Raw genomic sequence first — 115,343 nt, forward strand, 5'->3', positions numbered from 1 at the left:
AATTACAACAACTCAGGTTCGCGCAAAGCGTTTGCAGCCTCTAGCTGAAAAGCTAATCTCAAAGGCTCTACGTGGCGATCTACACGCTCGTCGTCTTGTTTCACGTGTTATTCGTGACAAGGAAGTTTTGTACACATTGTTTGACGTTATTGCGCCAAAAATCGACTCTGAACGTAAGGGTGGATACACACGCATTGTTAAAACAATGAACCGTAAGGGTGATAACGCACCTATGGCTGTTATTTCATTGGTTCTAGAACCAGTTGAAAAGAAAAAAGTAGTAGCAACTGCTGAAAAAGTAGCTGAAGTTGCTGCTGAAGAGCCAAAGGTCGAAGAACCTAAGACTGAAGAAACTGAAGTTGAAGAGGCTGAAGCTGAAGAAACACCAGCTGCTGAATAATTGATGTTTCGGGTCTGAAACTTTTTGAGACGGTCATCTTTTAGGTGGCCGTCTCATTGCTTTAACATGAACTTTTTCAGGGGAGGGAGGAAGGAAAAAGGAAAAGGCTTATGCTATTTGATATTGTAACTGCTTGTTTTACAACACTTAGAGCATAGGTCGGGGTGACTTTATTTTACTTCGGCTTAGTTAACAGCTATTTTCCCTTTATTTCACTCTCTCGTTCCCTTTCATCTTCTTTTCTCTTTGTGTTCTTCTTCTGCTGCGGCTTCTTCTCTACTACTAGTTACTCATTTGTTATTTGGTCTGAAAATCTATATCTTTTTACGGAAGAACTAAATAAGTTATTGCTAAAGGTAGAAAACCACTTTCTCAAGATTTGAAATTTAAAATTCTTTTTTTGCTAACTTGAGTGTAAAAGAGCTTTGCAAGTTTAGGTATTGGAATATAAGGTTGTTATTTTACTAGCACTGTCATAAAAGAGAGTAGTTATAGTTATTAAGTTTGCTTATGAGTTTTAGCAAAGTCATTATGCTGAGAGATTGTTTGTTTTCTAAACCTAGTTATAGAGTTTGCTACTGCAAGCTTTTCTAGAGGAATACTGAACAGCTCCTGATGGGGGGCTTATCATAGAAGCTCACGTAAGGCCTCTATAGCTTCTAATACTTGTGTTATAAAGCCATAAAAAGTTGATTTATATGGGTGTATCTAACTCTATTACAAGCTACTTGAAGTGTAAGAATACCGCTGTAGTATTTCTAGCTATCATGTGGAATATTTGGCAATCAAAACACTTATGTTGATAGCAAGGCAAAGAACTACATCAATACTAGAAAGCTGTAAGGGCAGTTTTTCAGCAAAATTTATGTTTCAAAACACTCAATACTTCAATGACTCAAAAGCTTGAATACTTTGTAAAATCTGACTCTAAAAGCACTTTGACTAGATATTTTTTAGGAAATAAGTAACAGCGAAACTAAAGCCTTTGTATAATCAAGAGATATCCCATAGCTTACAAAAAATAACATCCGACTTAAAAAGAATAAATCTTAAATAATAACCTCAAACTAGGCAAATGAAACTTATGGAAAAGCAAAGAAAAATTCATTTCACAACCAAAAGCTAAGATAAACAAAATCTACAAATAAAACTTAGAAAGACTTGAAAAACCTGAGAAACTACTATTTGCTTACAAGATTAAAACTTATGAATTAGAAAATAATTCTTTTATAATTACCTTGTCCTAAACACGTATTACTGAGGCATTTATCTGAGTTCGAAAAGTTTTTATAACCCTAAAAATAAACTTCCTATATACTTTTTATATGAGTATAAGAATACGAATAGATTTTTCCTACGACGGATCAAGGTTTCATGGCTATGCTTACCAAAATGATTTGCGTACAGTACAAGGGGAGCTACAAAAAGCTCTGAAAATTTTTACACGTGATGACATTACTCTAACTGTTGCTGGGCGTACAGATGCTGGTGTTCATGCTAGCCACCAAGTAGCACATTTTGATATTTCGTTACAGAGCTTGTTCAAATTTGCTCGCGTAAATGCTCAAGAAATCCTAGATTCTACAGTTTTAGCTAATCAGAATGTGAGAAAAAGTATACTAAATGTTTTTTCTGAAGAAGAATTAGCAGTTGAGAGTTTCCAAAAGGTCTTAGAAAAATTTGATTCCACTTCTTTTAGCATTGAAGAATTGTTTAATCGTATAGATGAAGAGTTTTTGCTACCTAATTTAGGGAAGAGATTTATTCTTGACGACAAGGCTAAACTACAAGTTTTATATGCTTTGATTCATGCTGTTAGGCAAATGAAAATAAGGTTTAACAATGTTTTAGCTATGCTTGATAAGAGCCAGATTCTGCACGGTACAGAAAACAAGGAAAAAACAGACATTGTTGTGCATGACTTGAAAATCGTTTCTGATGATTTTGATGCTAGATTCAGTGCATTATCTCGCAAATATATTTACACAATTGCTGATAGCTTTTCATACAGGAATGTGTTTAGAAGAAATTATGTTTTGTGGCATGAAAATTATTTAGATGTTGAACTAATGAATAAAGCTGCGGAAAAAATGCTTGGAGAACACGATTTCTTGTCTTATTGCAAGCCTAGAGAAGGTGCTACTACTATTCGAACTTTGAAAAAGCTAGAAGTTTCTCGTAATTTTTCAGGTGAAATTGAAGTGCTGGTACAAGCTGATGCATTTTGTCATTCTATGGTAAGGTCAATAGTTGGTGTTTTGATACTTATTGGGCAGGGGAGTAAAAAAGTTTGTTGGGGCAGGTTCTTATTAGACAATCCATCTAGGAATCATAGCGTTAATATTGCTCCACCTCATGGTTTATCTTTAGTTGAAGTAAAATATCCTTCGTCTGATTTATTCTTTGAGCAAGCCGAAAAAGCTAAAGTTAAACGTGTTTTAAATAAAAATATTGATGAAAAATGCTGTGATTAAAATTTTAAAGTGAATAATAGTTTTGCATTATCTGTTTTTTTATGTACAATATATCTCGTTGTGTGTGCTGTTTTTGGTGCTTCCCACTCACCAAAATGTTATAAGCTCACAACCCTATGTTATGTAAAGAAATGCGTTTGTTTGGACCGTTTATTACGAAAATAAATGTGTTTGTAACGCAAAATACTAGAGAAATGAAGGCAAAGAACGTGCGCACGTATTCACCTAAGCCAGGCGATATTACGAAGAATTGGTACATCATTGATGCTACTGACATCGTACTAGGCCGATTGGCAACTCATGCAGCCACTTTGCTCCGTGGGAAGCATAAGCCGACCTTTGCTCCACATATGGACAACGGAGACTACGTTATCATTATCAATGCTGACAAAGTTGCCCTAACAGGAGCAAAACTAGATCAGAAGTTCGCCTACCGCCACTCAGGACATCCAGGTGGCTTGAAGGCTGTTAGCTATCGCGAATTGTTAGCAACTCGCCCAGAACGAGCAGTTGAAAAAGCTATTCGTGGCATGCTCCCAAAGAACTCATTGGGTCGTGCTCAGCTTCGTAAGTTGAAAGTGTATGCTGGATCTGAGCATCCTCATGTTGCACAGAAGCCAGTTCCTTTTGAAATAACCCAGGTCGCCCAGTAAGGTTTATAACCTAACGGACCTCTTACAGAATGAGGAGAACTGTGGCAGAGACCACTGTTGAGATTGATGAGCTAACAGAGGAAAATGTTCCAAGCTCATATACTACTGAGACCAAAGTTGCCTCAAAAGGCAAAGGTCAGACATTATTGGCACCAGGTCAAGCACTAGGTCGCCGTAAGCAGGCGGTCGCTCGCGTCCGTCTAGTACCAGGCACTGGTGAATGGAAACTTAACGGTCGTAATCTAGAAGATTACTTCCCAAATAAGTTACATCAGCAGCTTGTAAATGCACCATTCGCTCTTCTAGATATTGAAGGTCGTTTTGACGTTATCGCTCGTATTCACGGTGGCGGTATTTCAGGTCAGGCTGGTGCATTGCGTTTGGGTATTGCTCGTGCTCTAAATGAAATTGATCGCGATGCAAACCGCCCAGCTTTGAAGAAAGCAGGATTCTTGACCCGCGACGCTCGTGCAGTTGAGCGTAAGAAGGCAGGTCTTAAGAAAGCTCGTAAAGCACCTCAGTACTCAAAGCGTTAATATTACTTTTGTTTTAGTCCCGATCTGTTGGTCGGGACTAAACTATTTAACGAGAAAGTTATTTATAAAACTTTATAATCTGCTTTGGAGCTGTTTTATTTATAGCCTTATAGTTTTTGAAATTGTTTTGGTAGTGCTTTTGGTAATTTTGCTTTAGCTATAAAAATATATTTTTGGTTTTATTTATTTAATTGTTTGTTTGTTCATACATTCATTTATATAGCTATTTTGCTTCTTTCTTTTCAGTAATTCCTCTTTTCCTTCATTCATTTCCTGTTTTCCTTTTAGTAAATCTTCTTTTTTATTTTCTACTCACATAAGTATTTGTTCACACATTTATTTATTCACCGACTAACTTAAGCAATTATCAGTCAACAGCTAAGCAAGTTACCAAGCAGCCAATTTCCTTTCTTTCTGTATTTCTGTTTATCCGTATCTACTTTCGCTTACTCTTTGATACACCAACTAACGAGCCATCCTGTGAACCTACTAGGCAACCAGTTAACCTAGTAACTAACCAATTAATTGAGAAACTCACTTAAGTAATAGCAACTAAGCAACTAACTCACTTAAATATCTGACTAGCTAACCCACTAACTAAGTTACCAGTTACCTAACAAAGGAATGAACAAACTTATCCATTTAGTTGCTCTTTGCACCGAGTAAGTGTAACTAACTAATTACTCCACAAAACTCTAAAGCAACCTACTACCCAGCTCGTTTGCCAACCAATCAATTAGCTACCCTGTGAACTAACTAGTTACCCTCACATAATCCTCATGCAACGCTAAATCAAACAAGCCCACCTAACCAACCTATTACGCAACAAACCCACTTCACTCACTTCACCCAACCAACCCCCAGCTCAACTACCCATCCTCACACCCTTGAAAATCCTTTTTGGTTCATAAAATCATTGTTATCTTGTGTCTTTGTCTTTATCCATTCTTGTAATTTTGCAGTTTTGAAAGACACTTTTGCTTTTCTAAACTTTTTGTAACTTCGTAGCTGCGAAAATTCACTTTGTTTTTCTATTGTCTAATATTCTGAAAATTCCTTTTACTTCCACTCACTCCTACGACTTCACATTTCCAAAGACTTCTTTTACTTTTCCACTCCCACAACTCCCACAAGTCCCACCTTGACATCTTCACAACTTCACCCTCGTGACTTCGCAACTTTACACCTCTACGACTTCACCCTTGCGACTTCCCAACTTCCCACCTTTACGACTCGCTGTTTCCCACATTCCCACTCAACTTTTCCACCTCCACTCTCACACTTTCATACCTCAACAACTTCAAGATTTCCCTTCTCCCTCACTAAAAATAAATATGCTAATGTATCGATTAAAAGCAAAACCACAGTTTTACCTGTGCTAGTAGCATAGAAATTACTATTTTGCTTTTGAATGCTTGAATAAGCTAGGAATGTGTATAAAGATAAACGCAAATATAGTAGAATAAAGGTGCGATTTATAGTTATATAACAAACAATTTGTAGTTACATAACAAATAGATGTAATAATGCTCTTTGCCTGTTTTATGGGGAAAAGGAACTAGTAGCAGGAAGGTCGAAATGACACGTTTATTTGGCACTGATGGTATTCGAGGTAAAGCCAATAAAGATTTAACACCAGAATTAGCTTTGAATATGGGAATGGCTGTTGCTAAATATGTGTCTACGCATCATGAAGGTGAAGAAATGCCTTTGGCTCTAGTTGGTAAAGATAGTCGTATATCTGGTGATTTTTTGGCTAATGCTTTGATTGCTGGTATGACTTCAATGGGGATAAACGTTATTGACTTAGGCTTAGTTCCTACTCCAGCAGTTGCTTACTTGACTAATAATTCCAAGGCTTGCTTGGGTGTGATGATATCAGCTTCTCACAACGTTTTTTCAGATAACGGGATTAAGTTTTTTGACAGCCATGGACGTAAATTCCCTGATCATACTGAAGATGAGATACAAGCTATTTTTGATGAAGGCTTTGGAAATATAGAGCGTCCTTTGGGGGCTGATTTAGGAAAAGTTTATGCTGAGAGTTTAGCTGATTCTTACGTTGATCACTTGGCTAGCTCTTGTAATCAAACTCTAGAGGGGCTCCACATAGTTGTGGACTGTGCTAATGGGGCTTCTAGTGAAGTTGCTGAAAAGGTTTTCGCTAAGCTCAATGCAAAGGTTACTTGTATTAATAATGCTCCTAATGGCTGTAATATCAACGATAAATGTGGATCTACACATCCAGAGGATTTACAAGCTAAAGTTGTTGAGCTGAAAGCTGATTTTGGTGTCGCTTATGATGGTGACGCTGACCGTTGTCTTGCTGTGGATCATGAGGGAAACTTGGTCGACGGTGATAAGATTATGGGTATTTTAGCTTTGTCTTTCAAAGATAAAGGAATGCTCGAGAAAGATACTCTTGTAGTTACTGTTATGTCTAACTTAGGACTCATTTTAAGTATGCGTGAAGCTGGTATTGAAACTATTCAAACTAGTGTAGGTGACCGCTATGTTTTGGAAGGCATGACTTCTGGTGGATATAACTTAGGCGGGGAACAGTCTGGACACGTTATTGCTAGTGATTATGTTTCAACTGGTGACGGAATATTGACTTCGCTGCTTTTGGCTAAAGAAGTGAAAGAATCAGGTAAGAGCCTTTCAGATTTAGCTACTCGTATTAAGCGTTTACCTCAGACTTTGGTAAATGTTCCTAATGTTGATAAATCTAGAGTTGGTGAAGAAAAAGTTCAGCAAGCCATAGCTAAGGCTAATGAGATTTTGGGTGATACTGGTAGGGTGTTACTACGTGCTTCTGGTACTGAACCGTTAGTTCGAGTTATGGTGGAGGCTCAGACCCAAGAGCAGGCTGACTCCGTTTGTAAAGATTTGGCTAAGGTTGTTGCTGAGAACTTGGCTTTATAGGTTTTTGATTTTAGCTTCTATTTATTAGCTCTCTTTTATGGGGGCTTTTATTTTTTAACTTATGTTTCACGTGAAATATTTACTTTTCCTTAAATGTTGTTTTTTGTTATCAATCACTGTATAGAATATTGTATTTCAATTAACTTTTGTGTTTATTTCGTTAAAATAGAGATTTTATAAACATATAGTTGATAGAATGTATCCTTGTGGATAACTAATGTAAATGTATTATGAAATTATGTTGATAATTTAGGGGATATCATTAACGCTTATACATAATTTTGTATTTATTTGTAGTTGTTCATAATTTACTTTTAGTAAAGAATAATATTTATTATCTATTTATGGGGTTTGAATGTTAAAAGAATTTAAAGAATTTATGATGCGTGGTAATGTCATTGATTTGGCTGTTGCTGTTATTATTGGTGCAGCTTTCGGTAAAATTATCACTGGTTTAGTAGATGGTATTATTATGCCTCTAATTGCAGCTTTGTTTAGTGTGCCTAATGTTGAAGAGATGGCATTTATTCTAAATGGTACACCAATTCAATATGGAATATTTTTACAAGCAGTACTAAACTTCTTGATCGTTGGAACATCTCTATTCTTCTTATTAAAAGCTATTAATAAAGCTGCAAGGCTTGTAGCATTTAAGAAGAAGGAATCTGAAGATGCAGCTGAAGTAGCAGCTGAAGAAGTACCAACAGCTGAGACTTATCTGAAAGAAATTCGTGATTTATTAGCTAAAAAATAATTTTTGTTACTAATATTTATCACTTTTGTTATAACTTTCTTTGCATTTATTTGATATGATGTTTCAAAAATAATTTGGATTGAGAGAGTGTATGGGATTTATTCAAGACTATGTTGTAGCACTTGGTGCTTCATACTGGGTAGTTTTCATAATATTTCTTTTATGTTATGTAGATGGATTTTTCCCACCTTTGCCGTCTGAATCAATACTTATCACTTTGGGTAGCCTTGCCGCCACTACTGGTAATGTTTATATTATTTCGGTTTGGATTTTTGGTGCCTTAGGTGCATGGTTAGGTGACGTGACTGCTTATCATATTGCTCGTTATATTCCACTTTATAGAATACCGTTTTTAAATAAAGGCAAAGGAAAGAAGGCAGTTGATGCTGCTGAAAGATCTTTGGCCGAACGTGGTGTATTTTTGATTTTAGTGGCTAGGTTTGTTCCTATTGGTCGCATTGCGGTGAATATGGTTGCTGGTGCTACTGGTTACTCTAGAATGAAATTTATCGCTATTTCATGTTGTGCTGCTTCCGTTTGGTCTGCTTATTCAATTAGTTTGGGCTATGGTGCTGGAGCAATTTTGCATCATAGCCCATTGCTAGCAATTTTCGTTGGTATAGTTTTAGGTATCCTATCAGGAATAATTTTAGATAGGATAATTACCTTTATTGGAAATGTTTTAGCTAAACGTATAGTTAATAATAAGATTAGGTTCTTGCGTTGGATAAGGCTTGAAGACATCATAAATCAAGGTATTGATATTGACGAAGACACTATTTCTACGGCTTTAAAAAACGATAAGTTGCATTTACCTGCAGAGATAGAAGCTAAATTAGAAGAAAATAGTGGAAATGATGACAATCACACAAGATAACTATTTTTAGGTTAGTTATAATACGTGTGGTTTATAAATAATAAATCTTTATAAATAGAATTCTACTTTGTTATTTTTATTACGGTTTTCTTAGTAAGATGTTTTCTACTTTATGATTTTTGCCTTTATGAATTATAGTTGTTGCTCTAGTTCTAGTTTTTTCAATGTTTTCTTTCAAATTTTTTAAGTTAATCGTTTTCCAAATATCTTTAGCTTTATCAATTGCTTCATTATCGTCTAAATTTGCATAGTTTTTAAAATAAGAGTTTTCTAGTTTGAAAGCTGTTTCACGTAAACGTAAGAAGCGTTCAACATACCACTCTTCTAAGTTGTCGTAAGCGGCATCAATATAAATTGAAAAATTAAAAAAATCAGTTAAAATTTGGTTATTTTTTCCTAAGGCTGGTTGTAAAACATTTAATCCTTCTATAATGAGGATATTAGGATTTTTTACAATTTGTTCTTGGTTTTTTAAAATATCGTATTCTACGTGTGAATATTGGGGTATAGAAATATTGGTTTTCCCAGATTTAATGTTATGCAAAAATTGATGTAATAAAGGCATATTATAAGAAATAGGGAACCCTTTTTTATCCATTATATTATGTGCTGATAAATATTTGTTTGGGTGTAGAAACCCATCAGTTGTTACTAATTCTACTCGTGGTTTTGAAGGAAGCTGTTGCAACATTGTCTGTAGTAAACGGGCAACTGAGGATTTGCCAACTGAAACACTACCCGCGATTGCTATTACATAAGGTGTATCTATATTTATAGTATGGTTAGAATTCTCATTGAAGAAGTTTTTTTGTTTACGTAATAAATTTAAGTATGCTTCGTATCGTATTTGTAGTAATGCACACAGAGGTTTGTAAATAGTATTTATTTCTTCCATATCGATTGGGTCAGCCAACCCTGATATTGCGTTTAGATCTTTTTGCCCTAAATGCAAATCAGTTGTTTTTTTAAGTTGTGACCAACTATCTCTTGTAAAATACCAATACTGTTGCGGATATTTTTCTTTTGTGTTCATTACTTGAATATACCTGTCAATTTTAATTCCTATATTATATTACACGTTATGAGGTAACATGAAAATTACTGGCAGTACCTATTTTTCTTCGCCACTTAAAATGTTTTGTTTTAGAAAATGGGAAGTGCGCCTTGTTTATACGATAGGTATGTTGTGGTATTTAAGTTTTGAGTTGTTGTTTGTGAACGGTTAAATGTATTTTAAATATGCTATATTTTCTTAGTAGAATTTTATTGAAATTTTGTGTTTGAATGATATTTTATTGGTTTTATTTTTTAGCGAAAAAGCTAGGAAAGTAAATTATTACGTTATGTAATATGCTTTTATCATTATTAAATGTACAATATTGTATTATTTGTTTTAGAGATTGGGTTAGATATGTGTGGAGTGTCAGGACATTGTTCTTCAGCTTCTAGTCAAGCGAGCTTAGAAGTAGTTTTATCTGGTCTGTCTAGATTAGAATACCGTGGTTATGACTCAGCTGGTATTGCTGTGCACGCGGGAAACCAAGTTATAACTTCTAAAGCTGTTGGCAAGCTTGTGAATCTGAAAGCACAATTGCAATCGTCTCCTTTGCCTGATGCTGTTTGTGCTATAGGTCATACAAGATGGGCTACTCACGGTGCTCCTACTACTTTAAATGCTCATCCACATACTTCATATGATGGGGTAATTACTCTAATTCATAACGGTATCTTTGAAAATGCAGATGCTTTCCGTCCTATTTTGAAATCTGAGGGTGTTGAATTTGTCTCTGAAACTGATACTGAAGTAATGGCACATTTGATAGCTAAAGAATATGCCACACTTGATATTGAAGACAATAATACTCGTATGATAGAGGCTGTACGTAAGTGTACTGGACGTATTGATGGTACTTTTACTCTTTTAATATTGAATAAAGATTGTCCTGGACATGTTTTTGCTGCTCGTCGTTCTTCTCCGCTGGTTATCGGTTTGGGTAAGGGCGAAAACTTCTTGGGGTCAGATGCTGTGGCTTTTGCTGAGTATACTCAAACTGCTCTAGAGATTGGACAGGATGAAATAGCAGATGTTACTGCTGATAATGTTGTTGTATACAACAGTGATGGTGAAGAAGTATTACCTAAGAAATTTAGTGTAGATTCAATTAAGGGCCGTGCTGATAAAGATGGTTGGCCTACTTTTATGGAGAAAGAAATTCATGAGCAGCCTCGAGCAGTGCGTGATACGTTGGCAAGCCGTACAGATAAAAATGGATTCTTGACCTTAGACGAACTACGTATTGAGCAATCAGTCTTGCGTACGGTGGATAAGATAATTGTTGTTGCTTGTGGTACTGCTTCTTATGCTGGAATGGTAGCTAGGTATGCGATTGAACATTGGTGTCGTATCCCAGTTGAGGTTGAATTAGCTCATGAATTCCGTTACCGCGATCCTGTTGTAAATGAAAAGACTTTGGTCGTAGCTATTTCACAGTCAGGTGAAACAATGGACACGATTATGGCTATTCGTCATGCTCGTGAACAAGGAGCAAAGGTTTTGGCTATTGTGAATGCTCCAGGTTCTACTATTTCTCGTGAATCAGATGCTGTTTTGCTTACTCATGCTGGTCCTGAGATTGCTGTTGCTTCAACTAAGGCTTTCACAGCACAGATAACAGCTTGTTATTTGCTTGGTTTATATTTAGCTCAGGTTCGTGGAAATAAATATGTTGATGAGATTGCTACTTACTTAGAAGAACTTTCAAAGATTCCTGATAAGATGCAAGAAGTTCTGGATAATGGGGAACAGATACGACAGGTTGCTCGCCAAATGGTTACAACTTCTTCAGTTATTTTCTTGGGACGCCACGTGTCTTATCCTATTGCCCTTGAGGGCGCTTTGAAACTTAAGGAATTGGCTTATATTCATGCTGAAGGTTTTGCCGCTGGTGAATTAAAGCATGGACCTATTGCTTTAATTGATGCTGGGCAACCGGTATTTGTTGTTGTTCCTACTAAGCGTCGCCCAGTTTTACATAAGAAGGTTATTTCTAATATTCAAGAAGTTAGAGCTAGAGGCGCTAAGACAATTGTTATTGCCGAACAGGGTGATGATTTTGTGAATGATTGTGCTGAAGTAATATTCCGTGTACCTCAAACTCCTACACTGTTTTTACCGTTAGTTACTGTTATTCCTATGCAAATATTTGCTTGTGAAGTTGCTAGTGCTAAAGGACTTGATGTTGACCAGCCTAGGAACTTGGCTAAGTCTGTTACTGTGGAATAAATAGTAAAGTATTGTTTTATGGCTTGTTGTATTCAACAACAAGCCATTTATACTTTCAAAATCTACTTTTGTATTAATTTATTATTTTTAATTATTCAATTTTACTTCGTTCGTTCCCTCTTTTATTTTTTTAAAAAAAGCTATACCCTTGTATTTGTATGTTCGTTTCACGGGGGGGGACCATATTTTGTGTTATCCATTCTGCGTGGCTATATTATTTGAAAAGTAATTTTAGGGGTATAAGTTGAGTAAGTACGCAGTACGTAAGGCTATAAGCATTTTTGTGCTTTTGTCTTTTATTATTGTTACTTTCGGAAATTCAATATCTCCAGCATATGGTGATAGTGGTTTACGTGGTGATTTGCAGGTTATAAACCTCGAACCAAATGACACGATTAATCATGAAACTGATTATTGGCCTGATAGAACCATAAATGCAGCTGGTGACGTTTCTATTTCCGGTGCTGGTTCAAAACTAGTAAATCCTTGGATTGTTATTACTGTACCGAAGAGTAATAAAATTTCAAAGCCTGGATATGTAGATTCACAGAACGCTATTTATAACAGGTTAGTTGAAGAAGATCCTGATAACTATTATTTGGTTTATAAGTTTAAAGAAATTAGTGGTGGTTTTAGGGCAACCTTTAGAGCGCCGTTTAAATTCTTAGATAATCAAAATACGCATAATGGCGATACAATTAAGGTTAAAGTTGATGTTCGCCAAGGTGATGATAGTAACGATTTTAAAGATAAGCCTATTCTTTATTCAGCTGAAAAGACCTATAAACTATTAAAACAAGAGTTTGAATACAACGAAACGCTTCTTGCTGCACGTGATGGTCAATGGGATGAACCAAATGCTCGTAAAGTTTATTCGATGAATGTTACTCCTAATCAAACAAATACAGGAGATCCAGGATATGTAGTTAGCCTTTATGGTTCACACTTGTACGATCTACCTAAAGACTTTAACGGTAATCCATCATATGTTATCCCTAGCAATATAAAAATTATTTACACTTTACCTGAAGGTGTAGAACCAAATGGTAATCTTGGCTCATACAAATGGGATGAATCTACTAGAACCTTAACGAATCTTGTAGAAAACCCTTCAAGGCAGGGACCTGACTGGCCTCGTAGTTGGAAAAATGGTTACACTCATTGGTTGAGTGTTCGTATGGTTAATAAACCATTTGATGAAACACAAACTGTTACTGCTCGTTATATTGTTGATGCAGGTTTGCCAACTGAAAGAGAACTTACTCCGCGTGAAGTTAAGTTTGCTGTAAGAGCGAATTACTTTTCTCCAGGTGGTGGATTTGAGGCTTGGAAAGATAATTTAAATGGTGGCGGTTCATACCCTATAAATTATGATATAAGTGAAGGTAATTACTCTATTACGGGTGATACTATATCGGATAGACGATATGATCAAACTGAAAATGGTTTATACTACCGTGTATATATGCGTGCAAATAATAATGGTTCAGCCTTTGATAACCCCGAAAATGGTAAAGTAACTGCCCTTTATAAGATTGAAGATATTCGATCAAGTCTTGATAATGATAAGAGAACTAGTTACAAGTCATTCCAGTTTAAAGGAATAAATGGACATGGAAATATAAATTCTTTCTCAGAAGAGAGAAGAACGCAAATTCAACAAGAACTAGTTGATTCCATCAATAATACTCCTAACGTTTTGTATGGTGTTAAAGATGATGGAACAAAGGTAGAACTTGCTAAAAATGTTCAACTGGAACAGAAAATAGATATTAATGATCCTAAAGCTGAATATGCAAAACTACTTCTAGAATTTAGTAAGCCTATTGTTCTCAATAACATGGTTCTCACTTATAATATTGGGTTAGCTCCTACTGCCGATGAAATTCAAAAATTTAAAGACCATGTGTACACAGATCGACAAGAATATCGTGGTAAAGCTAATTTCTTAATTCGAACAAGTGAAACAGTTACCGATGATGAATCGCAGGCTAAATGGCATAATACAAACGATACTTATGCATATACAAGCCTAGAACCAATTTCACCTAAAGCAGTTATAAATGGTGCTTCTTCAAATGAGCTTAGAGTGACGTATTCAAAGCAAGGTGCTACCTTTACATATTGGTCCCAAGCCCAATTGTCAACTGACTATGGTCTATGGGGTGCGATGGGTAGCCAGCCTATTAAAAATGCTAAGTTAATACAGTTAATTCCTGAAGGTTTCAACTATGTTCGTAAACATAGTCAATATTGGTACGGTAAAAATATTGAAGAGCCTGAAGTAATAAAAAATTACAAGAATACGGGTAAAACAGCTGTAATCTATACCATCCCTGAGATGATTCCAAACAATTCTAACTTAAGGGCAATAGGGATTAGAACAACACTTGAAGCTACTCCGTATGCTAAGCGTGGTGCAAATAATCCAATTGAAACATACTTTATGTATGATAAGAATGATATTATTACAGAATATCAATCATGGATGAAAACTAATGACTCATTAGACATCGATAATGATGGTGACAGAGAAGAACGCGTACTTGTACACAGAGCAAATGTTAACTATGTTCCACCTTTGGAATTAATCGTTAAGAAAGAAGTTGGGTATGATACTTCTGCTTTCGGTCTATCTACCACAGGTGACTTAGGATACAACTTCTTCTATCGTGTAAATATTTTCAACAACACAATTGGTGAAGTAAATAGTGTACATGTAATTGACGTTTTACCTTATAAAGGTGACCACGCTATTGTTCCTAACGATTCTGGGCAATATTTACAACGTAATTCTAAGTTTGCTACTCCGCTCTCTGCAAGTATTGAATCAGTACCTGAAAATGCTACTGTTTTGCAACGCTTTAACATTCTATACAAACTAGCTCCGCAAGGTGATGATTTAGCAAGCGTTACAGATGGTGGATGGGTTCCTGCTGACCAAGTTAGCGATTTTAGCCAAGTAAAGAGCTTTAAGCTAGAACTAAAGTCAGGTTCAACTATTGCTTCGAAGGAAGAAGTTAACCTTATAGTTCCAAGCAAGATTCCATATGATACTTCGTTGACTCCAGGAGAATGTGCTATAAACTCTGCGGCTGTTTCAACTGATGGAACAATCTTCTCTGAAGGTAACCAAGTTTGTGCCACATACACAAAGTACAAAGTTGATGGTGTATTCTTCAAAGATTTAAATAAAGATGGTATTAAAGGTGATACAGAAGATCCTGTAGCTGGTAGAAAAGTTGAGTTAATTGATGCTGAAACAGGAAATGTTGCACTAGACTTCAATAATCAGCCAATACCATCAGTTACAACAGATGCTGAAGGTAAATACCATTTCGAAGTCTACAAGCGTGGTAGTTATAAAATACGTTTCACTAAAGCAGATGATGAAGAATATTCTGCTGAAAGTAATAGAAAATTCAATGGTAACAATGTTACGGATACAGCCGATAACGAAGGTACTACATACGACTTTACTTTGAACCCAGCAGCAGATTCAGCTATTTTGAACGCTGGTATTATTGCTGATAAGCGTAACGTAAAGGTTCTTAAAGTATCTTCCGAACTAGACGAACAAGGAAATAATATTCCTCTATCTGGTGTTCCATTTGAGTTGAAGAGCAATACAGATGAATCAATTAAGTTTGAAGGTACGACAGATAGCTCAGGTAATATTGTGTTCCCTAACGTTTTGTTTGGTGAATACACATTGACTGAAAAATCTGTACCAGAAGGCTACCAAGCAAATTCTCTAACTCGTGTTGTAAACGTAAACGGTGACCCACTAGAGGTAATTAAAGTTGTCAATGATGCAATTATTCGAGACGTAAAACTCAAGAAAGTAGATGCTGACGATAATAATCTTCCTTTAGAAGGTGTTAAGTTCGGATTATTCAAGGGCGATGCTTCAACTGCTGAGTACGAAGCAACTACTGGTACCGATGGTGTTGCAACCTTTAGTAACGTGAAGTATGGAGAATACAAGTTGAAAGAAATTTCAACAATTAAAGGTTATGCTCTAAATACTTCAATAAATAAGACTGTAAGCGTTCGTGAAAATGGTGATGCCTTAGATTTAGGAACGATTACTAACTCTAAGATCAAGGGCAGCATAGTTGTTACTAAGTCTGATAGTGATGACGAGAATGTCAAGCTTGAGGGTGTTGTGTTTGCTTTGAAGAAGGGTGAGAACGAGGTTGCGACCGCTACAACTAACGATCAGGGTGTTGCTACTTTCAACAATGTTGTTTACGGTGAGTATACTTTGGCTGAGAAGACTCCTCTTGAAGGATATTTGCCATCTACTCGTACTGAGACAGTAAATATTGATTCTGATGGTAAGAGTGTTGCTTTTGCTGATTGGAAGAATACTAAGATTAAGGGAAATATTAGTTTGAGCAAGGTTGATGCTGATTCTAATGAACCTCTTGCTGGTGTTGTATTTGCTTTGAAGCAAGGTGACAAGGAGATAACTACTGCAACTACTGGTCAAGATGGTAGTGCAGTGTTTAGTAATGTTGCCTATGGTGATTACACTGTTGTTGAAAAAACAGCTCTAGTTTCACACGTCTTGGATACTACTACGGTTCATCCAGTAAGTATTCGTGAAAATGGTACAACAGTCGCATTAACGCAAGCACCTATAACTAACGTTATGAAGAAGGCTCCTGTTGTTTTGACTAAGACTGATGTCGATAGTGGTGAACCTTTGGCTGGTGTCAAGTTTGAGTTGCGTAAGGGTAATGAGGTAGTTGCTTCTAAGGTTACTGATGTTGAGGGTAAGGTTACTTTTGCTGATGTTGCCTATGGTGACTATACCTTGGTTGAGACTGAGACTGTTGCTTCACACGTTTTGGATCCTACTCCTATTGCTGTTCAGGTTCGTGAGAATGGTGTGACTGTAAATAAGAGTGCTACTAACGTTATGAAGAAGGCTCCTGTTGTTTTGACTAAGACTGATGTCGATAGTGGTAAGCCTTTGCAAGGAGTTACTTACGAACTACGCCAGAACGGTGAGGTACTTGCCTCTAAGGTTACTGATGCTGAGGGTAAGGTTACTTTTGCTAGTGTTCCTTATGGTGATTACACTCTAGTTGAGGTTCAAGCTCCAGAGTCTTATGTTTTGGATCCTACTCCTATTGCTGTTCAGGTTCGTGAGAATGGTGTGACTGTAAATAAGAGTGCTACTAACGTTATGAAGAAGGCTCCTGTTGTTTTGACTAAGACAGATGTCGATACACACGAACCTTTGCAGGGTGTTACTTATGAACTTCGTAAGGGTAATGAAGTAGTTGGTACTCGCGTTACTGATGTTGAGGGTAAGGTTACTTTTGCTAGTGTTCCTTATGGTGATTACACTCTAGTTGAAACAGCAACATTAGTTTCACACGTTTTGGACTCTACTCCTATTGCTGTTCAGGTTCGTGAGAATGGTGTGACTGTAAATAAGAGTGCTACTAACGTTATGAAGAAGGCTCCTGTTGTTTTGACTAAGACAGATGCTGATACACACGAACCTTTGCAAGGCGTTACCTACGAACTACGTAAAGGAAACGATGTAGTTGCTTCTAAGGTTACTGATGTTGAGGGTAAGGTTACTTTTGCTAGTGTTCCTTATGGTGATTACACTCTAGTTGAAACAGCAACATTAGTTTCACACGTTTTGGACTCTACACCAGTTTCTGTTCAGGTTCGTGAAAACGGAGTACAAGTTGATAAAGAGGCAACAAACGTTGCCAAGAAGTCAACCATTGTTGTCACGAAGAAGGATAAAGAACTAGGTGCTGAACTTGCTGGAATTACGTTTGAATTGCGTGATAAAGACGGCAATCGTGTAGATAGTGATAAGACTAACGAACAAGGTAAAGTTACATTCAGTAACATTCGCTATGGTGATTACACGGTTGTTGAAACTGAAACTATAGATTCACACGTTTTGGACTCTACACCAGTTTCTGTTCAGGTTCGTGAAGACGGTGCAGTAATTGAAAAAGAAATAACAAATGTAGTAAAGAAATCTACAATAGTTCTTACAAAGACAGACAAAGACAGCGGTCAACCTTTGGCTGGTGTTAAGTATGAGTTGCGTCGTCCACACAATCAGAGTGTTCCAAGTTTATTCTATGGTGATTTAGTAAGAATTGTTGATCCTTCAGCATCCCTTCCTAATGAAGATAGTTCAGCTTCAGCTCCTGTTTCAGCAGTGAGCGATAGTGACTCGCCATCAACAGAGGCAAATACCACAGATTCAGACAACACAGATTCAAGTACTACAGGATCAAACAGTGATGAAAACTCTTCAACGCAGCCTGTGGACTACGATGTTATTGCAACAGCAGTTACAGACTCTGAAGGTAAAGTCAGCTTTGCCGATGTTCCTTACGGAGACTATGAATTGGTTGAGACTCAGACCCTAGAGGAATATGTTTTGGATTCGACACCTATAAGTGTTGAGGTTCGTGAAGACGGTCAGACTATTCAAAAGAGTGCTACCAACGTTATGAAGAAGTCAAAGATTGTTTTGACTAAGACTGATAAGGGCAGTGGCGAGCCTTTGGCTGGTGTAACATTTGAGTTGCGTGCTAAGGCTAATGGTCGTGTTGTTGGAACTAGTGTTACTGATGCTCAGGGTAAGGTTACTTTTGCTGATGTTCCTTATGGTGACTATGAGTTAGTTGAGACTAAAGCTAAAGCTGGTTACGTTTTGGATTCGACACCTATAAGTGTTGAGGTTCGTGAAGACGGTCAGACTATTCAAAAGAGTATGAGTAATGTTAAGAAGCCTGTTGTTCTTCGTAAACTACCTGCTACTGGTGTCGATGAGGGACTGTTTACTGGCTTAGTAACATTATTGTTTGCCGGATGTGTCTTTGGTCTTGTTAGTCGAAAAGGACGTAATAGCAGCCAAAAGTAAACATTAAAAAAACCTACTCCTAAATATCGAGGTATAGGTATTTAGCATAAAAAGTGCTGGTTATCAGATTTGGTAGCCAGCACTTTTATTTTTATGGAAGAGGTTTGGTGTTGTTTGGTGTGACACGCCCGGGTGTTTGTTGTGTTGTGTTGTGTGTGGTTGGGGGTGTATAGTTTTTGTCTGTTGCTTTGATGCTTTTTGTGTCAGGGTTTGTGTTTTTCCTGGTTTGTTTTCGGGGCTTCTGCTTTTTTTTGGTGGGGGTTTTGGGCTTTCTTGGGTTTTGTTGTTTGTGAACTGAACAGTGTGTCTTTTATTTTTGTGATGCCATTTATTTTTTTGATGATGCTGAGTGCTCTTTTTTGGGTGTTTGGTGTTGTTTTTTTGTTTTTTGCTTTTATTGGGCTTTTTGTTCAAGGGCTGAATTTGTTTTTTGTTTGGTTTTTGTTCGGAGAGTTTTGATTCTGGCTCAGGACGAACGCTGGCGGCGTGCTTAACACATGCAAGTCGAACGATGAAGCATTTCCTTTCGGGGTTTTGTGGATTAGTGGCGAACGGGTGAGTAACACGTGAGTAACCTGCCCCCTTCTTTGGGATAACTATCGGAAACGGTGGCTAATACTGGATATTCAGCTTTTGCCGCATGGTGATTGTTGGAAAGGTTTTTTTGGTGGGGGATGGGCTCGCGGCCTATCAGCTTGTTGGTGGGGTGATGGCCTACCAAGGCTTTGACGGGTAACCGGCCTGAGAGGGTGACCGGTCACACTGGGACTGAGATACGGCCCAGACTCCTACGGGAGGCAGCAGTGGGGAATATTGCACAATGGAGGAAACTCTGATGCAGCGACGCCGCGTGAGGGATGAAGGCCTTCGGGTTGTAAACCTCTTTCAGTAAGGGAGAAGGCTCTTTTTGTGGGGGTTGACGGTACTTACAGAAGAAGCGCCTAACTACGTGCCAGCAGCCGCGGTAATACGTAGGGCGCGAGCGTTGTCCGGAATTATTGGGCGTAAAGAGCTCGTAGGTGGTTTGTCGCGTCTGCTGTGAAATTTCAGGGCTTAACCCTGGACGTGCAGTGGGTACGGGCAGACTAGAGTGCAGTAGGGGAGACTGGAATTCCTGGTGTAGCGGTGAAATGCGCAGATATCAGGAGGAACACCGGTGGCGAAGGCGGGTCTCTGGGCTGTTACTGACGCTGAGGAGCGAAAGCATGGGGAGCGAACAGGATTAGATACCCTGGTAGTCCATGCCGTAAACGTTGGGCACTAGGTGTGGGGTCTGTTTCCACGGATTCTGCGCCGTAGCTAACGCATTAAGTGCCCCGCCTGGGGAGTACGGCCGCAAGGCTAAAACTCAAAGAAATTGACGGGGGCCCGCACAAGCGGCGGAGCATGCGGATTAATTCGATGCAACGCGAAGAACCTTACCAAGGCTTGACATACACTGGGATGCTGCAGAGATGTGGTAGTCTTCGGACTGGTGTACAGGTGGTGCATGGTTGTCGTCAGCTCGTGTCGTGAGATGTTGGGTTAAGTCCCGCAACGAGCGCAACCCTTGTCTCATGTTGCCAGCACGTTGTGGTGGGGACTCGTGAGAGACTGCCGGGGTTAACTCGGAGGAAGGTGGGGATGACGTCAAATCATCATGCCCCTTATGTCTTGGGCTTCACGCATGCTACAATGGCCGGTACAGAGGGTTGCGATATCGTGAGGTTGAGCTAATCTCTTAAAGCCGGTCTCAGTTCGGATTGGGGTCTGCAACTCGACCCCATGAAGGTGGAGTCGCTAGTAATCGCAGATCAGCAACGCTGCGGTGAATACGTTCTCGGGCCTTGTACACACCGCCCGTCACGTCACGAAAGTTGGTAACACCCGAAGCCCATGGCCTAACCGTTTGGGGGGAGTGGTCGAAGGTGGGATTAGCGATTGGGACGAAGTCGTAACAAGGTAGCCGTACCGGAAGGTGCGGCTGGATCACCTCCTTTCTAAGGAGACCGCAAATCATTTATTATTATTGTTTTTGGTTTGTGTTTGTCTTTTTTGGCATGACTGTTTGCATTGGACCCTTTGTTTTTTGGGTTGGTTTGTTTGTGGTTGTGTTTTGTTTTTTTTGGGTGGAACGTCATGGAAGACCTCGTTTGTTTGCTGGCCTGTTTTGGGTTGGTGCGGGGGTGGATGCGCTGTTTGGTTTAGGGGCAACAGTTTTTGTTGTTTCTTTTTTTGTTTGCCATGCTTATTTTGTCGCGGTCCTTGTTTTGGGGTTGTGGTGGTTTGTGTTGGTGGGTTGTTTGTGAACTGTATAGTGAACGCGAGCATCTATGACAAGAGGATCCGTTTTTTTGGGTTTTTTTGTTGTTGTAATGTTTGTTAGAGAATTTTTTTTGGTCTCATTTTTTTGTTTTGTAGTTGCTTAGAGCATTCGGTGGATGCCTTGGCACCAGGAGCCGATGAAGGACGTTGTGGCCTGCGATATGCCTCGGGGAGTTGGCGAACGAGCTTTGATCCGAGGGTGTCCGAATGGGGGAACCCAGCAAGAGTTGTGTCTTGTTACCAGCATTTGAATATATAGGGTGTTGGGGGGAACGAGGGGAAGTGAAACATCTTAGTACCCTTAGGAAGAGATATTGCGTGAGTAGTGGCGAGCGAAAGCGTAGGAGGCTAAACCATGCGCGTGTGATAGACGGCAGTTGTTGCGTGTGTGGGGTTGTGGGGCGTGTTTTTTCAGTGTGCTGCCGCATGCTGGGTGAGTTATAAATGGTTGTTATAGTTGAACACTTTGGGAAGAGTGACCGTAGAGCGTGATAGTCGTGTAGGTGTAATTTCAGCCACTTGCTTGATGCGTTCCCGAGTAGCACGGGGCCCGTGGAATCTCGTGTGAATCTGCCAAGACCACTTGGTAAGCCTAAATACTACCTGGTGACCGATAGTGTATTAGTACCGTGAGGGAATGGTGAAAAGTACCCCGGGAGGGGAGTGAAATAGTACCTGAAACCGGATGCTTACAATCCGTCGGAGCCTTGAGGGGTGACGGCGTGCCTTTTGAAGAATGAGCCTGCGAGTTAGTGGTATGTGGCGAGGTTAACCCGTGTGGGGTAGCCGTAGCGAAAGCGAGTATGAATAGTGCGTTTTAGTCGCATGCTCTAGACCCGAAGCGGGGTGATCTACCCATGGCCAGGTTGAAGCACGTGTAAGAGCGTGTGGAGGACCGAACCCACTTCAGTTGAAAATGGAGGGGATGAGCTGTGGGTAGGGGTGAAAGGCCAATCAAACTCCGTGATAGCTGGTTCTCCCCCCGAAAATGCATTTAGGTGCAGCGTTACGTGTTTCTTGCCGGAGGTAGAGCTACTGGATGGCCGATGGGCCCTACCGGGTTACTGACGTTAGCCAAACTCCGAATGCCGGTATAGTTAGAGCGTAGCAGTGAGACTGCGGGGGATAAGCTTCGTAGTCGAGAGGGAAACAGCCCAGATCATCAGCTAAGGCCCCTAAGCGTGTGCTAAGTGGGAAAGGATGTGGAGTTGCATAGACAACCAGGAGGTTGGCTTAGAAGCAGCCATCCTTGAAAGAGTGCGTAATAGCTCACTGGTCAAGTGATTCCGCGCCGATAATGTAGCGGGGCTTAAGTACACCGCCGAAGCTGTGGCATTCACACTTTTTTTGCTAAGCCGCCCTTTGATGGTTGGTTCAGGTGTGTGGATGGGTAGGGGAGCGTCGTGTGTGGGGTGAAGTCTCGGAGTGATCTAGGGGTGGACTGTACACGAGTGAGAATGCAGGCATGAGTAGCGAATGGAGAGTGAGAAACTCTCCCGCCGTATGACCAAGGGTTCCAGGGCTAGGCTAATCCGCCCTGGGATAGTCGGGACCTAAGGCGAGGCCGACAGGCGTAGTCGATGGACAACCAGTTGATATTCTGGTACCGGCGAAACACCGTAAGGAACTGAACTTTATTGTTTTCGTGAACGCTGGTGGCTTTTCTTTTTTCTTTCGGGGAAAGGGTTGGTTGCTGGTTTTTGTGTTAATGTTTTTAGTAGGTTAGCGTGTTAACAGGGGACGCAGAAAGGTAGCCTCCGCGTGCTGATGGTTATGCACGTCTAAGGATGTGGCCCGTTTCCTAGGTAAATCCGGGAACATGTGGGTGAGGTCTGATGGTGACACATTTTTTGTGGAAGTGGGTGATCCTATGCTGCCTAGAAAAGCCTCGACGTTAGGTGTTAGCCGCCCGTACCCTAAACCGACACAGGTGGTTGAGTAGAGTATACTAAGGCGATCGAGATAATCATGGTTAAGGAACTCGGCAAAATGCCCCCGTAACTTTGGGAGAAGGGGGGCCTACCTGGTGAAGCCAATTTTTTCTGGTGGAGCTGGTGTGGGTCGCAGAGACCAGGGGGAAGCGACTGTTTACTAAAAACACAGGTGCGTGCGAAGTCGTAAGACGATGTATACGCACTGACGCCTGCCCGGTGCTGGAAGGTTAAGAGGAACGGTCAAACATTTTTTTGTTGAAGCTGTGAATTTAAGCCCCAGTAAACGGCGGTGGTAACTATAACCATCCTAAGGTAGCGAAATTCCTTGTCGGGTAAGTTCCGACCTGCACGAATGGCGTAACGACTTCCCTACTGTCTCGACCATGAACTCGGCGAAATTGCATTACGAGTAAAGATGCTCGTTACGCGCAGCAGGACGGAAAGACCCCGGGACCTTTACTATAGCTTGGTATTGGTGATCGCTTGTGCTTGTGTAGGATAGGTGGGAGACTGTGAAGATGGAACGCTAGTTTTGTTGGAGTCGTTGTTGAAATACCACTCTGGTTCAAGTGATTGTCTAACCTCGGTCCGTGATCCGGACTAGGGACAGTGCCTGGTGGGTAGTTTAACTGGGGCGGTTGCCTCCTAAAAGGTAACGGAGGCGCTCAAAGGTTCCCTCAGCCTGGTTGGCAATCAGGTGTCGAGTGTAAGTGTAGAAGGGAGCTTGACTGTGAGAGTGACAGCTCGAGCAGGTGCGAAAGCAGGAACTAGTGATCCGGCCGTGGTTCGTGGAAACGCGGTCGCTCAACGGATAAAAGGTACCCCGGGGATAACAGGCTGATCTTGCCCAAGAGTCCATATCGACGGCATGGTTTGGCACCTCGATGTCGGCTCGTCGCATCCTGGGGCTGGAGTAGGTCCCAAGGGTTGGGCTGTTCGCCCATTAAAGCGGTACGCGAGCTGGGTTTAGAACGTCGTGAGACAGTTCGGTCCCTATCCGCTGTGCGCGTTGGAAACTTGAGAAGGCCTGTCCCTAGTACGAGAGGACCGGGACGGACGAACCTCTGGTGTGCCAGTTGTACCGCCAGGTGCATGGCTGGTTGGCTACGTTCGGGAGGGATAACCGCTGAAAGCATCTAAGCGGGAAGCCTGCTTCAAGATTAGGTTTCGTTTGAGGTCCCCACTAGACTAGTGGGTTGATAGGCTGGATGTGGAAGAGCAGTAATGTTTTTTAGAGCTGACCAGTACTAATTGACCGATAACTACAAAAACATGTAAACAAAAAAATTTTTTTTTGGGATTGTATGTATTGTTTTCTGACAAAGTGTTTTGGTGTTCGCGTTTTACTATATGGTTCATGACCAACCCGTCGGGGTGTGGTTTGATAGGTTTTTGCGGTGGTCATAGCGTGGGAGTTACGCCCGGTACCATTCCGAACCCGGTAGCTAAGGCCTGCAGCGCTGATGGTACTGCACTCGTGGGGGTGTGGGAGAGTAAGTCACTGCCGCAATAAAAAACTGTTTGTTTTGTTTAGGGGTTAGGACAGGGAAACATGAGAAAGTGTTTCTTGTCCTAGCCCCTAAAGTATTTTAAACACAAAAAACATTCTTTGATTCTTGTTTCTCTTTTATACTACTACTATTGTTGTTGGTTAGTATTCCTTTTATTGCTTTCTCTTCTTATTTTTTTAAACACAAACATTTTTTGTTCAGGGGTATGCGTGTAGAGGGTATGAGTTCCCACGTATGAAACCCCTTGTGAAGGTAGGGGTAAGGAGTGGTGTAAAACCTGCGGATTAGTGTGCGGTTACATATAGGGTTTGTGTAAACCTTTCGGTGTGAGGGCCTACTCGTGATTGTGGGTATAGTATATTTTTATAAAAGAACATGTTTATTATGGAATGTGTTTTGGATGCTTTATAGGTGGGTTTATACGTACTTTTCCTATAATTTTCTTATTCGTTCTTATTTTTTGATACCACAAAAATTTTTTTTTCTTCCTATTCACCCACCCCTTTGTTTTTTTGTGTAATAGGTAAGTAGTAGCTATGTTATAAGAGAACATACTTACTGTAAGGAAGTGTTTAATAGTCTATTCTTTTTCGTTTATTTCCCACACCATTTTTTCTAACAAAAAAATCTAAGACCGGAGTACTATTACTAACAAAAACACAACACATACAAACAATGTCCTACATGCCTAAAAATTTACTCTTATTACTCTTCTTTTCTAGTTACTTACTGTTTCCCTATAAAACATAGTTTTATTACACATTATCAAAGTACTTCACAAAAAAAGGAATCAGAAGATGATACTTACTTGAATGTTCCCATACCGTAACTACCCCGTTGTAAAACATTTAAATATTAGGAGACAACAATAAAAAGCTTAATAAGTAAAATTCTGGAGGAGAAGTATGGAAATTTTTAAACTTTCGTTACTCCTAAATATTTTTAAAAGAGACAACTATAAACCATAGTTTTTACATGCATTCACTCTAACCAGCACCACTTCATATAGAACATAAGAATAAAAACAAAACTACGGGACAAAAAGAAGGAAAATGAAAACATACCATTCCATCCTTTGCTACATAATTTTTTGTTCAACCAACCCAAACACCACACAAAAATATACCCAAAACACAAAGCCTTCACACAATAGGACAACAACAAAAAGCTTACCGAGTAAAAAATAGAGCCATGGTTTATCTTACCCATTTTTCTTATTATCTCTTTCTCGCCCATCCTTAAGTAGCTAGTCTTTTTTGTCACTACTTTTCTATTCCACATAACTAACTAACTAACTAACTAACTAACGTATAAAAGAACGAGGAACACGGATTATAATTTTGCTCTAGTTTTAACTTTTGCTTTTAGACCACATACTTCACATATGGGCGAACAATTAGCCATACCGAAAGAAAATACCCTACGTAACCACTACACTAAAAGAATCATTACAACACTACAAACAATTCGCTATACATAAACATAAACACTCACCACACCCACAAATATTCATTACACTACAAAAAACTAAACTATACAGAGATGAAGAAATAATCGTATGCTTTTAAACCACACAAAAATCTATATAAATAGATAACAAAGACCAATTATTACCTTGCTAACTTTCATTCTACCAATATTTTTCCTCCCAAATGTCTGCCTCTTTATAAAATAAACAAGACACAACACGTAAAAACCACCACACACATAACTAGAAGAAAATCTGAAAGCATGATGTTATATTTTCTTCTCTCATATTTTAAAAACCACATATCTCCACTCCTAAAAGGGAGGGTATGAATGCCTATCCTAATACACAAAAACCCAAACAATAATCATAAACCAATACAAATACTTTTCTACAACAATCCGTAAAACGCCAAGATATCAATCCAAAAACATCGATATTAATAACATACGTACATTATCATAAAATTACCATACTGAGCTTTTCTGTATTCCTTCTCTGGTAAAACGGAATTAATTTTTTGCCTCAACACGAGTAATAATATACGTTATAAATGCTTTATTGTAAGACTAGTATCGAACCTCTTAAAAAATAAAACACATAAAATATAACGAAATAATTAAGAAAATGTAATTCATCAAAAATATTATTAAAAAAATTACTTATTGTTTTATATATGATAAAATTTTGTTACATATATTTAGACAGAAAACATAGATAATAAATCTTATTTATGTATAAGTCTGACATTGACTTTTAAGTGCTGTTATATGAATAGTCAGTGAACTCAATAAGGTTGAAAATGAAAAAAGGTTTTATAAGAAAAGCAGTATGTACTGTATCAGTTGCTACACTAGCTTGGGGTATTTCAACTCCTGCTTTTGCTGCTGATCCTGCACAGTCTAATCTACCTGCAGTAAATGCTCCAGCACCTTCATGGGCTGGTAATGTTCAATTTGTAAATCAGTTGAACTTAACAGATAAAACATACAGAACTTTTGATGTAACTACTACTAAGCCATTTGCTAATCCGACTGATCAACTTGGAAATGCAACTACCGAGCAAGGTCTTTACAGGAGCTTAGTAGCTAATTTTGTTTGCTGGTCAACTGAACCACAGGATGCAAGTGGTAGTATTCCATCTACTGCTAGAATTTTTAGAGCAAACGATTCCATAAAGACAGCTTTCCCTCAAGGTTTAAAGGGTGGGGAAAAACTTTACGCTGTTTACGTAAGTGTTGCTGATGCTACTCGCATTAATGAGTATTTTAATGGTGGTAACGACTCAGTTAATTTGGGTGGACCAGTTAACAAAGAAAACGTTGTTACTATCGATAAGAATGTAAATAGTGAAGACGTGCTTCCAAATACTGACAAAGTACGCGAATCAACTGGTGTGGAATCAGATGAGATTGCTACTAATCGTGAACTACGTACGATCATTGATAAGTATGTAGCTAAGAACGATGTTGATACAATTAACGAAGTTGTTATGAAAGCAAACTTCGATATGGAAAAGCGTATTGCCTTACTAGTATACGATAACCCAGTGTTTGGTTACGAAGGTAAGCGCGTTCTTACAGAAAATTACTCTACTTTGACAAACTGGAACTTCAATAAGGGTAGAGAAGCTGGTTATACATATGTTGACCTAGTTGTTACTGTAGACAAGCAAATTGAAACTCCAAAGATGCCATACCTAAGATTTAGCGGTCATTCATGGCGTCCACTATATGTTTTGAGTCCAGATCGTAGTGAAGCTTTGGAAATTTTCAACCCAACCACTGGTGATAGCTTAGGTAATACAAAGGATTCTTTCAAGACTTTGGTCAATAACACATCAGAAAACGTTGAATTCAAAGTTGCTAATCCAAAGCAGTACAATACATTAATTATCAGAACTATTCTACGCGATGGTCAAGAACGCATCGGAAACGTAGTTGCTGATGATTCATCAAGCATTGCTGAAAAGATTGTAAGCAAGATGGAATTAGTTGCTTTGGATTCTAAAGAGTTGATGGGCAAGTATGGTCTGTCTAAAGAAGAAGCTTACAAGCATGTTTACAAGATTACTGATGCCGAAGCTAAAAAATTAGCAAAAACACAAGGTGAAGAAACAGTCAAGATTGCAGGTTTTATTGAAGGTGTTGCTCGTAGCTCAGTAGGAACAATAAGTGGTTTAGGTAATACAGAAAGCTTTACAGAAATTAAGCCTGTGCCATCAAATGTTCTTCGTTTGGGATATGTAATGGATGAACCAGAAGCTCCAAAGCCAGAAGAACCAAAGAAAGAAGCTCCAAAGCCTCAACAAAAGCCAGAAGAACTAAAGAAAGCTAAGCCAGTCTTGGTAAAGAAGGAACTAGCTAAAACAGGTGTTGCTGGTTTTGACGCAACTGTAGTTGCTATTGCTGCTCTAGCTGGACTTGGTCTTGTAGGCGTAGGTCTACGTAAAAAGCAGAAGTAATTAGCGAATTAGTTTTGTGAAATAAATCTAAACTAAAATTGAATTTTGGTCTCACGGATGTATATTCCTGTGGGACCAAAATTATTTACATACTTCTAGTAAGGTGATGTTCTTAACTTAGAATTTGTGCTGATGAAATAATTTTTGTGATGTTCATAGTGGAAAAATATCTTTGGTGTTGTTTCCATTTCAAACCTAGTAACTAATGTCTGCAACTTTGTTTTTGAAAATATTACTCTATTTGTGTTTTTGTTTTTTAAAACTTTTCAATAAGAGTAATCGTAAACCTTTTACAGTACTATGAAAATAAATACACAATACAGTTATTTCTGCGTATAAAATCATATTCTACTACCTATGAGCTCTATGAGAAATTACTGCTTGTATAGTTGCCTTTTATGTATTACTCTTTGATATTTCGTTTCGGAGACTTGAGCTATAATACCCTTTTAAAGAAATTCCGTTTTTCACATATTTGGTAGACAAGGGTGGTTTAGGTGTAGGCTTATTCTCTTATATATAGATTTGTGCTCTTTTGTTTATATTACGAATAAAAAGTTGAGTAAAGGATTGCCTTTAAAGTATTTCTACTTTTATGATTTCAAGACTTTTCTCAGGGTTTGGTAGCTCTTATTTTGACGGATATTATAGTTATTCTTGTGAATCTTATTTGTGATACAACTTTGCTTAATATAAGTAATATTTGCGCCTTCTTTAAAGTATTTTTCTCATTCAAGGATTCTATTCGGATTATTTTCTTGGTAGTGCTTTTAACCGTCTAGCTTGCTCTCTACCCTATGAGCTTGTGGCTTATGCCCGTTTCATAAGAATTTTAGTAATACTGTTGTTAAGTAAATATCTTGGTATTCAGTTTTGTTATAGTTTTGATTTTAAAAATTCTTCATTTTATGAGATATGTTGAATACGTAAATCTTGAATATGTCTATACTTCTCTATAATCAAGTTATATAAATTGTATTTACTCCTTATTTGATATACTTTTCATTGAAGTTGAATATTTCCTCAAATTTTTCTCATATAAAGTTTTATACAGCTTAACAATCTGTCTTACTGGTTTATTTGTGGAATTTTTAAGAACTTGCTTTATTTGTTTTCAGTAAATTTTCCCCTTTGTCCAATTTGATGTTTTACGTAATTTATTTTGCACTAGTTTTGTTTATGTTGTATTTGTTATATTGCTTTTTTGAATTGGTTGCATAGGAAAATCTTACAGAAAACCACAGTAAAGAATGGAAATAATTCTAATATTGCAGAGTTCGTTTTAATGCTATAAAGTAAATTTTGGATTATTTGTTGAATGGATAAATTAAAAATATTGATGTTATTTTTGTTAATAATAAAAATATGTGTGGTGTAATAAAAGTATATTAAATATAATAGTAACGATTGTGAATTTGAGGGGTGTTTACAAAAAGTTTGTAAAATTCCTTTATGAACCAACCACTAGTTATTTGAATACTACGTTAATACCTTATGGTAGGTAGGGAATTTATGAAGAAAAATAGAATATTAGTGGCACTTTTAGTTATTTTTGCTTTTCTTGTGCCATCTGTACCAGCTTATGCTAGCTCGGGTAAATTAATAGTTACTGTTAATGGTTTACCATTTATTGGTAGTTTTAATATGGATATCCCGTATAGTTTTTTCATTAATGAGCACAAAACCGCTGAAGAAACTTTGCCAGGTCAGCCAGTAAAACAGAACAGTAATTTTAATAATCTAGATGCTACTAGGCATGCTGTTGTAAATGCACCAGCTGAAGGTGGAAAGTTTGATTTTGATGCTACTTTCTATATGAAACAAAGCACAGATTTTCCATTTCGTGGATTTCTTGTTCAGTATGTACAGAAGCATTTGTTTGATGCATTAGTTAAACCATCAAATGAACAAATTGCTGCAATGCCTAAAACTAAAGAAGCCGGTGTAGCCTCCTATGTTGATTTGAAGGCTATAATTGACGACAGAATTACAGCAGCTGAAAATATATCTGCTTATTTTAAGTCTTACTCTTGGAGACCTGTATACGTATTTGATGAAAATTACAATTTATTAGCAGATGTTCACGATTCTTATAATGTCGATGATGAGATTAAAAATATAACTTTCCCGTCAAACGGAAAGCATACTTATATTATTAGAACAGTTCCTGTTGCTGGAAAAGATTTCACAAAAGAACAACTAGATGCTCCTATGACTCTTGGCTTTAATCCTGATGGTAATAATAACTTTACTATTTCACGTGAAGTAGCTAATCAGCTAGCTGAAGCACGTAGAGGCATGACTGAAGCAGATATTGCTGAAGAAAAACGAATTTTAGCTAAGAAAGATAAGCTTACAGACGATGAAATTGCTACTTTAAAGCGTTTCAACTTGTATACTCATGGTAATATTTCGGGTCAAGTTACTGGTACTGTTACAGCTACAGCATTGGGCAAAACGCTAACACGTTCAGCATCCGCAGTTGTTGACGATAAGGTTGTTCCAGCAGGTATTGCTGTCACATACGAAAATCCAAAGCTAACATTTGTTCGTAACTATGATGCTAACGATGAAACAAAAGTTGGTAACCCAGTATATGTAGAGTACAACAAGACAGCCGAGGGTGATGTTTTGCCAGATAGCGTACCAGCTGATCCTACTCGTGATGGTTACAAGTTTATTGGGTGGGCAACTACACGCGATGCAACTGCTGCAGACTTTGATGCTAATGCACCTGTTACTGAAGATAAGACTTACTATGCGATTTGGAAAGAACAAGTTAAGGTTACTTTTGATAGTGCTGAGGGTACTGCTGTAGATTCTCAGACTTTCGATAAGGGTGGTAAGGCTACTCTTCCAGATCCTGCTCCAACTCGTGATGGTTATAAGTTTGTTGGTTGGCAAAAAGATGGTGTCGATTACAACTTTGACGATGCTGTTGAAAATGATATTACTTTGAAAGCTGTTTGGAAAGAGCAAGTTACTGTTACTTTCGACAGCGCTGGTGGTTCTAATGTCCCGCCTGTAACTGTGGATAAAGATAGTACAGTTTCTGCTCCAAGTCCTGCTCCTACTCGTGATGGACATCGATTTGTTGCTTGGCAGAAAGATGGTACTGATTACGATTTTAGTGCCGCAGTTACTGGAAATATAACTTTGATAGCTAAGTGGGAGAGAGAACAAGTTACTGTTACTTTCGATAGTAATGGTGGTTCTGCAGTACCTACAGAAACTGTTGGCAAAGGTGATGTTGTAGCTGCTCCAACGGCTCCAACTCGTGCAGACTATGAGTTTGCTGGTTGGGAAAAAGACGGTGTTACCTATGACTTCAATAGCCCTGTTAACGAAAACATCACTTTGAAAGCTAAGTGGGTTAAGGAAAAAGTTACCGTAACTTACGATAGCAATGGTGGTTCCGATGTTCCTGCTTCTACTCTTGAAAAGGGTGAGAAAGTTACTGCTCCAACCGCTCCTACTCGTGATGGACATCGATTTGTTGCTTGGCAAAAAGATGGTGTTGATTACAACTTTGAAGATGCAGTTACTGAAAATATCACTTTGAAAGCTGTTTGGAAAGAACAAGTTACTGTTACATATGACAGTGCTGGTGGTTCTAATGTAGATGCACAAACTTTTGATAAGGGTGGTAAGGCTACTCTTCCAGATCCTGCTCCTACTCGTGATGGTTACAAGTTTGCTGGTTGGGAAAAAGACGGTGCTACCTATGACTTTGACACTCTTGTCAATGAGAATATTACTCTAACTGCTAAGTGGGAGAAGGTTGAAGATAAGCCACTTCCTCCAGTGGTAGAAAAAGTTAAGGTTACTTTTGATAGTGCTGGTGGTTCTGCTGTAGCTGAGCAAACTTTTGATAAGGGTGGTAAGGCTACTCTTCCAGATCCTGCTCCTACTCGTGATGGTCATAAGTTTGTTGGTTGGCAAAAAGATGGTGCTGATTACAACTTTGATAACGTGGTAAATGAGAACATTACTTTAACTGCTAAGTGGGAGAAGGTTGAAGATAAGCCACTTCCACCAGCTGATAAAGACGATAATGCTCCTAAACCAAAACCAGATACGACTCCAAAGCCTCAGCCAAAGCCTGAACTTACTCCAAATACAACTGTAACTCCTGAAAAGTCAGGAAAAGTTATGTTGGTAAAGAAAGCAACTTTGCCTGAAACTGGTGTAAATGGTTTAGTTGGAACACTTATTTTGATCGGTATCCTAGGTGCCGTTGGTCTTATCGCTTTGATAATCCGTAAAAAGAAATAAGGTAATTTTACACACTAAGTAAATAGCCGATATGGTGGGGATATAGAATTTATATCCCCACTATTCATTTAAGTAGTATTTTCATTAAAAGTATATTTAGGAAAATAAATTTCTATAGTTACATGATTAAAACGAAAGCTTACACAGATATAGTTATAAAGCAAAAAACAAGAGTAATACGAAATTCAAAAGGGTATACAAAATAATTTACTTAATAACTTAGTTACTATTAAAACTTAAACAAAATAAAGTATTTTAACCCTAATGTTCTATTTGCTGTATATATTTTCATAAAATTATCCATTACTAAATATAATATTGAAAAAGTTTTTATAAGGTTTTTAGAAAATGTTATTATCTAATTATGGAAAAGTATATTTGGCCAGAAAATTCTCCTATCATTCTAGCGGCAACTCCTATCGGGAACGTGCAAGATGCTTCAACACGTCTAATAGGAGCTTTAGAACAAGCAGATATAATAGCTGCTGAGGACACTAGAAAAACCTTGAATTTAGCTAAACGTCTAAATATAAAACTGAAAGCCAAACTTATTAGTTGCCATGAACATAACGAAAAAGATCGTGTTGAAAGAATAGTAGATCAAGCTATTAATGGGAGAAAAGTTTTACTAGTTACAGATGCAGGAATGCCTACTGTATCAGACCCCGGGCTTACAGTCGCCAGATATGCAATAGAAAAAAATGTAAAATACACAGTTATTCCAGGCCCTAGCGCCCCACTTACAGCACTAGCTTTAAGTGGTATATCCACTGATAAATTCACCTTTGAAGGATTTCTTCCACGTAAAGAAAATGACTTAGAGAAAACCTTACTTGAATTGGAATTTGAAAAACGCACTATGATATTTTTTGAATCTCCTAGAAGATGTAAAGATACCATTGTGAAAATGATGGAAATATTTGGTGAAAATCGGAAAATCGCAATTTGTAGGGAACTGACTAAAATTCATGAAGAAACAATTAGGGGAACAATAAAAGAAATTCTAGAAAACCCTTTAGAAGACATACTTGGTGAAGTTACAATAGTGTTAGCAGGTGCTGATAAGAAAAAATTAGATCCCAAACGATACGTAGATCAAGTTCTTGAACTAGTTTCTCAAGGCTCTAAAATGAAAGAAGCAGTAAACATAGTTTCTAAAGCTACAGGTGTGAGTAAGAATGAACTCTACAATGTTGCTTTGAATATAAAAACAAAGAAAGATAGTGATAATGACTAATATCCTTGCCGCAGTAGCATGGCCGTATGCTAATGGCCCACGCCACATTGGACACGTCGCAGGCTTTGGTGTTCCATCAGATATATTCGCAAGATATATGCGTATGGCTGGTAATGACGTGTTGATGGTTAGTGGAACTGACGAGCATGGCACACCAATTTTGGTTGCTGCTGATAAAGAGGGTATTACTGCTCAACAGCTAGCTGATAAGAATAACGAAATTATTGTTCAAGACTTATTGGGGTTAGGCTTATCTTATGACCTATTTACCCGTACTACAACCACTAATCACTACAAGACTGTTCAAAAAATGTTTGAAACAGTACGTGATAACGGTTACATGGTTGAAAAAGTGATTGGTGCTGCAATTTCACCATCAACTGGACGTACTTTACCTGACCGTTATATTGAAGGAACTTGTCCTTTATGTGGATATAAGGAAGCTCGTGGTGATCAGTGTGACGAATGCGGTAAACAGCTTGATCCTGAAGATTTGATTAATCCTAAGTCAAAAATTAATGGTGAGACACCTAAATTTATTGAAACTACACATTATTTCTTAGATTTGCCTGCATTGGCTGACTCTTTAGGCAAATGGCTGGATGAGAGGGAAAAGTCTGGTAAGTGGCGCCCAAATGTTATCAAGTTTTCTCAAAATATTTTGGATGAGATTAAACCACGTGCTATGACTCGTGATATCGACTGGGGAATTCCGATTCCTGGTTGGGAGGATCAGCCTAATAAACGTTTATATGTTTGGTTTGATGCTGTTATTGGTTATCTTTCTGCTTCCATTGAGTGGGCTAAACGCATTGGTAAACCTGAAAAATGGCGTGACTGGTGGAATAATCCTGAGGCTCTTTCTTATTATTTCATGGGTAAGGATAATATTGTTTTCCATTCACAGATTTGGCCAGCTGAACTACTAGGATATAACGGTAAAGGAAACAAGGCTGGTGAATATGGTTCTTTGGGAGAATTGAATTTACCAACAGAAGTTGTTGCTAGTGAGTTTTTGACAATGGAAGGTAAGCAGTTCTCTTCATCTCGTGGCGTAGTTATTTATGTAAAAGACGTTTTGTCTCGTTACCAGCCGGATGCTTTGCGATATTTCATCAGTGCTGCTGGTCCAGAAAATCAGGACTCGGATTTTACTTGGAAAGAGTTTGTACGTCGTAATAATGATGAGTTGGTGTCTGGTTGGGGTAACCTTGTAAACCGCACTATTTCTATGATTGCGAAAAATTTTGGCGAGATTCCTGAGTGCGTAGAACTTGAGGAAATTGATAAGAAACTTCTGGGCTCAATCCAAGATGGTTTTTCCGAAGTTGGGAATCTTATTTCTACACATAAGCAAAAAGCAGCTTTGGCTCATATTATGAAACTTGTGGGGGATACAAATAAGTATGTTGCTGAAACTGAACCTTTCAAGATGAAAGATGAGAGCTTGAGGCCTCGTCTAAGCACAGTTTTGCACGTATTGGCTCAAGCTGTTAGTGATTTAAACCTTATGATTAGCCCATTTTTACCTCATTCTTCAAATAAAATTGCTGCTTTGTTGGGACAAGATGATATTGCTCCTATGCCTGAAGTAAAGTATGTTGAAGATTTGGTTGAAGAGGGCGATATTCCTCAGATAGGTACTTATCCTATTATTACTGGTGACTATTCTAAGACACCTAAATGGGAATCTACTCCAGTTACAGTGGGGGTTGCTATTGCTAAGCCTAAGCCAGTATTTACAAAGCTTGAGGATAGTGTAATAGTGGAAGAACTTGAAAGAATGAACGCTAGTTAATGTAATGTATAACTAATAGTTATTTGTGGGGATGTTTTTTCATCCTCACATTTCTTTATTGCGTTGTGAGATTGGAGTTATACATGGGGAAGAAAAAAGTCAGACAGTGGCCACCTAACGGTAAGAAGTTACCTGTCTATGTGATAGATAATCATACTCATTTACCCTTACGTGAAGAAGATCTTATTGAAAAGGACGGTATTAAGCTGACCTGTGAAGATCAGATTGATTTAGCTTATAAAGCTGGTGTGAAGCAGCTCATAACTTCTGGTTGTGAGTATTTGGATTTAGAATTGACTTTAGATTTGGCTCTGAAGTATGAGAATGTTTATGCTGCTCTTGCTATTCATCCAAATGAAGCTCCTTTACATTCACAGATTTTTGAGGTAGCTCCTGATGGTTTAGAGCCTAAACGTTCAGAGCATTACTTTGATATTAGTTATGAAGATGCTTTTGATAAAGTGGCTACTTTGTGTAAGAATGATGCTGTTTTGGCTGTTGGTGAAACAGGACTGGATTACTTCAGAACAGGGCATCTTGGGATAGAAAAACAGAAAGAAGCTTTTAGGGATCATATTGCTTTGGCTAAGGAACTAGATAAGCCGTTGCAGATACACGATAGGCAAGCTCATGCTGATGTTGTAGAGATTTTACTTAAGGATAAGGCTCCTGAGCGTACTGTTTTTCATTGCTTCTCAGGTGGGAGGACTCTAGCGCAGTATTGTGCTGAGAATAGGTGGATGGCATCTTTTGCTGGACCTATAACGTACAAGGCTAATGAAGATTTGCGTAAAGCATTTTTAGAGTTACCTAGGGAATTAGTGTTAGTTGAAACAGATGCTCCTTATTTGACTCCTGAACCTTATAGGGGATGTCCTAATTCTTCGTACGTGATGGTTGAAACTGTTGAGGCAATGTCGCGTATGTGGAATGAAGAGATTTTTACTACGAGTTTAGTTTTGCAGGCTAATACTCAGAGGATTTATGAGCTACCTATTTTGGAAAATGAGTTCGAAATATAAGAATTTATGGGGAAACTATATACGTTTTGTTGAACGAATGAAAACGTTAAATTAACTTCATAAATTATTAATTTTATTTTTTGTTACTCTTTAAATCAATTATTAAAATGCGTGTTTCTAATGCTTAATTTTGTATTTTTTGGTTATAAAACGTATTTTTGTTATAATTTCATATATTACACAAGTAGTGAAAATAAGTAGTGTGTTTACTTTAATGTAAACGGTAATTGTTGTCTAACAAAGAACGGTTTATGAGTAACGAAAATAATACTGTTTCAAAGACTAGATATCCTAGTCGTAGAGACATACGTAAACATGATAAGAAAAGACGTTTACATAAAGTCTTTAAGGCTTCATGTATTAGTATTTTGACAACGTCTGTTTTGGTTTTGGGTATTGGGACTTCATTAGCTTATCCTCATAAAACTGTGAGAGTAACTATTGATGGTAAAACTCAAACTGTTTCTACATGGGCTGAAAAAGTTTCGGATGTTTTACGCGAAAAAGGTGTGTTTGTTAAAAAGCAAGATGACGTTTCGCCTAACGCAAATGCTTATCTTCAAACTGGAGATAAGGTCGTTGTTAATGAGGCTAAAAAAGTTAGCGTTAACGTAAATGGCACCAATAAGGAAGCATGGACTACTGCATCTTATTCGGATGAAATTGTGGATGAATTTTCTGACTCTGATGTGAAAGTTACTGTTTCTGCTAGATCATCTAATGTTAATGGTTCAAGTAATAGCGGTTTAGTTTCTAAAAAATCAAAGATTAAAGTTATTCATGACGGTAAAGATGAGTATGTTGATGTTAAACCATCTGAGAATGCTGAAACTGTTTTGAAAAAAATAGGAGTTGAGGTTTCGCCGATAGATAAAGTTCTAGTTGGCAAAGATAAAACTGAAACTAGTTTGATTGTGCAACGAGTTGAACGTGGCTATGAATCTAAAACGGAGCCTATAAAGTTTGAAACTAAGATTGAAAAGGATCCTCAGTTAGAAGCTGGTGAACAAAAGAAAGCTCAAGAAGGTAAAGATGGAGAGAAAGAAGTTTCATCTTACTTTGAAAAGGTTGATGGTAAAGTTGTTCATCAAGGAAAAGTAACTGAAGATGTTAAATCTGAGCCTGTGGAAGAAGTTATAAAATTAGGAGTGAAGGGCATAGACGCCTCTAAACTTCCTGACGACCCTAAGAAATTGTTGGATTTGGTGCGTACAGGTGGCGTGAATGTGCCTAATGTTAACACTAATTATTCTGGCGAAGATCCTAGGGCTTTAGCTTTGCCTTTGGTTGTTGGCAGAGGCTGGTCAGATAGCGAATATCGTTGTTTGATAGCTTTGTGGGAGAAGGAATCTCATTGGAATCCTAATGCTTATAATGCTTCATCGGGGGCTACTGGTATACCACAAGCTTTGCCTGGTAATAAGATGGCTTCAGCAGGTCCTGACTGGCGTACAAATCCTGTTACACAGATTCGTTGGGGATTAGGATACATTTCCGGTAGGTATGGTACTCCTTGTAAAGCATGGGGACATAGTCAAGCTGTCGGTTGGTATTAATCTTATTTGGAGGGGCAATATGCCCCTCTATTTGTTTAACGTAATATTTTAGTGCTGAATTTTTATATTTTGTTTTAGGTTATGTTTTAAATAAATGTTTATTATTGGTATTTACATGTTGGAGTAATTAATATAGTTTTTGTTTTATAATAAAGTTTGGAATGTTTTTGTAGTCTATTAGTAGGGAACTGGGTATATAACGAATGACCGTAAAGTTTTTATCTTCTTCAAGTGTGCGCGAGCTATGTGCTTTGCTACAAATTAGACCTACTAAGACTCTGGGACAGAATTTTGTTACTGATCAATCTACTGTTAAAAAAATTGTGTCTAAGATTGGTGATATTGATGGCAAGCATGTTATAGAGGTAGGTCCAGGGTTAGGTTCACTTACTTTGGCTATTTTGGAACAGAATGCTTGTGTGACTGCTATAGAGATTGATCCTACTTTAGCTGAGGCTTTACCTGCGACGATTGTAGCTCATGCTGAGGCTGTTGCTGGTAATTTGCGTATTTTGAATGAGGACGCTTTAAAAGTAAATGGCTTAGAAGATTTATCTAAAGCTCTTCCTGTTACTGAGTCTAGTTGCAATTTTGAGGGTTTTGGCAAAGATCCTGAGTTTTTGATAGCTAATTTGCCTTATAATGTTTCTGTTCCGATTATTTTGAATATTTTGGATAAATTTCCTTCAATACATACTATTTTGGTTATGGTGCAACTTGAGGTTGCGCAACGTTTGACTGCAACTGTTGGGAATAAAATATACGGTGTGCCGAGTTTGAAACTTGCTTGGTATGGGGATGCCAGAATGGTTGGTAAGATTGGTACTAATGTTTTTTGGCCTGTTCCTAATGTTGAATCTGCTTTAGTTCTTTTTGAGAGAAATGTTTCTGAATTTGTTAAAGATAATGAGTCTTTGAGAGATGTTGTGTTTAGGATTGTTGATAGTGCGTTTGGACAAAGACGTAAGACTTTAAGGCAGTCTTTGAAAGCTTTGTGTGAAGGCGTGTGTGAAACTGATGATTTGTTAGCTGGGGCTAATGTGAGTTCGTCTTTGCGTGCAGAGAATTTAGTTATTGATGATTATATAAGTATTGCTAAAGAATATATTAGTTTGCAAAGCGATAGTTAGTTTTGAGAGTGTGCTTATGGATATTGCCCCTATAGACGAGTTTTCTTCGGCTCAGATATCTCTTAGAGTTTTTGGGAAGATTAATTTGTTCTTGCAAGTTGATGGGGTGGAAAGTAACGGTTATCATAAGCTACTTACAGTTTTTCAGCCTGTTGATTTATACGATGATGTGCATTTGTCTTTGAGGAGTTCAGGGGATTGTCACTTAGTTCGTTATGCCGGTAGGGTTTGCGGTACTAATATTTTTGGAGATAAGGATTTATGCATTAGGGCTTTAAATATTTTTCTTGATAAGTATAGGGCTGAAGTTGATAGCAACTGCTCTGATTATTTTGATATTTTTGTAAATAAGATGATTCCTGTGCAGGGGGGCATGGCTGGTGGATCAGTTGATGCTGCTGGTGTGTTACGTTTGCTGAACGAGTATTATGGCTTTCCTTTCAATACTGTTACTTTGGAGGAGCTGGCTGCTCGTTTAGGGGCAGATGTGCCTTTTGGTGTGCGTAATGTTTTGAGTGTGGGTAATAGGTATGGTGATGTTATTGAGCCTTTAGAATTACCTAGTTGTTCTGATAGTAACGGTATTTTTCCTGTAGAAGAGTATTGTTGGTTGCTTATTTTGAATAAAGTAGGTTTGTCTACTCCTGATGTTTTTGCTGAGTTGGATAGACTTTACGCTTTGAATGATGGTGTTGAAAAAGGTGTATCTGGTGGAGACTGTGCTTCTTTTTGTGCTGATGGTTTAGGTGGCGTTTCTGATAAGAAGAAAGATATAGTATGTCTGAAGCAAGATATTGTATTTGCATATCGTGATTCTTATAGTTTGGCTAAGGAAATACGTAACGATTTAGAAATAGCGGCTTTGTCTTTGTACCCAAAGCTTAGCCATATTTTAGTAGAGGGTATACGTGGGGGAGCTCTAAGAGGATTTATATCGGGTTCAGGGCCAACTTGTGTGTTGTTGTGTGAGAGTGAATCTAAAGCTGAGCAAATTAGGCAGTATTTAGCTAATATTGATTACTTAAGCGATGTTATTGATGAGATGTTAGTGGTTTCTAACGTGAGTTTGTAAGTGCAGTATTGCTGTATTGTTTGTCTGTGTTTGTACTTTTGTTTGAGTTTATGTTGTGAAGTGAAGATAGTTTTATTTATCTGAGTTTTTGTATCCGTTATTTTAGTTTGGTGAGTTTATACGCTGTGCCAGAAATCTGCTATTAGTTCGTTTCTGTTTTGCATGTTTGTTTTCTTGAATATATTGCGTACGTGAACTTTGACGGTGGCTTGGTTTATAAATAGTATGTTAGCTATCTGTTGATTCCCTGCACCTTCAATTATGAGTATCAGTACTTCTTTTTCTCTTGGTGATAGTGAGTGTTTTTGTGCGTAAAAGTTTGCTTCTTCTTTTATGAATACTAGTTGTGATTCTGATAAGTGTTGTGGTGATGAGTCAAAGTGTACTCGAAGTAGGCCTACACCACGTGTTGCTAAGTAGAAAGCTATGAATAGGAAGAAAGCGTTTTCTATGAAGTTTCTTTCTGGGAGTATATATACACCATCTGCTATTCTGACGACTCCGTGAGCGATTAATATATTGTGTATATTCCATAGGAGCTGTCCTAGGGTTAGGAATATCATCCCTACGTATAGAATGTAATGTTTATTTAGTAGTAGTCTTTGAATTTTATCTGTCTTAAAGGCATAGAATACTGCTATGAATACTATAAGTAGGGCAAAATGTAGTGTTCTCATTGTAAAGAACCAGAATTCGCGTGTTGCGTTGTCTTTCATAAAGAAGAATACGAAGGCGCTACTTGATGCATATGTTGTAGCAGCTAGAAGAGCCCAATATTTAGATGTGTTTACAAATTCTGTGAAGAGTAACCATAGTCCGCCTATGAGTAGCATTCCGTAGAATACAGATTCGGCTGGGTTAGTTATTGTGAAGAATGTTTCTTCGGATAGGATGATTTCAGAATAGCTTTGAATGGAAGTTCTAAATATTAAAGCCACATCGAAGAAGTAAGCTATGCATATTCCGAAACCTATGAGAAAGGTGCGTTTGTGTGACACTATGTAGGTTGATAGAAGTATTGAACCTGATATCATTACTATCAATAGTACGTTTAGTGTGTAATAGAAGAGGGCATTGCTCACTTTTTACTCCTATTGGTATGTTTAATATTTTTGTAAAAAGTCTAAAAAATCTACTATTATTGTCAAAAAATCTGTTCTGAATATGAAAACTAACCAGAAGAGTGTAACATGAGTTGGTAAGAAGATGAAATAAATGTTATGAGATTGTTTCCAATTCGTATAATGGTGCGAATATTTGTATGGACAGGTTCAAGTGTAAGCCTGTCCATACATTTTTAATTTTTACTGCCCGTAGATTAGGGTTTGTGTTACGAGCATACCGCCACCGAATACTAGTACGAATGCAACCATTGGCCATACGAATCTGAACCAGTGTGAGTACTTCATATCTAGCATTTGTAGGGTTGCCATAACTAAACCTGTAGGAGCTAGGAATAGCATAGCGTATTGACCCCATTGATATGCGCAGACGATAATCCAACGTGGGATACCGACTGTGTCAGCTAGAGGTGCCATAATTGGCATTGATAGTACTGCTAGACCTGATGATGATGGTACCACGAAGCCTAGTACGAAGAAAATTAGTAGCATTACGATGATGAATACTGGGCCGTTCATTCCTTGAGCAACGTTTACAGCTGCATGTAGCATTGTGTCAGAAATTAAACCTTCGTTTAACACTAGGTTAATACCGCGGGCTAAACCGATGATTAAGGAAACTGCTACTAATGATGATGCACCTTCTGAGAAAGCATCTACTAGTTGTTTTTCGTTTAGACGATCTTTACCTGTTGCTGCTAGTACCATTACTATCATTGTGATTGTTAGGAATGATGAAGCCATTGTTGGGAAGTACCAACCTTTTGCCATAACTCCCCAAACCATGATTGGGAATGCTATGAAGAATAGTAGTAGGATGACTTTTCTTCTCCAGTCAAATGCTGGGATTGAGTCTGTATTTGACATTCCCCAACGTTCAGCAAATTTTTTGTGGTCTTCGTATGTGTATGAAGCTGTTGGGTCTTTCTTGATTTTCTTTGCATACCAGTATAGGTATCCGATTACTACGATTGCGCCAACTACGCAACCAAATGTACGCCACCATAGACCTTCTGTGAATGAAACACCGGCTGCGTTTGATGCTATAACGGCTGAGAATGGGTTGATTGTTGAGAACGTTGTACCCATAGATCCTGCTAAGAATATAGCACCTACGGATATGATTGCGTCATAGCCTAATGCTATAAATATTGGACACATAATTGGGTAGAATGCGACGGCTTCTTCTTCTAGACCGCATAGTGTACCACCGACAACCATGAAGATACTCATGGCGAATACTAGGATGAATTCGTTACCTTTTGTTTTCTTTGTTAGCTGGATTAGACCTGAGTCGAAAGCTCCTGATGCACGTACAACACCAATTAGTCCTCCGAGAACGAAGATGAATACCATGATGTCAATTGATTCCATAGTACCGTTTACCATGGCAATTGGGACTTTTGAAATACTTGCTGGGTTTGACGGTAGTTCTTTGTAAGTATCTGGAATAGAAATTGGTTTTTTAATGTCACCTGAAGTGAATTTTTCTGCAGGGATTTTTACGCCTAGTTTATCTAGTTCTGCTTGTGTTGCTTTTACTGTTTCAACTTTTCCTGATGGTTCGGTGATAACGAATGCAGACTGTTCTGCATCATATGCTAATTTTGAATATTGTCCGGCTGGTACAAACCAAGTAGCTATAACTGCGATAAATGTTAACACAAATAAGATTGTGAATGCAGTAGGTACGTAAAGACCGCGTTTCTTTTTCTTCTTTCCTGTTTCTTGTAGTTCTGGTGGTGGGGAGCTTACAGGAGTGTTTGTAGATGTGTTCACAGTCTTAGTCCTTTCTTGACATGATCTATGGTTAATAGTTTTTGTTTATTTGGTGAGAGTTTTGAGTATTTGCTTGTGACGTCGTAGCTTTGTTTATGCTAAAAACGTAGTCTCAAAACCATTCAGCTTCATAGATGATTGGTTTGGTTTCTCTCATCCGACAATAAACAAATTAACACCTCTGTTATTTTTGTTTATTTAGATTAGCTTTTAGCTTTTTGATCGTTAGCTGAAAGGAAAGACACGCTCTGGGAGAGTAAGGAGTGAGAATAAAAGAGCTTGAGGTATCTGTTTCGATGCAGTTGACCAAAAAGCCATGTTGAAAGTCTATATAGGTGAGGTATAGCAGTACAACATATATGGACTAGTTCTTAAGTATGATTGTAGGCTTATTGTTTTTTGTACAGAAAATATACTTGTTTAAACTTTGAAATTTTCTGATTAATACTGTTTTAAACTATGTTTATTTTTAGCCTAAAACTGGATATTTTTAGTTATACTCTGTTGTTGTAGAAATATTTTTGTAACAACTTGGCAGATATTTTATATGTTAATATTTGTATTTTTACAAAGATTTATTTACGGATAAAAGTCCAGATATTGTAATTAAAATAGAAATATTTTAATACTTTTGCTACATAATTTTTTCTTTATTCATTCTTTGTAATGAGAAAATATACTGTATTTATTTTCAAGTAAACAAAATATTAATAACTTTAGTGATAATTTTATAAAAATAATTCTGAAAAATACTTTATGCATCATAAGGAGAGAATTAGTTTTATAAAATTTGTTGAGTTGATAACTAGTTTAAAATAACTAGCTCAACTATCTTATAAATAGGTAAAAGACCTACGAAATCCGCAGTAAAATCCTATGAAGTATAAACAAATAGCAGTGAAATTAGGGAAAATCTAATAAAAATAAATAAAAGCCAACAAAATATGCGAAATATAAATTTAACAAAGTATTTACTATAACTTTAGGTATAAAAGGATTCTTTAAGCCCCTATATAACAGCATAACTGTATATTTATTTACTTTATGTATCGGCGGTAAAACTTAGAAAGCATTAGAAAACCCGCAAACATATCGATAATATGCGAATAAGAAGCATATAATTAAACGCATAATGTAAAAATACAGAGGCAAAGAATCCTCAACAAAATAGAGAGAATAAAAACAAATGCACCTAATGGGATGTCAAAATATAACAGCAATGGTCGGATCACGCAAACTATTCACAGATATAACATTAGGTATAGAAGACGCAGATAAAATTGGTGTGCTAGGACCAAACGGTGGAGGAAAAACAAGCCTACTTAGAATCCTAGCTCAAAAACAAACACCAGACGAGGGATTGGTAACGCTGACTTCTGGCACGACTATTGCCATGTTAGACCAACAAGATGTAATTAATCCCGAATGGAGCGTAACCGAAGCCATATACGGTAAAGCTGAAGAATATGAATGGGCATCAGATAGTACCATACGAGAAATCCATGCGGGATTACTTACCGATATCAAGATGGACACCAAAATAAAGACCTTATCAGGGGGACAAAAACGACGCGTTGCTTTAGCACAAGTACTTTCAAAAAACGCAGACATAACTTTCCTAGACGAACCCACAAACCATCTTGATATTGTTGGTATAACATGGCTCGCAAATTTTTTGAACACACGATATAACTCAGGAAAAGGCGCTTTAATAGTAGTAACACACGACAGATGGTTCCTAGACACAGTGTGTACAAAAATTTGGGAGGTCGTGCCAGGCCTAGACGCTGGCAACGGCACAGACATCTTGCCAGGAACCCTAGAAATGTATCAAGGGAGCTATGCCGCATATATACTCGCACGTGCTGAACGAGATCGCCAACATGCAGTAACAGCACAAAAACGCAACAACCTTTTGAAAAAAGAACTAGCATGGTTACGTAGGGGAGCACCAGCACGTACTAGCAAACCAAAATTCAGAATCAACGAAGCAGAAACACTGATTAGCGATGTACCCCCGGTGCGCAACAAAGTAGAACTAGTAAAACTAGCAACCTCTAGACTTGGCAAAGACGTAGTTGACCTAGAAAACGTCACAGTCGACTATTCAGAAAACAAAAACACCCCAATCCTAAAAAACATTACATGGCGTATAGGTCCAGGGGACAGAGTAGGAATATTAGGGGTCAACGGTGCGGGAAAAACAACATTAATGAGACTAATCGAAGGAAGCCAACAGCCTAACTCGGGCATAGTCAAATTTGGTAAAACAGTAAAAATAGGAGTTTTATCCCAATCTACTCACGAACTAGACGAAGTAGCTGACTTACGAGTAGTAGAAGCAGTAAGCATAATTTCAAATGCAATAGTAGTTGATGGAAAAGAACTATCAGCTAGCCAATTCGTAAAAAGACTAGGATTTAGCAAATCTCGTGCATGGACTAGGGTAAGTGAGCTATCAGGTGGAGAACGTAGACGTTTGCAATTTATGCGTATCCTAATGCAAGAACCTAATGTTTTACTACTAGACGAACCTACTAATGACTTAGATACTGATACTTTAGTAGCCATGGAAGATATCCTAGACGGCTTCCCAACTACATTAATCGTAGTGTCCCACGACAGGTATTTGCTTGAACGAGTCAGTGACTATCAAATGCTAGTAAAAGATGGCTCTGTTCGTATGTTACCTGGTGGGGTAGATGAATATATGAGTATTTTAGAGTCGACAGTTGAATCTAAAGTCTCTACAACACATCAAGAAAACGCCAAGAGTGAAACAGAAGAAATAAACGACGATTCGTCTTCTACTAATAATAAACCTAGACTATCTGGATCTGAGCGACATCAGTTATCTAAAGAATTAGCTGCAGTTGAACGTAAAATGCAAAAAAATGAAATCCAAATAGAGGAACTAAATTCTTTACTTGTAGCCCTGTCAGCTGACCCCTCGAAGATAGATGAGCTAATAAAAACAAATAAGCAACTACAAGTCTTGGAAGAAAATAATATTGAATATGAACAGAGATGGTTTGAACTGAACGAACTGTTAGAAGAATAGAAGAATAATAGCAATACGTTTTTAATGTGTGAAACAATAATGTTTCATAAGTATTTCATAAAAAATTTCCTCGAGGTAGTTTGCCCCGAGGAAATTTTATACCGATTTTTAACAGCTATAGTATGTTTTAGCTATCTTTTCTCTTTGCTGAGATAAGTACTAAACCAAAACCTACTATCAGCAAACTTAGAAGTGAATAAGAAACTGAACCGTCGAAACCTGTTTCAGGAAGCTTAGCAGATTTCTTTGGTTTTTCTCTCAACACAACATTTGGTTTCACAGGATCTTTAACAAATTCCCACTTACCAATGAAATGAGCATCAGCTTTATCTATAATCTTAGATTCAGCATCCCAAGTTTTCCATACCCACTTACCATTTTCAGCCTTTACGACAACATCAGTCTTATCGAAGTTGTCTGTTGGGTTTACTTTTGTTCCGTTTAGTTTGTCTGTTTGGTTTGCTGGTGTTTTGTCCTTGATTGTTTGTGGTAGGTCTTTTCCAGCTGTGCCTGAGACAAACTCGTGTGTAACGTTGTATTTGTTTTGTGTAAATACCCATGTTCCGACAAAGTGTGCGTCTTTTTTGTTGATGGTGTCTTCTTGTTTGTCCCAGCTGGTCCATTTCCAGATACCATCGTTGTCAGCGTCTTCAACATCTGTTTTGTCGAAGTTGTCTGTTGGGTTTACTTTTGTTCCGTTTAGTTTGTCTGTTTGGTTTGCTGGTGTTTTGTCCTTGATTGTTTGTGGTAGGTCTTTTCCAGCTGTGCCTGAGACAAACTCGTGTGTAACGTTGTATTTGTTTTGTGTAAATACCCATGTTCCGACAAAGTGTGCGTCTTTTTTGTTGATGGTGTCTTCTTGTTTGTCCCAGTTGGTCCATTTCCAGATACCATCGTTGTCAGCGTCTTCAACATCTGTTTTGTCGAAGTTGTCTGTTGGGTTTACTTTTGTTCCGTTTAGTTTGTCTGTTTGGTTTGCTGGTGTTTTGTCCTTGATTGTTTGTGGTAGGTCTTTTCCAGCTGTGCCTGAGACAAACTCGTGTGTAACGTTGTATTTGTTTTGTGTAAATACCCATGTTCCGACAAAGTGTGCGTCTTTTTTGTTGATGGTGTCTTCTTGTTTGTCCCAGTTGGTCCATTTCCAGATACCATCGTTGTCGGTGTCTTCAACATCTGTTTTGTCGAAGTTGTCTGTTGGGTTTACTTTTGTTCCGTTTAGTTTGTCTGTTTGGTTTGCTGGTGTTTTGTCCTTGATTGTTTGTGGTAGGTCTTTTCCAGCTGTGCCTGAGACAAACTCGTGTGTAACGTTGTATTTGTTTTGTGTAAATACCCATGTTCCGACAAAGTGTGCGTCTTTTTTGTTGATGGTGTCTTCTTGTTTGTCCCAGTTGGTCCATTTCCAGATACCATCGTTGTCGGTGTCTTCAACATCTGTTTTGTCGAAGTTGTCTGTTGGGTTTACTTTTGTTCCGTTTGGTTTGTCTGTTTGGTTTGCTGGTGTTTTGTCCTTGATTGTTTGTGGTAGGTCTTTTCCAGCTGTGCCTGAGACAAACTCGTGTGTAACGTTAAAAACAGTTATCCAACCTGCATAAGTATGTAACTCATTCGTTGGTAGTATACCTGTGATAGCTGCTGTGCTATCAGTAAACTTTTCCTCTTCGAACTTGAATTTACGATCCCCATGTTCAGATTCATTATTCAAATCACAAATGAGCTCTTTCACATTGTCGTAGTACCATCCAGTGAATGCGAAACCTGTACGTGAAGGAACATCACTAATCTTAGTCATCTGTTCTGGATCAGTCCAAGGAGCTGTGGAACTATAAACATCGTAAAGTTCTTCTTTTTCAGTTGAATTATCATCAAATTTAGCATCATCAGCATTAACGTGATAAACCATCTTTGCACGTTGGCCTACTACAATGGTCTTATTTTCTGGGTTGTAAACATAGTCCCATTTACCAATTGAAGTATTATCTTCGTATGCTGCTACAGGATTAGAATCATCAGCTTTCCTTGTTATATAGTGCAAGAAATTAGCGTCAGATTTCACTGGTTCGTAGTTTCCATCACCTTTAGCAACAACATAGCCAACATGCCTTTCAGCGTTTTCTGGATATAAATTATGATCTTTAGCAACTTCGCTAATAGATACATCAATACGTTTAGTAAGAGTTCCAGTTAAAACAACTGCTGATTGACCATCGATAACGTGAATATCACCAGAAGTAGATATATTGGCACGAGGCGTTATAATAACGTCTTTCTTTGCATAAATGTTAATACCAGCGTATTCACCAGCACCTTTAGTTGGGTGTTGAATACCACTCCACCAAGCACCGCCAACGAAGTGTCCACGCCACAAATCGTTCAATGTCATATCATCTAGCTTTAGATAACCGTCATTGAATATTGTGCCGCCAGCTTGTAGACCAATACCACCGTTTAGAACTGCACCACCGCTAATAGTTGTGCTGCCTGCATTGTAGATTAGACCACCAGCAGGTGATTGGCCTCCATTACCGTCAGCATCGTTGCCCATAGTGGTACCTTCAATGTTCAAGGTAGCACCCTTAGAAACATAAATCATACCACCAGCTTGACCTTCGTCACCTGAAGGAGCACCCCATGCCTGAGTATTTGCCTTGTGGAATTTGCCTCCACGTATAGTCACTGAAGCAGTTGATGGTTTACCGAATCTACCTCCGATTGAAATCATACCGCCAGTCTTATCAGCATGGAAATTTGAAATATTTGTATTTTCAATTAAGGCTGTTGCACTTGAACCATCTTCGAAACAGATAGCACCACCAAATGTTGCTGAACCATTACCGTTGCCAACACCTCTACCAGTCAATGTTGAGTTCTTCAAAGATAGATTACCGCCACCAACAACGTCTATTACGCCACCAGCATGAATAACTTTACTGTTACCAGAAACAGTGAAAGTGCCATTATCTATTTCTAGATTTGAATGAGCGGAAAGAATTGATCCACCACTAATGCCATAAGCATCACCTAAGTTTTCCATCTTGTATACATCGTTTGTGCTTGTAGCTTTTTTGTTTCCGGAGATTCCAGATAAGTATAGAGCACCACCTGTGTTGAAAGTAGCTGCAACGTTATAAGTATTATTTGAAGAGGTGAAATTTGAATTTACAATGTGGAAAACGCCACCTTGATTAGAATTTGCGGTGACTTGGTTATTATGGTTACCAGTAAAAGTTGAACCACTTACAGTTACATTTTCGCTGTTTTCAATATAAGCAAAACCACCACCAGATAAAATACCAGAAACGTTATTAGTTGCTACAGAATCAACGATTTCAACTAGTTTTGTATGATAAGCATATATTGCACCACCATGACCATTCATACCGTCACGAGGTTTAGGGTTAGGTAATATGCCACGGTTATTTTCAAAAGTTGTGTTATGGAACTTTACAGTTGAGTCTACACCTGCATATATTGCACCACCATCACTGTTACCTGAATTTGGATCACTAACTCCGTTTTTCCAGCTTATACCATTGGAAATTTTACCATTTCTAAAATCCAACTTAGCACCATCAGTGAGGCGTAATAACCTACCATTGTTATTACCGTCAAGGTTAATATTGTCAAACTTCAAAGTTGTGTTAGATCCACTTAATCTAAACATTGAATCTACATCACCAGAAGTTATTGTGTTACCACTTGTGCTAGAGATTGTTACTTCACGTGCTGAAGTAAAACTTACTTCTATTGGCGAAGTTACTTGAAAATTTGAAGTTATATTTATATTAGTTTCGCCACCAGATAGGGCTGCTCTAAGCTGTGCTTCAGTAGAAACATCAGTTGTAGCATAAGAAACATTAACATTAGGAATGCCGAGTAAAATTAGGCTTACTACGGATAAAACTGTTAGAAAATTTGCGACTCGTTGCCTCATAGTTTTTCCCTGTACATAATTCTATAAATAACAGACTAATTCTAGATTGTTTCAATGTGGAAGTAAAATTTTATTAAGAAAATATAACAATTGATAAAATGAGGTTTGTTGTTTTACTGCCATGTCATAAAACTATAGATATTAAAAATAAAATTATTTGATTTTAATTTGAAATATTATTATACTTATAAAGTTATTCCGCCTTAGTGTAATGGCAGCACCCCGGTTTTTGGTACCGTTAGTCTAGGTTCGAGTCCTGGAGGCGGAGCTTTTTTATACTTTAAATACCTAAAATATATTTCTTTAAAAGTCTCCACAAATCTTACGAATAGTACTCTTTCAATTATTTACGTGTTATATACGTTGACCAAGAATAATCATTAAAATTGACGATACCGATAAAAATCATTTTAAAAGAGATATACACAAAATATATTGCTAAAATTTATAAGGTAAGAATTTTGAAACAAAAACACCTAAGTGGAGGTATAACAACATTATTTAACAATCCATAAATAGCAAAAAACTCAATAAAACAAAATATATAGTTAGTTATAGTTGCTTAAAGGAATTTAAAAAATAAAAATAATACAGTAAACTTATCTTGGTACTAAAAATTCGTTGAGGAATAAAATATGTCTAACAATCTACTAGCAGTAGTAGTACTAGCCGCCGGTCAAGGCACACGAATGAAATCTAAGCTACCGAAAGTTCTACACAAAATGTGCGGAAAAACAATGCTTGGATTTGCTTTAGAAAACGCTAAAAAAGTTGACCCTAAATATACAATTACCGTAGTAAGACATGAAAGAGAACAAATAGTCTCTTACCTAGAAAATGAATATCCAGATGTCAAAATAGTTGACCAAGATGAAATACCTGGTACAGGTAGAGCGGTCGAATGTGCTATAGAATCAATAAAAGAAGAAAAAGGAACAGTTATAGTCACTTGTGCTGATGTTCCAATGCTAGAATTCGACACAATACAAAACTTAGTAAAATATCATGAAAGCAACGAAGCTTTAGTTACAGTCCTAACAACTGAACTAGAAAATCCAACAGGATATGGAAGAATAGTCACACAAGACTCAACGTTCAAAGAAATAGTTGAAGAAAAAGACGCTTGTCAAAATATTAAGAAAATAAAACAAATCAACGGTGGAATCTACGCATTCGAAATATCTTTCCTAAAAGAAACAATAAAAACTTTAGATCGTAACAATTCACAAAACGAAATTTACCTAACAGATTTAGTGAAAAAAGCTTACGAAAAAGGAAACAAAGCTTTTACATACAACATTTCAGACTACGAACAAATACAAGGATGTAACGATAGAGTACAACTTGCTGATTTGCGTTCAAAAATGAACAAAAGAATATGTGAAACATGGATGCGTGAGGGTGTAACAATATTTGACCCAAATACAACTTGGATTGATGCAGAAGTTACAATCGAATCAGACGTAACTATTATGCCTAACACAATCCTAGAAGGAACCACACACATTTCAGAAGGAACAATAATCGGTCCTGATACAAACTTAAAAAATGTAAAAGTTGGTAAAAATGCCAAAGTCGAAAGAACACAAGGCAGTGACTCAACACTAGGCGATGAAACAAATATAGGACCATTTGCCTATATAAGACCAGGAACCAACTTAGGGAATAACGGTAAAATTGGTGGATTTGTGGAAACCAAGAACTCAACTATTGGGCAAGGATCAAAAGTTCCACATCTATCCTATGTAGGGGATGCAACTATAGGAAAGTTCACAAACATAGGAGCTGCATCAATTTTCGTAAACTATGACGGTGTTGAAAAACACCAAACAACTATTGGAGACTACTGTCGTCTAGGATCTGACAACATGTATGTTGCTCCAGTATTAGTAGGTGACGGAGTATACACAGGAGCAGGAACTGTAGTTAGAAAAGATATTCCTTCAGGAGCCCTTAGTGTAAACGACACCGACCAAAGAATAATTGAGGGATGGGTAGAAAAGAAACGACCAGGCACACCGGCTGCACAAGCTGTAAAAAATAAGAACAACAAAAATAACCAACACTAACTTGAAGGAGACACACTGATGACCGGATTAACCTCCGCCGGCGAAAAACGTCTTGTAGTAGTAACAGGACGATCCCATCCAAAATTAGCTGAGGATGTTGTAAAAGAACTAGGAATAGATCTTATCCAAACAACAGCATACGATTTTGCAAACGGTGAAATCTATGTTAGATTCACAGAAAGCGTACGTGGTAGTGACGTATTCGTACTACAGTCACACACAGACCCAATTAACAAATGGCTAGTTGAACAACTACTAATGGTAGACGCACTAAAACGCGCCTCAGCTAAGAGAATCACAGTAGTAATGCCATTTTATCCATACGCTCGTCAAGACAAAAAGCACAGAGGTCGTGAACCAATATCAGCACGCCTAATAGCTGATTTATTCAAAACAGCAGGCGCTGATCGCCTAATGTCAATCGACCTACACACATCACAAGAACAAGGTTTCTTTGATGGACCAGTTGACCACCTATGGGCAATGCCAGTTCTGATTGACTATGTAAAAACACGAGTAGACCTTGATAAGGTAGCAGTTGTCTCACCAGACGCTGGTCGTATCCGTGTAGCTGAAAAATGGGCAAATAAGCTAGGAGGTTGCCCTCTAGCTTTCGTTCACAAGACACGCGACATAAACTCACCTAATAAAGCTGTTGCTAACCGTATCGTAGGTGATGTAAAGGGACGTCAATGTGTATTGGTAGATGATATGATCGACACTGGTGGCACTATTGCTCAAGCTTCAAAAATTTTGTTAGACAATGGAGCCTCAGAAGTAATTATTGCTACAACACATGGCATATTGTCAGAACCAGCAGTTGAACGCCTAAGCACTTGTGGAGCTAAAGAAGTCATCGTAACAGATACACTTCCAATTGTTGAATCAAAGCGTTTTGACAATCTAACTATCCTATCTATTGCACCTCTACTAGCAACAGCAATCCATGAAGTGTTTGAAGATGGATCAGTTACAGGACTGTTCGGTGAATAATTTCAGCTGAAATATCAATAAAATACTAATAAAACAACGTTAAAAGAAAGTGTGTCTAAAACAAATAAGGCACACTTTCTTTATACCATTAAAAATACGGAAAACTTTAGAACAAAATTTACATAAAATGCTTGAAAAATTTGCATATAAAACACAAATTGATAAACTTATATAAGCCTCGGCGAGGGAAACAAATACAGTGTTCCGTTATCGACGTGGCCGCTTTTGCGTCCAACCGAGGCCATGTGATAAAAACTATAATAAAAGGAGAAATCTCATGGCTGAAAAGCTAGTAGTAAGACTACGTGAAGAATTTGGTAAAGGATTTGCACGTCGTGCACGCGTAAACGGTGAAGTTCCAGGTGTAGTTTACGGTAAAGGTGAAGAAACCCTACACGTTCTATTGCCAGGACACGAAATTTTCCTAATTGTAAAGGATAACCGTAAAGCTGAAGTAGTCCTAGAACTAGATGGAAAAGAAATTAACGCAAAGATTCAAGAAGTACAGGTACATCCAGTACGTCGCGATATTCTACACGTTGACTTCGTACGTATCTAATTGCGTAAATATTAGATACAAAATAGTGCCTAGGTATCTTCTAGGCACTTTTATTTTTAAACAACTAACTGAATAAGTAACAACTTGAATAGCTTTTCAAAAATAACATATAGAAAAGCTATAATTTGGGGAGAAAACATGAACACTTATGTTGTTGTAGGATTAGGTAACCCTGGAGAAAAATACGCAAACACTTTGCACAACATAGGCTATATGGTAGTTGATGAAATTGCTAAACGACATAACGTGACATTTAAACAACATAAAACATCTAACTTAGTTGCGCAGTTACAATTAGGTTACGGAATAGATTCCCCGAAAGTAATACTAGTAAAACCTTGCTCATATATGAACGAGTCTGGCAGACCTGTAAATGAGATACTAAAATTCTTCAAACTGAATCAAACTAATTTAGTTGTAGTCCAAGATGAACTAGATATAAATCGTTTTAGCTTAAAAATGAAAATCGGAGGAGGAGAAGGTGGCCATAATGGTCTAAAATCCATCTCCCAACACATTGGAAGCAAAAACTACATAAGAGTTAGATATGGTATAGGTCGCCCGCCAGGACGCATGCCTGTAGCTGACTATGTTTTATCCAACTTTCATAAAAAAGACGAAGACATGAAACAAGTATGTATCGTTGAATGTGCTGACGCTGTAGAAGAAATAATTACCTTAGGATTTGACAAAGCGCAATCAAGACTACATACTCTTCAAAATCAAAGATAAACTTATTGAACTATTACAATCATAAAACATAACCTAAGTGCATAAAATTTTACATACTAGAAGAAAATAAGATGAAAGACAAAAGCACAAAAAGAACTATAAAACTACGGGATAAAGAACAAACAGTAACAAATAATTCCCCGGCTTTGAAAAACTACTTAGAAGAACTAGTAAAATCTGAAAAAATACAAGAGATAATACAAGAATCCAAAACACTAAATAACGTAAATATCAGCACTAACAAAAACATAGTACCACCAATTTTAGCGATACTTAGCAAATACTCACAGCAAATAAAAACTAAAAAACCCAGACAAATAGTGGCAGTAATACCCGATAGTAAAAACGCTCAAATAGTAGCTGAATACTTAAAATCTTTCACTCAAAACGTTGCTTATTTACCAGCATGGGAAACCTTGCCACATGAAAGACTATCACCACGTATAGACACAATGTCAATTAGAAACAAAGTACTGTCTAATTTAGTTATAAATAGTCAAAACTTAGCGGAAAATCAAGGTGAGTCTTTAGAAAATCCTATACAAATACTAGTTACATCCGCCAGAGCATTTGTGCAACCAATAATTATCAATGAAAAAAGATTCGAAAAAATAAACTTATCACTAAATCAAGAAATTGATTTTGAATACCTACAGGCTAACTTAACAAATATTGGTTATACTCGCGCAGAAGTAGTGTCTACAAGAGGAGAATATGCAGTACACGGCGGAATAATCGACATTTTTATCCCAACAGAAGAACACCCCATAAGATTAGAGTTCTTCGGCGATGAAATAGACAGCATGGAATACTTCTCAGTTGAAAATCAACGTACATTAGGTAAAGAAGTAAAACAAGTTACAATCTATGCTTGCAGAGAACTAATAATTGATGAGCATATAAAGTTTCTAGCACAAACATATAAACAACAAATGCCAGAGATAGCGCATATGCTTGAAAAAATAGAAAACGGCATATACCCTCAAGGATTTGAATCCCTCAGCTCTATTTTCAACCACAATATAGAACCAATAACTAAACTTATAAGCGATGACTCAATAATAGTTTTACAAAATATTGAAAGTATCAAAAAAATATACGAAGACCTCGAACAAACAGCTCAAGAATTCTTAGAAGCAACTTGGAAATACTCTCAATCAGAAGAAGAAACTCCAATAGGAATAGATACAACGTCGTTTTATAATATTTCAGATTTGCTAGCTACTACAAAGCCAACTATATCTAAATGGTATATAGGTGAAATAGGTGAAGGTGAAGATATAGATACAAACATAACTTTACCAGTCAATGAAATACCAAACTATAACTCTAATTACAAAAAACTATGTTCAGATTTACAAAATGGTATAAAAACAAGCAAACAAATATTTATATCAAACCCAAATATAACCCATTTGGAAAGACTTGAAAAAATATTAAACGAAAACGATATACCTACAAGAATAAGTAGCATAAATGCTCATAAACCGACCACATACGAACCACACATAGTACATCTTTTAGACACTCAAGCTACGAATGGCTATGAATTTGAAGAGATAGTTTTTATTACGCATAACGACATAAGTAGCAAAATAAACAGGAATGAGTCTAAGAAAAACAACATACGAAAAAGACAAAAAGCAATAGACCCAATGACTCTAAAACCTGGAGATTACATAGTCCACAGCTATCACGGAATAGGTCGTTTCGTAGAGTTAACATCTAGGGAAATAAAGAAAAACACATATCGAGAATATATAGTTATTGAATACGCTCCATCAATAAGAGGAAAAGAAAACGACAAGCTATTTGTTCCAACTGATAGCTTAGACAGAATCAGCAAATACACTGGAGGTACACCTACCTTACATAAACTAGGTGGAAGTGACTGGGCAAAAGCAAAACAAAAAGCTCGAAAAGCAATTAGAGAAATTACTACAGAACTAGTTCAACTATACGCTAAGAGAGCTAACGCGAAAGGCTATGCTTTCTCACCAGATACACCGTGGCAAAGAGAACTAGAAAGCTCTTTTGAACACGTAGAAACTGCTGATCAGCTAACTGTGATCGAAGAAATAAAGAAAGACATGGAAAAACCAACTCCAATGGATCGTTTGCTATGCGGAGATGTGGGATACGGAAAAACAGAAGTAGCGGTTAGAGCAGCCTTCAAAGCTGTACAAGATGGAAAACAAGTTGCAGTACTAGCCCCAACAACTTTGCTGGCACAACAGCACTACGAAACTTTCAGTAACCGCTATTTAAGCTTCCCAGTGAAAGTAGCGTGCTTATCGCGTTTCACACCAGATAAACAAGCAGAAAAAATCCTGCAAGAATTATCTGAAGGAACAATTGATGTAATCATAGGCACACATAGATTGCTCACAGGGCGAGTCACATTCAAAGATCTAGGGTTAATCATAATTGATGAAGAACAACGTTTTGGAGTTGAGCATAAGGAAACGCTAAAACAATTCAAAAATAATATAGATGTATTATCAATGAGTGCCACCCCAATACCTAGAACTCTAGAAATGGCAGTTACAGGCATTAGAGAAATGTCCACTTTATCAACTCCTCCTGAAGAGAGATACCCAATTTTAACTTACGTAGGAGCTTATAAAGATAGACAAGTAGTAGCTGCAATAAAACGAGAATTATTACGTGACGGCCAAGTATTTTATGTGCATAACAAAGTTGAAGATATAGATAAAGTTGCCCATAAGATAAAAAACATGATTCCACAAGCTCGCATAGCTGTAGCTCACGGAAAAATGAACGAAACTCAACTTGAAAAAATCATAGTCGACTTTTGGAATAGACAATACGATGTCCTTGTATGCACAACAATAGTTGAGACGGGCTTGGACATACCGAATGTTAATACTTTGATAATTGATAAAGCTGAAAACTTTGGGCTATCACAGTTACACCAATTACGAGGTAGAGTTGGTAGAGGCAATGAAAGAGCTTATGCGTACTTCTTATACAGCGAGAATAAAACACTCACTGATACAGCCCAAGAAAGACTCGAAACCATTGCTACCAACACTGACTTAGGCTCTGGAATTAGAGTGGCTTTGAAGGACCTAGAGATACGTGGTGCTGGAAACTTACTTGGGGGAGCGCAATCAGGACACATTGAGGGCGTAGGCTTTGATTTGTATATGCGAATGCTTACTGAAACAATAGAAGCTTTCAAAGGTGAATATGTACCAGATGTTGAGATAAAAATTGATTTACCATTTGACACACGTATACCTGAAGAGTATATACCTAGCGAAAATCAGCGTCTTGAAATGTACTCTAAAATTTCTTCAGCTAAAGATAACGATGCTTTACAAGAAGTGCTCACCGAACTACGTGACCGTTTCGGATATATTGATCCTAAAGATATATCAGGGTTGCTTTCCAGTATTAAAGTCAAATTTATTGCTAAGAAATATGGTTTTGAAGAGATAGCTGTGCAGGGTAAGTATATTAGATTTGCTCCAATAGTTTTAAGTGAATCCCAGCTCATGAGACTTATGCGTTTGTACCCGAAAACAGTTATAAAACAAGCAATCAGAGCGATATTAGTGCCCCTTGAAGAGTTACAAAAGTACGCTGATGGAGCAATAGATGACTTTGAGTTTGCTGATAAAATTGAGGACAGTTTAAAGAAAATTTTTGATTTTGGGATAACTATTGATAAAACAAGAAATAGTAGTGTTCAGGAAGAAAAACTTCAAAAAGCTAAAGAATTTGCTAAAGGTATAAATAAAAAACGAGGTATTGACAAGGAACATGAAAAAGACTCTGTATCTACGGAAAACAGCAAAATAAGTAAGTTGAACCGTTCAAAACCTCCAAAACCTAAGGTTGATATGTCTAAGTTTAAAAGTAAATCAGATTACATGTAGATAAAGTTTTGATAGTAGCTTATTTTAATGTGGATATATTTGGCAGTAAAATAAAGTAAAACTAGTGTTTTGTCTTACGATGAACCATACTTGTGAGGGTTTGTCAGTATAACTACAGCTTTATTAAGTTATTAAAACAAATAAGGTAATAGATAGTGCATTCACCTCGAAAGTATTTCTATCTATGGAGAACAAATAGTAGAATAGAAATTGTCCTTATTAAAATAAAATAAAGGGGGGAAAGATGGCTGGAATTGAAGCAATCGGAGCTCGTGAAATATTGGATTCACGTGGCAACCCAACGGTTGAAGTTGAAGTTGCTTTAGAAGATGGCACAGTTGCCCGTTCAGCTGTCCCATCAGGTGCGTCAACAGGTGCTTTTGAAGCAGTTGAAAAAAGAGACGGAGATATAAGCCGTTATCTTGGCAAAGGTGTAGAAGCAGCAATAGATGCTGTGAACGAAATAATCGCACCTGAAATTGAAGGTATTGAATCAACTGAGCAACGTCTCATTGATAACTATTTATGTGAACTTGATGGCACTGATGCCAAAGGTAAATTGGGAGCAAATGCTATATTAGGAGTTTCTTTAGCTGTAGCTAATGCTTCTGCTGCTTCTTCTGGTTTGTCTTTATTTAGATATATTGGAGGTCCAGGAGCACATAGGCTTCCAGTACCAATGATGAATATTCTAAATGGTGGTAGTCATGCTGACTCAAATGTGGATATACAAGAATTTATGATAGCTCCTATCGGGGCTTCTAGTTTCAAAGAAGGATTGCGTTGGGGAGCTGAAGTTTACCATAGTTTGAAAGCTGTTTTGAAGAAAAAAGGGCTTTCAACAGGTCTGGGCGACGAAGGCGGATTTGCTCCAAATCTTGAATCAAATCGAGCAGCGTTGGATTTGATACTATCTGCTATTGAAAAAGCCGGGTATACACCTGGTACACAAGTTGCTTTAGCTTTGGACGTAGCATCTACTGAATTCTTCAAAGAAAACAGGTATCAGTTTGAAGGTGAAGAAAAAACTACGGAAGAAATGATTTACTACTACGAGAACCTAGTAACTAATTATCCACTAGTTTCAATCGAAGATCCTTTGAGTGAAGATGAATGGCAAGCCTGGGTAAATCTAACGGAAGCTGTTGGAGATAGGGTACAACTAGTTGGTGACGATTTATTTGTTACAAATCCAAAGCGTTTAGCAAAAGGGATACAACTAGGTGCTGCTAATTCATTGTTGGTTAAAGTAAACCAGATTGGTACTTTAACGGAGACTTTGGAAGCAGTCGAACAAGCACACCGTAGCGGATATACTACTATGACTTCTCACCGTAGCGGAGAAACTGAGGATACGTTTATTGCTGATCTTTCAGTTGCAACTAACTCTGGTCAAATAAAGACAGGTGCTCCAGCACGTGGTGAACGCATATGTAAATATAACCAGTTACTACGTATTGAAGAAGAGCTAGGTGATGCAGGAGTATATGCAGGACGCTCAGCCTTTCCAAGAGCAAAGTTTTAAATTTTAATTAAATAGAACTATACTGGTAGGTGGTGGTTTGATTAGAAGCCGCCACCTACTATATGTACAATTGATACTTGTATTTGACATGCTAAACACTAGTGTTATTAACCTCTAATACTTATAAGGATTCTTGACATGAAACGACCAAATCTTAACAGACAAGGTTCAAATGCGAATAAGAATCCTAATTTTGCTGAAAAACAAACTAGTAATACAAATAGTAATTCTAAGTATTTTTCTACGGATAAAGGTATAGGTAAAACATCAGGTAATCGTAAAAATTCAAATCATGAAGATAACGAGCCTAAAGAAAATACAACTAAACTATCATCTAGGTTTAAGTTTTTAAGAAGTAAAATCAATCCCACAAAAGAGCTTGAAAACAAAGATTATATTGGTAAAACTCACTCGGATACTGTTAAAAATACCTCTCACGAGGCAAAGATAAAAGCTCCTAAGATAGAAAAAGAAACTTTTATAAGAAGTATTCGCAAAATAAATAAGACGCAGAAAAATGAAGCTGAATCTGAAAACCTAAATCAGCGTATACTAAGAGAAAAACGTGAGCGTAAAAGGAAAATTCAGAATAACTCTTCATCGCCACACGATTTAAAATCTACTCGTCGTTTCAATAATTTGAGGGATACTTCTTTTAAAATAACTCAAAAAGGTTCATCAAACATTATGCTCACTGTGGTGGCTGTTTTCTTGGTAGTCGGTGCCTGTTTAGTATTTATGGCACCTACGATAAAAGCTTGGATAGTACAGTCTCAAGATTATAATCGTGTTGAGAACCAGATAGAACAAACTCGTAAACATAATCAAGAACTAAAGAATAAGTTACAAAAGCTAAATGAATCTTCATACGTAGCCGATCAAGCTAGACAAAGACTTGGCTATGTTCGAAAAGGTGAAACCACCTACGTAGTTGTAGATCCTCAGACAATTACTAAGCAAAAACAAGATGATAGTGTTGCTCAAAAAGCCCCTAGAAAACCTTGGTTCAGTTTGATAAAAGACTCAGTTAAAGCTATAGAAGAATCAAAAACTACGGATAAGAAAAAGACTGTGAAAAAGCAGAATGAAGATAAGGAACATACCAGTAAAAATCAGAAACAAGGCAGTAACGGAAAAGAAAATAAGAAGAAATCTCCATAAAAGTAAAGTTATTGCTGTAGCCCGTAGTAAGATTTTTGCTAAGTTTCATTTTAATACGAAGTTGTGTTTTTGAGCAAAATTAGGCACTAAACTTAGTTTTTACTAGTTATGAACTTTGAGTAACTTTAGCGTTAAAAATAGCTAGTTTTTGAGGCAATCATAAAGCGTACATAACTTTTTATCCTTATGCTTGGAAATACAAATGTATAAGGGCTGTATTGAAGTTACAGTTAGTATTTATTAATAGGGTTTATTTACGAGCTAAAATAAATTAGTAAAAGCTAGATTGATAAATGTAAATATATTTGAATGGAAATATAATTGTTATAAAGTAAAAAATTTCTCAAAACTGACAATAATATAAAATCTATAGAGAAAAATAACGTGCATCTAAAGTAAAATAGAGTTGGAATATTAAGAATATATACGAGCATATTGGATGATAATGAATAATCAAGACACGACAGTTACTTCAAAAGATTTAGCAGAACTTGAAAGACAACTTGATAGGGCCCCTAGGGGAGTTGAAAAAATTCCAGCAAGGTGTGTTTGCGGGAACCCTTTAACAGTAATGACTTCTCCTAGACTAGAAGATGGTACTCCGTTCCCTACAGTTTTTTATTTGACTCATCCAGGAGCAGTAAGGGCTTGTTCGGTCTTAGAGGCGGAAAAATTCATGGAGACTATGAATGATACTTTGCAAAATGACATTGAGCTTCAGAAAAAATATTCTAAGGCACACGAAAATTATATTGCTCAGCGTGAACAGCTAGGCGAAGTGCCTGAAATAAAGAACGTTTCTGCAGGCGGTATGCCAACTCGAATAAAATGTTTGCACGCTCTTTTGGGACACACTCTTAGTGTTGGTCGTGGAATTAATCCAATCGGGGACTGGGTATTAGACGTTATAACTGAACGTAATCTTTGGAATGAAAGTGAGTGCTTCTGTAAGAAAGAAAATGAATAGTTATAAAACATTTGTTTCAAAATAAGCAGATATTTATAACTTATTATTATTTGTATTACGAAGTTACAAAACCAGAACACAATTGTTAGCGTAAAGTTACTTTATATTAGAAAAATACGGTTAACAGGCTCGTTTAAAAGATAGGTAAAACATGATCGTTGCAGGCATAGATTGTGGCACAAATTCGATTAGGCTACTTATAGCTGAAAAACAAGGAACATCTTTAAAAGATATCGTTCGTATTATGCGAATAGTTAGGCTTGGGCAAGACATAGACAAAACTGGATACTTTGCTGAGGAAGCTTTGCAAAGGACCTTTGAAAGCTGTGAAGAATTTGCACAAATCTGCAAACAACATAACGTTGAAAAAATACGCTTTGTAGCCACATCTGCAACAAGAGACGCAAAAAATCGTGAAGTATTCTTGCAAGGAGTTAAACGTATCCTTGGAGCTGAAGTGGAAGTAATTTCTGGGGACGAAGAGGCGAGTCTATCATTTGCTGGAGCTTTGAACGTTCTATCAGCTGAACAAAAACAGGAAAAATCTGGCACTTTGGAAACAGGTTTTCTTACTGAGCGTACATGCCAAAACTCAAGTAATATTTTAGTTGTAGATATTGGTGGAGGTTCTACCGAATTTGTTTGCGGACACAAAACCCCAGATAAAACTATATCGCTTGATATGGGATGTGTTAGGATGACTGAGAGATTCCTAAAAGATGGAGTTAACTCACAAAGCATCGCCAAAGCTATAAAAGTCATAGATGAGTATATAGCTAAAGCTGATGAAAAAATTGATTTTACACGTATTAGCAAATTCATTGGTTTAGCAGGTTCTATAACTACGATTACTGCAAACTACTTAAAACTCGACAAATACGATTCTGAAAAAATACATGCTACTAATATGAGCTTTAAAGATGCAATAAATTCTTGCAATGAACTGTTATATTCGACTCATAAAGAACGTGCATCTATGAGTTTTCTACACCCTAAACGTGCAGATGTAATAATGGGCGGAGCTTTGGTATTTAGACAAATTCTAATCTATTTTGAAGAAATGAGAAAAGCTAGAAAAACTACTCTAAGCCATGTTATAACAAGTGAAAACGACATTTTAGATGGCATAGCATTATCAATCGAATAATAGGGTTATAAAATTGTGATATATAAAGCTTGTTTTCAAGATAATATATCTATCATCACTGCACGTAAAATTGCTAAAAACTACTAAAAGCAGCTATTAGGAGTAGAATAATATGAAAAACTTTCACATAAGCATAGTTAGAATAATAAACTATTTGAGTGTGACTTTGGGGTTTCTATTCCTAGCTGTGTCTACTAGGGCATTTGATATTAGTTACTACGAAAAACAATTTACTGTAAATGATACCCCTAGTGTAACTGGCAAATCTATGCAAGAGTTACTTACTATCGCAAATGATTTAATAAAATATATGATTTTGGGAGAATCTTCCTTACTCACGCCACATTTTTCTAAAAAAGAAGTCTTACATATGTCGGATGTGTATGGCTTGTTCAGTATGATGTATATAGCTCAATTTGTTATAGTTTTGTTGTTAATTTTATCTTTCGCATATTCTAAGAAAACTAATCAAATATTAGATAATATGATTAGTCTAAGAAAGAGTATAAACATTACATATATTTTAGTTATCGTATTCGCAATACTATTATCACAGTTTGATTTTACTCAGTTATTTATATACTTTCATCAAGTATTTTTTAGCAATAATCTTTGGATTTTAAACCCTAATACTGATTTGATGATACAGATGTTACCAGAGCAATTCTTTTCACGCATAGCTTTGGAAATACTTATCACGTGGATAGTTATGAATATTGTGACTCAAATAATTTTGACTTTAATTATCAGAAAAAAGAATCCAAAGAAGAATAAAGAAATAACAGAGTTACTTAATAAATAAGTTATATAGCTTATTGTTTTATCAGAATATGAATTGCTGAAGTGTAACAGTATAGCTCGAATAAAAAATGTGGCTAGCACATAAGTAACTAGCCACATAATTAATATGTATTAGTGTTGAATACCTAACCTATGCCTTTTATGGCTAGGTCCACGGTTATGATATCTCAAACGTATTTTTAGAGCTATAGCACCTAGAATACATGAAAGTAAAGTTCCAACTAACACAGCTAATTTAGCGTGTTCTATATGTTCTATAGAGTTTGTAAACGCCAAACCAGATACTAGTAATGCCACTGTGAAACCAATACCTGTTAACAAAGAGACAGCAAAAATATCTGATAAATCTACACCATTTCCAAGCTTTAGACGGGTTGTCTTAGTTAGTATATAAACGCTTCCCCAAACACCTAAACACTTACCTACAGGCAAGCCAAGAGCAATACCAATGGTTACAGGATCTGTAAGTGTTTCTTTTAGTCCACCTACGCCAATTGACACACCGGCTGTGAAAAAAGCGAAAACTGGTAAGGCAAAGGCTGAGGATAATATATTGAATTTACTAGCTAAATCGTGGGTTAGTTGTTTACCAGATTTACTGTCAATAGTAGCAGGTACTACTAATCCTAGAATTACACCAGCAATTGTGGCGTGTATTCCGCTCAAATGCATGTAATACCAAGATAATACTGCTAGAGGTAATAGAATATAAAACTTAGTTATACGAAGTTGAACTATTACTGCAAAAATAGCAATAAATACCAATGAGATGAATAGTGAAATGAAATCCAGGGTTGTTGAATAGAATATAGCGATTACAATTATGGCTAGTAAATCATCAACTACTGCAAGCGTTAATAGGAAAGTACGAGCTGTTGGTGGCATTCCTTTACCAAATACTCCAAGTATAGCTACAGCAAAAGCGATGTCAGTAGCTGTAGGAATTGCCCAGCCATGTAAAGTCTCAGGAGAAGACATGACTAATTGCACTACAATGTAGAATACAGCTGGCCCAACCATTCCGAATACAGCTGCAAGCATTGGCAAGCTAGCCTCACGTATATCACGTAAAGCACCTGTAACAAATTCAGTTTTTAACTCAAGACCCACAACGAAGAAGAATATCATCAGCACTGCGTCACTTGCCCAGTGGCTAAGTGATAGTTTTAAGCGTATTGTTTCAAAACCAATTTCAGTATGTGCAAGTTGGAAGTATGCGTCACTTAAAGGCGAATTAGCTAATATTAAAGCAACTATAGCCGCAACGATTAGCAGCATTCCACCTACTGTTTCATCAGCTATTTTACGCTTTATTAGATGTAAAACATGTGGTGTATTTCTTGGTTTTGAAATAGAGTGTGCCCTATATCCAGGTCTAGTGGATGGTACATAATATGTTTTGTCAAAACGTTGTTTTCCGATACGATACTTAGACGTACGTATTATACTGCTTTGCACTGGACGTTTCTTATTTGACTTACTATTTTCCATTTACATACATCTCACTTTTTTATATTTACTCTTTGAAGAATATGTGTTAAAGTATTTGAGTTAGAGCAGTAATGCTCGCCCCCGTAGCCCAACGGCAGAGGCAGTCGACTTAAAATCGATCCAGTATGGGTTCGAATCCCATCGGGGGCACTTTTTATTTAAGCTTATATTTATAATACAATACTTTTTATAGTTACAATATCAACACTATTTATATGTGTAAACTGTAAAATATGAGAAAGTCTCATAATGTGGACTGGGTGTTGTCTGCTTTGTTATCAATTAGTTCATTTTCGTACGCAAAAATAACTGCTTGTATTCTATCTCTTAACCCGAGTTTAGACAGTATATTCGAAACGTGCGTTTTTACTGTAGGTGTTGAGACATATAACTGTTCAGCGATTTCGGCATTATTATAGCCGTGTGCGACAAGTTTTAGTACTTCAATTTCGCGTGTGGTAAGTTCTCTTAGTAAGTGGCTAGATAAATCTGATGTACTTTGTTTGGTTAGTAGGGTACTAGTCTCATCATTAGCAGTTTTAGCAGGAGTTTGAGGTGATGTGCTTTCGGGTAGCTTATTAGCAAATAGTTCAAGCATTTTCTTAGTAATTTTAGGTGATATGCTGGCATCACCTCCTGCTACTGATCTAATTGCCTCGACGAGTTGCTCAGGAAGCGCATCTTTGGATAAGAAACCACTTGCTCCTACACGTAAAGCAGCAAAAGCATACTCTTCAATATCGAATGTTGTTAAAACTAGTACTTTGGTTTCTGGGAAGTTTTGGGCGATTTGTTCCGTAGCTTCTATGCCATTCATATTAGGCATACGTACATCCATCAATACAATATCTGGTCTCAATGCACTAACTTGATTCAGAGCTATTTGACCGTCATTTGCTTCTCCAACGACTTCAATGTCATCTTGTGCTGATAAAACCATAGAAAATCCCATACGTACTAACGGCTGGTCATCAACAATTAGTACTTTTATTAGCTTGGTGCCATCCATGATCCAGATTCTCCTGTCTTATCATTTAAACGTAGGAATGCTTTTACTTGCCATCCATTGTCAGTAGGTCCAGCCTGCACATAACCATCATACACAGCGGCACGCTCACGCATACCAATTATACCTTTTCCGCTACCTTTCATTAAAGAAACGCTAGCTCCAGCTAAGTTCTTTACAACTATGCTTACCCCTCCGTGGAAACGATTTATAGTCACAATCACGCTTGGAGAGAAAGGTGCGTATCTCAATATATTTGTCAACGCTTCTTGTAGTATTCTGTATACGGTTAGCCCTAGAGCTGAGTCATTTTCAATTGACGTACCAATATAAGTATACTCTATAGGTAAGCCAGCATTTTTAAATTCCTCTATTAATGATTCAATTGTTAAAGAAGTAGGTTGAGGAGTCAAAGGTGCTTTTTCTTCTTGCTGATTTTCCTCATACTTTGCTGGAGTTGAATCTTTTGCTACATTTCTAGGATTTTCTAACTTAGGGGAAATCATGCCTTTACTGGTTTGTAATTTAGTTTTTTTAGGAATAATTTGGTTCAATCCGCTTGTTGAAGTTTGAGTATTAAGCTCATTCGTAAGTTCTTCTATTTCTTCTTTATTTATCTGTGTATTTTCTCGTAATATACCAACTACTCGTCTAGTTTCAGCTAAAGCTGAGCGTCCAGTTTGGGCTATTTGATTTATTGCTTGCTTAGCTAGTTGTGGATTTTTTTCAATCATTGCTTCAGCACCATCAGCCATTGTTATCACTATTGCTAGAGAGTGAGCCACAATATCGTGCATTTCGCGTGCAATACGAGTGCGTTCGGCTGAAATAATTAACTGTTCATGTTGTTTTCGTTCTAGCTCAAGCTGTTTATTTAGGTGTTCCAGCTGAATTATTCTAGAACTATGGAACTGCACAGTAGAACCGACTAGTGTAGCAATTATAAAGATAGTTATATTTATCACTAGAGGTGAAATATTGTTTAGTAGTGAATTGTTTATTAGTACTTCTAAGGAAACTACTATTGTAGATACTATAGTGGTGCAGAAAAAAGTTGTTTTCAATGAACATTTTGTCCCAATAGTATACAAAAGAATAGACAGCGCAATTGGTTCCAACATTGAGTTAAAAGTCAGTAAAGGTAAAGTATTGGGATCAAATGGAGAATTTTTTATTACAAGTATTTGTATGATTGTAAGAATTGAGGATGTAGTTATAGCTATGGCTAAAACTGGAACAGGATATTTGTTTCTAAAGAAAATAGATAACGTCATTAAAGCCATATTTATGAAAGTAAAGTAAAAAATATGTTTTTCTTGTTGTATATGATAAATCTGCATAAGTTGAATTACACAGAACACTACATACAAAATGGTGACGAGAAATTCCATTAAAGCCGTATGTTTTTTACGAAAGGCATAGTAGGAGTTAAGAGATAAAAGATTTTTCATTTTCTTTTGTGTATTCATCTTTATCGTTTCCTAGTGTGAATCTACTACGTCTTAGGGATTAGCTACCTTTTAAATCATACCTTAGAATGATTACTTTCCTATAATGCTTTTTATTAGTATATCTGTATAAGCCTTTTATATGTTTTTAGTGTATATGAAAGAAGTAGACGTGTTATCGTGTCGGTCCATAAAGCCATAATGTATGGGCCGACATTTTTATGGAGTTATAAAAGTTTATTGATATTATTAAAAATTTAGAAATAACTAGATGTATATAACTGTTATAATATTTATAAATGTGCTCATTTATGGAAAGGATAGTGAGTATGCAGAATCCAGTTTTTTCAAAAAACTCTAATTTTGTTAAAGAAACAAATACAACTCCTGCTGGATATCCTACAATGCCAGGTTATGATGTAAATACTTCATATTCTAATGAAAATAAAGGATATAGTCAGTCTGCTCCTTCATCTATAGATGAAGCTTCTCGCTTTGATAAAATAAAAGATAGCTACTATCAAGCTTCTGCTGATTCAGTAGATACTAATAGAATGACTTATGATGATGTCATTGTTAAAACAGGTATAGTCTTTGCTTTATTGCTAGTTTCTGCTGCTGCTAGTTGGTATGTTGCTTTGAATATTCCTAGTGCATCAGGGATTTTTGTAGTTGGTGTAATAGGGGCTTTTATTCTAGGAATAATAAATTCTTTCAAGAAAGAACCTTCACCACTTTTAATTAGTGCTTATTCCATATTTGAAGGTGTTGCGCTAGGTGGAATTTCAGCTTTCTTCGAAATGAGATACCCAGGAATTGTTTCTACAGCAGTACTAGCCACATTGGTTACTTTTGCTGTTTGCTTGGGATTATACAAGACTAGTATTGTCAGAGTGAACGCTCGTTTTAAGAAAATTTTAATTATTGGTCTAGTTTCATATTTAGTATTCATAGCTGTTAATTTCTTATTGACAATATTTGGTGTATTGGGTGCTGGAGGTTTAAGATCAGTAACAGTTGCTGGTATTCCACTAGGAATCGCTATCGGTTTAATTGCTGTCTTATTAGCTTCTATGTCTTTGATTAGTGATTTTGATTTTATCCAAAAAGGTGTTGAATCAGGTATTCCATCTAAGTATGCGTGGACTGCAGCTTTTGGTTTGCTTGTAACATTGGTATGGTTATATTTGGAATTCTTGCGTTTAGCAAGTTATTTCTACGATAGTGAATAAGTTAGGCAAATATGAATAAGTATGTAAAAGTTACTGGTGAATTCGGTGAAAAACCACAGATTGAATTTTTGGTTGACGAACTTCCAGATGAACTAATAGTTGAAACACTTTCAGAAGGTGAAGGGGTTTATATTGAACCATCACAAGTAGTTGCTTTTGACTATTTAGGTGCTGTATTTGGTGGGGAAGAATTTGACAATTCTTTCGACAGAGGTCAGCCTTTGGTAACACCAGTGGGTGTAGGACACTTGATTCGTGGATGGGATATCGGTTTACTTGAACAACGAGTTGGTTCTCGTGTGTTGCTAATTATTCCTCCAAGGCTAGGATATGGAGAAGATGGTGTACCGCAAGCTGGTATTCCAGGAAATGCTTCACTAGTCTTTGTTACAGATATTGTTTCTATAATGTAATACATTAAATATTTTTGGGGGACTTATAAAAGTCCCCCAAAAATATTTAACGCTCTTGTTTATCCTACAAATGGTTTAGCGTCTAGAATTTCGACTTCGAATTCTTTACCATTAGGTGCTTTAAATAAGACTTTATCACCAATCTTTTTACCATTTATGGCTTTTCCTAATGGGGCTTCAGGGGAGTAAACATCCAAGTCTAATCCTTCACCAGATTCACGAGCTCCCAATAGGAAAGATATTTCTCTTCCTGCTAAATTAGCGGTAACTACCATTCCAGGTTCTACGACACCATCATCTTCTGGAATTTCACCTACCTCGCAGTCTCGTAATAATGCTTCTAATTGAACTATACGTGCTTCATTTAGGCCTTGTTCTTCACGAGCAGCGTGGTATCCGCCATTTTCTTTTAAATCGCCTTCTTGACGTGCTTCATCAATTTTGTTAGCGATTTCAACACGTAAAGGACCTTTTCTTTCATCTAGTTCTTTTTTTAGACGATCGTATGCTTCACGTGTGAGCCATGTTGATTCAGACATGTTACTTACTCCTTATATTCCTATGTTGTCAAGAAGTTGTGTATCGTAATATGTTACCCTATTTATTTATATATATAAATAATCATTTCTAATTTCGTGTATTTGGGTTGTTATAAGATATTTATAGTTTTAGTATATTTATAGTTGTTTTATACAGAGGATTAAATTGCGTAATTTACTTTATGGTATTTATCAGAAAAATCTGGAAAGACTTCTTTTTGCTGAGCCTTCCCATATTCCTCACCACATAGGTGTTATTTTAGATGGTAACCGTCGCTGGGCTAAATCTGTTGGCGAGAATGTGAGTTTTGGTCACCAAAAAGGTGCTGATAAAGTTTTTGAACTTTTGGATTGGTGCGGAAGGTTTGATGTAAAAGTTGTTACTCTATGGATGTTATCTACTGATAATCTTAAGCGTACCTCACAAGAATTATCTGGCTTATTTGAAATTATTGTAAACACTGTTGAACGTATTGCTAATTCTAGGAAGTGGAAAATACGTATAGTAGGAGCCTTGGAATTATTGCCTGAAAACGTTGTAAATAGGTTAATGAAAGCGCAAAATGACACTGATCACATTACTGGAATTGAAGTAAATATTGCTGTTGGCTATGGCGGTCGTCAAGAAATATTAGATGCTTTTAAATCTTATATGAGTGCTAATCAAAACGAGGGTACTTCATATGAAGATGCTTTGGCAAGTTTGAGCATAGAAAATATTGATGAGCACTTGTATACTGCTGGTCAGCCTCACCCTGATTTAGTTATACGTACTTCAGGGGAACAACGTTTGTCTGGTTTCTTATTGTGGCAATCAGCTCAGTCTGAATTTTACTTTTGTGAAACGTATTGGCCATCTTTTAGATATGTTGACTTTTTACGAGCTTTACGTGATTATGCGCAGAGAGATAGACGTATGGGTAAATAATAACTTTTGGTATTATAAATTTATAAAATATATATTGAATTGTTGACATATTGATTTTTAATATTGGGACATATAACAATTCCTATACCAATTTCTACAAGAAAAACTCATAACATTTATGGTTTTACGTAAAGTATATGTTGTAAAAATAAACTTATTCTAATGGTCGTATTATAAGTGCTTAGTTGAAACATATATAAGTGTCGCATTATGTAATTTATTCAAAAGCTACAATGGATAATACTAACCTGTGAGTATAAGTATTTACTGTACATCTAAGTTAATTACTTCATGTAAATACGGTAAATCAGCTCCATGTCTAGAAACTGTTATAGCTGCAATCTTTGAAGCGTGGACAATAATGGTATCAAGAGTTTTCTCATCTATGGAGGCTAATTTTTGTCTGTTAGAAGCCCCTAGTAAACTATGATCCCATAACCCGTTTATTATTCCAGCCATGAAAGAATCACCAGCACCTACTGTATCTACTAATTTAGTAGCTAAAGTCGGATAGTTTTTCTCTATACCAGATTTTGTGCAGACCCACACACCTTTTTCAGCACGAGTTATAGCGACAATTTTTACGCCTTTTTCAAGTAATGACTTTGCAAACTCTTGATAATTTTTCTCAGGTTCAAGCCACTTTACATCTTCATCAGAAGCTTTCACCACATCTACTTTGCTAATTATATCCATTATGTGGTCATATACGTTTTCTCGTTCACCCATTATACTAGGTCGTATATTTGGGTCGTAAGTCAGTGTGCTGTATTTGCTGTAGTCTTGTAATAGTTCTAGTACTGTTTTTGCGCCAGGTAAAAGGGTAGCTCCTATGGAACCAGTATGTATTACTAATAAATTATCAATTTTAGGCTTTATAGGATCCCATTGTATTTTGAATTCGTAACTGGCATTCGAGTGTTCATCGAGCGTGGCTTTAGCAGTAGAAGTCCAGCTCGCTTCACTACAGCCTTCAGTTAGTTTTACTTTACTTTCTTGTAAATAATCTTCAATAAATTTTCCGTGTGAGTCTTTGCCAATCCAAGCAGTTAGGTTAACGTTTTTGCCTAATCGTCCTAAGCCTAATGCTACATTTGCTGGAGATCCTCCACATACCTCTTTAGCTGGTTTATTATGCGAAATAACTATATCGACGAGTGCTTCTCCGATAATTAATGCTTCTTCTTGAGTATTTGACATATTTGCCTCTAGGTCGAGTCACTGTTCAGACTGTTCAGATTGTTGATTTAGCTTTTCTTCAACTTCATTATGGTATTTTTCTAGAAAAGCTCTGCATTGAGTTACTAATGTTTCTCCTCTTTTCCATAAATCCATTGAAGTTTGCAAGTCTAAATTGCCATTTTCTAATTTATTGACTATTGCTATAAGCTCTTCTCTTGCTTTTTCATAAGTGAAGTTATTTTCTTGTGAATCACTATTAAGTTCTTGGTCATTCATTACTTTTCCTCCGTAGAAGTAACTTGGGCTTTGGCAGTGCCGTCTACCAAATGTAGCTCAATGTTTCCTGCTGATTGTATATCTTTTATAGATTTTAGTATTTTTCCACTAGAATCTGTTGTAATTGAATATCCGCGTTCCATTGTGTGTTTTGGAGATAATGCTTGAACTTTTGAATCTAATGCTAATATTATTTGATTTTGGGTTTGTAAATGTTTTTGTGCCAACACACGTAAATTATAAGCGTATTGTTTTAGTGTAGTTTCATGCTTTTCTATTACTGTTGCAGGATTTAATAAACTCGGCCTGTTAACGTAATTTTCAAAATTTTGTTTTTCTCTGACAATAAGATTTTTTACTTTACTAGCCATAAAGCTCTGAGATTGATTGATTAGATTAATTTCTTCATCGTAACTAGGTACAACTTTTATTGCGGCGTCAGTTGGAGTAGAAGCCCTATAGTCAGCAACAAAATCTAGTAGAGGACAGTCTGTTTCGTGTCCTATTGCTGAAATAACTGGTTTTTTACAGTCAGCTACTGCACGCACAAGCACTTCATCAGAAAAGGGTAGTAAATGCTCTACACTTCCTCCACCTCTGGCGATTATTATTACGTCTACTTCGTCAATTGTTTCTAGCTCTCTGAGGGCAGCTAATACTTCTGTGACACAGCTTTGCCCCTGTACAGCAACTTCTCTTATCTCAAATTCAGCTTTCCAGCGCAAAGTTGAATTTTCTATAACGTCATATTTTGCTTTAGCTTCACGACCACATATTAAGCCTATACGGTTTGGTATAAAAGGTAGTGGAATTTTACGATCAGCATCAAATAGTCCCTCAGCAGCAAGAGTCTTGCGTAATTGCTCTACTTTTAATAGAACCTCACCTATACCATCTACTTTGATTTGGTTTATTCTCAGTACTAGGTTTCCATTTTTCTTCCAAAAATCTGGGGTAACTAGTGCTGTAATTTTAGAGGATTCCTCTACTTTTACAGGTGAATTATCAAGAGTTTGTGCAAATGCGTATGCTTGTATTGATGCTTGTTCTTTAAGATCACGAAGTGATATAAAGGCAATGTTTGTGCCGGGACGAAGATTGAACTCTACTACCTCTGCTTCTACCCAAAAAGATGGCAACTTTCCTATGTAGTTTTTAATGTTTTCATTTACTCTACTTATAGGCCAAGGCGTTTGAGGTGTAGTATCTTCTGCTTTTACTGGTATAATTTTTTCTTCCACATATTAACTTTGCCATTTATATTTAATATTATCTAGTCTAGCGGGGGTATTGTGGACACTTCAAAGAAAGTTTTTTTAGCTGCTCCTCGTGGTTATTGCGCAGGAGTCGATAGAGCTGTTGATGCTGTTGAAAAAGCATTGAAACTGTATGGTGCCCCTATTTATGTGCGTAAAGAAATTGTGCATAATAAATTCGTTGTGGAATCTTTGCGTGAAAAAGGGGCTATTTTTGTTGAAGAGACTGATGAGGTTCCACAAGGAGCTAGGGTTGTTTTTTCAGCACATGGGGTTTCTCCACAAGTACATGTGCAAGCTGAACATAGGAAGTTACTAACTATTGACGCTACCTGTCCTTTAGTTACCAAGGTACATCGTGAAGCGATCAGATTCGCTAAAGCTGATCACGATATTATTCTCATAGGGCACAAAGGACATGAAGAAGTTGAAGGAACTCAAGGGGAAGCTCCTGACCATATTCAAGTAGTTAGTTCTGAAGAAGAAATAGAAAACTTAGTTGTAAGAGACGAAAATAAAGTGGTGTGGATTTCTCAGACAACTCTATCAGTAGACGAAACTAACGAGTTGGTGGAAAAGTTACGAAATCGTTTCCCTAATCTTATAGATCCACCCAGCTGTGATATTTGTTATGCGACTTCTAATAGACAGATGGCTGTTAAAGAAATTGCTCGTAAATGTGATGTTTTGATTGTTGTAGGCTCTTCTAATTCTTCTAATTCTGTGCGTCTAGTAGAAGTTGGTAAAGAAGCAGGAGTAGAGTTTGCTTACCGTATTGATAAAGCTAGCGAAGTTGATCCAGTTTGGATTGAAAATGCTATGTCTATAGGGGTTACTTCAGGGGCGTCTGTGCCTGAAATTTTAGTTCAAGACTTACTTAGTTTGCTTGCTGAGTATGGTTTTAAAGATGTAGAAACTCTTGAGTGTGCTGAAGAAAAAATGACTTTTTCTTTGCCTAAGAACTTACAGTCTGATTTAAAAGCTGCAGGTAGTAATGATCCTAAATTATTCCGTAAGAGCTCTACACGGAATGTTTCACAGTAAATGAGTGCGTTATTTACAGCTATCTAGATGCAGGAAAAGTGGGTAAATTTTGATTCTAAGCATTTGAAATGTAAATATTTTGTTACTTTGTGAGAGCTATTTGATTATTTGAAAAGGTTTTTATTTCTTTAATACCATTTGTTTATACTACAATTGTTGATTTTTCTTGCCATAGTTTGTATCGTGTTTTAGTATCTATATTTATTTATATGTAAGTAGGAATTGTGTCTTTAACTATTGGTATTGCTGGTTTGCCTAATGTTGGTAAATCCACTTTGTTTAACGCTTTGACTAGAGCTACTGTTTTGGCAGCTAACTATCCTTTTGCAACTATTGAACCAAATGTTGGTGTTGTGCCTTTGCCTGATGAACGATTGAATAAATTAGCTGAAATTTTTGGCTCTGAGCGTATTTTGCCTGCTACTGTGTCTTTTGTCGATATTGCTGGTATTGTGCGTGGGGCTTCTGAAGGTGAAGGGCTTGGAAACCAGTTCTTAGCTAATATTCGTGAAGCTGATGCGATATGCCAAGTTACGCGTGTTTTTTCTGACCCTGACGTTGTTCACGTTGATGGCCGCGTGAATCCTGAAGATGATATTGAAACTATTTCTACTGAGCTTGTTTTGGCAGATATTCAGACTCTAGAAAAAGCTGTTGTAAGACTTGAAAAAGAAGTTCGTGGGAAAAAAGTTGAGCCTGCTGTTCTTGAAATGGCAAAGAAAGCTTTGTCTGTTTTAGAAGAAGGTAAAATTTTATACACTAACCAACAAGGGTTAGATTTCGATATTTTGAAGCAGTTCCACCTTATGACCACTAAGCCTTTTATATATGTGTTTAATGTTGATGAAGATGGTCTAAACGATGAAGAGCTTAAAGCTAAACTCGGTGATTTAGTTTCTCCAGCAGAAGCTATTTTCTTAGATGCTAAGTTTGAAGCTGATTTGGTTGAACTTGATGAAGATGAAGCTTTAGAAATGCTGCATGAGGCTGGGCAAGATGAATCTGGTTTAGATAAGTTAGCCAGAGTTGGTTTTAATACTTTGGGATTACAAACTTATCTTACAGCTGGTCCAAAGGAGGCTCGTGCTTGGACTATTCGTAAGGGTGATACAGCTCCTGAAGCTGCTGGAGTTATTCATACTGATTTTCAGCGTGGCTTTATTAAAGCTGAGGTTGTTTCTTTTGAAGATTTAGTTTCATGCGGAGGAATGGCTGAAGCTAAGGCGGCAGGTAAGGTACGAATGGAAGGTAAAGACTACGTTATGGTAGATGGTGACGTAGTTGAGTTCCGTTTTAACGTTTAATAAGTTTATTTTGAGGTAGTATCACTTCTATAAAATTTTTCTGTATGGGGTATCTCTCTAAATGGTATTTTTAGGAAGATATCCCATTTTTGATACCATTTTGTCATTTGTGTTTAGGTGTGAAAATTATTTACTTAATGACTTATTTACCTTTTCTTCTGAAGAAAGTTATAAAAGATAATATATTTTATTTTGAGAAGATGAGAAATTTACTGCAGTTATTTATAAGACATCATGGTAAAGCTAGTGTCATAAAAATTATTAAGTGTTGTAATGTAAAAGTTGGTTATAAATATATGGCTTTGTGATACTTTTCTTTTTTTGGACTATAAATACTAAAAAGTCTCATTATATAATCTTAAAATAAGTATTTTAATCTCATCATACGAGATTAAAAGGTAGTTTTTCTTCAAAAAATGACATTTATATCATTTTTGTAAAGCTTTAATATTGAAATAATAAAATCCGATAAGTATACTCTTGATTTACAAATATTGGAATATTTATATTTTGCTGTTATCTATGCTTTATAAAACGTTCTGATGTTGGTTATTCGTGATTGTTAGCGATGTTTTTATTTTAGGGGGTATATATGAAAAATAAACGCATTGCTTTAGTAGCTTCAGTAGCTACTTTGGGCTTGGCGCTAGCTGGTTGTTCTAGCAGCGGTTCAAATGAATCATCAGGCTCTGGTTCTTCAGATTATGTAGTCAAGGTTGATAGTGTTGAACCACAGGGTGGTTTAGTTCCAGCTAATATTAACGACGTCGGTGGCGGTTATGTTGTAACTTATATCTTCTCAACTCTTGCATATGCCGATGAAAACGGTGAGATTAAGCTAGATGACGCTGAATCTATTGAGACAGATGATAATCAGACTTATACAATTAAATTGCGTAAAGGTTTGAAGTTCTCTGATGGTAGCCCTGTTACTGCTAAGTCATATGTTGACTCTTGGAACTGGGGTGCAAAGGCATCAAATGCTAACCTATCAGCAGGTTTCTTCTCTTCAATTGAAGGTTTTGACGAAGAAAAAGACTCTGAACTAAATCTTGAAATCGTAGATGATTTGACATTCAAGGTTAAGTTGTCACAGCCAGAATTTGCTTTCAAGTCAAGCTTGATTTACCCAGCTTTTGCTCCACTACCAGAATCTTTCTTCAAAGATCCTAAAGCATTCGGTGAAAAACCAGTAACTAATGGACCTTATGTTCTAACAAACTGGGAACACAATAAGGTAATTGAAGTTCGTCCAAACAAGCACTACGATGGTCCTCGCAAGGCACGTAATGGTGGTGTAGATTACCTTATCTACCAGCAGGAAGATGCAGCTTATAACGATTTGTTGGCAAATAACCTAGACGTAATTAAGCAGGTTCCATCCAACCAGTTGGCAAACTTCAAAGCTGACTTGGGTGAGCGTGCAGTTATGAAACCATTCGCAGGTGCACAGTACTTTACTATTCCAGGTTACCTAGAACACTTTGGTTGGGATGAAGAAGGTCAGTTGCGTCGTAAGGCTATCTCAATGGCTATCGACCGCGAAACAATTATTGACAAGATTTTCAAGGGAACACGTAAGGCTGCTGTTGACTTCACTTCACCAGCTGTAGCAGGTTACGACGATAAAGTTCCTGGTAATGAAGTATTCAAATATAACCCAGAAGAAGCTAAGAAAGCTTGGGAAAAGGCTAATGCTATCAAGCCATGGTCAGGTTCATTCGAACTAGCTTACAATGCTGATTCTTCACACCGTGACTGGGTTGAAGCTGCTACAAACTCAATCAAGGAAGTCCTAGGTATTGATGCTAAGGGTAAGCCATACCCACAGTTCTCAGAACTTCGCAAAGAAGCTACAGAGAAGAAGCTTACTTCAGCTACTCGTTCAGGTTGGCAGGCAGACTACCCATGGGGTGGTAACTTCCTAAAGCCAATTTATATAACTGGAGTTGGTGGTAATGATGCTGTTTATTCAAACCCAGAATTTGACGCTCTAATTAAGAAGTCAGATGGTGAAGCAAATGAAGAAGCAGCTGCTAAAGACCTAAGCAAGGCACAGGAAATCCTAATGCGTGACTTGCCAACAATTCAGCTATGGTACCCACAGGTCGCAGCTGGTTACTCAGAAAACGTCAAGAATGTAAATTACTCTTGGAACTCTATGCCAATTCTATGGTTGATAGAAAAGAAGTAGATTTTCTCGAAGTTTTGAGAAATATTTACATATTGAATACAGGAAAAGGGACATGCTATATGTCCCTTTTTCATTTTAATAATACTGTTGTTTGTTTTATATTGTTTTTTACATAAAGCATATCTTGCTTTAATTGTTGTCTAATTTGAATAATGTAATTTGTTATATTTGTATTTTATTGTTTTTTTCTTTTGTTACGTTGTTGTATAACTTGGTGAAATTGGATAACTTTAGCATGCGAAAGTATTAATTGTGTGTATATCTTTTGATTAAAAGACATATTACAATTTGATATTTGTTCAAAATGTGAGATTTTACGTTCATGTTTCGATAGTGACGTTCTGTATGTGATATGAGACCACTTGTTACTTATTTAAGGTTGTTTATTTTACCTTATCTTTACCATCCTTTACCTAATTGTTATTATTTCTCAATTTAGAATGAGTTTATGTTTTAGTTTTTGTCGTGTATTTACTGTTTAGTTTTTCCTTATTTTTCAAGGGTTTTCTATGCTTGTTCTAAGTGCGTGGAGATTTTCTTTATTTTTGAGACAAAAACTATTTATGTATTTGGCAAAAATAATATCTTGAAATATTAAAATTAAAGTAATAAAATTAGCTCAAACAATAACAATTATTTTTTGTGTACAATTGTTCAATACTGCACAGATTGTGTATGTATAGTCAGTGTCTAAAGTGTCTTCGGATATTTAGATACCTTGTCGTATTTTGGAGGTATTGTGAAGAATAAGCGCATTGCTTTGGTAGCACCAGTTGCTGTTCTAGCACTCACACTAGCAGGATGCTCTGCTGGTGGTTCAAACTCAGAAGGATCTGGTTCTTCAGATTATGTAGTTAAAGTTGACAACGTAGAACCACAGAGTGGGTTAATCCCAGCAAACGTTAACGAAGTCGGCGGTGGTCTTGTTCTAGACGCTATCACTTCAAACCTTGTCTACTGTGATGAGAACGGTGAAGTTAAACTAGAAGATGCTGAATCAATTAAGACAGACGATAACCAGACTTATACAATTAAATTGCGTAAAGGTTTGAAGTTCTCTGATGGTAGCCCTATTACTGCTAAGTCATATGTAGATGCATGGAACTGGGCCGCAAAAGCATCAAATGCTAACCTATCAGCAAGCTTCTTTGAACCAATTGAAGGTTTCGATGCCCAAAAAGATTCTGAACTAAATCTTAAAGTTGTAGATGATTTGACATTCAAGGTTAAGTTGTCACAGCCAGAATTCGCTTTCCAGAAGAGCTTGGTTTATTCAGCTTTTGCTCCACTACCAGAATCTTTCTATAAAGATCCTAAAGCTTATGGACAGAAGCCAGTTGGAAGCGGTCCTTATGTTCTAACAAAGTGGGAACACAACAAGAGAATTGAAGTTCGTCCAAACAAGAACTATAACGGTCCTCGTAAGGCACACAATGGTGGTATTGACTATGTTCTATACCAGCAGGAAGATGCAGCTTACAATGACTTGTTGTCAAACAACCTAGATGTTATCAAGTCTGTTCCATCTAGCCAGTTGGCAAACTTCAAGTCAGACTTGGGCGATCGTGCAGTTATGAAACCATACGCAGGTACTCAGGCTTTGACAATTCCAAGCTATCTAGAACACTTTGGTTGGGATGAAGAAGGTCAGTTGCGTCGTAAGGCTATCTCAATGGCTATCGACCGTCAGACAATCATTGACAAGATTTTCAAGGGAACACGTAAGGCTGCTGTTGACTTCACTTCACCAGCTGTAGCAGGTTACGACGGCAAGGTTCCTGGCAATGAAGTACTAAAGTACAACCCAGAAGAAGCTAAGAAAGCTTGGGAAAAGGCTAATGCTATCAAGCCATGGTCAGGTTCATTCGAACTAGCTTACAATGCTGATTCTTCACACCGTGACTGGGTTGAAGCTGCTACAAACTCAATCAAGGAAGTTCTAAAGATTGATGCTAAGGGTAAGCCATACGCACAGTTCTCAGAAATGCGTAAAGATGCTACAGAGAAGAAGCTTACTTCAGCTGTTCGTTCAGGTTGGCAGGCAGACTACCCATGGGGTGGTAACTTCCTAAGGCCAATTCACTCAACAGGTGCAGGATCTAACGATGCTGTTTACGCAAATCCAGAATTTGACGCTTTGTTAAAGAAGTCAGACGGTGAAGTAAACGAAGAAGCAGCTATCAAGGCTCTAAGCAAGGCACAGGAAATCCTAATGCGTGACTTGCCAACAATTCAGCTATGGTATGCTCAGGTTTCAGCTGGTTATTCAGAAAATGTTAAGAATGTTAAGTTCGGTTGGAACTCAACACCACTTCTATGGGCTGTAGAAAAGAAGTAAAATACTTTACTTAACTGGCTACTTTCTAATAGAATAGTGACTATGAATTTTTAGGCGAGTGAAGCGTAAAAGTTTCACTCGCCTAAAATGTAAGTATTAATAAAAATATGTGTACAAAAAAGTATACATATCCGTCGATTTAGAAAAAGTTCTTATAAAGGACTCTGTGGAGGGACCGATGCTCCGTTACATCGGACGTAGATTATTACAGTTAATCCCAGTTTTCTTGGGTGCAACGTTTTTGATTTATTTGATGGTATTTGCCTTACCAGGTGACCCAATTTTGGCGTTAGCTGGCGAAAAAGGTTTATCACCAGCAGTAGAAAAAGCTTTAAAAGCTCAATACAATTTGGACAAACCATTTATTGTACAGTACTTGTTGTACTTGAAAGGTATTTTGTCACTTGACTTTGGAACTGACTTCTCAGGTCGTGCAGTATCTGAAGTTATGGCAGGTGCTTTCCCAGTAACAATAAAGTTGGCTTTTATGGCTTTAGCCTTTGAAACAATATTCGGTATTGCCTTTGGTCTTATCGCTGGTTTGCGCAAAGGTTCATTCTTTGATGCAACATTGCTAGTTGTTTCTCTATTTGTTATAGCAGTTCCAACATTCGTTATTGGTTTCGTATTGCAGTTCTTAATGGGTGTAAAATGGGGACTCTTGCCTGTTACCGCAGGTAGTAATCCAACCTTTACTTCATTGTTGATGCCTGCTATGGTGCTTGGTGCAGTATCTTTTGCTTATGTATTGCGTTTGACAAGGACAACTGTTTCTGAAAGCACAAAGGCTGATTACGTTCGCACAGCAACTGCTAAAGGTTTGACTAGACGTCGAGTAATTGGTGTACACGTTTTACGTAACTCATTGATTCCTGTTGCAACATATATCGGTGGTGACTTGGGTTCCCTAATGGGTGGTGCGATTGTTACTGAAGGTATATTCAACATTAATGGTGTTGGTGGAACGATGTATAAGGCTATTCTTCAAGGTCAAGCTCCTACAGTGGTTTCATTTACGACTGTCTTAGTTGTTGTTTATTTGCTAGCTAACTTGCTAGTTGACTTGTTGTATGCAACTCTAGACCCAAGGATTCGTTATGAGTAAGAATATAGGTTATAAAGGACAAGAGCACTATGTTTCTGAAATTGATGAAACAGGTCTAGGTGCTGTAGATGCAGTTCGTGATGAATCAGCTCCACGTTCTATGTGGGGAGAAGCATGGCATACAATGTCACGTAGGCCATTGTTCTGGTTTTCAGCAGTCGTTATTGTATTAGCTTTACTGCTCGCCATATTCCCATGGTTATTTACATCTGTTAATCCGAATACATGTTTGTTAAAGGATTCATTAAAACTACCAACTGCTGGTCATATTTTTGGTTTTGATTTACAAGGTTGCGATATCTTTGCACGTACAATTTATGGTGCAAGATCATCTGTAACTGTGGGTATTCTAGCTACACTTATTGTTACATTGATCGGTACGGTCGTAGGCGCCTTGGCAGGTTTCTATGGCGGTATTTGGGATTCATTGTTATCTCGTGTAACAGATATTTTCTTTGCTATTCCATTCGTTCTAGCTGCTATTGTTGTTATGCAGATGTTCAAATCACATCGCACAATTTGGACTGTTGTTTTGATTTTGGCTGTATTCGGTTGGCCACAGATCGCTCGTATTACTCGTGGTGAAGTAATGTCTATCAAAAACGAAGAATTTGTTACTGCATCACGTTCTCTAGGAGCTAAGAAAATATCAACATTAGTAAGCCACATTTTACCTAACGCTGCAGCTCCGATTATTGTTTATGCAACAGTTGCGCTAGGTTCATTTATTGTTGCTGAAGCAACACTATCTTTCCTAGGTTTAGGCTTGCCAGTAGATGTTGTTTCATGGGGCGCTGATATTTCTCGCGCTCAAGTTTCATTGCGTAACCAGCCGTCAGTGCTATTCTATCCAGCTGGTGCATTAGCAGTGACAGTACTTGGTTTTATCATGATGGGTGACGTTGTACGCGATGCCCTTGATCCGAAGGCACGTAAGTAATGAGTGAAGAAAAAGTAAATAGTACAGAGGAACTAAAGCCTCTAATTGAAATTCGTGATCTTGAAGTAGCCTTTAAATCATCAACTGGTACTGTTCCAGCAGTCCGTGGGGCTAACTTGACAATCTACCCAGGACAGACAGTTGCTATTGTGGGTGAATCAGGTTCAGGTAAATCTACAACCGCACATGCAATTATCGGTCTACTTCCAGGCACTGGTAAGGTTACCGGTGGACAAATTATTTTTGATGGTAAAGACATTACTAATCTACCGTCTAAAGAAATGGTTGCTTTACGTGGTAGTGAAATCGGTATGGTTCCTCAGGATCCAATGTCTAACCTAAACCCTGTTTGGAAGATTGGTTATCAGGTCCGTGAAGCACTCGTTGCAAACAACATTTGTGATAAAAAAGACCTAGATAAAGAAGTTGTAAAAGTTCTCGAACAGGCAGGTTTGCCAGATGCTGAACGTAGAGCAAAGCAGTATCCACACGAATTCTCAGGTGGTATGCGTCAGCGCGCTTTGATTGCTATTGGTTTGGCTGCTAACCCAAGACTTCTAATTGCCGATGAACCTACGTCAGCATTGGACGTTACTGTACAACGTACAATTTTGGATCACCTAGACAAGATGACCAAAGAGTCAAACACAGCAGTATTGTTCATTACACACGACTTAGGTTTGGCCGCAGAACGTGCAGAACATCTAGTAGTTATGCACCGAGGACGTATTGTTGAATCAGGTCCAGCTTTGGAAATTCTACGTCATCCAAAGCATCCATATACAAAACGTCTAGTTTCTTCAGCTCCTTCTTTGGCTTCAGCTCGTATCGAAACAGCTCGTGAACTTGGAATAGAATCAAAAGATCTATTGCACCAAGTCTCAGAGGAAGACACTTCTGAAGTAATTCGTGTTGAAAACTTATCTAAAGAGTTCCATATTCGTGGTGCTAAGAGAGGCGATAAGAAGAATTTCTTAGCTGTTGATGATGTTTCGTTTTCTTTGAAACGTGGACATACACTTGCATTAGTGGGTGAATCAGGTTCAGGTAAATCTACAGTTGCCAATATCATTTTGAACCTTTTGGAACCTACTAAAGGTAAGGTATTTTACGAAGGAACTGATTTATCAACTTTGTCTCCTAAACAACTATTTGATATGCGTCGTAAGATGCAAGTTGTTTTCCAGAACCCATATGGTTCCTTGGATCCAATGTACTCAATCTATCGTTGTATTGAAGAACCGTTGCGTATCCATGGCATTGGTACAAAGGAAGAACGTAAACAACGTGTTGCTGAACTACTAGATTTGGTAGCTCTTCCACGATCCACAATGCGTCGTTATCCTAATGAACTTTCTGGTGGTCAGCGTCAGCGTGTAGCTATTGCTCGTGCTTTGGCTTTGAAACCAGAGGTAGTTGTTTTGGACGAAGCTGTTTCAGCTCTTGACGTTTTGGTTCAAGACCAGATTCTAAAGCTTCTAACCAAGCTACAAGAAGAACTAGGTTTGTCATACTTGTTCATTACACACGACTTGGCTGTTGTACGTGAAGTCGCTGACGACGTAGTTGTTATGCAAAATGGTAAGCTAATTGAACAAGGTACAGTAGATGATATCTTCGATAATCCTAAAGAAGATTACACAAGGAACTTGATTGAAGCAGTTCCAGGACGCGATATCATTCTTGGACTTGACGATTAGTAAAAATCTTCTAAGTATTGGCTATCTTTCTAGATGGCCAATACTTTTTTAAAAAACTTGAAGCTCTGTCTTTCTCTTTTGAACTTTATCCTTCCTATAATTTCCCTCTTAAATTCCCCTGACACTTTTTCAATCAATATTTTATGAAATCACTAAGATACAATGCGTTCTAATTTCCTAGTTTTAAAATTGTGAAATATTGTGATAAACAAATTAATTGACACTTTACGCGGGAAAAAGAGAAGAGAAAAGTAGTGGCAAAGTAATACTTACTCATATGAGATAGTGAGTAAAATATTTGTTCAAGTAAAAGTTGTACAGTTTTTATGTAAAACAAAGCGACTATGGGATAAAGAATATATAAATACTAATAACTAGGATTTGTTAAACCGCTTATTAATTACTAGATAAGTGTTTAGAAAATAATTATAAAGTACTAAAAATAATGGTAGGAATAAATAAAATCGTCGGGTAAACGTTAATTGGAGTATTCATATAAATAGTTACTTATATCAATAAAATATCTAGATAGTAAAGGATATGTTTACTGTTAAATACGAATAAGCACTAGTAAAGTGAAGCTAATCTAAAGCAAACATGAAATAAGAGACTCTATGAATAAAATACGAAAAGTATTCTCGAAAGTGAGCAGAATACATAAACTGTTTTGTAACTAGGCTGAGATATAAAAGCACTTATGCCTAAAGTTGAAGGGAAGCTGTTTTCAAAAGTATAGATAATATAGGCGATTAAGGTTTTATATCAAAATGTTTACCAGCACAAGGAAAGATAAAGTGTTAGAAAGTAAGTAAACTATTGCTTACTAAAATACGGAAAATAAGATTCTTTTACTGAGGGAATGTGAGGATAATCTCTTTTTTAGTTTTTTTGGATTTTAGTGCGACGAATAAATAGTAAGTAGAGATGAATAAATTTTCAGATAATACTTTTGAATAAATAAGTAAACTTTTACATCAAAATACCTGATATATAGGAAAATAAGCCTTGCCTAAATACCAAAATAGAATAAAGTGACACAAATTTCTTTGTCTGAAATATTTGTTTACATAAAAGTCTATAAATAAAACATATAAGATAAAACACCTCTTAAATGAACCATTTTATAACCTGCTTTATAAAATCAATAAACCAAGAGCGCAGATTAAAAGAATTTATCAATAAAAATAATACTCGAGTATATTTTATTTAAATAATTTGATGAATATCACATTTAAATAATGCTTGAAAAGAAGTATTAGTGTAACTTTAAAATGCTCGTATCTTTATGAGCGAAGAATGTAATAGTATACAAGTGCTTAACATTTATTTTTTAGAAAGCAAGGTGGCTTTATGTCAAGTGAACTAACACAGTCCATATACGATTTGGATCCAGAAATTGCTGGTGTTTTAGATAATGAATTAAGTAGGCAACGCGATACGCTAGAAATGATTGCTTCAGAAAATTTTGTTCCTAGAGCTGTATTACAAGCACAAGGATCAGTTTTAACTAATAAGTATGCTGAGGGATATCCTGGTAAAAGATATTATGGTGGCTGTGAATATGTTGATGTTGCTGAAAGTCTTGCCATAGAGCGTGCGAAAAAAGTATTCAACGCCGAATACGCTAATGTTCAGCCGCACTCAGGTGCATCTGCTAATGCTGCTGTATTGCATGCTATTGCTAAACCGGGAGATAAAATTTTAGGTTTAGGCTTGGCTCACGGTGGACACCTTACACATGGCATGAAAATTAATTTCTCGGGATTAGTATATGAAGCATCTGCTTACACATTGAGTGAAAAAACTCACCGAGTCGATATGGATATGGTACGCGATATGGCTTTGAAAGAAAGGCCTAAAGTTATAATTGCTGGTTGGAGTGCTTATCCACGTCATTTGGACTTTGAAGCTTTCCGTAGTATAGCTGATGAAGTTGGAGCATATTTGTGGACTGATATGGCTCATTTTGCTGGTTTAGTGGCTGCTGGTTTACACCCTAGCCCGATTAAAGACTCACATGTTGTTTCAACTACCATTCATAAAACTATTGGTGGTCCTCGCTCTGGAATGATTTTATCCGGCACAACTGACTTGGAGAAAAAGCTAAATTCTGCTGTATTCCCAGGACAACAAGGTGGACCTTTAATGCACGTTATTGCTGGTAAAGCGGTAGCAATGAAAATTGCTATGACTGATGGATTCGTAGACCGCCAAAAACGTACACTAGAGGGTGCAAAAATTCTTGCTGATCGTTTGCTACAAGACGATGTACGTGAATGTGGCATTGATATTGTTACTGGTGGTACAGATGTACACCTAGTACTAATAGATTTACGTAATAGCGTTTTAGACGGTAAACAAGCAGAAAACTTAATGCACGATATTTCTATTACAGTAAACCGTAACTCTGTTCCTTTTGATCCAAGACCAGCAACTGTAACATCAGGTCTACGCATCGGTACACCAGCACTAGCTACACGTGGATTTGGCGCTAAGGAATTTACTGAAGTTGCTGATATTATTGCCACTGCTTTAATACAAGGTTGCAAAGGTGAGGTTGACTACACATCTTTGAAAGGCCGTGTTAAAGACTTAGCTGACGCATTCCCTCTATACGACTATCTATAAATATCGATAAGGAATAAAATGACAGCTATTATTTTAGATGGTAAAAAAGTCGCTAGTGATATTAAACTTCAGTTAAAAGAAGAAGTTAAAAACTTAAACGATAAAGGTGTTTTTCCAGCATTAGCAACTGTATTAGTAGGATCTGATCCGGCTAGTATATCTTACGTTAATGGTAAACATCGTGACTGTTTAGAAGTCGGTATTAAATCTATACGAGTAGAATTAGATGAAAATACCTCTCAGGCTGAATTACTAGAAACTATCCATGAGCTAAATTCTAATCCTGAGTGTACGGGGTATATTGTCCAGTTACCACTGCCTAAACATATAGATACTAATGAAATTCTATTAGCTATTAGTCCTGAAAAAGATGCTGATGGCTTACATCCAGTGAATTTAGGTAAGAGTGTGTTATCTGTTGCTGGAGATATAGATTTTCCTTTATCTTGTACTCCTTACGGTGTATTAGAGTTATTAGATCATTACGATATAGATTTAAATGGTAAAACAGTTTGTGTAGTTGGTAGAGGGACTACAGTAGGACGTGGATTACCAGCTCTACTTACTCGTAAAAATATAAATGCTACAGCAATCCTTACCCATACAGGAACTAAAGATTTACCTGCACATACTCGTGAAGCTGATATTATTATTGCCGCAGCGGGTGTTAAACATCTTATAAAACCTCAAGATATCAAAGATGGAGCCATTTTATTAGATGTCGGTGTAAGTCGTAGTTTTGATGAAGATAAAGGCAAATATGTCTTATGTGGCGACATTGATCCTGCTTGCTACGAAAAGGCTGCTTTTGTATCTCCTAACCCTGGTGGTGTTGGTCCAATGACAAGAGCAATGCTATTATCTAACATTGTATCTATTGCAAAAGGTTATAAGTAATAAGGATATAGATTTTGAAAATTACGTCTTTAAACTTGAATGGTATCCGTGCGGCTTATCGTAAAGGTATGACTCAATGGTTGGCTTACGAAAACCCTGATATTGTGCTAATGCAAGAAGTTCGTGCTAACGATAAAGTGCTAGAAGAACTCATTGAATCTGACTGGCATTTGGTGGCAAGACACTGTGATATTAAGGGACGTGCCGGAGTTGCTATAATGTCTCGTTTTCCTTTAAAAGATGTCTCACTGTCTTTAGACGATGAAGAGCCTGTGGACACTGGTCGTTGGATAGAGGCTAGTGTTGAAACACCTAAAGGAAATGAATTACGTTTAGCTTGCGCTTATTTACATGCAGGTGAAATAAATACAATTAAAATGGATCAAAAGTATGCTCACCTGGAAAAAGTAACTAAGCGTTTAGAATCTCTAAAGGAATACAGCCAACAAACAGGTAATTCAGTTGTTGTATGTGGAGATTTTAATGTTGTGCGTACTGAAAAAGACATTAAAAACTGGAAACCAAATCACAATAAATCAGCTGGTGTATTAGATGAAGAAATCGCTTACCTAGAAAAGTGGTTTTCATCTGGCTGGCATGATGTAACTCGTGAGTTTTACCCAGATACGCAAGGTCCATACACTTGGTGGTCTTGGCGTGGAAATGCATATAATAATGATGCTGGGTGGCGTATTGATTACCACATTACTCATGGAGACATCACAGATAGTGTGAAAGACGTTCAAGTTTGGCGAGCTCAGGAATATGTAGAGCGTTTTTCTGATCATTCACCTATTACTATTACATACGATTTCTAAAAGTAATTGTTTAAAATAGCTTACTATCTGCAAAGTTAGTAAGCTATTTTTATTTGGTTACTTACTTATCTGCCTGCTTATCTATCTATCTATCTGCTTATTTATTTATTTACTCAGTCACTATTAATTATTTAGCTAGTTTATAGTGTTTATAGCTAATAAACTAAAATATTTTTGTGTACAAATTTCACATAAACTTTAGAAATTAAACAGTGCAGTAGCTTCTTGCTCAGCTTGTGAATAAGTATTTGCCGCATTATTCAACTGGTGTGAAATTTGCAACAAACAATCTTCAACATTTATTTGTGCTTTATGCCAATTATCAGCTAAATCATGAAATTGCATACTAGCTTGCCCTGACCAAGAGTTTTCTAATTGATGTAAATAACTAAGCATAGTTTGTACTTGAGAGCGAATATTATCTGCGCAATTATTTACTAACACTGAGGTATTAGATAATTCGTTACTATCTACAGTAAAAACTGTCATTTTTCTCCTTAAATAGATGATTATTTAAAGAGTAACCTCAAAATTATGCTATGTTTTTAGAAAAAGTAAAATTGTGGATAACTCTATGTATTGTGTGTATTTGCATATACCACCAGAATAATACTTCAAATATAGTTAATACGCATAAGCGGTAGCTAAAAATAACTACTCAAATTCGATTTCTTTGACTGACTTATCAACTGGAGTTTCTTTAGAATCGAAGCAATCTTCTATCATTTCCATAGAGGAAGATAAATCATTAATCTTAGTTATACTTTGAGTATTGGAATTTGAATTATTAAAACTCAAGCTATTAGTCAAAGAAGTAGGTACTGAAGAAACACTATGCTTAACTTTGGAAAGCTTATCAGCTACTGACACTCTTCTAATCATTACAGTGTCTTTCAAAGTACATTCTGGGGAATCAGTATCGTTTTCTGCTTGTTCTAAAGCCAATATATCTTGAGTAGGAATATTAGCTATTTCTGCTTCCAATCTAACTAACTCTGCTTCTAAATTTTGTCTTGCTGGAATTTCCCAGCTTTGTCCAAGTGGCGATAAGAAAAGCTTAGGACGGGCAAGTAAACGTTTAATAAACCGCTTGCGTGTATACAAAACAAAACACATAGAAACATCGGAATATTCAGTTTGAGCAAGCTTCAAATAGTGCTTATATTCTTGAGGAGTAGTTGCGAAGACAGATATACTGCAATCGAAAAGTATTTGAATATCAATATCGTCACTATTGCTAACAGAATTACTTCTAGCGCCATCAACGATAGTACATATGTGCTGACAAATTTCTTCATCTACGCCCACAGATAATAAATCGTCCTTTAACAAATCTGAGGGATTTTCATTAGACAATGCTGGACAGAATCCGCCTAAATAAGAGTTATAAAAAACTCCATAGTACCAAGTAGCTATTCTCAAACAATCAGAACTATGAGCTGAATCAGCCAACTCATCAATCTTATTTAACACGAAAGAAAGGTAATTAACATTATGATATTGGCTTGATCTATTTTCCAGCTTACCTATCAGTTTAATAGCAAGTGCTTCAATGTTATGAGCAGGTGCTTGTGCTCCAATGTTTGTAACACTTCGTACAAACGAAGAAATTAGCCAACTTGGCAATCGGGCGTTCATATAAACCTTCTCTTTGTTAAAATAGACAAATAGTATATTAGAACTTAAAAATGTAATAGTCTAGTGATGGAATAAGTTATAGAGGACATATTGACTTAATAGCTCAGTTATAACACGCTTATGAATAAAAAATTATTGTATAATTGATAAACATTATACAGTTTAAATAAATGGATGCAAAATGAGTAAAAATTTTAACCTCAATATTGATGGATTGGACTATAAAAAAGTAGATCCTAAACTAAAGAAAGTAAGAAGGATAATACTGGCAGTATTTATATTAATAGGTATTATAGCCAACACTGCTTTCAACATTTCCATATTTTTTATAGACTCTTTTGGATTCTCAGTACTTATTGCTCCGATTGTGGTTTATATCCTATTAGTAGTATTTTTCATTTGGATGTGGTGGCTAATAGGTAGACAAGTAGATAACTACAAATATGCTAAAGCTGAAAAAGACATCGTCATATCTAAAGGTGTTTTATTTCGTAGAGTAGAAGTTATACCTTATGGACGTATGCAATTTGTTGATGTTCAGCAAGGACCACTGCTTAGATACTATGGTTTAGCTAGTGTCACTTTACATACGGCTTCTTCTGAATCATTGATGCCGATTATTGGTATGAAAGAACCAGACGCTAAAGCTTTGCGTCAAGAACTCATAGAGCTTGGTGAATCTAACTTGGCAGGTATATAAAAGATACGTGGATAACAAAAATATTTCTTTACAGCATAAGGATTAGGAATGGAAAATCAAGATAACGATATTTCACAACGAGATGCTAAAGACATTAGATGGAATAGAGTCCATTTTCTGACCCCTCTAATTATGCTTTGGAAAGCAATCTTAGCTATACTTGCCATTGTAAGTTATAGCACTATACAAGACCCTAACTTTTGGGCTAATTACAACCAATACGAAAGTGGGTTAAGTTTCTTCAAAGCCTACTTACTCATATTTGCTTTAGGGCTGTTGGGAATACTTTTACTTGCAATTTTATATTGTTACTTTGCTTGGACTCGTATTGGTTATAGTCTGGATGACTTAAATGTTTATTACAAGCAGGGAATATTTTTCAAAAATCAAAGATACATACGTTTATCTAGAATCCAAACTGTTGATATAGTTTATCCGCTAGTGGGAAGAATCTTTGGCTTAGGGCAAATAAAAATTGAGTCCGCTGGTTCTAGTGAATCGCACATAACTATTGCTTTTATGAAAGAAAAACAACTAGATGATTTGCGAAACACTATTTTAGCTTTAATGGCTGGTGTGAGCGTACAAAAAGCTGACTCTAATGAAGAGAATGTATTTAGCGAAAACGAAACTGATGATTCGAGCGCTAAAGAAAAACTAGGTATACACGATTTAGAATTTCAAGCTAGTAGAGCTCCTGAAAAAGTAGTTTATGAAATTGACTATAAAAAATTTATAGTAGCAATAGTAATTCATGCACTATATTCAGTTTTTCTATTTCTATTTTTTGCTCTACTATTCTTGACGGCTGTCTTCTGTATTGTAGTATATTTTCATGGTGCTCCAAAAACTTTAAGTGAAGTAACGGCACCATTCATGGAAGAATCACTTGTAACTAAACTACAAATGTTAGCTCTGCCTATCTTAGCTATCGGTGGAATAATTACAAAAGCTGGACGAGATGCATTAGATAAATTTGGTTATACTCTGAAAATAAGCCCAGATGGATTTAGAACTAGAAGTGGACTTACATCTTTAGTACATGAAACTATTCCTCCAAATAGAATACACGCACTAGTAATAAAACAATCACTAATGTGGAGATTGCTAAAGATTTGGGAAATAGAAACTGTAAAAGCTGCAGTTTCACAAGCTGACGCAGATAGTTCAAAGAGTGAATCTTTTGCTCCTTTAGTTGAAATAGATGAAATAGATAGCTTAGTGCATTTAGTGTACAAGAAACTATCAGACGTTACATCTCAAGAAATAGATAGAGAAATAATTATTGAAGGTTTGACTGGCACTAAAGAAGGAAAATACTTTAAACGAGTATCACCGGTAGCAAAATTCTTACATCCTTTCCAATATTCAAGAATGGCATACTGCGTAACAGAAAATGTAGTTCTTGTAAGACGAGGATTTTTATCTAGAAAACTAGCAATTATTCCTCACGAAAGAGCACAGTCATTAGGAATAAAACAGTCTTTCATCGGATATAAGTTAAAAGTAGCTACATTATCGCTACATCTAGTTAAGATAAATCACATGATGAATTTGGCATGTTTGCCAATTAGTGTAGCGAAAACTACTTTGCAAGAATTATCTGATATGTCAGGAGTAAAACGTCTAGCTGAGCCAAATGAAGAATGGATGAAGCGAGTATATAAGAGTGAGTAGTAAATTCAATATAGGTATAGTTGGTGCTGGAAAAGTAGGGTCAATTCTTGGCAATGCTTATAGGAATTGTGGGCATAATATAACATCCATATATACGGCTGATAAAGAAAATATTGAGCGTAATGAAATACTATTACCAGGTGTGCCGGTATGTTCTATTGAAGAAGTGATAGCGAAAAGTGAAATAGTTTTCTTTACAATTCCAGATGATGAATTAGCTCCCACCATAGCAGGTCTAGCTAAGCTCAATGTGTTTAAAAAAGGACAAATTCTAGTACATACAAGTGGTCGATGTAAACTAGATGTATTTGAACCAGCAGTCGATACAATAGGGATGAGCATACACCCAGTAATGACATTTACTGGAACAAGTTTGGATTTACCTAAACTAAAAAATGCTGCTTTTGCTATAAATGCTCCAAAGCTTATGCTCCCTATTGCTCAAGCTTTAGTTATGGAGTTGGAAGCAAACCCGATAATAGTTGATGATGATAACAGAGATCTTTACCATCTTGCTTTATCACATGGAGCAAACCACTTGAGTCTGATAGTTAATCAAAGCTTGAAAATGCTTGATAAATCTGGAATACAAAATCCTCAAGATATCGCAAAACCACTATTTGAAGCAGCCCTTGAAAGAACTTTTATGCAAAGAAATAAAGGTATAAGTGGTCCGGTACCAAGAGGTGATGTACAAACAATTCAAAAACACTTCCAAGCCTTAAAAGAAGCACAAATGTATGAGATGATACAGATATACGCTCTTTTGAACAAATCTACAGTTCAAGCATGTTTGGAAGAAAAAATAATAAACGAAAATACTGCTAATAAAATTTTGAAAGTAGTGGAATCATATTTGTAATAAAAATTATAAAGTGTATTACTCTTCTAGAATTATTTCTTTTGTTAAATACTATTGGAAAGAGTGTACTTTCTAAAATATAGCTAAATAGGGCATTCGAACCCTAAATTTCCAGACTCTTTATATAAGGACAAAAGGTCAGAAATATTTTCACAACATGTAAGTGATGGTAGAGATAGGTTGAAATGAAAATAGTAAAAACTAAAGAAGAGCTAAAGTCAAATATTGATAGATCAAAGACAATAGCACTAGTAATGACGATGGGTGCATTGCATGATGGACATATGCATTTAGTTAAAGCAGCCAAAGAAAAAGCAGAGCAAGTAATAGTTTCAATCTATGTTAACCCATTACAGTTCGGTAAAAATGAGGATTATAGTAAATATCCACGCACCTTAGATAAAGATATTCAAAAATGTGAAGAACACGGTGTAGATGTGGTTTTTGCTCCTAGTGATGAACAAATGTATGGTGATACTAGGCAGATAAGTTTAAAAGTAGGAGTATTAGCTGAAATATTTGAAGGAAAAACTAGGCCTGGGCATTTTGACGGTGTCTGTCAGATAGTTTGTAAAGTGTTCAATCTTGTAAGACCTGATTACGCTTTCTTCGGTCAAAAAGATGCTCAGCAGTTAGCTGTGATTAAAAACATGGTGCAAGATTTAGATATGGGAATACAAATTTGTGCTGTGCCTATCGTACGTGAACCATCAGGGCTAGCTATGTCCAGTAGAAATACTTTTTTGAGCAATGATGGGAAAAGAACTGCTAGCCAAATTTACAAGGTTTTGAACTTTGCTAGAAATAATGTGATATGCGGAATGCCCCCAGAAGAAGCTTCAGAGTTTTACTATAACAAGTTGAACAGCATTGAGGGGATAGAAGTAGATTACTTTGAGATAGTTGATCCTTACACATTTTCAGTTCCTAATCCGTCAAAGCAAATGTTAATTATTTGTGCTGTAAAAGTAGAAGGTGTGCGTCTTTTGGATAATTTGCTGATAGGGTAGTAGGATAAGAGATAAAGTAGCTCAAAATATTATATAGTGCTTGTATAAGTGTTATATGTGAATGTACTAGCTTTGTTACGTTGTGGGTTATTCGTACATCTGTCTAGTGGCTTTGTTGTTTAACTTCTTGCTCTCAAAATATTATTTTCTTTTAAAGCCAATAAGTATGCTTACTTATATTTGCAGTCTTTTGAATTGGCGAAACATAAAGTTTTTATCAGAATATAAAATAATTCCTTAGCATAAAGTTTTATTATATAAGCAAAATCTATTTCAAAGCCTTAGTCAGACTACGCTTAAAAACAAAACAGGCATCCTAATGTTTAATACGGATACCTGTTTTATATGAAACACCATACAAGGTGTATATCACAAAGATAACATCACTTTATTCTTCAATGTTATCTTCGGATTTGTGAGATTGTTTCACTTCACGTTTTACTAGAGGGAAGGTAATAGTTTCACGTATACCATAGCCTGTTAGAGCCATTAGTAAGCGGTCAAGTCCCATTCCCATACCACCAGCTGGAGGCATTCCTTGTTCCATAGCTTCTAAGAAATCTTCATCTAATACCATGGCTTCAGGATCGCCCTTAGCGGCTGCTAAGGCTTGAGATTCAAAGCGTTCACGCTGTACAACAGGGTCAACTAGTTCTGAGTAAGCTGTTGCTAGTTCGAAACCACGTACGTATAAATCCCATTTTTCAACGATACCTGGTTTTGAGCGATGTGCTCGAGTTAGTGGTGAAGTATCGACAGGGAAATCACGAACGAATGTTGGCTTATACAATTTATGTCCAACTAGTTCTTCCCAAATTTCTTCAACAATTTTACCTGGTAGGGCGTGATCTGCTATTTCAATTTCTAAGCGAGATGCTAAAGCACGTAGATGTTCTTCAGAGGTTTCAGGAGTAATTGTCTCTCCAACCGCTTCTGACAGAGACTCATACAAACTCAAATTATCCCATTCACCGCTTAAATCATATTCAGAACCATCATTTAGAGTCACTATTTCAGACCCAAAGACGTCACGAGCAACTTTTTGTATGAAATTGCGTGTCAAATCAGCCATGGTGTTGTAATCACCGTATGCTTCATAGGCTTCTAGCATTGTAAATTCTGGTGAATGAGATGAGTCTGCACCTTCGTTGCGGAAGTTACGGTTAATTTCAAAGACCTTATCAATACCACCAACTACTGCTCGCTTTAGATATAGTTCTGGAGCAATACGTAAGTATAGTTCAGTGTCGTAAGCGTTTATGTGAGTTACGAATGGTCTAGCAGCAGCACCACCATGCAAGTTTTGTAACATAGGTGTTTCGATTTCAATGAAATCTTTGCTGTGGAAGAAATCACGTAGAGAACGCACTACTGCTGAACGAATACGTACAGTTTTACGTGCCTGCTCACGCATAATTAAGTCTAGGTGACGGCGACGTATACGGCTTTCCTCTGATAAAGATACGCTTTCGCCTTTTTCATTGACGTATGTCTTAGGTAAAGGTAATAGAGATTTAGCTGCAATTTGCCACTGTGAAGTAAATACTGACAGTTCTCCACGTTTTGAAGCAATAACTTTGCCATGTACGAATAAATGATCACCTAGATCAACAAAAGTTTTAAAATCGCTAAGTGAGTCAGCACCAACTTCTCCAGCTGATAACATAGCTTGTAGTTTATTTCCTTCACCATCTTGCAAAGTAACGAAACAAAGTTTGCCTGTATTTCGTAGGAATACTACGCGTCCAGCTAAACCTACAATATCATTAGTTTCTTCGCCAGCAGCTAGTCCTTCATGCTTTCGTCTAACTTCTTTAATTGTTGAAGTTATAGGTAAAACTACTGGATATGGGTCTATCCCATTATCTAGCATTGTTTGACGTTTATTTGCACGAATGCGTACTTGTTCGGGTGTGTCGTCAATAAGAATATTTTCTGCACTAGTTTCTTGACTCACTGCTAACCTTTCATTTTTAGACGAGTATATCTATTCTAATAGAAATAAGTATTTTTGGGGATAGTAATACGTTATTTAATTACGTTTTTATTCATTTTTTCTATAGTTAGGTTATGGATTATACTGGTTTAAAATGATTGATTTTACTGTAATTAAAGTTTAGTTTAGCAATATTATTGTCGTTTACGTGTTAAATACATTTTGTATTGGAACTATTTATATTAGTAATGTTATATACAGTGATGCATTTACAAAATTATTTATATGAATATTTTTACGATTTTATATTCGAGTACTCTTATAAGTTGATTTTTTACTATAAAAAAAGAGCAGTTTAGTATTTTGGGGAAATAAATATTTGCCAAAAGTCTTAACTAAAAAAGACGGGAGCAAGTTGCTCCCATCTTCTGACTGTACAGGTGGAAACTTTAGTTTCCACCTAACATTTTATACTATAGATTTTCATATCTAAAATATTTTTTTGAAAAAAAATTTGATTTTGTAAATAAAAATTTTCTATAAGAGTTTTTTCGTAGTAAATGTGTTGTATTCCTGTTGTTGATGTTCTGATATTAGTAAATAGTCATTGTTGACTGCTTAATAATATTTATAAAACTAAAAGATATTTATATTGAATTGTTATATTCGAATATAATCATGCTTATAAATATTATAGAAATTTTCAAAAAATATAATCTAGCTAAGATTCAATCTTTAATGATATGGTGTATGGGTAGGTATATGTATACGTAAAGAATTTTATCTATTTTGTATGTATAAGAGGGAAAGTAAATGACAAAGGTGTCTGTGGTAGTACCCGTATATAATGCTGAAGATTTTTTAAGTGATAGTTTAAATAGTATTGTAAACCAAACATTAAAAGATATTGAGATTATTTGTGTAAATGATGGGTCAACTGATAACTCGTTACAAATATTGCAAGAATATGCTCGTAAAGATGATAGATTGATTGTTATTAATCAAGATAACAAAGGTGCCGGATATTCACGTAATGTAGGTCTAAAAATTGCTAAAGGTAAGTATTTATCTTTCTTAGACGCAGATGACATATTTGATGAAACAATGCTTGAAAAAGCCTACGCTACAGCTGAAGAATATGATGCTGAAATAACAGTATTTAAATGTGATATATTTGATTCTAATACACGTAAAAAATTTAATTTTGATTTATCATTTAGAGAAGATTTAATGCCAGAGGGTCCTTGCTTTTCTTCAAAACATCCAGATGCTAAAGACAATATATTCCATATGTTCGTAGGGTGGGCTTGGGATAAATTATTTTTGAAGGAATTTATTGTAAGAGAAAATATTACTTTCCAAGAACTACGCACAACAAACGATATGTTTTTTGTGCACTATGCTTTATCTAGGGCTGAAAGAATTGCAAAATTACCAGAAGTTTTAGTGCATCAAAGAATAAATAATTCACAATCTTTGTCAAATACTCGTGAGAAATCATGGGATTGTTTCTATAAAGCTTTGTTGCTTTTAAAACAACGGCTAGAGGAATCCTCAGAATTTGAAACTTATAAACAAGCTTATACAAACTGGGCTTTAAATTTATCTCTTTGGCATTTAGCTACGATTGGGGAAACTCGTTGTTTAAATGTTTTACATTTATTTAAAACAGGAGTTTGTTATGAACTAGGAGTGTTAGGTCATAACAAAGACTATTATTATGACGAGAATGAATACAACGATTTACAAAAATTGATTAATATTAGTGATGAAGATTATTTATTGGAAAAAATCTTTGCTCTAAAAAATCGTGTTGCTGTACTTGAAAGAGAAAAAGAAAGTGTTATTCAAGAAAGAGATAATACGGTACAACGTTTAACTAATAAAATAAATAGCATTTATGAGTCTAAAACTTTCAAAGCTGGTTTAACAGTTTTATATGTACCTAAGCTATTAGCTAAACTTATAGGATGTAAAAAGAAAAAGTAAAGATATGGCTAAAGTTTCAGTAGTTATACCAGTATGCGATGTTGAACATTATTTAAGACAATGTTTGGAAAGCATTATTAATCAAACTTTGTCTGATATAGAAATTATATGTGTAAATGATGGTTCAACTGATAACTCGCTGAATATTCTAGAAGAATACGTAGAAAAAGATAGTCGCATAAAGGTATTCAACCAAACAAGCTGTAACCTGTCAATCGCTAGAAATAACGGCTTTAAAAGAGCTAATGGTAAATATACTATTTTTCTTAACGGGTATGACTTTATTGACACTAGTGCTTTGGAGAGGCTGTATACATTTTCTGAAGAAAAAACTTTGGATATATTATTTTTTTCAGCAGGTATTCTACCAGGTCAATACCAGTTAAACGATACGCTCACTTTCTCTTACAGAAACCACGTTTGCAAAGGCGAACGTGAAGAGGTAAAGACTGGTAAAGAAATGCTAGTTGATTTGTGCTCTCAAAGAGATTTTTTATTTGCCACTCACTTAGCCTTTTTTAGAACATCTTTTATGAAAGAAAATAACATTGCTTTTCTACCTGATGTTTACAAAGAGGATACCTCCTTTAATTTTACTTGTCTAATGAAAGCTCAAAGAACTTATCGTATAAAAGATGTTTTATATTACAGCCATATATATGAACATTTTGTTAAAGACAATGACCAAACTTATATAGATTTACTAGGACACTACAGATGCTTTATAACTGTATATGATGTCTTACTTAAAGAAGAGTTAAGCGATGAACAATACCAAGTTGTAAACGAAATTACTTTAGTTTTACTCCGAGATATATACAAAACATATACATTATTGAATGAAAAAGAACGCAGTTTATTTTTTAGTAAATTACAATATCGAGATAAATATTTGTTTACGATGTTACTGAACTCACATATTCATGGTGTAAATACTAGCTATCTTTATTTACAAGAAGAACAAGATTATTTGAAAAATGCAATAAAGAGCAAAAAAGAATCGAAATCATATAAGATAGGTGAAAAAATAGCTAAAATTTTTAATAAAAAAGTTACACTATCTGGTTCGAGAAACACTATTGATAAGTGAGTTATACAAAATGTACAAAGTTTCAGTTATTATTCCTGTTTACAATAGTGAAAAGTTCTTAGCGCAATGCCTAGACAGTGTAGTTACCCAGAGTTTATCTGACATACAAATTATATGTATAAATGATGGATCAACAGATAAATCGGCTGATATTTTAGACAACTATACGCGTAACTACCCAAATGTAAGCGTAATTACTCAAGAAAATGAAGGTCCATCTTCAAGAAACAAAGCTATAGATAAGGCTGAGGGAAAGTACATATATTTCCTTGATAGTGATGATATTATTACGGTGAATGCTCTTGAAAAACTATATGAAATATGTGAACAAAAGGAATTAGACATATTGTTTTTCTCAGCAGATACTTTCTTTGAACAAAATAAATTGAAAAAAACTCATATTGATTTTAAAGGTAGATATCTACGACAGGGAAAATATCAAGAAGTTAAAAGTGGTGTTGATCTACTAGTTGAGTTAATATCAAATAAAAAAGCTGATGGTGCTAGTAGTGACTACATAGTTTCAGCTTGTTTAATGTTTGTTCGTGCAGACTTGTTAAACACTCATAATATACGATTTATGAGCGGAGTTTACCATGAAGATAATTTATTTTGCTTTGCTTGTTTAATGAAGGCTGAAAAAGCTTATTGTGTAAACGATATTTTCTATTTTAGGCGGATAAGATCTGGGTCAATCATGACAAATGATGAAACTCATATTAACTTGCTTGGATATTATAAGTGTTTTATTAACCAGTACGATATAGCTTATGACAAGAAGTTAAGGTTACAACAGCAAGAAGCTGTGCAGGAAATATTGAGCGTATTATGTTTTCACATCAGTCGAATATATAAACTTCTTGACGTAAGTGAAAGGGAAAAATTCTTAGATAAGTTAACTAAAAAAGAAAAATATTTCTTTACAACATTCTTTGAAGCAAATGTATTATTTGAGCTTGAAATAAGGGAAAAATTTTCCAGGGAGAATGCTATTTTACGCGCTGAACTAAAAGAGATAGATGACAATATATTCTTTAGGATTGGTAGAGTAATAACTTTTCCTATGCGTAAGCTCAGAACTACAGTCAAGGTTCTAAAAACTCGTGGAATAAGTGGGATTGTGCAAGTTATAGTATACAAGTTCAAAAGGTAGTTTTGCTGTTAAAACTTGTGTATAAAAGTTTAATAATGGAGGAAAGATGAAAATTACAGTTGTTGGTACAGGTTATGTGGGGCTGTCAAACGCTGTTTTATTAGCTCAAAATAATGAAGTTGTTGCAATCGATATTGACAAAAATAAAGTGTTGAAAATAAATGAAAAAATTTCTCCTATTGTAGATAACGAAATACAAGATTTTCTATCTAATCGTGAATTGAATCTTGTCGCTACTACTGAATATGAAGATGCATATAAAAATTCAGATTTGGTTATAATTTCAACACCTACTAATTACGACACAGATAAAAATTATTTTGACACGTCTTCTGTAGATGCTGTAATAGAAAAACTTATCGAATTAAAGTCCAAGGCTACTATTGTAATCAAATCTACTATTCCAGTGGGATATACCGAATCAATTGCTCAAAAGTACGGTTTGGATAATATTCTATTTGTTCCAGAATTCTTACGTGAGGGTAAGGCTTTATACGACAACCTATATCCTTCAAGAATAATAGTTGGCATACCTAAAGGGAAAGATAATTTGCGTCCATGGGCTGAAAAATTTGTTGAATTGGCTGTTGAAGGAGCTGCAAGCAAAAATATTCCTGTTTTATATATGGATTCAACTGAGGCTGAAGCTGTGAAACTTTTCTCTAATACCTACCTTGCGATGAGGGTTGCCTTTTTCAATGAACTAGATACGTACGCAGAACTTAGAAACTTAGATACGAAAAACATTATTGATGGTGTAGGGCTAGACCCGCGTATTGGGTCACATTATAATAATCCTTCTTTTGGATATGGAGGATACTGCTTACCTAAAGACACTAAGCAATTACTAGCAAACTATGATAATGTTCCTAACGAAATAATGAGAGCTATTGTTTTAGCTAATGCTACGAGGAAAGATTTCGTATCTGAAAGAATAATAGATAAAGTTAAAATTAATTATGCTAATAGGAGCGATAATTCTAAGGGCTCTAGACCAGTAGTTGGAGTATACAGGCTAGTTATGAAAGCATCTTCAGATAACTTTAGGCAAAGCTCAATTCAAGGTGTAATGAAGAGAATAGCTAAAGAAGATGTCGATATAGTTGTGTATGAACCTACTCTAGCTGAGGAAAGTTTCTGTGGTTTTAAAGTGATAAAAAACTTAGAACATTTTAAAGAAATATCAGATATTGTAGTGGCTAACCGCTTAGATTCTAATATTAAAGATGCTGAATCCAAAGTTTATACTCGAGATATTTTTGGTAGAGACTAAGAAGCTGTTGTAGAAAAATTTAAGTTGGGCTGTGGAGTATTTAGTCCAACTTAAGCTGATATTGATTTATGTACTTTGGAGTATTTTGAATAACACCATTGCTTAGCCGTATCGAATATTGAGTGTTGCTGTGTGTCTTATAAAGATGTCTAAAAAATATACAAGTCAGAGGAAAGGTTAGCCAAACAAACTCTAGGGTTTTAGCTCCTAACGCTTAGATAAGTAAGTGTTAGATTTTGTGTGATAATTACTGTGGGTTAGATTCTTCTTCGACTAGCTCTTTCAAATTATTCAAATGCTCAATCTGCTGTATACGTAGCTCTTGTAGCTCTTCAATCAAATCTCGTATCTCACTGCGAACAAAATCTCGAGTAGCTAACTCAGAAACGCTTGCTCTTAGGCTAGCAATTTCTCGTGTTAGATATTCTGTGTCAGCTAGGTTTTGTTCAGCACGCTGTCTGTCTTGTTCAGCTGTAACCCTGTCACGGTCGTCTTGCCTATTTTGAGCTAACAAGATGAGTGGAGCTGCATAAGAAGCTTGAGTGGAAAAAGCAAGATTCAGCAAAATAAACGGGTATGGGTCAAACTTATAACCGTAAATACCTATTAAATTTATGGCAATCCAAATTACAACGAATACAGTCATGTATAGAATGAAAACGGGTGTTCCCATGAAAGTAGCAAATCTTTCAGAGAAACGACCAAAAGTCTCAGTAAAAGAATTATGAGAATTAAACTGTGGAAGCCATTTACGACGATTTGTTACTGGTGTGTCTAAACGATCAGCCATTTGCACTCCTTGTCACTGCTTCATCAGTAATTTCATCTTCTGCGCTACGCCAGTCATCAGGCATTAGGTTGTCTAACACGTCGTCAACAGAAACAGCACCTAGTAAGTGGTTATCTTCATCTACCACGGGGATAGCTGTAAGGTTATAAGTTGCCAATAGACGAGTTACAGTACCAATCTGAGCGTCAGGATAAATACCATCAAGATCTGTATCAATTATATTTCCGAGCATAGTTTGAGGTGGTTCACGCAATGCTCTTTGGGTGTGTACAACCCCTAAAAATTTGCCAGTAGGTGTTTCTAGAGGAGGACGTACAACACATACTATCGCAGCTAGTGCTGGTGGTATGTCTTGTCTGCGTACGCTGGCTAAAAGAGTTGCAACGGTTGCATCTGGAGGAAGAATAACTGGTTCTGTGGTCATCAAACCACCAGCTGTATACTCTTCGTAAGCAAGCAAACGGCGTACGTCTTCAGCTTCCTCAGGTTGCATAAGATCGAGCAAATGTTCAGCTTGAGCTTGCGGTAATTCACTAACCAAGTCTGCCGCATCATCAGGTTGCATAACGTCTAGAATATCAGCAGCACGATCTACATCAAGAGATGACAAAATATCTACTCGGTCATCTTCACCCAGTTCTTCAAGCACGTCAGCTAAGCGTTCATCAGCTAGTTGATGAGCAACCTCAATACGCCTTGTCGGTGTAAGCTCATGCATCATATCAGCGATGTCAGCTGGTTTCATATCCTCATAAGCAGCCAGCAAACTAGCAGCATTATTAGGCAAAGTATTTTCACGCAGATTGGCCACTTCTTTTGGTGAAAGCATGAGCGATTCTCCAGTGCGGCGTATCCCTAACGCAGTCACTCTTGAGCGAAGTAGGGCTAGCTGTGTTACTTCCCATTCTTTAGCTTTATTCTGTTCAATAGCGACATCAACAATTACTGCTTGTCCGCTACCGTCTTTTAAAGTAACGACTCGATCAAGTAAATCAGCTACACCTAAGATTTCTACATTTCTTTGCGTGAATCTACGGATGTTTACTATTCCTGTGGTTATTACAGCTCCCGGTTCAATTGCTGTAACTTTGGATAAAGGTAGAAATACACGTTTTTTACCAGGAACTTCAACTACGAGACCTATTGCTTTTATAGGGGCTGATCCATAAGAAAAGTGTAAAACTATATCGCTTACAAATCCAACTTTGTCGCCTATGGGGTCAAATACAGTTGTTCCTGCTAATTTTGCAATAAACACCTTGCTAGGCACGTTTTTAATGGTACGGTTTTTAAACATATATTTCCCGTCTCAGTCTAGTTTTGGATTTACAGCCTAATCTATTATACAAAATATATTTTTATTACATCGTATAAAATATGATAAAGCTTTAAGTTTGTGTTGTATGTATTCATTTTTATGCTTAAGAAGTAGAATATTTAAAGTATACGATTTTATTGAGAAGGTCGTTATGGGTAAGGATAAAAAAGTTATAAACACGCATTGCCATAGTAAAATGTGCGATATTGATGAGCATGAGATTAACGCTATTTACGAAAATACCACGTTGAATAAAGGTAAGAGTGCTTTGCATTCCCATAAGACCAGTAATGTTAGAGATGATGAGAATTTAGAAAATTTAGCTTTTTGTAATTCTGATAATGGTATCGAGGCTAAGGATGAGGCTGAGCTGGTTTTAAACGGCGCTAGAGGGGAAGAAAATACTACAGAGAATTCTCGTGGTAAAGCTGATTCTTTGTTAGCCCATGCGCAAAATACAGGAGATGATTTTTCTTATTCTTCTAAAGATTCCGAGTGTACTGGCGAGGAAAGAAAATCTGATGTTGCTGTTCCCGTGAACGGTAAACACCATTTGTCTGCTCGATTTGATCATTCAGATACTTTGGAAGATTCTTACTCTCACGAATATTCTAGCCATAATCACTCACATGGAGAAAATTCTCATACCCACTCACACAGAGTAAGTTCTCATAACCATTCGCATGGATTAGTAGGGCATGACCATTCACATGAGAGTATTGAATTTGTAAAGCATAACAAAAATAAGCTACGTTTGACTTTAGTTTTACTGCTTACTTTTGGTGTAGGAATTGCTCAAATAGTTGTCAGTTTTTACTCTGGATCTTTAGCGTTGCTAGCTGATTCTGCTCATATGTTTGCAGATAGCGTAGGTTTGCTGTTTGCTTTGGGGATAGCTCACGTTATGACTATTCCTAGTAACGAGAAGCATACTTGGGGCTATGCTCGTGCTGAAATTTTAGGGGCTTTAGGTCAGGCAATTATATTGTCTGTTATAAGTGTTTATATACTTATTTCAGCTGTTGGACGAATTTTTGACCCTACGCAAATTGAAGCACAATCTATGGGAGTGATGGGGCTTGTAGGTTTACTTGCAAATGCTATTTCTATTCTGATTCTAATGTCTAGTCGCAACGAAAATATGAATATGAGTGCAGCATTTTTAGAGGTTTTGGCTGATACATTGGGCTCTGTTGGCGTAATTGTTGCTGCTTTGTTTATTTATTTTAAAGGAATAGTTGTTATTGATGTTATTGTTTCGTCAACAATAGCTATTTTTATTATTTTTAGAGCTTTTTCTATGGGAAATAAGTCGATAAAAATTTTGCTGGAGTCTGTGCCTGATGGTATAGATTTACAGAGCATAAATGAACATGTTCGTTCAATTGATCACGTTGTTGGTATACATGATGTGCACGTGTCTATGATTGCTACGGGATTATATGTTTTAAGCGCTCATATAGTAGTAGAAGAAGAGTGTTTTAGTGACAATCATTCTAGGGAAATTTTAGATCAGGTTCAGCATTGCTTGGCTAACCATTTTAATATTCCTATTAAGCACGTAACGATTCAGCTAGAGTCACCAAACCATATAGTTCATGAATATGATCCGTGTAATAAGTAAACTGTCATTGAATGTAATGTTATAGTTTCGATTTCTTTTTGTGTGCTGGGTATTTACCTTACTAGATAGCGCTCTCTCATTCAGAAATAATGTTTAGGGTGCTTACAACTAGATTGAAGCTTTTATCTTTTGGTGTATGAGCATAAGCTATGCTTTGCTGGTAAAGAAGGCGCTCATTAAACTGTAGTTATTTCCTTGTAAGATGAATAGCTATATGAGGAATTTGTTGGGTAAAGTTACGATATACACTTTTTCTTTGGTTTTTAGGAAGAAATAGGTTACTGGATAAAATTTAAAGTGATTTTATCTTTAGAAGTTTTATGTTGAAATTATAGGGTTTAAAGAAAATATGTGAAAGTGGTATTTCTTACCCTATTGCTATTATAGTGTTTACTTTGAGTAACTTATAAAGTATGTGTACCTAAAAATGCTATATGTTTTAAGGTGTTAGTAATCGATGTATAATATAACAAAATGTAACAGTATTATATAAGTGTTAGCAATGGGGCTTAATTGATATTGTACATAGCTATATTGGTAAGGGTGGTAGCTATGGAAAACAAGGTCGAAAAGTTTTTGATATTTTGGTTGTTTTTAGGATGCGTATTAATATTGATATCTTTCTTCTTTAGAAACAATTCTTATGAAAGCATACTAGATAATTTTACGATAGTGGAGTTCACTACAATTATTATTTCTCCAATTATGGGGTTTGTAGGAGCTGTTATTAGTATAACTATTAAAAAGTACTTTTATCTAATTCCTAGTTTTTGTTTGATACTGGCTTTTCCTACTGTTTGGTTAGTAATTTATATACTAGAATACTTTGGTATTTAGTAATAAAAAAGTTAGCTAGTGTTTATAGAGATTCTAGCTAACTTTTGTAAGTTTATACGTGCCATATATTCAAGTGAAGAAAGCAAGTTTTAAGAAAATGTTATCTTGGTTATCTTGCAAAAATGTGCATACCTTTTGAAAGTTGCAGAATTACTTTATGCTTACCCCTAGGCTCATACCAGCTAATCCACGTTTTTTCTCAGCAAGCTTATTGGCAACTTTCTTTAACTCAGAAATAACTTTAGATTCTTCCTCTTGGGTAGTTTGAACTTGGTGAGTATTCAAATCATTAGATGTGGAGTTGTTTTCAGCATCAAATACGATAGGTTCACCTTTATCAGAAGCTATGCGTAAGTTTATATCCAAAGGTATTTGCGCCAGTAGTGGAACTTCATATCCTAGTAGCTCAGTTAGTTGCTTACTGACGTGTTTTCCTCCACCTTTGCCGAATAAGTCAATTTTTACTCCAGCGGTGTCAATTAGGTAAGACATATTTTCTATAACACCTACAACACGCTGTTTTGTTTGTAAACCGATAGCTCCAGTTCTGCCTGAGACTTCAGCTGCAGCAATTTGTGGCGTAGTTACAACTATTAGTTCGCTGTGAGGCAGTAGCTGTGCTATAGAAATAGCGATATCGCCAGTTCCGGGTGGTAAATCTATCAGTAGAATGTCTATGTCTCCCCAGAAAACGTCTCCTAAAAATTGTTGTAAAGCTCTATGTAACATTGGTCCACGCCAAACAACAGCTTGAGATGGAGAAACAAACATACCTATAGAAATTACTTTTACACCTTTAGCTATTGGGGGAATAATCATTGAGTCTACAGTTGTTGGCTCGTGATCTACGCCCAGCATTCTAGGTATGGAAAAACCATATATATCAGCGTCCATTACGCCGACTTTCAAGCCTTTTTGAGCTAATGCAACAGCAAGATTGGCTGTTATGGAAGATTTACCGACTCCACCTTTGCCAGAAGAAATAGCATATATTTTAGTTGTATTGCCAACCTTAGTGAAAGGAATTTCGCTTTCTACTGTTCCTGATAGTTTTTCACGCAGAGCTTTTCTTTGCTCAGCTGACATAACTCCCATTACAACTTCTACTTTAGAGACATTTTCGACAGCAGAAACAGCTTTAATAGTGTCAGCTTTAATGGTGTCTTTTAACGGGCAGGTAGCCACTGTTAAATCGATGTGAATTTCTACAGTATTATTTTCTTTATATACTACTTCTCGAACCATTCCTAATTCAGTTATGGGCCTTCGTATTTCAGGGTCAATAACTGTTTCTAGAGCTTGTAAAATTGCTTTATTATCAATGGTTTCCATGGAATTTCTCACCTATGTATTTTTTCTAACTGTTGCATTTGAAACAGGTTTTTATTTTAGATAATTATATTCTTATATTCTTAATTATACTAATAGTTTTAAGAATATTTTTTAATGCTATTTTTAAGCTAAATTTGATGTTAATTTTCATTGTATTTGTTGCCTGCGAATGCTAGAATTTTTTCTTGTGTGATAGAGAGTAGGTCGAGTGAATTGTCGTCTGAAAATTTTGTAAATCTTGCCACTTCAAAAACTAATATTTCAACTGTAAGTGATATGAAACATAAACCTAAAAAATACAGGGTTCGTGGCTTTGATGGCATACGTGCTTTAGCATGTATAGCTGTTCTTATTTATCACTTTATACCAGGTAAACTTGTAGGTGGATTTTTAGGTGTAGATGTCTTTTTTGTGTTATCTGGGTTTTTGATTACAGCTATCCTGATAAAAGAACTAAATCGCAAAAACACCATAGATTTTAAAAAGTTTTGGATAAGACGTACTCGTCGTTTGTTGCCTGCTGTTTTTGCGGCAGTGCTGTTTATAATGCCTATTGCTTCTTTACTAGGAGGCGATGCATTAGTAGGTATAAGACGCCAAGTTATAGGAGCTGTTACTTTTAGCTATAACTGGGTACAAATTTTTTTCGGTAGTAGTTATTTTGCTCAACAAAGTCCAGAAATTTTCACGAATATTTGGTCTCTTGCAGTTGAACAACAATTTTATATTATCTGGCCTTTAATACTACTTATAATTTGGAAACTACCTCGGAAAATTCAGCCTTATACTGCTCTTACGCTGGCATGTTTGTCTGCAGTAGGAATGTATGTTTTGTATGATCCGACCGTTGATCCTTCTCGTGTTTACATGGGTACTGACGTACATTCATTTGGAATCATGCTTGGTGCTACAATGGCTTTGATAATGCCTAACGCCTTAGATTATGCTAAAACTGGTTCTAAAATTGCTGATCTTCGAGCAGTAATTGGTTGGCTGGGAATAGTTATAATAGCTATCTGTTTTGTCTTTATTCATGACAAGAGTGCATTTACTTATCCTGTGGGAATGTTAATAGCATCTTTTGGTTCACTTATGGTCATGCAAGCTTTGCAAGACGATGTTGTTTCGTATTCTAAAACGGGTAGTGTATTAGCGGACATACTTGACTGGAAACCTCTTGTTTGGTTTGGTGAACGTTCTTATGGAATTTACTTGTGGCATTGGCCTTTATGGGTTCTAACTATTTATGCTTTCCCTAGATCAAATATCTACGTAGTAGGTGTAGTGGTTACAATAGTTACAATTGTTGTTTCTGAACTCTCATATAGGTATATTGAGACTCCTATGCGTGATAAAGGTATTTTTAATACCATATCTGTATGGATATATGTTGATAAGAAAACTGGGATAATAGGAGCTTCAGAAGCTAGTTTCTTCAAAAAGCTAGTTCCGTTGATTGTAAGTGGTATATTAGTGTCCTCTACATCATATGCTTTTTATAAGGAACCGGCTCAAAGTAGTGCGCAAAAGTTATTGACTGATACACAAAAAGCCCTGTCTGATAAAGATAAAAATAAAGATAAGCAAGCTGATAATAGTGTTAACTCAGACAAGAAACACAAAAATGAAGTTAAGAATGAAATAGTTGAATCTATAGATGGGTCACAAATAATAGTCATAGGGGATTCAGTTACTTTAGCTTCAAAGCTATCGTTTGAAAAAGTAATACCTAATGCGCTCGTAGATGGTGAAGTTAGCAGATCTATATTAGTAGCAACGGGGATTATAAATAAATATGCTCAAGAGGGAGCTTTACGTAAAATCGTTGTTATTTCTTTAGCTACAAATACAGCTTTGATTGAGAAGAACCTTGATGATGTACTAGAATCCATTGGCCCTGACAGATTGCTTGTATTAGTAACAGCATTTGGACCAGCACATCTAACTAATATTACTAGTTCAAACCAAGTAATTAGGGACTTTGCTCAAAAACATGAAGATAGAGTAAGGGTAGCTAATTGGGACAAAGCTATTTCTACGCATACTGAGAACTTGGCTGGTGACTTAGTCCATCCTGACGGTATTGGCGGTGAAATATACGCTAATGAAGTTTTGGAAGCTGTGAAATCTTTTGGTGTTAAGAAACTTGGAAACGTTGCAATAACACAAAAACGCTAATTGCCTCGAGAAAGTTTTATCCTAAAGTTACCGCTATAGATTTTTACTTTTATAAAATATGAGTTTTTATTTAGGTGAAATATTTTATATTGTATATTTGTTATAGTAGATAGAAGAAGTTGACCAAGGTAGATGATGCTCATGTACCTTATAATTTTAGGTGATGATATGAGACGCAAAGTATATGATGTTTACGCTGGTGGATGAGCACAATCTGTGAATAGTTTAATATTTTACGGGTTGTATATAAAATCATAATTATTAGGTACAATTAGTTTTTCTCTCAGAGAAAAATATACGTTAATATCGTGAAAAATATTTTTATTTGCTATATTTATCTGATAGATGAATATATTTATTTGTCGTTTTATTTAAGGAGAAAAAAGTGCCAAGCGGTAAAGTGAAATGGTATGACGGTGAACGTGGTTTTGGCTTTATCACATCTGATGAAGGCGGCGAGGTTTTCTTGCATGCTTCTGCTTTGCCTAAAGATGTGCCTAATCCTAAACCTGGTGCAAAATGTGAGTATTCAATTGTTGAAAGCTATAAAGGTCCTTCAGCGATGAATGTTACTTTTTCATCTGATCTACCTTCAGTTGCTCTGAACCAACGTATGAGTGCTGAAAACATGGTAGTTGTAGTTGAGGATTTAATTAAAATGCTCGATGTGGCTTCTAATAGTTTGCGTCGTGGCCGTTATCCAGAAAATGGTAAAAAACTTGCTCAAGTAATGCGTGTAGTTGCTGATAACTTTGAAGCATAAGGTAACTACTGATATTTGAACATAGTAATTAAAATAGAGAGTAAAATGCAGTCTGTAACAAGTATTCAAAATATGCATTTCACGGATATCTTATCCATGGAAGCTGTAGAGGTAGAATATAAAAATATTTGTAAATGTGATGACTGCATTTTCGCTTTTAATAAGATGCGTTTACTTATAGAACAAGAGTTTAATACACGTAAAGCTAACATAAATGCTTCTATAGAAACGATGAAAGATGCTTTTGATATAGCTATTGAAGTTTTACGCGAGTATAAAAATGATGAAATCGGCAACTATATTGGTAATGAATTAACTGACGATTTTGTAGTAAATCACTATTATGAATGTTTGAAAAAAGGGTATAAAGGCTGGAAATGGGCTGTTAGTGTTGCATGCGTGGAAGATCAAGATACAGCCACTGTGTGCGAAATTGATTTATTGCCTGGCGAAGATGCATTGCTAGCCCCTGAGTGGATTCCTTGGGAAAAACGCTTATTGGTAAGTGATTTTGCTCCTGGAGAATATGTACCTGAAGAAATCGTTGAAAGAACTAAGAATTTAATCGAGAAAAGAAAGGCAGAAAATCTGCCACCAAAATTAGTTGAAGGAAAAGGTATTTTTTCAGCTAATTGGGAATAAAACAATTGGGGTGAATAAACAATGAGTAGGGTTTTTTACAAAAATGCCCGAGTTTTCACTGGTGAGAGCGAAACAGACTTTGTTACAGCTTTCGCAATAGAAAATGGTAAGTTCGTCTGGGTTGGGGACTCTAGTGAAGTTGATTGCGAAGATGCAATTGATATGCATGGAGAATTGATATTACCTGGTTTTATTGATGCACATACACATCCAACTTATATTTCTATGTTGGTTGATGCTATTCCTTGCACAGTTCCTGTAGTTAATAGTATTGAAGAAATGATAGCTGCTTTGCGCAAGCATCCAAACTTCGGTAAAGGCGAAAATGCTTGGATTGAAGGCTGGGGATATGACGAGTCAAAGCTAGCTGAAGGTCGTACTCCAACTACTGAAGACTTAGATAAAGTATCGACAACTCAGCCAGTATATGTTTTGCGTTCTGACTGTCACTCAGGTATTTGTAATTCTAGAGCTCTAGAAATAGCTGGTATTACTAAGGATACTCCTAACCCTCCAGGTGCAGAATACGGTCGTTATCCAGATGGTCGCCCTAATGGTATTCTGATTGAGCATGGCGCTAATCAAACTGTTATGCAGGCTAAAGGCTCTTCTGGTTTTGAAGCTGAAGTTGAGAAACTAGTACGTACTTCTGAGCATTTATCTGAACGTGGTATCGTCGCTTGTGCTGATATGTTTTGTATACCAGCAGAGTTTGAGCATTTAGATTTGTACCGTGAAGCTGAAAAACTTGGATATAAGCAGCTAACTCAAGTATTCTACGATTTTGCTTCACTAGAACAGTATCCAATTAAAGAATTGAGCCAAGACCGTAAAAATGGGCGCACATTTGTTGGTGGGTTGAAGTTATTTATGGACGGTTCAATGTCTAACCGTACAGCATATATGCACGAGCCTTATCCTGATACCACTGATAACTTTGGTATGCGTACTGCTTCAGATAAGATTATGCAAGAAGCCCTAGATTTTGCTCGTGAAAATCAAATACAGATAGCTTTCCATGGTATGGGAGATGCGGCTATTGAGACTATTATCGATTTCTATGGTGATGTTGAACCATGGATGGGGCAGTATCCATCTGTTCGTATTGAGCATGCAACTTTGCTTGATCCTCGTTTGATTGAGAAGATGAACTCTAAGCGAATGAAATTCGGTGTTGTTTCTAATATTGATTTCTTCTTCGCTGAGTGGGATTCGTATTCTGTGAACTTATCTCCTGAGCAGTATGCTCGTACCTATATGGTTAAAGAGATTTATAGAGGAATTGAAGCGAGTGCGATGAGTTCAGATTGCCCAGCAACGACTTGGGCAGACCCTGACAATGTATTTATGTCTATAAAAGCAGCTGTCACACGCCGTGCATATAATGGCGAAGATATTGTACAAGACCAAAAAATTACTGTTCCTCAAGCATTGTTGATGTATACAGGAAAAGCACATTTAGTTGGAATTATGCCTACTGTGGGTAAAATTGCAGTGGGCTACGAAGCTAGCTTTATTACTTTATCTCACGATATATTTAGTGTTGACCCAGATTTTATTGACCAGATTAAAGTCGCTAAGACTTGGATTCAAGGTGAATTAGTTTGGGAAAAAGATAAAAAATAAGTTTTAGTATAAGAGTTGTTATGGTGATAGTTTTGCCATAGCAACTCTTTTTTTTTGTGATAAACATTATGGATATAGTGTGGATTTTTATAAATAAATAGCCATAATTGTTTAGAATGGTTTTTACCAATACCAATACCAATACCAATATTAATGACAATATCAGTAAAATTTTACAATTTGTAGAGGTTTAAATATCTATTGTTCGATACGTGAACTGCATATTTTAAGTGTAGAAAAGTTTAAAACAATCTTGCTTGAATTTTACTTACTTTTTGTTACGCATAATAAAGGTAATGCTTATCTCTAAAATAATAGGGTATTTATTTCAAAATATGGTTTTTAGTCTCATAGAATGAGAATTTGTGTGTAATTTTAATTTTTTCTGAAACTCTTTTGAAAAATTATTAAGTTTTTGTAATAAAATATGTAATTTTTATTACTTTTACAATACATTCATGTAGAATTTTTCTGTGAGTACTACATCCCCAATCGCTATGAGCGAAAAAACAGGTATTATGGGTCGTATCGACCGTTATTTTGAGATTACAAAACGCGGCTCAACATTTGGTCGTGAAATCCGCGGCGGTATAGTAACTTTCTTTGCAATGAGCTATATCCTCGTGTTGAATCCTATTATTTTGTCCGCCGGTAAAGATTCCACTGGTTCTTTCCTAGGTGGAGGTAGCGCACCTAATATTGCTGCAATTTCTGCTTCAACAGCATTAGTTGCTGGAATTATGACAATACTTATGGGCGTGATTGCTAATTTCCCTCTAGCTTTAGCTGCTGGCATGGGTATTAATGCAATGGTTTCCTTCTCCTTAGTTCTAGGTTCAGGTTTAACTTGGCAAGAAGCAATGGGTATCATTGTTCTTGAAGGTGTCTTTATCTTATTCCTAGTTTTAGTTGGTCTTCGAGAGGCTGTTTTTAGGGCAGTGCCAAGTCAGTTAAAAATGGCTATTTCTGTTGGTATTGGTCTATTTATTACTCTAATTGGTTTGATCGACGCTGGTATTATTCGCCCAGGTGGAACACCAATTCAGTTAGGTATCAACGGCTCCTTGGCTGGTTGGCCAGCATTAGTGTTCGTATTTGGTCTATTTGTGACCATTATTTTGTTCGTACGTAAAGTAAGTGGTTCCATATTAATTGGTATCATTTCTTCTACAGTCTTAGCTATGGTAATTCAATACTTTGCTGGATTACCTACAAAATCTGATAAAGTCCCTACTGGTTGGGGTTTGAATATTCCTGAATTCAAGGAATCACTCATCCAGCTTCCAGATTTTTCAACTTTGGGACAGTTCGATATTGTTGGGCCATTTACCCGTCTAGGCGTTCTAGCAGTAATTCTTATTGTATTCTCTTTGATGTTGGCTGACTTCTTCGACACTATGGGCACAATGGTTGCTGTTGGTGCTGAAGCTGGTTTGCTAGGCAAAGATGATGCTCCTCCAAGGACAACTAGAATTTTGATTATTGACTCTTTAGCTGCTGTAGCTGGTGGTGCTTCAGGTACTTCTTCTGCAACTTCCTATGTTGAATCTTCAGCTGGTGTTGCTGATGGTGCTCGTACTGGTCTAGCATCAGTTACTACAGGGCTTATGTTCTTGTTGGCTACTTTCTTTGCTCCACTTGTTGAAGTTATTCCTAGTGAAGCAGCATCAACAGCTCTTGTAGCTGTAGGCTTCTTGATGATGACTCAGATTGCTGAAATTGATTGGAAGAATTGGGAATACGCTATTCCAGCTTTCATGACTATAGCAATGATGCCTTTTGCTTACTCAATTACAGTTGGTATTGGTGCAGGATTTATCACTTAC

74 protein-coding genes, 2 tRNA genes and 3 rRNA genes (2 of these 79 only partly in view) are annotated in these 115,343 nt (G+C 36.6%); 61 read left to right on the forward strand and 18 right to left on the reverse strand.

What is annotated here, in order from left to right; genetic code table 11:
• The 7 genes from rplQ to HCQ94_RS00755 form a co-directional block, all read left to right on the forward strand.
• Positions 1-400, forward strand: partial view of a 50S ribosomal protein L17 gene (gene rplQ / locus HCQ94_RS00725; protein ID WP_166979269.1) — the 3' portion only. 98 nt of this gene lie to the left of the window's left edge; only the last 400 of its 498 coding nucleotides appear in the window; its start codon lies beyond the left edge, outside the window; the stop codon is at positions 398-400.
• A gap of 1,325 nt (positions 401-1,725) precedes the next feature.
• Positions 1,726-2,874 (forward strand): tRNA pseudouridine synthase A, encoded by a 1,149-nt coding sequence (locus tag HCQ94_RS00730; RefSeq protein WP_166982949.1) that lies wholly within the window; start codon positions 1,726-1,728, stop codon positions 2,872-2,874.
• Between the two features lie 209 nt (positions 2,875-3,083).
• Positions 3,084-3,527 (forward strand): 50S ribosomal protein L13, encoded by a 444-nt coding sequence (gene rplM / locus HCQ94_RS00735; protein WP_166979302.1) that lies wholly within the window; start codon positions 3,084-3,086, stop codon positions 3,525-3,527.
• Between the two features lie 41 nt (positions 3,528-3,568).
• Positions 3,569-4,063 carry a 30S ribosomal protein S9 gene (gene rpsI / locus HCQ94_RS00740; protein ID WP_166979275.1) on the forward strand — a complete coding sequence of 165 codons (495 nt, stop codon included), beginning with the start codon at positions 3,569-3,571 and terminating at the stop codon, positions 4,061-4,063.
• Positions 4,064-5,641: 1,578 nt separating this feature from the next.
• Positions 5,642-6,988: a phosphoglucosamine mutase gene (gene glmM / locus HCQ94_RS00745; RefSeq protein ID WP_166982951.1), complete on the forward strand. Its 1,347-nt coding sequence runs from the start codon at positions 5,642-5,644 to the stop codon at positions 6,986-6,988.
• A 355-nt stretch (positions 6,989-7,343) separates the two neighbouring features.
• A complete protein-coding gene (gene mscL / locus HCQ94_RS00750; RefSeq protein WP_166979281.1) occupies positions 7,344-7,742 on the forward strand; it encodes a large conductance mechanosensitive channel protein MscL in 399 nt (132 codons plus the stop codon).
• A gap of 91 nt (positions 7,743-7,833) precedes the next feature.
• A complete protein-coding gene (locus tag HCQ94_RS00755; RefSeq protein ID WP_166979284.1) occupies positions 7,834-8,619 on the forward strand; it encodes a DedA family protein in 786 nt (261 codons plus the stop codon).
• Between the two features lie 79 nt (positions 8,620-8,698).
• Here the strand turns inward: HCQ94_RS00755 and coaA are convergent, their stop codons facing one another.
• The gene (coaA, locus tag HCQ94_RS00760; RefSeq protein WP_166982953.1) at positions 8,699-9,652 is read right to left on the reverse strand and encodes a type I pantothenate kinase; all 954 of its coding nucleotides are present in this window, start codon (positions 9,650-9,652) and stop codon (positions 8,699-8,701) included.
• 378 nt (positions 9,653-10,030) lie between these two features.
• Here coaA and glmS point away from each other — a divergent pair, with 378 nt between their 5' ends.
• Both glmS and HCQ94_RS00770 read left to right on the forward strand, forming a co-directional pair.
• Entirely contained in the window at positions 10,031-11,902 is a 1,872-nt protein-coding gene (glmS, locus tag HCQ94_RS00765; protein ID WP_166979305.1) for a glutamine--fructose-6-phosphate transaminase (isomerizing), read from the forward strand.
• Positions 11,903-12,146: 244 nt separating this feature from the next.
• A complete protein-coding gene (locus HCQ94_RS00770; RefSeq protein ID WP_166982955.1) occupies positions 12,147-18,818 on the forward strand; it encodes a SpaA isopeptide-forming pilin-related protein in 6,672 nt (2,223 codons plus the stop codon).
• Between the two features lie 63 nt (positions 18,819-18,881).
• On the opposite strand, the gene HCQ94_RS00775 is transcribed toward HCQ94_RS00770, so the two are convergent.
• A complete protein-coding gene (locus HCQ94_RS00775; protein ID WP_196373611.1) occupies positions 18,882-19,232 on the reverse strand; it encodes a hypothetical protein in 351 nt (116 codons plus the stop codon).
• A 28-nt stretch (positions 19,233-19,260) separates the two neighbouring features.
• On the opposite strand from HCQ94_RS00775, the gene HCQ94_RS00780 reads away from it, so the two are divergent.
• The 11 genes from HCQ94_RS00780 (at position 19,261) to ispE (ending at position 40,589) form a co-directional block, all read left to right on the forward strand.
• A 16S ribosomal RNA gene (locus HCQ94_RS00780) occupies positions 19,261-20,797 on the forward strand.
• 414 nt (positions 20,798-21,211) lie between these two features.
• Positions 21,212-24,327, forward strand: a 23S ribosomal RNA gene (locus HCQ94_RS00785).
• A gap of 122 nt (positions 24,328-24,449) precedes the next feature.
• A 5S ribosomal RNA gene (rrf, locus tag HCQ94_RS00790) occupies positions 24,450-24,566 on the forward strand.
• The 16S, 23S and 5S rRNA genes sit together here, the layout of an rRNA operon.
• Positions 24,567-26,837: 2,271 nt before the next feature.
• Complete coding sequence (locus HCQ94_RS00795; RefSeq protein WP_166982925.1) at positions 26,838-28,499, forward strand: hypothetical protein; 1,662 nt, start codon at positions 26,838-26,840, stop codon at positions 28,497-28,499.
• A 1,512-nt stretch (positions 28,500-30,011) separates the two neighbouring features.
• Positions 30,012-32,774, forward strand: a complete 2,763-nt coding sequence (locus HCQ94_RS00800) for an InlB B-repeat-containing protein (RefSeq protein ID WP_166982923.1) — start codon at positions 30,012-30,014, stop codon at positions 32,772-32,774.
• A gap of 364 nt (positions 32,775-33,138) precedes the next feature.
• Positions 33,139-34,011: a 16S rRNA (cytidine(1402)-2'-O)-methyltransferase gene (rsmI, locus tag HCQ94_RS00805; protein ID WP_166982921.1), complete on the forward strand. Its 873-nt coding sequence runs from the start codon at positions 33,139-33,141 to the stop codon at positions 34,009-34,011.
• Positions 34,004-35,809, forward strand: a complete 1,806-nt coding sequence (metG, locus tag HCQ94_RS00810; protein ID WP_166982919.1) for a methionine--tRNA ligase — start codon at positions 34,004-34,006, stop codon at positions 35,807-35,809. Before rsmI ends, metG begins: the two co-directional genes overlap by 8 nt.
• A gap of 83 nt (positions 35,810-35,892) precedes the next feature.
• A complete protein-coding gene (locus HCQ94_RS00815) occupies positions 35,893-36,831 on the forward strand; it encodes a TatD family hydrolase (protein ID WP_166978913.1) in 939 nt (312 codons plus the stop codon).
• Positions 36,832-37,082: 251 nt separating this feature from the next.
• The gene (locus HCQ94_RS00820; RefSeq protein ID WP_166982917.1) at positions 37,083-38,387 is read left to right on the forward strand and encodes a resuscitation-promoting factor; all 1,305 of its coding nucleotides are present in this window, start codon (positions 37,083-37,085) and stop codon (positions 38,385-38,387) included.
• A 203-nt stretch (positions 38,388-38,590) separates the two neighbouring features.
• Positions 38,591-39,517, forward strand: a complete 927-nt coding sequence (rsmA, locus tag HCQ94_RS00825; RefSeq protein ID WP_166982915.1) for a 16S rRNA (adenine(1518)-N(6)/adenine(1519)-N(6))-dimethyltransferase RsmA — start codon at positions 38,591-38,593, stop codon at positions 39,515-39,517.
• Between the two features lie 16 nt (positions 39,518-39,533).
• Complete coding sequence (gene ispE / locus HCQ94_RS00830) at positions 39,534-40,589, forward strand: 4-(cytidine 5'-diphospho)-2-C-methyl-D-erythritol kinase (protein WP_166982913.1); 1,056 nt, start codon at positions 39,534-39,536, stop codon at positions 40,587-40,589.
• Between the two features lie 116 nt (positions 40,590-40,705).
• On the opposite strand, the gene HCQ94_RS00835 is transcribed toward ispE, so the two are convergent.
• Both HCQ94_RS00835 and HCQ94_RS00840 read right to left on the reverse strand, forming a co-directional pair.
• Positions 40,706-41,587 carry a helix-turn-helix transcriptional regulator gene (locus tag HCQ94_RS00835; RefSeq protein WP_196373612.1) on the reverse strand — a complete coding sequence of 294 codons (882 nt, stop codon included), beginning with the start codon at positions 41,585-41,587 and terminating at the stop codon, positions 40,706-40,708.
• Between the two features lie 306 nt (positions 41,588-41,893).
• Positions 41,894-43,489 carry a YfcC family protein gene (locus tag HCQ94_RS00840; RefSeq protein ID WP_166978923.1) on the reverse strand — a complete coding sequence of 532 codons (1,596 nt, stop codon included), beginning with the start codon at positions 43,487-43,489 and terminating at the stop codon, positions 41,894-41,896.
• A gap of 1,195 nt (positions 43,490-44,684) precedes the next feature.
• Here HCQ94_RS00840 and HCQ94_RS00845 point away from each other — a divergent pair.
• The gene (locus HCQ94_RS00845; protein ID WP_332835448.1) at positions 44,685-46,550 is read left to right on the forward strand and encodes an ABC-F family ATP-binding cassette domain-containing protein; all 1,866 of its coding nucleotides are present in this window, start codon (positions 44,685-44,687) and stop codon (positions 46,548-46,550) included.
• Between the two features lie 127 nt (positions 46,551-46,677).
• Here the strand turns inward: HCQ94_RS00845 and HCQ94_RS00850 are convergent, their stop codons facing one another.
• Positions 46,678-50,481 carry an SHIRT domain-containing protein gene (locus tag HCQ94_RS00850; RefSeq protein ID WP_196373613.1) on the reverse strand — a complete coding sequence of 1,268 codons (3,804 nt, stop codon included), beginning with the start codon at positions 50,479-50,481 and terminating at the stop codon, positions 46,678-46,680.
• A gap of 197 nt (positions 50,482-50,678) precedes the next feature.
• Between HCQ94_RS00850 and HCQ94_RS00855 the strand changes: the two genes are divergently transcribed.
• The 11 genes from HCQ94_RS00855 (at position 50,679) to HCQ94_RS00905 (ending at position 64,341) form a co-directional block, all read left to right on the forward strand.
• Positions 50,679-50,749, forward strand: a tRNA-Gln gene (locus HCQ94_RS00855).
• 367 nt (positions 50,750-51,116) lie between these two features.
• Entirely contained in the window at positions 51,117-52,550 is a 1,434-nt protein-coding gene (gene glmU / locus HCQ94_RS00860) for a bifunctional UDP-N-acetylglucosamine diphosphorylase/glucosamine-1-phosphate N-acetyltransferase GlmU (protein WP_166982879.1), read from the forward strand.
• Positions 52,551-52,568: 18 nt separating this feature from the next.
• Entirely contained in the window at positions 52,569-53,543 is a 975-nt protein-coding gene (locus HCQ94_RS00865) for a ribose-phosphate diphosphokinase (RefSeq protein WP_166978929.1), read from the forward strand.
• Between the two features lie 277 nt (positions 53,544-53,820).
• A complete protein-coding gene (locus tag HCQ94_RS00870; RefSeq protein WP_166978931.1) occupies positions 53,821-54,102 on the forward strand; it encodes a 50S ribosomal protein L25 in 282 nt (93 codons plus the stop codon).
• 138 nt (positions 54,103-54,240) lie between these two features.
• Positions 54,241-54,834, forward strand: coding sequence for an aminoacyl-tRNA hydrolase (pth, locus tag HCQ94_RS00875; protein WP_166978934.1), 594 nt, complete (start codon positions 54,241-54,243; stop codon positions 54,832-54,834).
• A 71-nt stretch (positions 54,835-54,905) separates the two neighbouring features.
• Positions 54,906-58,739, forward strand: coding sequence for a transcription-repair coupling factor (gene mfd, locus HCQ94_RS00880; protein WP_166982877.1), 3,834 nt, complete (start codon positions 54,906-54,908; stop codon positions 58,737-58,739).
• 244 nt (positions 58,740-58,983) lie between these two features.
• Positions 58,984-60,264, forward strand: coding sequence for a phosphopyruvate hydratase (gene eno, locus HCQ94_RS00885; protein WP_166982875.1), 1,281 nt, complete (start codon positions 58,984-58,986; stop codon positions 60,262-60,264).
• 138 nt (positions 60,265-60,402) lie between these two features.
• Complete coding sequence (locus tag HCQ94_RS00890) at positions 60,403-61,425, forward strand: FtsB family cell division protein (RefSeq protein WP_166982872.1); 1,023 nt, start codon at positions 60,403-60,405, stop codon at positions 61,423-61,425.
• A gap of 439 nt (positions 61,426-61,864) precedes the next feature.
• Entirely contained in the window at positions 61,865-62,392 is a 528-nt protein-coding gene (locus tag HCQ94_RS00895) for a DUF501 domain-containing protein (protein ID WP_442858903.1), read from the forward strand.
• A 151-nt stretch (positions 62,393-62,543) separates the two neighbouring features.
• Entirely contained in the window at positions 62,544-63,539 is a 996-nt protein-coding gene (locus HCQ94_RS00900) for a Ppx/GppA phosphatase family protein (protein ID WP_166982868.1), read from the forward strand.
• A 112-nt stretch (positions 63,540-63,651) separates the two neighbouring features.
• Positions 63,652-64,341: a TIGR01906 family membrane protein gene (locus HCQ94_RS00905; protein WP_166982866.1), complete on the forward strand. Its 690-nt coding sequence runs from the start codon at positions 63,652-63,654 to the stop codon at positions 64,339-64,341.
• Between the two features lie 110 nt (positions 64,342-64,451).
• Here HCQ94_RS00905 and nhaA read toward each other — a convergent pair whose 3' ends face one another.
• Entirely contained in the window at positions 64,452-65,831 is a 1,380-nt protein-coding gene (gene nhaA, locus HCQ94_RS00910; RefSeq protein WP_166982864.1) for a Na+/H+ antiporter NhaA, read from the reverse strand.
• A gap of 77 nt (positions 65,832-65,908) precedes the next feature.
• Between nhaA and HCQ94_RS00915 the strand changes: the two genes are divergently transcribed.
• A tRNA-Leu gene (locus HCQ94_RS00915) sits at positions 65,909-65,981 on the forward strand.
• Positions 65,982-66,075: 94 nt separating this feature from the next.
• Here HCQ94_RS00915 and HCQ94_RS00920 read toward each other — a convergent pair.
• A complete protein-coding gene (locus tag HCQ94_RS00920; protein ID WP_196373614.1) occupies positions 66,076-66,840 on the reverse strand; it encodes a response regulator transcription factor in 765 nt (254 codons plus the stop codon).
• Entirely contained in the window at positions 66,822-67,802 is a 981-nt protein-coding gene (locus HCQ94_RS00925; protein WP_232525732.1) for a sensor histidine kinase, read from the reverse strand. Before HCQ94_RS00925 ends, HCQ94_RS00920 begins: the two co-directional genes overlap by 19 nt.
• Positions 67,803-67,815: 13 nt before the next feature.
• On the opposite strand from HCQ94_RS00925, the gene HCQ94_RS06235 reads away from it, so the two are divergent.
• From HCQ94_RS06235 to HCQ94_RS00935, 3 genes are all read left to right on the forward strand, one after another.
• Positions 67,816-68,139 (forward strand): hypothetical protein, encoded by a 324-nt coding sequence (locus tag HCQ94_RS06235; protein WP_232525733.1) that lies wholly within the window; start codon positions 67,816-67,818, stop codon positions 68,137-68,139.
• A gap of 475 nt (positions 68,140-68,614) precedes the next feature.
• Positions 68,615-69,517 (forward strand): Bax inhibitor-1/YccA family protein, encoded by a 903-nt coding sequence (locus HCQ94_RS00930; RefSeq protein ID WP_166978951.1) that lies wholly within the window; start codon positions 68,615-68,617, stop codon positions 69,515-69,517.
• A gap of 11 nt (positions 69,518-69,528) precedes the next feature.
• Positions 69,529-69,930 carry an FKBP-type peptidyl-prolyl cis-trans isomerase gene (locus tag HCQ94_RS00935; protein ID WP_166982862.1) on the forward strand — a complete coding sequence of 134 codons (402 nt, stop codon included), beginning with the start codon at positions 69,529-69,531 and terminating at the stop codon, positions 69,928-69,930.
• 59 nt (positions 69,931-69,989) lie between these two features.
• Here the strand turns inward: HCQ94_RS00935 and greA are convergent, their stop codons facing one another.
• A complete protein-coding gene (gene greA, locus HCQ94_RS00940) occupies positions 69,990-70,469 on the reverse strand; it encodes a transcription elongation factor GreA (RefSeq protein WP_166982860.1) in 480 nt (159 codons plus the stop codon).
• Between the two features lie 160 nt (positions 70,470-70,629).
• On the opposite strand from greA, the gene HCQ94_RS00945 reads away from it, so the two are divergent.
• A complete protein-coding gene (locus HCQ94_RS00945) occupies positions 70,630-71,397 on the forward strand; it encodes an isoprenyl transferase (protein WP_166982901.1) in 768 nt (255 codons plus the stop codon).
• A 264-nt stretch (positions 71,398-71,661) separates the two neighbouring features.
• Here the strand turns inward: HCQ94_RS00945 and HCQ94_RS00950 are convergent, their stop codons facing one another.
• The 3 genes from HCQ94_RS00950 to xseA are packed head-to-tail and all read right to left on the reverse strand — an operon-like array spanning position 71,662 to position 74,096.
• Positions 71,662-72,597 carry a carbohydrate kinase family protein gene (locus HCQ94_RS00950; RefSeq protein WP_166982858.1) on the reverse strand — a complete coding sequence of 312 codons (936 nt, stop codon included), beginning with the start codon at positions 72,595-72,597 and terminating at the stop codon, positions 71,662-71,664.
• An 18-nt stretch (positions 72,598-72,615) separates the two neighbouring features.
• Complete coding sequence (locus HCQ94_RS00955; RefSeq protein ID WP_166978959.1) at positions 72,616-72,855, reverse strand: exodeoxyribonuclease VII small subunit; 240 nt, start codon at positions 72,853-72,855, stop codon at positions 72,616-72,618.
• Positions 72,855-74,096, reverse strand: a complete 1,242-nt coding sequence (gene xseA, locus HCQ94_RS00960) for an exodeoxyribonuclease VII large subunit (RefSeq protein ID WP_166982856.1) — start codon at positions 74,094-74,096, stop codon at positions 72,855-72,857. Before xseA ends, HCQ94_RS00955 begins: the two co-directional genes overlap by 1 nt.
• Positions 74,097-74,147: 51 nt before the next feature.
• Between xseA and HCQ94_RS00965 the strand changes: the two genes are divergently transcribed.
• The 10 genes from HCQ94_RS00965 (at position 74,148) to HCQ94_RS01010 (ending at position 89,079) form a co-directional block, all read left to right on the forward strand.
• Positions 74,148-75,155, forward strand: a complete 1,008-nt coding sequence (locus HCQ94_RS00965; RefSeq protein WP_166982854.1) for a 4-hydroxy-3-methylbut-2-enyl diphosphate reductase — start codon at positions 74,148-74,150, stop codon at positions 75,153-75,155.
• A gap of 224 nt (positions 75,156-75,379) precedes the next feature.
• Positions 75,380-76,459: a redox-regulated ATPase YchF gene (gene ychF, locus HCQ94_RS00970; RefSeq protein ID WP_166982852.1), complete on the forward strand. Its 1,080-nt coding sequence runs from the start codon at positions 75,380-75,382 to the stop codon at positions 76,457-76,459.
• A 592-nt stretch (positions 76,460-77,051) separates the two neighbouring features.
• Positions 77,052-78,653 (forward strand): peptide ABC transporter substrate-binding protein, encoded by a 1,602-nt coding sequence (locus HCQ94_RS00975; protein ID WP_166982850.1) that lies wholly within the window; start codon positions 77,052-77,054, stop codon positions 78,651-78,653.
• A gap of 739 nt (positions 78,654-79,392) precedes the next feature.
• Positions 79,393-80,991 carry a peptide ABC transporter substrate-binding protein gene (locus tag HCQ94_RS00980; RefSeq protein WP_166978967.1) on the forward strand — a complete coding sequence of 533 codons (1,599 nt, stop codon included), beginning with the start codon at positions 79,393-79,395 and terminating at the stop codon, positions 80,989-80,991.
• 178 nt (positions 80,992-81,169) lie between these two features.
• The gene (locus tag HCQ94_RS00985) at positions 81,170-82,096 is read left to right on the forward strand and encodes an ABC transporter permease (RefSeq protein WP_166978968.1); all 927 of its coding nucleotides are present in this window, start codon (positions 81,170-81,172) and stop codon (positions 82,094-82,096) included.
• Positions 82,089-83,036, forward strand: a complete 948-nt coding sequence (locus HCQ94_RS00990) for an ABC transporter permease (RefSeq protein ID WP_166978970.1) — start codon at positions 82,089-82,091, stop codon at positions 83,034-83,036. The genes HCQ94_RS00985 and HCQ94_RS00990 overlap by 8 nt, the downstream gene beginning before the upstream one ends.
• A complete protein-coding gene (locus tag HCQ94_RS00995) occupies positions 83,036-84,736 on the forward strand; it encodes an ABC transporter ATP-binding protein (protein WP_166978971.1) in 1,701 nt (566 codons plus the stop codon). Before HCQ94_RS00990 ends, HCQ94_RS00995 begins: the two co-directional genes overlap by 1 nt.
• 1,350 nt (positions 84,737-86,086) lie before the next feature.
• Positions 86,087-87,364 (forward strand): serine hydroxymethyltransferase, encoded by a 1,278-nt coding sequence (gene glyA / locus HCQ94_RS01000; protein WP_166982848.1) that lies wholly within the window; start codon positions 86,087-86,089, stop codon positions 87,362-87,364.
• An 18-nt stretch (positions 87,365-87,382) separates the two neighbouring features.
• Positions 87,383-88,261, forward strand: a complete 879-nt coding sequence (locus HCQ94_RS01005; protein ID WP_166982846.1) for a bifunctional methylenetetrahydrofolate dehydrogenase/methenyltetrahydrofolate cyclohydrolase — start codon at positions 87,383-87,385, stop codon at positions 88,259-88,261.
• Between the two features lie 14 nt (positions 88,262-88,275).
• Positions 88,276-89,079: an exodeoxyribonuclease III gene (locus tag HCQ94_RS01010; protein WP_166982844.1), complete on the forward strand. Its 804-nt coding sequence runs from the start codon at positions 88,276-88,278 to the stop codon at positions 89,077-89,079.
• Positions 89,080-89,277: 198 nt separating this feature from the next.
• Here HCQ94_RS01010 and HCQ94_RS01015 read toward each other — a convergent pair whose 3' ends face one another.
• Positions 89,278-89,568: a WXG100 family type VII secretion target gene (locus HCQ94_RS01015; protein ID WP_166978976.1), complete on the reverse strand. Its 291-nt coding sequence runs from the start codon at positions 89,566-89,568 to the stop codon at positions 89,278-89,280.
• Positions 89,569-89,733: 165 nt separating this feature from the next.
• On the reverse strand, positions 89,734-90,717 hold the full coding sequence (locus HCQ94_RS01020) for an HD domain-containing protein (protein ID WP_166982841.1): 984 nt from the start codon (positions 90,715-90,717) through the stop codon (positions 89,734-89,736).
• A 181-nt stretch (positions 90,718-90,898) separates the two neighbouring features.
• Here HCQ94_RS01020 and HCQ94_RS01025 point away from each other — a divergent pair, with 181 nt between their 5' ends.
• The 4 genes from HCQ94_RS01025 to panC all read left to right on the forward strand — a co-directional run bounded on the left by HCQ94_RS01025 (position 90,899) and on the right by panC (position 94,966).
• The gene (locus tag HCQ94_RS01025) at positions 90,899-91,417 is read left to right on the forward strand and encodes a PH domain-containing protein (RefSeq protein ID WP_166982839.1); all 519 of its coding nucleotides are present in this window, start codon (positions 90,899-90,901) and stop codon (positions 91,415-91,417) included.
• Positions 91,418-91,465: 48 nt separating this feature from the next.
• Complete coding sequence (locus HCQ94_RS01030; protein ID WP_166982837.1) at positions 91,466-93,094, forward strand: PH domain-containing protein; 1,629 nt, start codon at positions 91,466-91,468, stop codon at positions 93,092-93,094.
• The gene (locus tag HCQ94_RS01035; protein ID WP_166982835.1) at positions 93,087-93,956 is read left to right on the forward strand and encodes a Rossmann-like and DUF2520 domain-containing protein; all 870 of its coding nucleotides are present in this window, start codon (positions 93,087-93,089) and stop codon (positions 93,954-93,956) included. The genes HCQ94_RS01030 and HCQ94_RS01035 overlap by 8 nt, the downstream gene beginning before the upstream one ends.
• 185 nt (positions 93,957-94,141) lie before the next feature.
• Positions 94,142-94,966 carry a pantoate--beta-alanine ligase gene (gene panC, locus HCQ94_RS01040; protein WP_166982833.1) on the forward strand — a complete coding sequence of 275 codons (825 nt, stop codon included), beginning with the start codon at positions 94,142-94,144 and terminating at the stop codon, positions 94,964-94,966.
• Positions 94,967-95,354: 388 nt separating this feature from the next.
• Here panC and lysS read toward each other — a convergent pair whose 3' ends face one another.
• Positions 95,355-96,923 carry a lysine--tRNA ligase gene (gene lysS, locus HCQ94_RS01045; protein WP_232525734.1) on the reverse strand — a complete coding sequence of 523 codons (1,569 nt, stop codon included), beginning with the start codon at positions 96,921-96,923 and terminating at the stop codon, positions 95,355-95,357.
• Between the two features lie 792 nt (positions 96,924-97,715).
• Here lysS and HCQ94_RS01050 point away from each other — a divergent pair.
• Genes HCQ94_RS01050 through HCQ94_RS01065 form a run of 4 tightly spaced genes read left to right on the forward strand, consistent with a single transcriptional unit; the run spans position 97,716 to position 102,407 of the window.
• Positions 97,716-98,891 carry a glycosyltransferase family 2 protein gene (locus tag HCQ94_RS01050; protein ID WP_166982831.1) on the forward strand — a complete coding sequence of 392 codons (1,176 nt, stop codon included), beginning with the start codon at positions 97,716-97,718 and terminating at the stop codon, positions 98,889-98,891.
• A 4-nt stretch (positions 98,892-98,895) separates the two neighbouring features.
• On the forward strand, positions 98,896-99,981 hold the full coding sequence (locus HCQ94_RS01055; protein ID WP_166982829.1) for a glycosyltransferase: 1,086 nt from the start codon (positions 98,896-98,898) through the stop codon (positions 99,979-99,981).
• 10 nt (positions 99,982-99,991) lie between these two features.
• Complete coding sequence (locus HCQ94_RS01060) at positions 99,992-101,134, forward strand: glycosyltransferase (RefSeq protein ID WP_166982827.1); 1,143 nt, start codon at positions 99,992-99,994, stop codon at positions 101,132-101,134.
• A 46-nt stretch (positions 101,135-101,180) separates the two neighbouring features.
• A complete protein-coding gene (locus HCQ94_RS01065; RefSeq protein ID WP_166982825.1) occupies positions 101,181-102,407 on the forward strand; it encodes a nucleotide sugar dehydrogenase in 1,227 nt (408 codons plus the stop codon).
• Positions 102,408-102,654: 247 nt separating this feature from the next.
• Here HCQ94_RS01065 and HCQ94_RS01070 read toward each other — a convergent pair whose 3' ends face one another.
• Positions 102,655-103,197 carry a DUF1003 domain-containing protein gene (locus tag HCQ94_RS01070; RefSeq protein ID WP_166979005.1) on the reverse strand — a complete coding sequence of 181 codons (543 nt, stop codon included), beginning with the start codon at positions 103,195-103,197 and terminating at the stop codon, positions 102,655-102,657.
• A complete protein-coding gene (locus HCQ94_RS01075; protein WP_166979008.1) occupies positions 103,190-104,494 on the reverse strand; it encodes a magnesium transporter MgtE N-terminal domain-containing protein in 1,305 nt (434 codons plus the stop codon). The genes HCQ94_RS01070 and HCQ94_RS01075 overlap by 8 nt, the downstream gene beginning before the upstream one ends.
• A gap of 172 nt (positions 104,495-104,666) precedes the next feature.
• Between HCQ94_RS01075 and HCQ94_RS01080 the strand changes: the two genes are divergently transcribed.
• A complete protein-coding gene (locus HCQ94_RS01080; protein WP_166982823.1) occupies positions 104,667-106,139 on the forward strand; it encodes a cation diffusion facilitator family transporter in 1,473 nt (490 codons plus the stop codon).
• A 987-nt stretch (positions 106,140-107,126) separates the two neighbouring features.
• On the opposite strand, the gene HCQ94_RS01085 is transcribed toward HCQ94_RS01080, so the two are convergent.
• Entirely contained in the window at positions 107,127-108,308 is a 1,182-nt protein-coding gene (locus HCQ94_RS01085) for an Mrp/NBP35 family ATP-binding protein (RefSeq protein ID WP_166982821.1), read from the reverse strand.
• 213 nt (positions 108,309-108,521) lie between these two features.
• On the opposite strand from HCQ94_RS01085, the gene HCQ94_RS01090 reads away from it, so the two are divergent.
• From HCQ94_RS01090 to HCQ94_RS01110, 5 genes are all read left to right on the forward strand, one after another.
• Positions 108,522-110,486: an acyltransferase family protein gene (locus tag HCQ94_RS01090; RefSeq protein WP_166982819.1), complete on the forward strand. Its 1,965-nt coding sequence runs from the start codon at positions 108,522-108,524 to the stop codon at positions 110,484-110,486.
• A 385-nt stretch (positions 110,487-110,871) separates the two neighbouring features.
• Positions 110,872-111,249 carry a cold-shock protein gene (locus HCQ94_RS01095; protein WP_166979020.1) on the forward strand — a complete coding sequence of 126 codons (378 nt, stop codon included), beginning with the start codon at positions 110,872-110,874 and terminating at the stop codon, positions 111,247-111,249.
• Between the two features lie 45 nt (positions 111,250-111,294).
• On the forward strand, positions 111,295-111,891 hold the full coding sequence (locus HCQ94_RS01100; protein WP_166979023.1) for a DUF3027 domain-containing protein: 597 nt from the start codon (positions 111,295-111,297) through the stop codon (positions 111,889-111,891).
• Between the two features lie 21 nt (positions 111,892-111,912).
• Positions 111,913-113,517, forward strand: coding sequence for an amidohydrolase (locus tag HCQ94_RS01105; protein ID WP_166982817.1), 1,605 nt, complete (start codon positions 111,913-111,915; stop codon positions 113,515-113,517).
• A 497-nt stretch (positions 113,518-114,014) separates the two neighbouring features.
• Positions 114,015-115,343: the 5' portion of an NCS2 family permease gene (locus tag HCQ94_RS01110; protein ID WP_166979122.1), read on the forward strand. 114 nt of this gene lie beyond the right edge of the window; the window shows 1,329 of its 1,443 coding nt (coding positions 1-1,329); its start codon is at positions 114,015-114,017; the stop codon falls past the right edge of the window.

Origin of the sequence: Actinomyces sp. zg-332 (assembly GCF_011751945.2) — a bacterium.
GTDB lineage: Bacteria > Actinomycetota > Actinomycetes > Actinomycetales > Actinomycetaceae > ZJ293.

Excerpts from the sequence above, each read along its gene's own strand:
- HCQ94_RS00730 (WP_166982949.1), top strand. The coding sequence starts at position 1,726 with ATGAGTATAAGAATACGAATAGATTTTTCCTACGACGGATCAAGGTTT.
- glmM (WP_166982951.1), top strand. The coding sequence starts at position 5,642 with ATGACACGTTTATTTGGCACTGATGGTATTCGAGGTAAAGCCAATAAA.
- mscL (WP_166979281.1), top strand. The coding sequence starts at position 7,344 with ATGTTAAAAGAATTTAAAGAATTTATGATGCGTGGTAATGTCATTGAT.
- HCQ94_RS00755 (WP_166979284.1), top strand. The coding sequence starts at position 7,834 with ATGGGATTTATTCAAGACTATGTTGTAGCACTTGGTGCTTCATACTGG.
- coaA (WP_166982953.1), bottom strand. The coding sequence starts at position 9,652 with ATGAACACAAAAGAAAAATATCCGCAACAGTATTGGTATTTTACAAGA.
- glmS (WP_166979305.1), top strand. The coding sequence starts at position 10,031 with ATGTGTGGAGTGTCAGGACATTGTTCTTCAGCTTCTAGTCAAGCGAGC.
- HCQ94_RS00795 (WP_166982925.1), top strand. The coding sequence starts at position 26,838 with ATGAAAAAAGGTTTTATAAGAAAAGCAGTATGTACTGTATCAGTTGCT.
- HCQ94_RS00800 (WP_166982923.1), top strand. The coding sequence starts at position 30,012 with ATGAAGAAAAATAGAATATTAGTGGCACTTTTAGTTATTTTTGCTTTT.
- rsmI (WP_166982921.1), top strand. The coding sequence starts at position 33,139 with ATGGAAAAGTATATTTGGCCAGAAAATTCTCCTATCATTCTAGCGGCA.
- metG (WP_166982919.1), top strand. The coding sequence starts at position 34,004 with ATGACTAATATCCTTGCCGCAGTAGCATGGCCGTATGCTAATGGCCCA.
- HCQ94_RS00815 (WP_166978913.1), top strand. The coding sequence starts at position 35,893 with ATGGGGAAGAAAAAAGTCAGACAGTGGCCACCTAACGGTAAGAAGTTA.
- HCQ94_RS00820 (WP_166982917.1), top strand. The coding sequence starts at position 37,083 with ATGAGTAACGAAAATAATACTGTTTCAAAGACTAGATATCCTAGTCGT.
- rsmA (WP_166982915.1), top strand. The coding sequence starts at position 38,591 with ATGACCGTAAAGTTTTTATCTTCTTCAAGTGTGCGCGAGCTATGTGCT.
- ispE (WP_166982913.1), top strand. The coding sequence starts at position 39,534 with ATGGATATTGCCCCTATAGACGAGTTTTCTTCGGCTCAGATATCTCTT.
- HCQ94_RS00845 (WP_332835448.1), top strand. The coding sequence starts at position 44,685 with ATGGGATGTCAAAATATAACAGCAATGGTCGGATCACGCAAACTATTC.
- HCQ94_RS00850 (WP_196373613.1), bottom strand. The coding sequence starts at position 50,481 with ATGAGGCAACGAGTCGCAAATTTTCTAACAGTTTTATCCGTAGTAAGC.
- glmU (WP_166982879.1), top strand. The coding sequence starts at position 51,117 with ATGTCTAACAATCTACTAGCAGTAGTAGTACTAGCCGCCGGTCAAGGC.
- HCQ94_RS00865 (WP_166978929.1), top strand. The coding sequence starts at position 52,569 with ATGACCGGATTAACCTCCGCCGGCGAAAAACGTCTTGTAGTAGTAACA.
- HCQ94_RS00870 (WP_166978931.1), top strand. The coding sequence starts at position 53,821 with ATGGCTGAAAAGCTAGTAGTAAGACTACGTGAAGAATTTGGTAAAGGA.
- pth (WP_166978934.1), top strand. The coding sequence starts at position 54,241 with ATGAACACTTATGTTGTTGTAGGATTAGGTAACCCTGGAGAAAAATAC.
- mfd (WP_166982877.1), top strand. The coding sequence starts at position 54,906 with ATGAAAGACAAAAGCACAAAAAGAACTATAAAACTACGGGATAAAGAA.
- eno (WP_166982875.1), top strand. The coding sequence starts at position 58,984 with ATGGCTGGAATTGAAGCAATCGGAGCTCGTGAAATATTGGATTCACGT.
- HCQ94_RS00890 (WP_166982872.1), top strand. The coding sequence starts at position 60,403 with ATGAAACGACCAAATCTTAACAGACAAGGTTCAAATGCGAATAAGAAT.
- HCQ94_RS00895 (WP_442858903.1), top strand. The coding sequence starts at position 61,865 with ATGATAATGAATAATCAAGACACGACAGTTACTTCAAAAGATTTAGCA.
- HCQ94_RS00900 (WP_166982868.1), top strand. The coding sequence starts at position 62,544 with ATGATCGTTGCAGGCATAGATTGTGGCACAAATTCGATTAGGCTACTT.
- HCQ94_RS00905 (WP_166982866.1), top strand. The coding sequence starts at position 63,652 with ATGAAAAACTTTCACATAAGCATAGTTAGAATAATAAACTATTTGAGT.
- nhaA (WP_166982864.1), bottom strand. The coding sequence starts at position 65,831 with ATGGAAAATAGTAAGTCAAATAAGAAACGTCCAGTGCAAAGCAGTATA.
- HCQ94_RS00920 (WP_196373614.1), bottom strand. The coding sequence starts at position 66,840 with ATGGATGGCACCAAGCTAATAAAAGTACTAATTGTTGATGACCAGCCG.
- HCQ94_RS00930 (WP_166978951.1), top strand. The coding sequence starts at position 68,615 with ATGCAGAATCCAGTTTTTTCAAAAAACTCTAATTTTGTTAAAGAAACA.
- HCQ94_RS00935 (WP_166982862.1), top strand. The coding sequence starts at position 69,529 with ATGAATAAGTATGTAAAAGTTACTGGTGAATTCGGTGAAAAACCACAG.
- greA (WP_166982860.1), bottom strand. The coding sequence starts at position 70,469 with ATGTCTGAATCAACATGGCTCACACGTGAAGCATACGATCGTCTAAAA.
- HCQ94_RS00950 (WP_166982858.1), bottom strand. The coding sequence starts at position 72,597 with ATGTCAAATACTCAAGAAGAAGCATTAATTATCGGAGAAGCACTCGTC.
- HCQ94_RS00955 (WP_166978959.1), bottom strand. The coding sequence starts at position 72,855 with ATGAATGACCAAGAACTTAATAGTGATTCACAAGAAAATAACTTCACT.
- HCQ94_RS00975 (WP_166982850.1), top strand. The coding sequence starts at position 77,052 with ATGAAAAATAAACGCATTGCTTTAGTAGCTTCAGTAGCTACTTTGGGC.
- HCQ94_RS00985 (WP_166978968.1), top strand. The coding sequence starts at position 81,170 with ATGCTCCGTTACATCGGACGTAGATTATTACAGTTAATCCCAGTTTTC.
- HCQ94_RS00990 (WP_166978970.1), top strand. The coding sequence starts at position 82,089 with ATGAGTAAGAATATAGGTTATAAAGGACAAGAGCACTATGTTTCTGAA.
- HCQ94_RS00995 (WP_166978971.1), top strand. The coding sequence starts at position 83,036 with ATGAGTGAAGAAAAAGTAAATAGTACAGAGGAACTAAAGCCTCTAATT.
- glyA (WP_166982848.1), top strand. The coding sequence starts at position 86,087 with ATGTCAAGTGAACTAACACAGTCCATATACGATTTGGATCCAGAAATT.
- HCQ94_RS01005 (WP_166982846.1), top strand. The coding sequence starts at position 87,383 with ATGACAGCTATTATTTTAGATGGTAAAAAAGTCGCTAGTGATATTAAA.
- HCQ94_RS01015 (WP_166978976.1), bottom strand. The coding sequence starts at position 89,568 with ATGACAGTTTTTACTGTAGATAGTAACGAATTATCTAATACCTCAGTG.
- HCQ94_RS01020 (WP_166982841.1), bottom strand. The coding sequence starts at position 90,717 with ATGAACGCCCGATTGCCAAGTTGGCTAATTTCTTCGTTTGTACGAAGT.
- HCQ94_RS01025 (WP_166982839.1), top strand. The coding sequence starts at position 90,899 with ATGAGTAAAAATTTTAACCTCAATATTGATGGATTGGACTATAAAAAA.
- HCQ94_RS01030 (WP_166982837.1), top strand. The coding sequence starts at position 91,466 with ATGGAAAATCAAGATAACGATATTTCACAACGAGATGCTAAAGACATT.
- panC (WP_166982833.1), top strand. The coding sequence starts at position 94,142 with ATGAAAATAGTAAAAACTAAAGAAGAGCTAAAGTCAAATATTGATAGA.
- HCQ94_RS01050 (WP_166982831.1), top strand. The coding sequence starts at position 97,716 with ATGACAAAGGTGTCTGTGGTAGTACCCGTATATAATGCTGAAGATTTT.
- HCQ94_RS01055 (WP_166982829.1), top strand. The coding sequence starts at position 98,896 with ATGGCTAAAGTTTCAGTAGTTATACCAGTATGCGATGTTGAACATTAT.
- HCQ94_RS01060 (WP_166982827.1), top strand. The coding sequence starts at position 99,992 with ATGTACAAAGTTTCAGTTATTATTCCTGTTTACAATAGTGAAAAGTTC.
- HCQ94_RS01065 (WP_166982825.1), top strand. The coding sequence starts at position 101,181 with ATGAAAATTACAGTTGTTGGTACAGGTTATGTGGGGCTGTCAAACGCT.
- HCQ94_RS01070 (WP_166979005.1), bottom strand. The coding sequence starts at position 103,197 with ATGGCTGATCGTTTAGACACACCAGTAACAAATCGTCGTAAATGGCTT.
- HCQ94_RS01075 (WP_166979008.1), bottom strand. The coding sequence starts at position 104,494 with ATGTTTAAAAACCGTACCATTAAAAACGTGCCTAGCAAGGTGTTTATT.
- HCQ94_RS01080 (WP_166982823.1), top strand. The coding sequence starts at position 104,667 with ATGGGTAAGGATAAAAAAGTTATAAACACGCATTGCCATAGTAAAATG.
- HCQ94_RS01085 (WP_166982821.1), bottom strand. The coding sequence starts at position 108,308 with ATGGAAACCATTGATAATAAAGCAATTTTACAAGCTCTAGAAACAGTT.
- HCQ94_RS01100 (WP_166979023.1), top strand. The coding sequence starts at position 111,295 with ATGCAGTCTGTAACAAGTATTCAAAATATGCATTTCACGGATATCTTA.
- HCQ94_RS01105 (WP_166982817.1), top strand. The coding sequence starts at position 111,913 with ATGAGTAGGGTTTTTTACAAAAATGCCCGAGTTTTCACTGGTGAGAGC.